106 protein-coding genes and 2 pseudogenes (2 of these 108 cut by a window edge) are annotated in these 114187 nt (G+C 63.8%); 58 read left to right on the plus strand and 50 right to left on the minus strand.

The features are described 5' to 3' along the window. From LB515_RS04540 to LB515_RS04550, 3 genes are all read right to left on the minus strand, one after another. Positions 1 to 678, minus strand: the 5' portion of a protein-coding gene (locus LB515_RS04540; RefSeq protein WP_224600589.1) for an FAD-dependent oxidoreductase. The gene continues 447 nt to the left of window position 1, outside the view; the window shows 678 of its 1125 coding nt (coding positions 1-678); it begins with the start codon at positions 676 to 678; its stop codon lies off the left edge, out of view. A 490-nt stretch (positions 679 to 1168) separates the two neighbouring features. Beyond that, a complete protein-coding gene (locus LB515_RS04545; RefSeq protein ID WP_224706884.1) occupies positions 1169 to 2050 on the minus strand; it encodes an NmrA family NAD(P)-binding protein in 882 nt (293 codons plus the stop codon). A gap of 32 nt (positions 2051 to 2082) precedes the next feature. Then, entirely contained in the window at positions 2083 to 3363 is a 1281-nt protein-coding gene (locus LB515_RS04550) for a serine hydrolase domain-containing protein (RefSeq protein WP_224706885.1), read from the minus strand. Positions 3364 to 3537: 174 nt separating this feature from the next. On the opposite strand from LB515_RS04550, the gene LB515_RS04555 reads away from it, so the two are divergent. Next, complete coding sequence (locus LB515_RS04555; RefSeq protein ID WP_224706886.1) at positions 3538 to 4440, plus strand: LysR family transcriptional regulator; 903 nt, start codon at positions 3538 to 3540, stop codon at positions 4438 to 4440. A gap of 173 nt (positions 4441 to 4613) precedes the next feature. Here LB515_RS04555 and LB515_RS04560 read toward each other — a convergent pair whose 3' ends face one another. The 8 genes from LB515_RS04560 to LB515_RS04595 all read right to left on the minus strand — a co-directional run bounded on the left by LB515_RS04560 (position 4614) and on the right by LB515_RS04595 (position 12526). Then, complete coding sequence (locus tag LB515_RS04560; RefSeq protein WP_224706887.1) at positions 4614 to 5360, minus strand: ABC transporter ATP-binding protein; 747 nt, start codon at positions 5358 to 5360, stop codon at positions 4614 to 4616. Next, a complete protein-coding gene (locus LB515_RS04565) occupies positions 5357 to 6085 on the minus strand; it encodes an ABC transporter ATP-binding protein (protein ID WP_224637517.1) in 729 nt (242 codons plus the stop codon). Before LB515_RS04565 ends, LB515_RS04560 begins: the two co-directional genes overlap by 4 nt. Then, a complete protein-coding gene (locus LB515_RS04570) occupies positions 6072 to 7013 on the minus strand; it encodes a branched-chain amino acid ABC transporter permease (protein WP_224707157.1) in 942 nt (313 codons plus the stop codon). Before LB515_RS04570 ends, LB515_RS04565 begins: the two co-directional genes overlap by 14 nt. A gap of 153 nt (positions 7014 to 7166) precedes the next feature. Continuing rightward, positions 7167 to 8036: a branched-chain amino acid ABC transporter permease gene (locus LB515_RS04575; protein WP_224706888.1), complete on the minus strand. Its 870-nt coding sequence runs from the start codon at positions 8034 to 8036 to the stop codon at positions 7167 to 7169. Between the two features lie 86 nt (positions 8037 to 8122). Continuing rightward, on the minus strand, positions 8123 to 9355 hold the full coding sequence (locus LB515_RS04580; protein WP_224523109.1) for an ABC transporter substrate-binding protein: 1233 nt from the start codon (positions 9353 to 9355) through the stop codon (positions 8123 to 8125). A 268-nt stretch (positions 9356 to 9623) separates the two neighbouring features. Beyond that, positions 9624 to 10523 carry an amidohydrolase family protein gene (locus LB515_RS04585; RefSeq protein ID WP_224600582.1) on the minus strand — a complete coding sequence of 300 codons (900 nt, stop codon included), beginning with the start codon at positions 10521 to 10523 and terminating at the stop codon, positions 9624 to 9626. Positions 10524 to 10528: 5 nt separating this feature from the next. Beyond that, a complete protein-coding gene (locus LB515_RS04590) occupies positions 10529 to 11515 on the minus strand; it encodes an aldo/keto reductase (protein WP_224600581.1) in 987 nt (328 codons plus the stop codon). Between the two features lie 261 nt (positions 11516 to 11776). Then, positions 11777 to 12526 (minus strand): FadR/GntR family transcriptional regulator, encoded by a 750-nt coding sequence (locus LB515_RS04595; protein ID WP_095768598.1) that lies wholly within the window; start codon positions 12524 to 12526, stop codon positions 11777 to 11779. Between the two features lie 77 nt (positions 12527 to 12603). Here LB515_RS04595 and LB515_RS04600 point away from each other — a divergent pair, with 77 nt between their 5' ends. Next, the gene (locus tag LB515_RS04600; protein ID WP_224600580.1) at positions 12604 to 13593 is read left to right on the plus strand and encodes an NAD(P)-dependent oxidoreductase; all 990 of its coding nucleotides are present in this window, start codon (positions 12604 to 12606) and stop codon (positions 13591 to 13593) included. A gap of 19 nt (positions 13594 to 13612) precedes the next feature. Here the strand turns inward: LB515_RS04600 and LB515_RS04605 are convergent, their stop codons facing one another. Continuing rightward, positions 13613 to 14389, minus strand: coding sequence for a FadR/GntR family transcriptional regulator (locus LB515_RS04605; protein WP_224542975.1), 777 nt, complete (start codon positions 14387 to 14389; stop codon positions 13613 to 13615). Positions 14390 to 14392: 3 nt separating this feature from the next. Further along, positions 14393 to 15835 (minus strand): FAD-binding oxidoreductase, encoded by a 1443-nt coding sequence (locus LB515_RS04610; protein ID WP_224706889.1) that lies wholly within the window; start codon positions 15833 to 15835, stop codon positions 14393 to 14395. 164 nt (positions 15836 to 15999) lie between these two features. Here LB515_RS04610 and gloA point away from each other — a divergent pair, with 164 nt between their 5' ends. Beyond that, positions 16000 to 16413 (plus strand): lactoylglutathione lyase, encoded by a 414-nt coding sequence (gene gloA / locus LB515_RS04615; RefSeq protein ID WP_041004220.1) that lies wholly within the window; start codon positions 16000 to 16002, stop codon positions 16411 to 16413. Between the two features lie 83 nt (positions 16414 to 16496). Here gloA and LB515_RS04620 read toward each other — a convergent pair whose 3' ends face one another. Genes LB515_RS04620 through LB515_RS04630 form a run of 3 tightly spaced genes read right to left on the minus strand, consistent with a single transcriptional unit; the run spans position 16497 to position 21209 of the window. After that, entirely contained in the window at positions 16497 to 17465 is a 969-nt protein-coding gene (locus LB515_RS04620) for an ABC transporter permease (RefSeq protein WP_224706890.1), read from the minus strand. Positions 17466 to 17469: 4 nt separating this feature from the next. Then, positions 17470 to 18972 carry a sugar ABC transporter ATP-binding protein gene (locus LB515_RS04625; protein WP_095768592.1) on the minus strand — a complete coding sequence of 501 codons (1503 nt, stop codon included), beginning with the start codon at positions 18970 to 18972 and terminating at the stop codon, positions 17470 to 17472. 5 nt (positions 18973 to 18977) lie between these two features. Further along, positions 18978 to 21209 (minus strand): substrate-binding domain-containing protein, encoded by a 2232-nt coding sequence (locus tag LB515_RS04630; RefSeq protein ID WP_224706891.1) that lies wholly within the window; start codon positions 21207 to 21209, stop codon positions 18978 to 18980. A gap of 207 nt (positions 21210 to 21416) precedes the next feature. Between LB515_RS04630 and LB515_RS04635 the strand changes: the two genes are divergently transcribed. Beyond that, positions 21417 to 23009, plus strand: coding sequence for a GMC family oxidoreductase (locus LB515_RS04635; RefSeq protein ID WP_224706892.1), 1593 nt, complete (start codon positions 21417 to 21419; stop codon positions 23007 to 23009). A 38-nt stretch (positions 23010 to 23047) separates the two neighbouring features. Here the strand turns inward: LB515_RS04635 and LB515_RS04640 are convergent, their stop codons facing one another. From LB515_RS04640 to LB515_RS04660, 5 genes are all read right to left on the minus strand, one after another. Beyond that, complete coding sequence (locus tag LB515_RS04640; protein ID WP_224542979.1) at positions 23048 to 24103, minus strand: ABC transporter ATP-binding protein; 1056 nt, start codon at positions 24101 to 24103, stop codon at positions 23048 to 23050. A 26-nt stretch (positions 24104 to 24129) separates the two neighbouring features. Next, the gene (locus LB515_RS04645) at positions 24130 to 24885 is read right to left on the minus strand and encodes a ribonuclease activity regulator RraA (protein WP_224706893.1); all 756 of its coding nucleotides are present in this window, start codon (positions 24883 to 24885) and stop codon (positions 24130 to 24132) included. A 104-nt stretch (positions 24886 to 24989) separates the two neighbouring features. Beyond that, positions 24990 to 25868, minus strand: coding sequence for a carbohydrate ABC transporter permease (locus LB515_RS04650; RefSeq protein ID WP_140839207.1), 879 nt, complete (start codon positions 25866 to 25868; stop codon positions 24990 to 24992). Continuing rightward, on the minus strand, positions 25865 to 26788 hold the full coding sequence (locus LB515_RS04655; protein ID WP_224523131.1) for a carbohydrate ABC transporter permease: 924 nt from the start codon (positions 26786 to 26788) through the stop codon (positions 25865 to 25867). Before LB515_RS04655 ends, LB515_RS04650 begins: the two co-directional genes overlap by 4 nt. Before the next feature lie 2 nt (positions 26789 to 26790). Beyond that, positions 26791 to 28071 (minus strand): ABC transporter substrate-binding protein, encoded by a 1281-nt coding sequence (locus LB515_RS04660; protein WP_224706894.1) that lies wholly within the window; start codon positions 28069 to 28071, stop codon positions 26791 to 26793. A 344-nt stretch (positions 28072 to 28415) separates the two neighbouring features. Between LB515_RS04660 and LB515_RS04665 the strand changes: the two genes are divergently transcribed. Continuing rightward, positions 28416 to 29111 carry a FadR/GntR family transcriptional regulator gene (locus LB515_RS04665; protein WP_224523134.1) on the plus strand — a complete coding sequence of 232 codons (696 nt, stop codon included), beginning with the start codon at positions 28416 to 28418 and terminating at the stop codon, positions 29109 to 29111. A gap of 77 nt (positions 29112 to 29188) precedes the next feature. On the opposite strand, the gene LB515_RS04670 is transcribed toward LB515_RS04665, so the two are convergent. Further along, a complete protein-coding gene (locus LB515_RS04670) occupies positions 29189 to 30175 on the minus strand; it encodes an aldo/keto reductase (protein WP_224706895.1) in 987 nt (328 codons plus the stop codon). Positions 30176 to 30468: 293 nt separating this feature from the next. Between LB515_RS04670 and LB515_RS04675 the strand changes: the two genes are divergently transcribed. Continuing rightward, positions 30469 to 31626 (plus strand): mandelate racemase/muconate lactonizing enzyme family protein, encoded by a 1158-nt coding sequence (locus LB515_RS04675; protein ID WP_224523138.1) that lies wholly within the window; start codon positions 30469 to 30471, stop codon positions 31624 to 31626. A 73-nt stretch (positions 31627 to 31699) separates the two neighbouring features. Next, positions 31700 to 32584 carry an NAD-dependent epimerase/dehydratase family protein gene (locus tag LB515_RS04680; RefSeq protein ID WP_224523139.1) on the plus strand — a complete coding sequence of 295 codons (885 nt, stop codon included), beginning with the start codon at positions 31700 to 31702 and terminating at the stop codon, positions 32582 to 32584. A 456-nt stretch (positions 32585 to 33040) separates the two neighbouring features. Here LB515_RS04680 and LB515_RS04685 read toward each other — a convergent pair whose 3' ends face one another. Then, a complete protein-coding gene (locus LB515_RS04685) occupies positions 33041 to 33823 on the minus strand; it encodes a helix-turn-helix domain-containing protein (protein WP_224523141.1) in 783 nt (260 codons plus the stop codon). 110 nt (positions 33824 to 33933) lie between these two features. Here LB515_RS04685 and LB515_RS04690 point away from each other — a divergent pair, with 110 nt between their 5' ends. From LB515_RS04690 to LB515_RS04735, 10 genes are all read left to right on the plus strand, one after another. Further along, positions 33934 to 36075: a hydantoinase/oxoprolinase family protein gene (locus tag LB515_RS04690; protein ID WP_224706896.1), complete on the plus strand. Its 2142-nt coding sequence runs from the start codon at positions 33934 to 33936 to the stop codon at positions 36073 to 36075. A 14-nt stretch (positions 36076 to 36089) separates the two neighbouring features. Continuing rightward, positions 36090 to 38285, plus strand: coding sequence for a hydantoinase B/oxoprolinase family protein (locus LB515_RS04695; RefSeq protein ID WP_224706897.1), 2196 nt, complete (start codon positions 36090 to 36092; stop codon positions 38283 to 38285). Between the two features lie 6 nt (positions 38286 to 38291). Next, on the plus strand, positions 38292 to 38798 hold the full coding sequence (locus LB515_RS04700) for an acetone carboxylase subunit gamma (RefSeq protein WP_095768577.1): 507 nt from the start codon (positions 38292 to 38294) through the stop codon (positions 38796 to 38798). An 8-nt stretch (positions 38799 to 38806) separates the two neighbouring features. Beyond that, positions 38807 to 39577 (plus strand): glucose 1-dehydrogenase, encoded by a 771-nt coding sequence (locus LB515_RS04705; protein ID WP_224706898.1) that lies wholly within the window; start codon positions 38807 to 38809, stop codon positions 39575 to 39577. Between the two features lie 18 nt (positions 39578 to 39595). After that, positions 39596 to 40423 carry an SDR family NAD(P)-dependent oxidoreductase gene (locus tag LB515_RS04710; protein ID WP_224706899.1) on the plus strand — a complete coding sequence of 276 codons (828 nt, stop codon included), beginning with the start codon at positions 39596 to 39598 and terminating at the stop codon, positions 40421 to 40423. A gap of 83 nt (positions 40424 to 40506) precedes the next feature. After that, entirely contained in the window at positions 40507 to 41445 is a 939-nt protein-coding gene (locus LB515_RS04715) for an ABC transporter substrate-binding protein (RefSeq protein WP_224523151.1), read from the plus strand. 93 nt (positions 41446 to 41538) lie between these two features. After that, positions 41539 to 42600, plus strand: coding sequence for a glycine betaine/L-proline ABC transporter ATP-binding protein (locus tag LB515_RS04720; RefSeq protein WP_224706900.1), 1062 nt, complete (start codon positions 41539 to 41541; stop codon positions 42598 to 42600). A gap of 41 nt (positions 42601 to 42641) precedes the next feature. Then, entirely contained in the window at positions 42642 to 44693 is a 2052-nt protein-coding gene (locus LB515_RS04725; RefSeq protein WP_224706901.1) for an ABC transporter permease, read from the plus strand. A gap of 255 nt (positions 44694 to 44948) precedes the next feature. Then, positions 44949 to 46025, plus strand: coding sequence for a pyridoxal phosphate-dependent aminotransferase (locus LB515_RS04730; protein WP_224706902.1), 1077 nt, complete (start codon positions 44949 to 44951; stop codon positions 46023 to 46025). A gap of 22 nt (positions 46026 to 46047) precedes the next feature. Beyond that, positions 46048 to 46965 (plus strand): allantoinase PuuE, encoded by a 918-nt coding sequence (locus LB515_RS04735; RefSeq protein WP_224523165.1) that lies wholly within the window; start codon positions 46048 to 46050, stop codon positions 46963 to 46965. 27 nt (positions 46966 to 46992) lie between these two features. Here LB515_RS04735 and LB515_RS04740 read toward each other — a convergent pair whose 3' ends face one another. From LB515_RS04740 to LB515_RS04755, 4 genes are all read right to left on the minus strand, one after another. Beyond that, complete coding sequence (locus LB515_RS04740; protein WP_224706903.1) at positions 46993 to 47895, minus strand: SMP-30/gluconolactonase/LRE family protein; 903 nt, start codon at positions 47893 to 47895, stop codon at positions 46993 to 46995. Positions 47896 to 47971: 76 nt separating this feature from the next. Beyond that, positions 47972 to 50389, minus strand: coding sequence for an FAD-dependent oxidoreductase (locus LB515_RS04745; RefSeq protein ID WP_224706904.1), 2418 nt, complete (start codon positions 50387 to 50389; stop codon positions 47972 to 47974). A gap of 146 nt (positions 50390 to 50535) precedes the next feature. After that, the gene (locus LB515_RS04750; RefSeq protein WP_224706905.1) at positions 50536 to 52191 is read right to left on the minus strand and encodes an ABC transporter substrate-binding protein; all 1656 of its coding nucleotides are present in this window, start codon (positions 52189 to 52191) and stop codon (positions 50536 to 50538) included. A 177-nt stretch (positions 52192 to 52368) separates the two neighbouring features. Then, positions 52369 to 53262 carry a LysR substrate-binding domain-containing protein gene (locus LB515_RS04755; RefSeq protein WP_095768685.1) on the minus strand — a complete coding sequence of 298 codons (894 nt, stop codon included), beginning with the start codon at positions 53260 to 53262 and terminating at the stop codon, positions 52369 to 52371. Between the two features lie 169 nt (positions 53263 to 53431). On the opposite strand from LB515_RS04755, the gene LB515_RS04760 reads away from it, so the two are divergent. The 9 genes from LB515_RS04760 (at position 53432) to LB515_RS04800 (ending at position 64780) form a co-directional block, all read left to right on the plus strand. Next, positions 53432 to 54829: an MmgE/PrpD family protein gene (locus LB515_RS04760; protein ID WP_224706906.1), complete on the plus strand. Its 1398-nt coding sequence runs from the start codon at positions 53432 to 53434 to the stop codon at positions 54827 to 54829. A 7-nt stretch (positions 54830 to 54836) separates the two neighbouring features. Beyond that, the gene (locus LB515_RS04765; protein WP_224706907.1) at positions 54837 to 56078 is read left to right on the plus strand and encodes an FAD-dependent oxidoreductase; all 1242 of its coding nucleotides are present in this window, start codon (positions 54837 to 54839) and stop codon (positions 56076 to 56078) included. 3 nt (positions 56079 to 56081) lie between these two features. Further along, entirely contained in the window at positions 56082 to 56348 is a 267-nt protein-coding gene (locus LB515_RS04770) for a sarcosine oxidase subunit delta (protein ID WP_224543001.1), read from the plus strand. Then, on the plus strand, positions 56345 to 59200 hold the full coding sequence (locus tag LB515_RS04775) for a 2Fe-2S iron-sulfur cluster-binding protein (protein WP_224706908.1): 2856 nt from the start codon (positions 56345 to 56347) through the stop codon (positions 59198 to 59200). Before LB515_RS04770 ends, LB515_RS04775 begins: the two co-directional genes overlap by 4 nt. Then, entirely contained in the window at positions 59201 to 59788 is a 588-nt protein-coding gene (locus LB515_RS04780) for a hypothetical protein (protein ID WP_224706909.1), read from the plus strand. Beyond that, positions 59785 to 60693 carry a dihydrodipicolinate synthase family protein gene (locus tag LB515_RS04785; protein WP_224706910.1) on the plus strand — a complete coding sequence of 303 codons (909 nt, stop codon included), beginning with the start codon at positions 59785 to 59787 and terminating at the stop codon, positions 60691 to 60693. Before LB515_RS04780 ends, LB515_RS04785 begins: the two co-directional genes overlap by 4 nt. 7 nt (positions 60694 to 60700) lie before the next feature. Next, positions 60701 to 61669: a D-2-hydroxyacid dehydrogenase gene (locus LB515_RS04790; RefSeq protein WP_224706911.1), complete on the plus strand. Its 969-nt coding sequence runs from the start codon at positions 60701 to 60703 to the stop codon at positions 61667 to 61669. A gap of 66 nt (positions 61670 to 61735) precedes the next feature. Then, positions 61736 to 63277: a trimethylamine methyltransferase family protein gene (locus LB515_RS04795; protein WP_224706912.1), complete on the plus strand. Its 1542-nt coding sequence runs from the start codon at positions 61736 to 61738 to the stop codon at positions 63275 to 63277. 12 nt (positions 63278 to 63289) lie between these two features. Continuing rightward, entirely contained in the window at positions 63290 to 64780 is a 1491-nt protein-coding gene (locus LB515_RS04800) for an N-acyl-D-amino-acid deacylase family protein (protein ID WP_224706913.1), read from the plus strand. On the opposite strand, the gene LB515_RS04805 is transcribed toward LB515_RS04800, so the two are convergent. The 7 genes from LB515_RS04805 to LB515_RS04835 are packed head-to-tail and all read right to left on the minus strand — an operon-like array spanning position 64765 to position 71887. After that, on the minus strand, positions 64765 to 65430 hold the full coding sequence (locus LB515_RS04805) for a cysteine hydrolase family protein (RefSeq protein WP_224706914.1): 666 nt from the start codon (positions 65428 to 65430) through the stop codon (positions 64765 to 64767). The genes LB515_RS04800 and LB515_RS04805 overlap by 16 nt on opposite strands. Next, complete coding sequence (locus LB515_RS04810) at positions 65427 to 66704, minus strand: Zn-dependent hydrolase (RefSeq protein ID WP_224706915.1); 1278 nt, start codon at positions 66702 to 66704, stop codon at positions 65427 to 65429. The genes LB515_RS04805 and LB515_RS04810 overlap by 4 nt, the downstream gene beginning before the upstream one ends. Next, on the minus strand, positions 66701 to 67861 hold the full coding sequence (locus tag LB515_RS04815; protein ID WP_224706916.1) for an NAD(P)/FAD-dependent oxidoreductase: 1161 nt from the start codon (positions 67859 to 67861) through the stop codon (positions 66701 to 66703). The genes LB515_RS04810 and LB515_RS04815 overlap by 4 nt, the downstream gene beginning before the upstream one ends. Beyond that, entirely contained in the window at positions 67858 to 69177 is a 1320-nt protein-coding gene (locus LB515_RS04820) for a Coenzyme F420 hydrogenase/dehydrogenase, beta subunit C-terminal domain (RefSeq protein WP_224706917.1), read from the minus strand. The genes LB515_RS04815 and LB515_RS04820 overlap by 4 nt, the downstream gene beginning before the upstream one ends. A 7-nt stretch (positions 69178 to 69184) precedes the next feature. Then, on the minus strand, positions 69185 to 70099 hold the full coding sequence (locus tag LB515_RS04825; protein ID WP_224706918.1) for a nitrilase-related carbon-nitrogen hydrolase: 915 nt from the start codon (positions 70097 to 70099) through the stop codon (positions 69185 to 69187). Continuing rightward, positions 70084 to 71514 carry a dihydropyrimidinase gene (gene hydA / locus LB515_RS04830; RefSeq protein ID WP_224706919.1) on the minus strand — a complete coding sequence of 477 codons (1431 nt, stop codon included), beginning with the start codon at positions 71512 to 71514 and terminating at the stop codon, positions 70084 to 70086. The genes LB515_RS04825 and hydA overlap by 16 nt, the downstream gene beginning before the upstream one ends. Positions 71515 to 71536: 22 nt before the next feature. Further along, the gene (locus tag LB515_RS04835; RefSeq protein WP_224706920.1) at positions 71537 to 71887 is read right to left on the minus strand and encodes a RidA family protein; all 351 of its coding nucleotides are present in this window, start codon (positions 71885 to 71887) and stop codon (positions 71537 to 71539) included. Between the two features lie 293 nt (positions 71888 to 72180). Here LB515_RS04835 and LB515_RS04840 point away from each other — a divergent pair, with 293 nt between their 5' ends. The 18 genes and pseudogenes from LB515_RS04840 to LB515_RS04925 all read left to right on the plus strand — a co-directional run bounded on the left by LB515_RS04840 (position 72181) and on the right by LB515_RS04925 (position 89295). Further along, positions 72181 to 73368: an MFS transporter gene (locus LB515_RS04840; RefSeq protein WP_224706921.1), complete on the plus strand. Its 1188-nt coding sequence runs from the start codon at positions 72181 to 72183 to the stop codon at positions 73366 to 73368. Beyond that, positions 73368 to 74129 carry an SDR family NAD(P)-dependent oxidoreductase gene (locus LB515_RS04845; protein ID WP_224706922.1) on the plus strand — a complete coding sequence of 254 codons (762 nt, stop codon included), beginning with the start codon at positions 73368 to 73370 and terminating at the stop codon, positions 74127 to 74129. The genes LB515_RS04840 and LB515_RS04845 overlap by 1 nt, the downstream gene beginning before the upstream one ends. A 24-nt stretch (positions 74130 to 74153) precedes the next feature. Then, entirely contained in the window at positions 74154 to 75176 is a 1023-nt protein-coding gene (locus tag LB515_RS04850; RefSeq protein ID WP_224706923.1) for an NAD-dependent epimerase/dehydratase family protein, read from the plus strand. 11 nt (positions 75177 to 75187) lie between these two features. Then, entirely contained in the window at positions 75188 to 76117 is a 930-nt protein-coding gene (locus tag LB515_RS04855) for a polysaccharide deacetylase family protein (protein WP_224706924.1), read from the plus strand. A gap of 3 nt (positions 76118 to 76120) precedes the next feature. Further along, a complete protein-coding gene (locus tag LB515_RS04860) occupies positions 76121 to 77455 on the plus strand; it encodes a dihydroorotase (RefSeq protein ID WP_224706925.1) in 1335 nt (444 codons plus the stop codon). 5 nt (positions 77456 to 77460) lie between these two features. Beyond that, positions 77461 to 78234 (plus strand): SDR family NAD(P)-dependent oxidoreductase, encoded by a 774-nt coding sequence (locus LB515_RS04865; RefSeq protein ID WP_224543018.1) that lies wholly within the window; start codon positions 77461 to 77463, stop codon positions 78232 to 78234. Positions 78235 to 78260: 26 nt separating this feature from the next. Beyond that, a pseudogene (locus LB515_RS04870) lies at positions 78261 to 78402 on the plus strand (MucR family transcriptional regulator); the annotation flags it as partial. A gap of 568 nt (positions 78403 to 78970) precedes the next feature. Then, a pseudogene (locus LB515_RS04875) lies at positions 78971 to 79117 on the plus strand (Arm DNA-binding domain-containing protein); the annotation flags it as partial. Positions 79118 to 80103: 986 nt separating this feature from the next. After that, entirely contained in the window at positions 80104 to 80841 is a 738-nt protein-coding gene (locus LB515_RS04880; RefSeq protein ID WP_224523221.1) for a heme-binding protein, read from the plus strand. Positions 80842 to 80882: 41 nt separating this feature from the next. After that, positions 80883 to 82715 (plus strand): methanol/ethanol family PQQ-dependent dehydrogenase, encoded by a 1833-nt coding sequence (locus tag LB515_RS04885; RefSeq protein ID WP_224543019.1) that lies wholly within the window; start codon positions 80883 to 80885, stop codon positions 82713 to 82715. Then, positions 82696 to 83565: a substrate-binding domain-containing protein gene (locus LB515_RS04890; protein ID WP_224706926.1), complete on the plus strand. Its 870-nt coding sequence runs from the start codon at positions 82696 to 82698 to the stop codon at positions 83563 to 83565. The genes LB515_RS04885 and LB515_RS04890 overlap by 20 nt, the downstream gene beginning before the upstream one ends. Beyond that, positions 83562 to 84095: a c-type cytochrome gene (locus tag LB515_RS04895; protein WP_224600536.1), complete on the plus strand. Its 534-nt coding sequence runs from the start codon at positions 83562 to 83564 to the stop codon at positions 84093 to 84095. The genes LB515_RS04890 and LB515_RS04895 overlap by 4 nt, the downstream gene beginning before the upstream one ends. Next, positions 84092 to 85105: a cytochrome c oxidase subunit II gene (gene coxB / locus LB515_RS04900; RefSeq protein ID WP_224523224.1), complete on the plus strand. Its 1014-nt coding sequence runs from the start codon at positions 84092 to 84094 to the stop codon at positions 85103 to 85105. Before LB515_RS04895 ends, coxB begins: the two co-directional genes overlap by 4 nt. Beyond that, the gene (gene ctaD, locus LB515_RS04905) at positions 85102 to 87078 is read left to right on the plus strand and encodes a cytochrome c oxidase subunit I (protein ID WP_224523225.1); all 1977 of its coding nucleotides are present in this window, start codon (positions 85102 to 85104) and stop codon (positions 87076 to 87078) included. Before coxB ends, ctaD begins: the two co-directional genes overlap by 4 nt. Continuing rightward, a complete protein-coding gene (locus LB515_RS04910) occupies positions 87075 to 87680 on the plus strand; it encodes a heme-copper oxidase subunit III (protein WP_095768541.1) in 606 nt (201 codons plus the stop codon). The genes ctaD and LB515_RS04910 overlap by 4 nt, the downstream gene beginning before the upstream one ends. Position 87681: 1 nt before the next feature. Beyond that, complete coding sequence (locus LB515_RS04915; protein ID WP_095768540.1) at positions 87682 to 88023, plus strand: hypothetical protein; 342 nt, start codon at positions 87682 to 87684, stop codon at positions 88021 to 88023. Then, a complete protein-coding gene (locus tag LB515_RS04920) occupies positions 88020 to 88898 on the plus strand; it encodes a cytochrome c oxidase assembly protein (protein WP_224706927.1) in 879 nt (292 codons plus the stop codon). Before LB515_RS04915 ends, LB515_RS04920 begins: the two co-directional genes overlap by 4 nt. Then, complete coding sequence (locus LB515_RS04925; RefSeq protein WP_224706928.1) at positions 88879 to 89295, plus strand: c-type cytochrome; 417 nt, start codon at positions 88879 to 88881, stop codon at positions 89293 to 89295. Before LB515_RS04920 ends, LB515_RS04925 begins: the two co-directional genes overlap by 20 nt. Here LB515_RS04925 and LB515_RS04930 read toward each other — a convergent pair whose 3' ends face one another. From LB515_RS04930 to LB515_RS04995, 13 genes are all read right to left on the minus strand, one after another. Further along, the gene (locus LB515_RS04930) at positions 89296 to 90102 is read right to left on the minus strand and encodes an ABC transporter permease (RefSeq protein ID WP_224706929.1); all 807 of its coding nucleotides are present in this window, start codon (positions 90100 to 90102) and stop codon (positions 89296 to 89298) included. It abuts the gene before it with no gap. After that, positions 90099 to 90824, minus strand: coding sequence for an ATP-binding cassette domain-containing protein (locus tag LB515_RS04935; RefSeq protein WP_224606497.1), 726 nt, complete (start codon positions 90822 to 90824; stop codon positions 90099 to 90101). Before LB515_RS04935 ends, LB515_RS04930 begins: the two co-directional genes overlap by 4 nt. Further along, the gene (locus LB515_RS04940; RefSeq protein WP_224706930.1) at positions 90821 to 91783 is read right to left on the minus strand and encodes a PQQ-dependent catabolism-associated beta-propeller protein; all 963 of its coding nucleotides are present in this window, start codon (positions 91781 to 91783) and stop codon (positions 90821 to 90823) included. Before LB515_RS04940 ends, LB515_RS04935 begins: the two co-directional genes overlap by 4 nt. Beyond that, the gene (locus tag LB515_RS04945) at positions 91771 to 92991 is read right to left on the minus strand and encodes an ABC transporter substrate-binding protein (protein ID WP_224706931.1); all 1221 of its coding nucleotides are present in this window, start codon (positions 92989 to 92991) and stop codon (positions 91771 to 91773) included. The genes LB515_RS04940 and LB515_RS04945 overlap by 13 nt, the downstream gene beginning before the upstream one ends. A gap of 181 nt (positions 92992 to 93172) precedes the next feature. Continuing rightward, on the minus strand, positions 93173 to 93682 hold the full coding sequence (locus tag LB515_RS04950; RefSeq protein WP_095768533.1) for a ferritin-like domain-containing protein: 510 nt from the start codon (positions 93680 to 93682) through the stop codon (positions 93173 to 93175). A 75-nt stretch (positions 93683 to 93757) separates the two neighbouring features. Beyond that, positions 93758 to 94621, minus strand: a complete 864-nt coding sequence (locus tag LB515_RS04955; RefSeq protein WP_224706932.1) for a DUF3618 domain-containing protein — start codon at positions 94619 to 94621, stop codon at positions 93758 to 93760. Then, positions 94618 to 95010, minus strand: a complete 393-nt coding sequence (locus LB515_RS04960; protein ID WP_095768531.1) for a phage holin family protein — start codon at positions 95008 to 95010, stop codon at positions 94618 to 94620. Before LB515_RS04960 ends, LB515_RS04955 begins: the two co-directional genes overlap by 4 nt. Further along, on the minus strand, positions 95007 to 95618 hold the full coding sequence (locus LB515_RS04965; protein WP_224706933.1) for a hypothetical protein: 612 nt from the start codon (positions 95616 to 95618) through the stop codon (positions 95007 to 95009). The genes LB515_RS04960 and LB515_RS04965 overlap by 4 nt, the downstream gene beginning before the upstream one ends. A 161-nt stretch (positions 95619 to 95779) precedes the next feature. Beyond that, a complete protein-coding gene (locus LB515_RS28300; RefSeq protein WP_224600525.1) occupies positions 95780 to 96235 on the minus strand; it encodes a hypothetical protein in 456 nt (151 codons plus the stop codon). After that, on the minus strand, positions 96232 to 96657 hold the full coding sequence (locus LB515_RS04975; protein ID WP_224706934.1) for a hypothetical protein: 426 nt from the start codon (positions 96655 to 96657) through the stop codon (positions 96232 to 96234). Before LB515_RS04975 ends, LB515_RS28300 begins: the two co-directional genes overlap by 4 nt. A gap of 242 nt (positions 96658 to 96899) precedes the next feature. Next, on the minus strand, positions 96900 to 97847 hold the full coding sequence (locus tag LB515_RS04985) for an alpha/beta fold hydrolase (RefSeq protein WP_224706935.1): 948 nt from the start codon (positions 97845 to 97847) through the stop codon (positions 96900 to 96902). A gap of 90 nt (positions 97848 to 97937) precedes the next feature. Beyond that, on the minus strand, positions 97938 to 98183 hold the full coding sequence (locus LB515_RS04990; RefSeq protein ID WP_095768528.1) for a hypothetical protein: 246 nt from the start codon (positions 98181 to 98183) through the stop codon (positions 97938 to 97940). Positions 98184 to 98614: 431 nt separating this feature from the next. Next, positions 98615 to 98941, minus strand: a complete 327-nt coding sequence (locus tag LB515_RS04995) for a DUF768 domain-containing protein (RefSeq protein WP_095768527.1) — start codon at positions 98939 to 98941, stop codon at positions 98615 to 98617. A gap of 236 nt (positions 98942 to 99177) precedes the next feature. On the opposite strand from LB515_RS04995, the gene LB515_RS05000 reads away from it, so the two are divergent. The 7 genes from LB515_RS05000 to pqqE all read left to right on the plus strand — a co-directional run bounded on the left by LB515_RS05000 (position 99178) and on the right by pqqE (position 103571). Further along, the gene (locus LB515_RS05000; RefSeq protein WP_224706936.1) at positions 99178 to 99507 is read left to right on the plus strand and encodes a low affinity iron permease family protein; all 330 of its coding nucleotides are present in this window, start codon (positions 99178 to 99180) and stop codon (positions 99505 to 99507) included. Between the two features lie 144 nt (positions 99508 to 99651). Further along, positions 99652 to 100170: a ferritin-like domain-containing protein gene (locus LB515_RS05005; RefSeq protein WP_224706937.1), complete on the plus strand. Its 519-nt coding sequence runs from the start codon at positions 99652 to 99654 to the stop codon at positions 100168 to 100170. A gap of 59 nt (positions 100171 to 100229) precedes the next feature. Further along, positions 100230 to 100325: a pyrroloquinoline quinone precursor peptide PqqA gene (locus LB515_RS05010; RefSeq protein WP_108702850.1), complete on the plus strand. Its 96-nt coding sequence runs from the start codon at positions 100230 to 100232 to the stop codon at positions 100323 to 100325. A 126-nt stretch (positions 100326 to 100451) separates the two neighbouring features. Then, on the plus strand, positions 100452 to 101390 hold the full coding sequence (gene pqqB, locus LB515_RS05015) for a pyrroloquinoline quinone biosynthesis protein PqqB (protein WP_224706938.1): 939 nt from the start codon (positions 100452 to 100454) through the stop codon (positions 101388 to 101390). Beyond that, positions 101387 to 102145, plus strand: a complete 759-nt coding sequence (gene pqqC / locus LB515_RS05020; protein ID WP_224706939.1) for a pyrroloquinoline-quinone synthase PqqC — start codon at positions 101387 to 101389, stop codon at positions 102143 to 102145. Before pqqB ends, pqqC begins: the two co-directional genes overlap by 4 nt. A gap of 23 nt (positions 102146 to 102168) precedes the next feature. After that, the gene (gene pqqD / locus LB515_RS05025) at positions 102169 to 102438 is read left to right on the plus strand and encodes a pyrroloquinoline quinone biosynthesis peptide chaperone PqqD (protein ID WP_224523261.1); all 270 of its coding nucleotides are present in this window, start codon (positions 102169 to 102171) and stop codon (positions 102436 to 102438) included. Next, positions 102435 to 103571, plus strand: coding sequence for a pyrroloquinoline quinone biosynthesis protein PqqE (gene pqqE, locus LB515_RS05030; protein ID WP_224706940.1), 1137 nt, complete (start codon positions 102435 to 102437; stop codon positions 103569 to 103571). The genes pqqD and pqqE overlap by 4 nt, the downstream gene beginning before the upstream one ends. Positions 103572 to 103631: 60 nt before the next feature. Here pqqE and LB515_RS28305 read toward each other — a convergent pair whose 3' ends face one another. Continuing rightward, on the minus strand, positions 103632 to 103886 hold the full coding sequence (locus LB515_RS28305) for a DUF6894 family protein (protein WP_411969121.1): 255 nt from the start codon (positions 103884 to 103886) through the stop codon (positions 103632 to 103634). A 360-nt stretch (positions 103887 to 104246) separates the two neighbouring features. Beyond that, on the minus strand, positions 104247 to 105347 hold the full coding sequence (locus LB515_RS05040) for a mandelate racemase/muconate lactonizing enzyme family protein (protein WP_224706941.1): 1101 nt from the start codon (positions 105345 to 105347) through the stop codon (positions 104247 to 104249). 235 nt (positions 105348 to 105582) lie between these two features. Here LB515_RS05040 and LB515_RS05045 point away from each other — a divergent pair, with 235 nt between their 5' ends. From LB515_RS05045 to LB515_RS05075, 7 genes are all read left to right on the plus strand, one after another. Then, the gene (locus LB515_RS05045) at positions 105583 to 106251 is read left to right on the plus strand and encodes an FCD domain-containing protein (protein ID WP_224706942.1); all 669 of its coding nucleotides are present in this window, start codon (positions 105583 to 105585) and stop codon (positions 106249 to 106251) included. Between the two features lie 24 nt (positions 106252 to 106275). Further along, on the plus strand, positions 106276 to 107937 hold the full coding sequence (locus tag LB515_RS05050) for a GMC family oxidoreductase (RefSeq protein ID WP_224706943.1): 1662 nt from the start codon (positions 106276 to 106278) through the stop codon (positions 107935 to 107937). 58 nt (positions 107938 to 107995) lie between these two features. Next, positions 107996 to 108976, plus strand: coding sequence for an ABC transporter substrate-binding protein (locus LB515_RS05055; RefSeq protein WP_095768517.1), 981 nt, complete (start codon positions 107996 to 107998; stop codon positions 108974 to 108976). A gap of 59 nt (positions 108977 to 109035) precedes the next feature. After that, a complete protein-coding gene (locus tag LB515_RS05060) occupies positions 109036 to 110589 on the plus strand; it encodes a sugar ABC transporter ATP-binding protein (protein ID WP_224706944.1) in 1554 nt (517 codons plus the stop codon). Then, positions 110586 to 111590, plus strand: a complete 1005-nt coding sequence (locus LB515_RS05065) for an ABC transporter permease (protein ID WP_224706945.1) — start codon at positions 110586 to 110588, stop codon at positions 111588 to 111590. Before LB515_RS05060 ends, LB515_RS05065 begins: the two co-directional genes overlap by 4 nt. A 4-nt stretch (positions 111591 to 111594) precedes the next feature. Continuing rightward, positions 111595 to 112563: an ABC transporter permease gene (locus tag LB515_RS05070; protein WP_224706946.1), complete on the plus strand. Its 969-nt coding sequence runs from the start codon at positions 111595 to 111597 to the stop codon at positions 112561 to 112563. A gap of 199 nt (positions 112564 to 112762) precedes the next feature. Beyond that, positions 112763 to 113725 (plus strand): manganese catalase family protein, encoded by a 963-nt coding sequence (locus LB515_RS05075; protein WP_095768513.1) that lies wholly within the window; start codon positions 112763 to 112765, stop codon positions 113723 to 113725. Positions 113726 to 113949: 224 nt separating this feature from the next. Here LB515_RS05075 and LB515_RS05080 read toward each other — a convergent pair whose 3' ends face one another. Next, positions 113950 to 114187, minus strand: the 3' portion of a protein-coding gene (locus tag LB515_RS05080) for a hypothetical protein (RefSeq protein WP_224523281.1). The gene runs 107 nt beyond the window's last position; 238 of the gene's 345 nt are visible here — the last part of the coding sequence; its start codon lies beyond the right edge, outside the window — the gene reads right to left on this strand; the stop codon is at positions 113950 to 113952.

The following is a 114187-nucleotide window of genomic DNA, read 5'->3' on the forward strand; positions in this document are numbered from 1 at the left end:
GATCGCGACATAGACGTGAACACTGCCGTCCGCGTTGCGATGGGCAAGAATGCCCTTGCCCGGCGCCACTGCCATCAGCGTGCCTGTGCCGATGATCTCAGCGTTTGCGACGCTGCGCGGATCGTCCGCCGACAGATGCGTCTCGATGAAGCAGGTCCCGGAATATTCAGGCTTCGTCTGGGACAAGAGCGGCCGCACCCTCGACCACGCGCCATCGGCGCCTACGAGCAGCGACGTCGTCGTGCCAGTGCCGTCGACGAATCGGAGCTCGTTTCGGCCGTCGCCTCTCGACGACACCGACGCGACCTTGTGTCCCCAATGGATCGTGCCCTGCGGCAGGGCATCGATCAGCATCTTCCGCAGCTCACCGCGGTCCACCTCCGGGCGCTTGCTGAAGGGATTACCGGGCTTGTCGAGCAGCACTGTGCCATCTCGATCGACGACGCGCTTCGCGTCCTCGCTGGGACGCACCAGCCGCTCGAACTGCTCGAACAGACCGGCCACCCTCAGAGCATGCTGGCCGGTAGCTTCATGCATGTCGAGCAGCCCGCCCTGCACGCGGGCGCTGGGCGATGCCTCTGCCTCGTAGATCACGGCGGCGATGCCATTGAGATTGAGAATGCGGGCCAGGGTGAGGCCACCCAAACCTGCGCCCACAATCGTGATGGGATACTGCATAGCGCGCTCCATGTCTTGCGATCCGTGCCGACGGAGCACGAAATCGGGAGCCCAATCTGTCGTCAGGCTCGTGCTGTTGGAGCCGCTGGCCGACCGCGAAACGGTCGGCGTATGCGCGAAGCCCAGTGATGCGGGCGTCGTTTTTCGCGACGTGCAGGTCTTACGGCTTTGCACCCGACAACGCAAGTCGGGTGTCTGCTTCGCCCAAGCTCGACGTTGGCGCCCTCGTCGGCTTCAACGATCGGGGGCCGACGTCCATGCAGGCCGCCGACATTGTGGTGCGACTTGATTGTCACCGACGGGCCGCCCGAGAAGGAGACGCTCTCGACGACCGGCTGGGCGTCTGCCCCCGGCACGCGGAAAGTACCGAAGCCGAGCCGAGGGATTGCGACGCCCCTTGTGATGATGGTGTCCATGAACTCGCTTTTCTGAGTTGATGCTTCGGGGGGACGCTGCCCCGCCGGTGTTTCGTGCCCGCAGGCTATCGACCTCAGCCAGCCGCCTCGGGGCAGTTCTGGCCGACGAGGTCCGTGATAACGTCTTCGAGTGTCACGGTACCTTTCATCGCCGACCTGCCGTCGTCGCGGAACGCGATCCAGCCCTCGTTGAAGCCGTCGATCATGCGAATTCGGGGCAGCGGATTGCGCGTGCCTTGCCCGCGGAAGAGCGCTTCCCAACTGTCGCGCGTCACGATCTCGACCCGCACCGGATGGTCCAGCGCCTTGGCGAAGGCATGGGCGAGGTCGTTTGGCGACACGCGCTGAGGCCCTTCCAGCTCGACGATCCGCGTTCCGGTCCAGTCCTCGCGCAAGAGCGCAGCTGCGGTGCGCCCGACATCCTGCGTCGCGACCATCGGGAAGGCTTTGTCGGCTGGCTGCAGGCAGCTGCGCAGCACGCTTTCATCACGCGCGGCGGCAACGTCCCACAGCGCATTCTCCATGAACCAGGCGGGCCGAAGGAAGGTTACCGGCAAGTCGAGCTCGCCGAGCGCTTCCTCAAGCAGGGTGCGCTGGGTCAGCAGGTTCTCGTGCGCAGCGTCGGCGCCGATGGTCGACAGGCACACCACCTTGCCGGGACGGGCCGCGATGAGGGCCGCCACCAGCGCCGCGATCACGCGCCGCGCCTCGGGAAAGCCTGGCTCGGGATCGAATTCCGACGGCGGCAGGATGAAAACGCCCTCGACACTGCGGAAGGCGGCTGCGAGGCCCTCCGCATCATTCATCTCGGCAAGGGCGACCTCACAGCCCTGTCTGATCCATGGCCCAGACTTAGCCTCGTCGCGCAAGACGGCGCGGACGGAAAGCCTGTCGGCAAGCAAAGTGCGCGCCAAGGCGCCGCCGACTTTGCCGGTAATTCCGGTGATTGCAAACATATCGGTTCTCCTTTGGTTGGGATCGCGCCGACTCAGGCGAGTCCGGCATAGAGCTCGCGCTCGAAGGCACCGTAGAGGGCGACGACCCGCTCGTCGTAAAAGGGCAGGATCTGTGTGAAGAGCGCGCCGGTGACATGCTTGACCGGATCGAGCCAGAAATAGCAGTTGAGCAGGCCCGCCCATGAGATGCTGCCCGCAGAGCGGCCGTTCGGCCCAGGCTGCGTGTTGATGTCGAAGGAGAGGCCCCATTTGTGCGGCTGGCCGGGGAATTGGTCGAAGCTGCGCGAATAGGACGGATGCGCCGAGCGCATCTCGTGGACGTTCAGTTCGCTGATCTGGTTCTGCATCATCAGCGAGACCGTCTCCGGACGGAGGATACGCGCGCCATTTAGCGTCCCGCCGTTCAACAGGGCCTGCAGGAACGTCATGTAGTCGCGCGGGGTCGAGAAGGCGCCGCCGCCGCCCATGAAGAATTCCGGCCGCTGCGGCATCTCAAACGGCGCCGGCTCCAACCCGCCATCTGCGCGCCGGTTCTGGAAGGTGGCGACATGCTTCTTCTGTTCGCTCCCGATCAGGAAACCGGAGTTCCGCATGCCGAGCGGCGCGAAGATGTTTTCGCGGAAATAGACTTCCAGCGACTGGTCCGAGACGGCTTCCACCAGCTTGCCGACCCAATCCATGCTGATGCCGTATTCCCAGCGTTCGCCGGGATCGAATTCGAGCGGCGCCGCGAAGGCGGCATTCTTGCAGGTGGCGATGTCGGGCATGCCGGTGACCTGCTCGTAGCGGCTCAGCGCCTCGCTCCAGATCGAATAGGTGAAGCCGGAGGTGTGGGTAAGCAGATGCCGCACCTTGATTGCGCGTTTGGCGGGGCGCAGGCGCGGCGCGCCGTCGGCGGCGAAGCCTTCAAGGACCTGGGGCGCGGTAAGTTCGGGCAGATACTTGGCCGCGTCGTCATCGAGGTCGATGCGGCCCTGTTCGATCAACTGCATGCAGGCGGTGGCCGTGAAGGCCTTGGTCATGGAGAGCAGCCAGAACACCGTGTCGGCCGTCATCGGCGCGCCGGTCGCAACGTTCGACCTGCCGAAGCTGCCTTCGTAAACGAGGCCATTGCGGGTGGCTGCCATGGCGACGACGCCGGAGACGTCGTCACGGGAGACGCCGGCGCGCAAGGCGGCGTCGATTGCGCTCGCGCTCAGAAGGGATGCGACGGGCTTCGTTGCAGCCAGAGCGGGGCTCACGGTGTCGAGCGCCAGAATGGCACCGAGCAGGCCTCCGCGCTGGAGAATGGTTCTGCGTGTCAACTGGTTCATGACTGGCTCCTTTGAAGGTTCTCAGGAGGGCGGCCGATGGCTGCTCACCCGACAATGGAGCCGTGTGTATGCCGAGATATAACGTGATTCACGCGCATTAAGATCAGTGCTACGGTGACTCAAAATCATTGCGTTTTCGAGGTGGCGTCCGTTAGTGGACGGTAAGGAGAAGGAATGGTTTTCGACACGCGGCTCCTCACCGGCGTCGGCGTCCTTGCGGCGGTGACGGAGGCCGGGAATTTCGCCCGGGCGGCCGAAATGCTCGGCGTAACGCCCTCGGGCGTGAGCCGGGCGGTGGCGCGCCTGGAAGCGAGGGTCGGCGTCCGCCTCTTCGACCGCAATCCGCGCGAGGTAAGCCTCACCGAAGAAGGGCGGCGCTTCCATGCGCAGGTAATGCCATTGCTTGCCGGCCTCGACGAGGCGGCAGCCGAGGTGGCAGGTTCCGCTGCGGTCGTGCGCGGCAGGCTGCGCGTATCAGTCGACCCCTGGTTCGCGCGCATGGTGCTCGCGCCGACGCTTAGGCAGTTCCTGGCACGCTATCCAATGCTGCAACTCGACCTATCCACAAGCAACTATCGCGAGGAGATGATGGCGGGGATAGACGTCGCGGTACGCTTCGGCCCCCCGGACGATTCAACGCTCATCGTACAAAAACTCCTCGAAACGCCGATCCTGACGGTCGCCGCGCCGGTATATCTCGATCGTCATGGCGAGCCGCGCTCGCCTCATGACCTCGTCCATCACGAGGCTCTGCTCTTCCGCGATCCTCAGACCGGACTGCCGTTTCCGTGGGAATTCTATCGCGGCGGCGAGATCGTTGCGGTCAAGGTCACAAGCCGCCTGGTGCTCGACGATCCTTCCGTCGCGGTCTCCGCCTGCGTGGCGGGTCAAGGGGTGTTCCAGAGCCTTGCCGTGGGTCTCGCGCCCTTCATGGCACGCGGCGAATTGGTGCGGATTTTGCCGGATTGGTCGGAGGAGCTTTATCCACTCTATGCCTACCATCCCTCGCGCCATCTACCCCCTGCAAAGGTCAGAGCGTTTCTGGACTTCATCCAAGAGGTCGCTGCCGGATTGTGATTTGCTTTTATTTCACGCGCTGATCACCGTGGTGATACGCGTTGAGATAAGGGACAATCGTCCAACGCGGGTTGGGCATTGTGAGGTCTTCCCACGATCTTCCGGCGCCGGCGGATCTCTGCAGGCATCGGACCGAACCCCCTTCGGGCTATCGCCGTTAGACACTGCGAATATTAAGCCTGCGAGGAACTTTGGTTCTGCCGTGCCCTCTTGCCGAGATAGAGCTCCTGCATGACCGACGACTGTTGCAACTCTTCGATGCCGCCTGAAGCTACGATGCGCCCGGAATTCATGAGATAGCCTTGCTCGGCCACCGAGAGTGCCAGTCCGGCGTTCTGCTCGACGAGCAGCACCGCGGCGCGGAACTTCTCGCGCACGTCGATGATGATGCCCTGCAGCTCCGAGACCAGCAATGGCGATAGCCCGAGCGACGGCTCGTCGAGCAACAGGATGCGTGGTCTGGCCATAAGGCCGCGCGCGATGGCCAGCATCTGCTGCTGGCCTCCGCTGAGCGTCCCGGCCTTGGCGCCGCGCTTCTTGGCAAGGATGGTGAAATAGCTTTCCATCAAGGCGATGTCGGCTTCGATAGCGTCCCGGTCGTTGCGGCAGTAGGCGCCGAGCAAAAGGTTCTCGCGCACACTCATGTCGGCGAACACGCGGCGGCCTTCCGGCACCATCACGATGCCGAGCGTTGCTTTTTCGTCGGCGTGAAGCTTGGTGACGTCGCGGCTCTCGAAGGTCACCGTGCCGCGCCGCGGCTTCACCAGGCCGGCGATGCAACGAAGCAGCGTCGTCTTGCCGGCGCCGTTGGGTCCCAGAATGGTGACGATCCCGTTTTGGCCGACCGCGAGCGAGACGTCGCGATTGACGGCGACGGGCCCGTAGCCGGTGTCGACATGCTCGACGGCAAGCAGGCTCATGACGCGGCCGCCTTCTTGTCGGGACCGAGATAGACCTCGCGGACCTTGGGGTCGGCGAGCACCTCGCCCGGCGGACCTTCGGCGATCTTCGTGCCGAAATCGAGCACGATGAGGCGGTCGCAGAGGTCGGCCATCATGTCCATGTCATGGTCGATCAGGCACACGCCGATGCCTTGCGGCGGCAGCTGCGCGATGACCGCCGCGAAGGCCTGGGCTTCGCTGTCGTTCAGCCCGGCGCCGGGCTCATCCAGGAGCAGGAGTTCGGGCGACACACCGAGCGCGACGGCCAGCCCAAGGCGTCTCAGGCTGCCGAAGGGCAGCGATCCCGCAATCGCCTTGCTAAGCGGCGCCAGGCCGACAAACTCGAGGATCATGCCCGGTGACGCCCAGCGGCCGTCTCCCCTCCTGCCCTGCTCCCAGGCGATCCGGACGTTCTCGTCGACGGTCAGGCCCGGAAACGACATCGCCTGCTGGAACGTCCGCACCAGCCGCTTTCGCGCGATGCGATGCGCGCCGATATTGGTGATGTCCTGCCCATGCCAGAACACCGTGCCGCCGGTCGCCGGATGGACGCCGGTGACGACGTTGAACAAAGTTGTCTTGCCGGAGCCGTTAGGGCCAACGATACCGACGACACGGTCGGTGTCGATGTCGAGATCGATGCCGTTGAGCGCGACGACGCCGCCGAACTGCTTGCGCAGGCCCCTCACCTCAAGCGCGGCCATTCGAACCTCTTTGCTTTTGCGTCTCGAAGCCGCCGGTAATCGCGCAGTAGATGTTCTTGATGCCGGCGCCGACGCCGCCCGGCAGCAGCAGGATCACCAGGAGCAGACAGACGCCGTAGGCGATGCGGGAATCGACCGGATCGAGGTTCAGCACCTCGGGCAGGAAATTGACGACGACCGCGCCGATCAGCGGCCCGTAGAGATAGCGGGCGCCGCCCAGCATGACCATCAGCGCGAGGTAGAGGCTGGGAAAGGCGCCGAACAGGGTCGGCGAGATGTGGCGCAGATAGTAGAGCTGCAGCACCCCGGCGAGGCCCGCGAACAGGCCCGAGACCATCAGCACGCCGAGCTTGTGCAGGTCGACATTGATGCCGACCGAACGCGCCAGTTGCTCGTTCTCGCGGATGGCCCGCAACGTCCGCCCGTAGCGCGAATTGCCGATGAGATAGGTTGCCACAACCGCCAGGAACAGCGCCGCCAGGACCAGGTAGTAATTGTTGGAGAGCTTGTCGAAATTGATGCCAGGCAAGGGTGTCACCGAGCCGACGTCGAGGCCGGTCGCCGATCCGGTGAAGGTGCCGCCATTGGTCAGCACGATGACGAACAGCGCGCAGAAGCAGAAGGTGATGATGATGTAATGCTGGCCGCCGACCCTCAGCGTCGGCAGGCCGATGACGCCGCCGACGATCGCCGACAGCGCCATGGCGAAGGGCAGCGATGCCCACAAACCCAGGCCGAGCTGCACCGACAGGATCGCCGAGGCATAGGCGCCGACGCCCATCAGCGCCGCATGGCCGACCGACATGATGCCGGCCTGGCCGAACTGCAGGCCGAGGCCGTAGAGCCCGATCGCCGTATAGAGCGTGGTGATGGCGATCGACAGGAAGCGGTAGCCGAGGCCGAGCCAGGGCAAGGCGATGAGCAGCACCGCCAAAAGGATGGCCGTGATCGCCTGGACGCCGGCCGGCAGGGAACGGCGGCGTTGTCCGCCGTCAGAAGCGCCAGGCGATCCCGTGCTCTGGCGCCTTCTTGCGCGGCGCCTGTCTTGCCGGCGCTGTTGTCGGTCACTGGCATCGACATCTTACGATGCCTTGGGGCCGAGTGTGCCGCCGAGCAGGCCCTGCGGCCGCAGCACCAGGATCAGGATCATCACGACCAGCGAATAGGCGTCGGTCCATTCCGGATAGCCGTAGCCGGCGCTGAGGCCGTCGACCAAGCCGAGCACCAGGCCGCCGACGACCGCGCCGCCGACATTGCCGAGGCCGCCGATCAGCGAGACGGCGAAACCACGGATGATGATGACGCTGCCGGTAAACGGTGTGATCGGAAACAGCGAGATCATCAAGGCGCCGCCTATTCCGGCAAGCAGGCTGCCATAAATGAAGACGCCGGTGACGTAGCGGCGCACCGGAATGCCCATCAGCTCGGCGGTGTCGCGGTCCGCAACGCTCGCCCGCAACGCCATCCCATAGCGGCTGCGCGAGATGCCGAAATAGGTGATCGCCACGATGATGGCCGTTATCGCGACGACGATCGCGCGCATGGCGATGATGTCGACGCCGCCGATCGTCCAGACCAGGCCGACCAGGTCGGTGATGCTTTTCTGGAATTCGTTGAACACGCGGATGACCGCATGCTGCAGGATGACGCTGAGGCCGATCGACATGATGAAGCCGTTCATCGGCCGGTTGAGCGTGAAGCGGAACAGGCATCTTTCGGCGGCAAAGCCGAGCGCGCCGACCAGCAGCCCGGCGAGCACAAGGGCCACGAAGAAGTTCATGCCGGCGCCGACCATAAACCAGGTCGCCATGCCGCCGACCATCAGGAACTCGCCATGTGCGAAATTGACGATGCCGGCGAGACCAAAGATCAGCGTGATGCCGATGCCGATGAGAATGGTGACGCTGGCAACCGAGAGGCTGTTCACCAGTTGCTGCACAAAAATGTCCATCGTCAAATCCGGGTGGCGAGCCTGCAAGGGGAGGATGGACGGAACCTCGCCGCCCATCCCGATGTCGGATTTTGTCGCGGGCCGGCTCAGCCGCCGTTGTCGCCGGGCGGCGGAGCGGCCGGCGGCTGCTCGACCGCGCATTTGAACTGGTCGGATGTGTTGGGCTCGACCATGCAAACCTCGGTCGCGAAGGTGACCTGGTGGTGCTTGTTGAACACAAGCGGCACCGGCGACACGACGCCCTTGTAGTCCGACTTCAGGAGCTCCGCGACCACCGCGTCCGGATCGTCGATCTTGCCGACCTTCTCCAGCGCCTTGGCGTACCAGAAGAAGTAATCGTAATAGAGCAGCGACACGGAGGACTGCGGGCCCTTGGCGGCGCCGAGGCCGAAATACTTGTCGAAATACTGCTTCACTTCGGGGTACGGCGATGAACCCCAGCAGACCGGCACGCAGCTCAGCGTCACCGGCACATCAGCCTTCAGGCTCCGCTCCTGATAGATGCCCGGATCGACGCCGAACAGGAAATAGGACGGCGCCACGCCGAGCTTGAGGGCCTGCGGGAAAGCGGTGAGCGTTGAATCGCCATTGTACCAGAAATGCACGATGTCGGGCTTCATGCCCTTGATGCGGGTAAGCAGCGGCGAGAAGTCGGTCGTGTCCGGCGGATACTGCACCAGGTCGACTTTCTGGCCTTCCGCCTCGAGCGCCTTGACATAGTGCGACGACAGATACTGCCCGGTCGCGTCATTGCCGACGAACACCACGGAATGCTTCGGCGGCGACTTCAGCTGCGGCGTCAGAAGCGAGAGCACGCCCTTGGCGGTGCTGCCGCTGCGCTGCCATTCCTGCGGCTCGCTCTGGAACGTGTAGTGGAGCCAGCCATCCTCGGCGACGGCCTTGTCGTCGAGCACGGCGCCGAGCGAGCTGTTGCCGGAAAACTGCAGGACCTTGGCCGGGCCGGTGATCTTGGCCATGGATACCGAGAAGTCATGCGTCTCGGTGCCCCAGATCGCCTTGACGCCGATGTCGTTGACCAGCTCGCGCGCGGCCGCGATGGTGACGTTCACATCCGTGCGGTTGTCGCGGATATAGAGCTTGATCTTGTAGGTCTTGTCGCCGACCTTGATGCCGCCGGCGTCGTTGATCTGCTGCGCCGCCAGGTTCGCGGCGCCGACGATGGTGTTGCCGGCCGAAACGAACGAGCCCGACTGCGCGGCGATGACGCCGATGGGCAGTTCCTCGTCGGCGCGGGCCGTCTGCAAAGCCATGGCGAGCCCCGCGGCCGCGATGGTCAATCCAAGTCCTAGCTGTCTCATGCATGTTCCTCCCGTTACATGGCCAACTTGTCATACAACCCTATTACCATGTAACAGTGGTGTCAACTCCGGCGCGGAGCTAGCGGCCAAGTTGCGTGCCGCGCCTTTGGTTCTTCCGTATCTGATCTCAGCTTGGGCGAGGAAGTTCATTGCAGTCGGTGCGAGGCGCTGGACAAAGATGCCCAACGCAGAGACATGCGCCGCGATCATGTGCTGATGAATGTGGCCCGGCAACCGCAAGGCGGGAGGGCTCAGAGCCTTGCCACCGTCACAGCGACAAGCGGTAGGCCTCGACGGCGGAAGCGCCAAAAATGTGCGAACGTTCCTCTTCGGTCAGCCCGGAGAGGCAATCGTCGAAGGCGCGTTTGACCGTCTGATAGTCGGCTGCGACCAGGCAGACCGGCCAATCCGAGCCGAACAGGCATCGCGACGGGCCGAAAATGGAAAGGACCTCGTCCACATAGGGCTGCAGATCCTGTTGCTTCCAGTGCCGCCAGTCGGCTTCCGTGACCATTCCGGACAGCTTGCACCAGACGTGGTCCCGATGGGCCTTGAAGCCTTGCATCAATCCGGCCCATGGCTCCATCGCGTGCTGCGCAATGCGCGGTTTTGCGATGTGGTCGACCACGAAACGCAAATTGCGATGCCGCGCCACCGTCTCCAGGGCAGCCGGAATCTGCGGCTCCTTCAACAGCAGGTCATAGGCGAGCCCCGCTTCGGCGACAGCCGCCAGCCCGCGCTGGACATCGGCGCGCAAGAGCCAGTTCGGATCCGCCTCGTTGTGCACGAGGTGACGGATGCCGACCAGGTAACGGCCATCTGGCCGCGCCTTCAGCTCGGACAGTGTGGCCGCCACCTCGGGATCGGCGAGGTCGACCCATCCCACGACGCCAGCGACGAAATTGGTCCGGCTGGCTGTCTCCAGGAATGCGCGCGTCTCGTCGAGCGAATGCCATGTCTGGACAAGGATGGTCTTGTCCACGCCGGCCGCCGCAAGCGCTGGCCGAAGATCGTCGGGCGAAAACACCCGGCGGATGGCGGCGTAATCCTCCGTCATCCAGCCACAGGACCCGTCCACCGGATCCCAGAAATGCTGATGTCCGTCGATCACCAGTTGCTTACCAGAAACCGGTTGCTTACCAGCAACCAGGCGTTCGCCGCTGCGCATGGCGCTCACCAGCGCTGGTGGACGGAGGCCTTGATGCGCCGCTCATAGATGTCGGCGATGCGCTCCATCAATTGCGGCGACAACGCCGGCAGGTCGGACGCGGCGGCGTTCTCTTGCGCCTGCCTGACCGATTTGGCGCCCGGAATGGTGACCGTCACCGCCGGGTTCATCAGGATCCAGCGCAGCGCCCATTGCGCCATGGTGGCGCCTGGCGGCAGCAGCGCCCGCAATTCCTCGACCGCTTGCAGGCCTTCCTCGTAATTCACGCCGGCGAATGTCTCGCCGACGTCGAAGGCCTCGCCCTTCCGGTTGTAGCTGCGGTGGTCCTTGGCGCTGAAGCTGGAATCGCTCTTGAACTTGCCGGACAGGAGCCCGCTGGCCAGCGGCACCCTGACGATGATGGCAACGTCCTTCTGGCGCGCCATGTCGAAGAACAGTTCCGCGGGCCGCTGCCGGAAAATGTTGTAGATGATCTGGACGCTGACGACGCCGGGGTATTGCAGCGCCTTGATGCCTTCCTCGACCTTCTCGACACTGACGCCGTAGTGACGGATCTTGCCTTCCTCGACCAGCTTCTCCAGCGCATCGAAGGTCTCGGGCTGATAGAAGACTTCTGTCATCGGACAATGGAGCTGCACCAGGTCCAGCACGTCGACCTCGAGATAGCGCAGGCTGCGCTCGACGAAGCTGGTCAGGTTCTGGCGGTTGTAGCCTGAGGCGACATGCGGGTTCAGCCGCTTGCCGGCCTTGGTGGCGACCATCGGCCTCGCGCCGCCCCGCCCCTTCAGCGTCTTGGCGATCAGCTTTTCCGCCCGGCCGTCGCCATAGACATCGGCCGTGTCGATCATCGTCACGCCTGAATCGAGCGCCGCATTAAGCGCCGCGATGGCGTCCTTCTCCTCGACGTCGCCCCAATCGGCCCCGATCGCCCAACTGCCGAAGCCGATTTCCGACACTTGCCAGCCGGTGCGGCCAAATCGCCTTTGATGCATAGAAACCACTCCTGAAAAACCGCGTCCTCTTGACGGGTCATCCCCGCAGGAATATCAGATCGAATGGTTGTATGACAACCCTGTAAGCATGCAAAAGGTGATGACCGAAATGCTGGTTTTGGATCTACCGGCGGGCTGGAGGACGACGGAATGTTCCTGGCATGGGCGCATAATGCCAATCACGGCCGGCCGCACTTTGAAAGCCGCGTCGTAGCTGCCTCTCGCGAAGCGCCATGCGCCGCTCGGGCGACCTCGCCCGATCTACTTCAGATGTGCGGTTCCGTCTCGGAGCTGCTCGAAGCGCTTGTAGGAACGGGAAAGATGCAGCCGCATCGCGCGCTGCGCCGCCTTGGCGTCGCGTGCTGCGATGGCATCATGGATCGCCCGGTGCTCGCGCCGCGTCCGCTCGAAATGCCGCTCGCGCTCGTCGGGCTCCATCTGGTCGAATTGCGTCCATTGGCGGGGGATCATCGCAGTGCCGAACGTGTCGAAGAGCCGGCTGAAGTAGGCGTTGTGCGAGGCGAGCGAAATCGCCCGATGGAAAGCCGCATCCTCGGTCGCGGCGAGACCCGTTTCGGCGATCGCCCGGTCGATTGCGTCGAGCTGCTTAGCCATAAGCCCAAGGTCTTTGGCGGTGCGGCGCGTGGCCGCCAGCGCCGCCGCTTCCGCCTCGACGCCCATACGCAGCTCCAGCACCGCCAGGATCTCGTCGATCGATTCGACATCCGTCGGCACGATCGAAAAGGTTTTCGGCGGGGGCTCCTGGGCCACAAAGGCGCCGAGGCCCTGCCGTGTCGTGATCAGCCCCCGTGCGCGCAACGATGCCAGCGCCTCGCGAACCACCGTCCGGCTGACGCCCGTCGCGTTGACGATCTCCTGCTCGGTGGGAAGCCGCTGGCCAGGCGCAAGATCGCCGGCCTCGATCTGCGCGGCAAATTTCTCCACCAGTTCGCCCCTGAGATTGGGGGACTGGCGAATGGCGCCGAACATTGCTCCCTGGCGATCCGTCATCGGAAAACCGGCCTCTTAAATCGATTCTCAGGCCAAGGATCGCACCGCTTGGTTGCAACGGCAATCTTTCGTTTCCAATGCATGCCCCCCGGAAGTGCACAGCGGTTCCCGGACAACGACATGCATCAAAACAGAAATTCCAACAGCACTGGAAGACCAACATGAAGCAGAAAATCGGCTTTATCGGCCTGGGCGCGATGGGCTCGGGCATGGCTGCCAACCTTCTGGCTAAGGGCTGGCCGCTGACGGTCTGGGCGCACCGAAACCAGGATGCGGCGCTGAAGCTGGTCAACGCCGGCGCCCGCCAGGCGGCGACACTACGCGCGCTCGCTGAAGGTTGCGACATTGTTTTGATCTGCGTTACCGGTTCGCCGCAGGTCGAGGCGGTCGTGAAAGGACCGGACGGGCTTGCAGCCTCCGGCAAGCCGCTATTGATAGTCGACTGCTCGACCTCTAACCCCTCCTCGACGATAGCGCTTGCCGCCGAACTCGCCGCCAATGGCGTGACGTTGATCGACGCGCCGTTGGCGCGCACGCCCAAGGAAGCCGCCGAAGGCAAGCTCGATGTCATGGTCGGCGGCGCGGCGGAAGCGGTCGCCCGCGCGCGACCAGTGCTCGAAGCCTTCGCCGCGCGAATTATCCACACCGGCCCGACCGGCAGCGGCCACACCATGAAGCTGCTCAACAATTTCGTCTCTATGGGTTATTCGGCGATCTATTCCGAAGCGCTGACGCTGGGAGCAAAGGCCGGGCTGACGCCGCAGGTCTTCAACAGCGTCATTTCCGGCAGCCGCATGGACTGCGGCTTTTACCAGGCCTTCTTCGACTTCGTGCTCAACCGCAACGAGAACGCCCAGCGCTTCGCCATCGCCAATGCGCTGAAGGACATGACCTATCTCGCCTCCTTCGCCCAGGCCGCCGGTATTGCCAACCCGGTCGGCGCCGTGGTCCGCAACGGTTTTGCCACGGCGGTCGCTACGGGGCACGGAGAAAAATTCGTGCCGGCGCTGTCGGATATTGTTGCTGAGCTCAACGGCGTTTCATTGATTGAGGCTGCGGCCGAGTGAGGGAGGTGGCTGCGCGGCCCTACCCTGCCCGCCCGCGCACGGCCTTTCGCAACCTCGAATGCCGTGTCGGCGACGCGGCCTCAGCGTCGCCGCCAGGCAGTCCGACGCGTGAGGCCGCCCCCGCGAGATGCCGCGTCATGGCGGCGCTCGCGCCCTTCGCGTCGCCGGCCTTGATCGCCGCCAGGATGCGCTCGTGCTCGCCCAGGGTCGTGCGCGCCATGTCGTCGGACTTCTGCTGGTTGCCGGCGGCAAGGATGCTCTCACGCACCCGTTCCGAGACGAAGACGAGGAACTGGCCCATATAGGGGTTCTGGGTCGCCTCGGCGACGGCGCGGTGGAAACCGAGATCGTTCTTCAGCCAGGCGACGCTGCCATAAGGCGCGGCGCGCATCCCATCGAGCGCCTGTTCCATCGCCTCGATGTCGGCGTCGGAGCGGCGGGTCGCGGCCAGCGCGGCGATCTGCACTTCCAACATGCCGCGCAGCTCGAAAAGATTGCGAAAGGAATCCGCCCGCTGCAAGGTCTCATAGTCGATCGTCAGCACCGTCGCGTTGGTAGCGTCGGCAACGAAGGCGCCCCTGCCCTGCTGCGACCAGATGCGGCCTTCGGAGCGCAGCCTTGCGATCGCCTCGCGCACCACGTTGCGGCTGACCCCGAACGTGGTCGCCAGTGCCTGTTCGGTCGGCAGCTGATCGCCGGGTTTGAGGCGTCCTTGCGCGATCTCGCGCGAGATGGAACTCGCAACGAGCGTGGAGAGGTGCGGACCGCGATTGACCTTGTCGAGCTTCAGCGTCATCGCTCACCTATAGTCGAGCGCGGATGCGGACGCCAGAATGCGGCCGTTGCTCAATATATGGTGCGGATCGAAAGCATCCTTGATGCCTGCGGCGAGATCGAGCGTCACCGGATCGATGCGGTCGAGGAAGGCCCGCTGCTTGACCCGGCCGATGCCGTGCTCGGCGCTGATCGAGCCGCCATAGCGGTCGACGACGGCGAAAATCTCCGCTTCCGCCTCCTCGAACAGATGCTCGATCTCCTCGGCCCCCATGCCCTCCGGCGGCACGACGTTGAGATGGATGTTGCCGTCGCCGACATGGCCGTAGGTGACGGGCAGCGCGTCGGGCCTCGCCCGTCCAAGTTCGGTGAGCGCGTCGGCGACAAAATCGGCAAGCTTGGAGATCGGCACCGAGACATCGGTGCGCAGATAGCGGCCGCCGCGGCCCTGCCGCTCGACCATGATCTCGCGGTAAAGCCACAGGCGCTCGGCCTGCGCCCGGGTCGATGCCACAATGCCGTCCTCGACAAGATCCTCGACGCCGGCGAGAAAACTCAAAAGCATATCCTTGAGGTCGATCAGCCCACCGGACGAAACCTCGATCAGCACATAGGCGGGATAAGGCTTGCCGAGCGGATCGGGGAAATCCTTGCCCTCGCGCATGGTGATCTCGATACCGCCGCGCAGGATCAACTCGAAGGCGGTTAGCAAGTCGCTACAACCGCGCCGCGCCCGCGCATAGAGCGCCATTGCATCCTCGACGGAGCGTAGGCCGACAAGCGCCGTTTCGATCTGCGTCGGCTTGGGGAAGAGTTTCAGCGCCGCCGCGGTGACGATGCCGAGCGTGCCTTCCGAGCCGATGAAGACCTGCTTCAAATCGTAGCCGCGATTGTCCTTGCGCAGCACCTTAAGCCCGTTCCAGATCCGGCCGTCGGCCAGCACGACTTCGAGGCCAAGCACCAGGTCGCGCGTCATGCCGTAGCGCAGCACGTTGAAGCCGCCGGCATTGGTGGCGACATTGCCGCCGATGCGGCAGCTGCCTTGCGCTCCAAAGGTGATCGGCAGGATGCAGTCGCTCTCCTCCGCCGCGCGCTTGGCGTCCTCGAGGATGCAGCCGGCCTCGACCACCATGGCGAAGTCGATCGGACTGATCGAGCGGATCCTGTTCATGCGCTCCAGCGAGACGACGACCTCATTGCCGTCAGCCGCCACCGCCGCGCCGACAAGGCCGGTCAGCCCGCCTTGCGGCACGACGGGGATGCGCTCGGCATGACAGTGCCGCATCAGCGCCGACATTTCTTCCACCGAGCTGGGCCGCGCCACCGCCAGCGGGCGGCCGACATGGTCGCCCGACCAGTCGCGGCTGTAGCGGACAAGGTCCTCTGCCTCTGTCAGTAGCCCGCCATCCGACAGCACGCCGGTGAGGGCGGCGATCAGCGATGCGGAATTGGGCGGCACGGCATTCATGAACTGAACCTGGACCCTTCCGGAAAACGACTGGACAACCACCAATCTTGTCGTGTTATCATACAACCCTGATTGAGAACATCAAGCGATAGCATGCTTCTTCCCGAAGCCGCTTGATGTGGATGGTCAGACCGGCAAATCACTGAATTCGGAGGACTTTCCCAATGAGCGACGCCCCCGGCTTTCGCTATATGCACACCATGATCAGGGTGCTCGACCTCGACAAGTCGATCGCCTTCTACACCGAGGTGCTCGGCATGACCTTGCTGCGCCGCGACGATTATCCCGGCGGCAAGTTCACCAATGCCTTTGTCGGCTATGGACCCGAGGACAAGGAAGCCGTCGTTGAGCTGACGCTGAACTGGGGCCGCGAGGAACCCTATGAGATCGGCACCGGCTTTGGCCATCTGGCGCTCGGCGTCAACGATATCTACGCCGTCTGCGCCGAGCTCGAGAAGCGCGGTGCCAAGATCCCGCGCAAGCCCGGACCGATGCAGCACGGCACCACTCACATCGCCTTCGTCGAGGATCCCGACGGCTACAAGATCGAGCTGATCGGCCTCGACACGATGCAGTAATTCTGCAGCGGACCGCACCGGCTCGCCGCCGATGCGGTCCCACTGCGTCCGCGTCTGCTTGGGAGGCGGTGCGGATCGGTTCGTCACTTGATGACCGCGATCTTGCTGCGGTCGATGGTTATGGCAACGGCGACGATCAGCACCGCGCCGAACACCATATTTTCCAGGAAGATGTTGACGCCGACGAAGGTCATGCCGATGCGCACGATCGAGATGATCAGCGCGCCGACCGCGGTGCGCGCCACGCCGCCCAGTCCGCCGGTGATGGCCGTGCCGCCGACGATGACGGCGGCGATGGCGGGGAGCAGCAGCTGGTTGGCGAGCACCGGCGAGCCGCTGGACAGCCTGGCCGCCAGCACGACGCCGGCGATGGCCGCCAGAATGCCCGATGCGGCAAAGGCGATGATCTTGGTGCGGTCGACATTAATGCCGGCCGCCCACGCCGCCGGTTCGCCGGCCCCGACCGCGATCGCCTGGCGGCCGAAGCGGGTGTAACGCAGCGCGAGGAAGCTGACGATGCCGATCAGGGCCGAAATCAGCACCACCATCGGCAGGCCGAAAATCGTAGCGTTGATCCACGCCGTCTTTTCACGCCCGGCTTCCTCGATGGTGATGGCGCGGCCGTTGGAGACCCAGAGCGCCAGGCCCGTGACCACGCCGCCGGTAGCCAATGTCGCCACGAAGGACGGCACGCGCAGCTTGACGTGGACGATGCCGCTCAGCAGCCCGAAGGCGAGGCCAGACAGGATCGCCACCGGGAACGCGGCGAAGCCGAGCGAGGGCAGCAATTGCGCCAGCATCACACTCGCCAGCGAGGCGACCGCCTGGATCGACAGGTCGATGCCGCCGAGCAGGATGGCGAAGGTGACGCCGGTCGCCAGCATAAACAGCACGGCGGTGTTGGCAAAGAGCAGCGCCAGCGTCTCGCCGGTCAGGAAGCCGGGCGCGGCGATCTCGATGATCAGCAAAAGGGCGACAAGCAGCACCAGCGGGATGGCGCCTTGCGTCCACTTGCCCTCGAAGACCTGCTTGATGGAAAAACCTTCATTCATCGGCTTACACCATCGCTCGTAGCAACTCGACCTGATCCGGCTTGTTGCCGGGGCTAGCATCGAAGCGCGCGGTGATCTCGCCGTCGCGCATCACCAGAACCTGGTGCGACAGGCCGATCGTCTCCTCCAGCGTGTCGGAGATCAGAAGGATCGCCACGCCTTGGTCCGAGAGGTCGCGCACCAGCTCGTAAACCTCTTCCTTGGCGCCGACATCAAGCCCGCGCGTCGGGTGGTCGAGCACCAGGATGCGCGAGCCCGCCGTCATCCAGCGCGCCAGCACCACCTTCTGCTGGTTGCCGCCGCTGAGCTTGCGGCAGGCGGCGTCGGGTCCTGGCGCCTTGATGCTGAGCCGCTTGATCCAGTCAGCGGCAAGCCGCCGCTCCTTGCCGTAATCGATGGCCCCGTTGCGCATGACGCTCGAGAGATCCGCCAGCGAAATGTTCTCGGCGATCGACAGAAACATCACCAGGCCTTCCAGCCTGCGCTCGCGCGGCACATAGCCGATGCCCTTGCGCACTGCCGGCTCTGGCGAGCTGAAGCGAACCGTCTCGCCGGCGATCTTCATCTCGCCCGCATCATGTGGCAGGAAGCCGCCGACCGTACGGGTAACCTCCTCGCGTCCGGAGCCGACGACGCCGGCGATGCCGACGATCTCTCCGGCGCGGATCGAAAGGTCGACACCATGATAGAAGCCGCTGGCGCCCAGGCCCCTGGCCTCGACCATGATCTTATCGCCCGGCGGCTGCTGACGGGCCTCGCGATAATATTCGGCCTGCAGCCCGCGCCCGACCATGATCTCGTGCAGCTCCGGCGCGGTGACTTCCGCGGCGCGGTGTTCGGCAACGACCGCGCCGTCCTTCATCGTGTAGACGCGGTCGGAAATCGCCAGCACTTCGTCGAGGCGATGCGACACGAAGACGAAGCTGGCGCGGGATTTGAGCGAGCGCACCCGCGCGAACAGAACCTCGATATCGGCGGCGTTGAGCACCGACGTCGGCTCGTCGAGCAAGATGAGCAGCGGACGCTCGACCATCTCCTCCAGCGTCAGCGCCTTGGCGAGCTCGACCATCTGGCGCGCGGCGAAGGTCAGTTCGGAGGTGCGCGCGGTGACGTCGATGTCGACGCCGATCTTGGCCAGTTGCCGGCGCGCCGCAGCATTCATGGCGCGCCAGTTGACAAGACCGAAGCGGGTGAAGCGATCTTCTTCGCCGAGATAGATGTTTTCGGCGACGGTCAGGTTGAGCACCAGCGATTGTTCCTGGAACACCATGCCGATGCCGTTCCTGGCCGCGTCGCGGGCGTTGCGCAGCTTGAGCTGTTCGCCGTCGAGGGTGATCGTACCGCCATCCGGCCGATAGCCGCCGGCCAGCAGGCGCATCAGCGTCGACTTGCCGGCGCCGTTCTCGCCGATCAGTCCGACCACCTCGTTCGGCCGCACCTCTATGGAGACGTCGCGCAACGCCTGGACGCCGGGGAAATTCTTGATGATGCCGGTTGCCTGCAGCATGGCGCTCACTTCACGATCTTCAGCCGAACGCGGTCGAGCGACAGCGCCACCGCCGCGATGATCATCAGGCCCTGCACCGTCTGCTGGATGTAAGGCGAGATGCCGAGCAGGATCATGCCATTGGCCAAAACGGTGACGATCAGCACACCGATCAGCGTATTGACGACGCCACCCTCGCCCCCGGTCAGCGCCGTGCCGCCGACGACGACGGCCGTGACCGCCGCGAACAGCCTGCCGTCGCCGATGACGGCGTGCGACTGGCCGAGCTGAGCCGCGGCAAGCACACCGGCAATGCCGAAGAAGAAGCCGGCCAGCGCGAACGCCGCTATGCGCACGCGCGTGACGTTGACGCCGGAGAGCCTGGTCACGTCCTCGTCGCCGCCGATCGCCAATATGTGGCGGCCGAGCCTGGTGTGATACTGGATGACCGCTGCAAGCGCGAACGCGCCGAGCGCGACCCAGACCGCCAGCGGCAGGCCGAGGAAACGGTGCAAGGCGAGATTGCGGATCGAGGCGTCGTTCAGTCGTATGGCCGAGCCGCCCAGCATATAGACCGACAGGCCAAGTCCGATGAACCACATGCCGAGCGTCGCCATGAAGGACGGGATGCGCAGCATCGTCTGGACGAGACCGCTGATGAGGCCCATGACCGTGCCGGCGGTGATCGCCGCCAGAACTGCCCACCAACCATAATCGTTGCCGTTGCTGTCATTGGCGGCGAGCAGCACCACCACCATCGCCGCCACCGACAGGGTACCCTCGACCGAAAGGTCGATGCTGCCCATCACGATAATGAAGGTCAGCCCCATCGCCAGCGTCAGCGGAACTGCGGCGGAGTTGGCGAGCCGCACCAAGTTGCGCAGCTCGATGAAATTGGGATTCGCAATGGTGATCAGCACGCACAGCACGACCAGCACCGCCAACGGCGCGAGCCTGCGCCAGCGCCTGCCGCCGAGCATAGTGGCGATGCGGCCGGGGAGGAATGTCATAAGCGTTGTCCGCTCGATGTCCAAAACGGACTTCAGGGGTTCTGTATCGATTGTCAACAAACCGCTTCCCGTCTGCTGGTGACAGGCGTCGTGGCCGCGGGCGCAAGACGCCGGCAAAAAGGGGCGGGCCGCTGCCAGGGAGAAGCCGGCCCGCCCCAAACGGGTCAGGCCCGGATCGCTCCGGTCACCCGGCCCCCAGAGATCGTTCCAGTCAATCTCGGGCTTCGACTCGACATTGGTCTTGTAATATTCCTCAACATTGTCGTGCGAGATCAGCACCGCCTTGCCGTAGAATTCGCGGTGTTCCGGCGGCTCCCTGGCCGGGTCGAACTTGCCTATCTTGGCGTTGTAGCCGATAGCCAGCCCCATGCCGCCCTGCCAGAACGGATCCGAGGTGATCGTGCAGGCGAACTCGCCGGTGCGCACCGCGTCGACCGCCGTCTTGATGCCGTCGACACCGACGATCGGCACCTTGCCGGCGAGGTTTTCGGCGCGCAGCGCTTCGAGCGCACCGGAGCCCATGTCGTCATTGGCGGCCCAGATGCCCTTGATGTCGTCACCGAAACGGGTCAGCAGATTGCCCATCAGGTCGAAGGCCTCGGTGGATTTCCAGTTTGCGACCTGGAAGTCGAGCAGCTTGATGTCGGGGTTCGCGGCGAGCGCAGCATCGAGGCCCTTCTTGCGTTCAATCGCTGCTGTAGTCGAGATCAGGCCGCCGAGCGCGACGATGCCGCCCTTGCCGCCGATGGCCTTGAACAGAATCTCGGCGATGGTCTTGCCGCTGGCGATGCCGTCGAACTCGATATGCGAGACATAGTTCGGGTTGAAGTCCTTGGGGTGCAGGTCGGCAGGCTTGTTCCACTGCGTCACGACATAGGCGCCGGCCTTGGCGCATGCTTCGACGATCGGGCGCGCGTCGGGCGTGTCGTTGGGATCGGAGTTGAGCACCATGTTGCCGTTGGTCTTGGCCAGCATCGCTTTGATATCGGCGATGCCCTTCTCGCTGTTGCCTTCCGAGACCAGCGTGACGTGCTCCAGCCCGGCCCATTTGGCATAAGCCTCGGCGCCGGTCTTCCACACCGCGTGATAGGGATTGGACAACGAGCGGATCGACGTCACCAGCGTCGGCTTGTCGGCCGCGCGCAACACATTCGGCATGGCCAGCGTCGCCGCCCCGGCGGCAGCGCCCAGCATCAGCGTCCGGCGGCTCACCCTGCCGGAAAAAACAAGACCATTGCTGTCCTTCATTTCGAACCTCCCGATTGAATTGTTTCCGCCCGGCTCGTGCGCAGGGAGCGCGGCCGGGTCCTCCGGAGACGGGCCGTCAGGTCCCTCTACTTGTACGACAACCCTTCAACACGGCAACCATACCCTTTCTCTTGACGTGGCACAAGCGACTTGAGATCGTCGCGCGTAAAAGCGCGAGGCCGGATTTGCCTCGGCAAGGGAGCGAGAATGGCGGACTATATCATCGTTGGCGGCGGCTCGGCCGGCTGCGTGCTTGCCGCGAGGCTGAGCGAGGATCCAGGCCTGTCCGTCGTCCTGCTCGAGGCCGGGCCGCCCGACACCGACCGATACATCCACATGCCGGTAGGCTTCTTCAAGATGACGTCCGGGCCGCTGATCTGGGGTTATGACGCCGCACCCGGCAAGGAGATCGACGGCCGCGTCATGGTCTACCCGCAGGCGCGCGTGCTCGGCGGCGGCTCCTCGATCAACGCCCAGGTGTTCACGCGCGGCTGCCCGCAGGACTATGACGATTGGGCGGCAGACTTCGGCTGCACAGGATGGAGCTACGCCGATGTGCTGCCCTATTTCGTTCGTTCCGAGGGCAACGACACTTTTGCCGGTTCCCAGCACGGCATCGACGGACCGCTCGGCGTTTCCAGCGGCACGCCGCACCCGCTGACCAGGATCTTCGTCAAGGCGGCGCAGCAGGCTGGCCTGCCCTTCCGCGCCGACTTCAATGCCGGCGAGCAGGAAGGCGCCGGCTTCTATCAGACGACGACGCGCAATGGCAGGCGCTCGAGCACCGCGGTCGCCTATCTGAAACCGGCGCTCGGCCGCGGGAACCTGACGCTGCGCACCGGCGCCACGGTCAGCCGCGTCGTCGTCGAGAAGGGTCGGGCCGTCGGCGTCGCGATCATCGCCAATGGTCGCGCCGAGTTGCTGCACGCCGAGCGCGAGGTGATCGTCACCGCCGGTGCCATCGGCTCGCCGAAACTCCTGATGCTGTCCGGCATCGGCCCTGCCGCGCATCTCGAAAAGCATGGCATCAAAGCTGTGCATGATCTCGCTGGGGTCGGCCAGAATCTACACGATCACATGGACGTGGACGTCGTCGCGGAACTCAACGGGCCGCACGGCATCGACCGCTACAAGAAGAAGCGTTGGCAGGCCGTCGCCGGCCTCGAATATGCGCTCTTCGGCAAAGGACCGGTTGCCTCCAACATCGTCGAAGCCGGCGGTTTCTGGTGGGGCGACCGCTCGGAAAAGACGCCAGATATCCAATTTCATTTCCTGCCCGGGGCCGGTGTCGAGGAAGGTATCGGCTCGGTCCCCGGCGGCAATGGCTGCACGTTGAATTCCTACCATGTGCGGCCGCGTTCGCGCGGCAGCGTCACTTTGCGCTCGGCAGATCTGCGCGATGCGCCGGTCATCGACCCCAGTCCCTTCGCCGAACGCTACGACGTCGAACGCGCCATCGACGGCATCGAGATCAGTCGCGAGATCCTCTCTCAGCCGGCCTTCGCCAAATACATCAGCCGCGAGCATTTGCCTGGAGCGGCGACGAAGGGCCGCGTGGCGCTCGAAGCCTTTGCCCGCCAGCATAGCCGCAGCGCCTACCATCCGGTCGGCACCTGCCGCATGGGCGGCGATGCCGACAGCGTCGTTGATCCGGAACTGCGCCTGCGCGGGCTGCAAGGCTTACGCGTCTGCGACAGCTCGGCGATGCCACGCATCGTATCATCGAACACCAACGCAGCGGTGATCATGATGGCCGAGAAGGCGGCGGATATGATCACCGGGAAGACACCAGCGGCATAGCTCACTCGAAGGGGGACAGTCCGGAAGGACAGGCTCCTTTAGTTTATCCTCCTGCCGCTCTCGGCGTCGAACAGATGTACCTTATGCATCATGATCTCCAGGTTCACCTCCTGATCCGGCTTGAAGGGCGGCCGGTCCCGGATCTCCGCCATCAGGTCGACGCCATCGGCGGTCAAGGTGATTTCCTGCGCTTCACCGGTCGGCTCGACAACCTGGACTCTCGCCTGTGCGTGGTTGCCTCCGACAGCGATGTGCTGAGGACGAATCCCGTAAACCACACCTTGCTTGTCCCCCACCCCTGCCACGTGAGGCAAGGGCAGGCGTAGGCCCTGCTCCGCGATGAATGCGCCACTCTGGATGCGGCCGTTGATGAGATTCATTTCCGGCGAGCCGATAAAGCCTGCGACGAACAGATTGGCCGGGTTGTCGTAGAGTTCGGAAGGGGTGCCGATCTGTTCGATGCGGCCTTTGTTCAGCACCACGATGCGGTCGGCGAGCGTCATTGCTTCTGTCTGGTCATGGGTGACGTAGATGCTGGTTCGTCCCAGCCGTTGGTGCAGCTTCTTGATCTCGGCACGCATCTTCACGCGCAGCTTGGCATCGAGATTGCTGAGCGGCTCGTCGAACAAGAAGGCCGCAGGGTCGCGGACGATGGCGCGGCCCATGGCGACACGCTGGCGCTGGCCGCCGGACAGTTGACGCGGCATGCGCCCGAGCAGGTCCTGCAGACCGAGGATCTCGGCCGCTGCCTTCACTCTGGAAACGATCTCTTCCCGGGGAACCTTGGCCAGCCGCAGCGCGAAGCTCATATTGTCGGCCACGCTCATATGCGGATAGAGGGCATAGCTTTGGAACACCATGGCTATGTCGCGCGACTTGGCCGGCATCTCGTCGACGACGCGTCCGCCGATGCGGATCTCGCCAGTCGTATGCTCTTCGAGCCCCGCAATGATGCGCAGCAACGTTGACTTGCCGCAGCCCGACGGACCGACCAGGACCACGAACTCGCCGCTGGCGATCTCGATGTTGACGTCGCGCAGAACTTCCACCGCCCCGAAGCTCTTGCCGAGCTGTTCTATCTCGATTGCAGACACCTATTCTTCTCCCGTACCGGCACGGCTCATTTTCGTTGAGCCTGCCGCCATGCGCGGTATTCAGCCTCGCCCTCGGGGCTCAACGGGTAGTATTTCCGCAGGTCTCCTCCTTGCGCGAGCCGCAAGCGCGAAAACTCTTCCCACTCGATATGCGCGCCGGCGAGTTCGACCAGTTTGGGGGCAAGGCCGACCGGCACGACGACCACGCCATCGTCGTCGGCGACGATGATATCGCCCGGGATGACCAGCACGTTCGAGCAGGCGATCGGAACGTTGACGGCGAAGGGAACGATGTTGGTCTGGGCATGGAAATTCGGTGTGACGCCCCTCACCCAGATGCCGATGTCGAGCGCCGCCGCCTGGGCGGAATCGCGAATACAGCCGTCGATAACGACGCCGGCGCCGCCACGCCCGGCGAAATAGGTCAGCATCATCTCGCCGAAGATGCCGCTGCCCATGTCGCCACGGGCATCGACCACCACCATGTCGCCGGGCTGAGTGGGATAAAGCACGTGCCGGTGCAGTTGCCGCTCCGGCTCCTCGTATTCCGTCTCGTTGTACAGATCCTCGCGCTTCGGCATGCACTGGAGGGTCAGGGCCGGCCCCGCCGCTGTGCTGCCGAGCCTCAGCGGACGCGGCCCACGGATCTGCGGGTCGCGAATGCCCATCTTGTGGTAAAGCTCGCTGGCCAGTGTCGCCGAACCGATCGCCGCCAGCGCGTCGACCAGTTCTCGTGACGGCCGGGGAATGTCCGATATCACCGGTATCTGGTCAGCTTCCATTTCGTTTCCTCCAATGTGCGGTGAGTTCTAACCTCATCGATCGCACTCAGTTGCGTTCAACGCCCAGCGAAGCCGTCGAGAGCGTTGTGGCCCATGTCCGCTACTCAGCCGCGAACGGCGCCTGTCGTGAGCCCCTTGACCAGCAGCCCCTGGGCAAACCAGACGAACACCAAAGTCGGGATGACCATGAGCACGCCGGCAGCCGACATGGCGCCCCAGTCGATGCCGAACTGCGAGACGAAATTGGTGAGGCCGACCGGCAGCGTCTGCGCGGCCTTGCTCGAGGTCAGCGTTAGCGCGAGCAGCAGGTCGTTCCAGGTGAAGAGGAAGGTGATGACAGCGCTGGCGCCGATGCCCGGCGCAATCAGCGGCGCGACGATCTGGACCAGCGTGCGCACGGTGCCGGCGCCATCCGACTGGGCAGCCTCCTCGATCTCTTTCGGCACATCCTGGATGAAGCCCAGAAGCAGCCAAATGGCAACCGGCAGCTTGGCGGCCGTATGGCTGAGGATCAGCGCCCAGACAGTGTCGAGCAGGCCCATGGCGGCGAACACGGCGAAGAGCGGGATAGCAAGCGCGATGACCGGGATCATGCGCATGATCAAAAGCAGCCCGAAGATCAGCATGGCGCCCGGCATCCTGAAGCGCGACAGCGCATAGGCGCAGGGGATGGCCAGCAGATGGACAAGGATGACCGTCGCCACCGAGACGATGACGGTGTTCCAGACATAGCCCATCGTGTCGTACTGGGCGAAGACCGCGACATACTGCGTCAGCGTCGCTGTCTCGGGGATGATGTGCACCGGAACCGAGAAGATATCGGCCGAGCTTCGGATCGAGGTCAGGAACAGCCACACCAGCGGAAAGACGGTGAGCGCGACTGTGACGACTAGCGCCAAATACTGACCGGCGATTCCCGCCGTGAACCGGCGGCGCCGGCGCTTTGGCATGGAACGTGCGCTGACGATGACAGCTTCGCTCATATCGCCCTCCGTTTCGCAATCAGCCACGGCACTCCGTAGAGCAGGGCGAGCACGAACAGCGACATGCCCAGCGCGATGTAGGAGACCGCCGCCGCGTGTCCGAAATCCACCGCCTGAAACGCCAGCAGGTAGGAATAGACCGTGAGCAGATTGGTGGCGCCGCCCGGGCCGCCCTGCGTCATCAGCCAGACGACGTCGAAGGTGCGGAAGGTGTCGATGATGCGCAGCATCAGCGCGATCATGATGACCGGGCGCATCAGCGGCAGAACGATGTGCCAGAAGCGCTGCCACGGCGTCGCGCCATCCACCGTGGCTGCCTCGAGCGGCTCCTGCGGCAGGGATTGCAGGCCGGCAAGGAACAGAAGCACCATCAGTGGCGTGTTCTGCCAGACGTCGGCGACGATCACCGAGACGAGTGCCCAGGTCGGGTGGTTGAGCCACGGAATGTCAGGCAGGTTGAACATGCGCAGCAGCGCGTCGACCAAGCCGTATTGGGTGTTGAACAGCCATCGGAAGTTCAGGCCGACGACGGCGGGCGCAATCATCGGGGGAACCAAAAGCAACGTGCGCGCAAGCCGCATGCCGCGCAATTTGCCGTTGACCAGCACGGCGATCGCCATGCCAGCCACCACTTCGATCGTGATGGAAACGACGCTGAAAATGGTCTGGTTTCGCAGCGCCTGGTTGAACTGGCGGCCAAAGAGCTCGTCGGTGTAGTTTCCCGTTCCGATGAATGGCGCCGAGCCGCTCAGATCCCAGCGGAAGAAGCTCATGACGAAGGAGTATCCGAGCGGATAGATCAGGATGGCCAGCATCACGAGAAGCGCCGGGCTGGCCAGGAGGTAACCTCTCTGCCAGGTGTAGGGCAGCGGCGAACGTCGCCGGCGCCCTGGCGCCCGGTGCTGTGCGACGGCCGCCATTATCAGTCGTAAGCTCCGGCCCGGCGCATGATCTCTTCCGCCTCCGTCGCCGCCTGATTGAGCGAGTCGGCGGGCGAAACCTGATCGGACAGGGCTTGCTCGATGGCCGAGAACATCAAGGTGCAGACCTTCGAGAACCCGGCGAGCTTGGGCCATTCCTTGCCGTTCGCGATCGTCGTCTCGAGCTGCTGCAGCCAAGTGGCCTGCGGACCCTTGGCCGCGGCGATCACTTCCTTGGCCAGGCTCCGGCTGCTCGGGAAGTTGGTGAACTGGTCGAACTGGAGCCGCTGGGCGTCGGTACTGACCGTGTATTTGATGAACTCGACGGCGGGTTCCTTGCGTTCGGATTGGCCGTTCAGCGCCATGGCATGCGAGATGGCGCATGAGATCGCCGCCTTGTCCCGCACATAGGGCGCTGTCGACCATTTACCGACGACGCGCGAGGTTTCCGGATTGGAAAGGGTGGCGAAGGCGCCCGGCCAATCGAAAGTGGCATAGACCGTGCCGGACGAGAATTCGGTCGAGTTCTCGTTCCATTGATAGCCAACCGCGTCGGGCGGCACGATTTTGTGCTTCTGGATCAGATCGCGATAGAAGGTGAGCGCCTTGATGCCGGCTTCGGAATTGAACGCCGGCTTGTTGGCCTGGTCGACCCAGTCGCCGCCTGCCTGCCAAAGCAGGTCGCTGAAGGTGCGCTGGGCGGGGTCCCCCTGCCCCGGCACGACAAGGCCATAGTGCCCGTTGCCAGTGAGTTTTAGCCCGACATCGACGAGTTCTTCCCAGGTTCCGGCCGGCTTCAGGCCCTTCTCTTGGTAGATGTCGCTGCGGTAATACTGAACGCGCGCATCCATGTTGCGCGGAATCGCCGCCAGATTTCCGGTCTTGGGATCGCGCAGGTATTTAACCGCGACGGGATAGAAGTCTGCCAGCTCGGAGTCGCTGAAATAGCTGTTCAGCGGCGCGAAATGATTGAAGTAGGAATCGATCTGCGCGGTGTGGGTGCTGTAGACATCGTACTGGCTCGACCGTGCCGCGCTCAACGTGACCACCTTTGCCGTCAGGGGCGTGAATTCCAGGAGGTCGTAGCGAACCTTGATGCCGGTCTTGGCGGTGAAGTCCTGGACGATCTTCTCCCAATATTTGGGATAGAGCGGGCCGCCCGTGATCAGCAATGCGGTGATCTCTTTAGCGTCTGCCCTGGCAACCCACGGCGCCGCAAGCGAGCCGGCCGTCACCGCCGCGCTCGCGGCAAGGAATTTGCGTCTCGATAAGGTTCCGGACATCACAATCTCCTCCTGGTTTGATGGATCGGTCCGTCCAGGGACGGCCGACGACTTTCGCCCTCGACAGTCCGCCGGCGTGCTCCTCCCGCGGCGAGACTGCCTGTATGGGTTCCCGGACGACGCCTGCGAGCCTCCGGGCGATCGGGCACTTGCGCTCCAACACGCCTCAGTTGCTAAGGCGTATCGATCTTGATCTCGGACAGCGGCAACAGGGCACGGCGACTGGACACCGCTCGATCCCTTTCCGCAGGCCGTGTTATAGGCTAGTGAGCGTTTTTATGAGATAAGTTGACTGCATATCTAGCTATCAGCCTATAAGCTTATCAGACAAGTGGATGTTAATGATGGACACCGTCGAGGTCAAGCTTCAAACTTTGCCCAAGCAGGTAGCTGGTGTGCTGGCGCGACGCATCGCCGCCAGCGGTGTCGCCGGCGCCCAGGGGCCCTCGGAACAGCAGATCCTTCAGGAGTTCGGGGTCTCGCGCGCGGTCGCGCGAGAGGCGCTGAAGATCCTGGCGTCGCTCGATATGATCGAGATCGCGCAGGGCCGGCGCGTGGTGCTGCGTCCAGCCGAGGAGTGGGACTATCTCAGCCCATTGCTCATCGACTGGCTGCCGCACGAGCAGATGCGCGAAATCCTGGCCGAAGCGCACGCCACGCGGATCATCATCGAACCGGCCATCGCCGCCATCGCGGCCAAGCATATGACCAAGGAAAACCTCGAGCGTCTTGGCACCTTGCTGGCGGCGATGTCGGCCAGCGAGGACAATCCGGATGCCTATCTGAAGCTCGATCTGGATTTCCACATGGAGATTTGCCGCGCGGCGCAGAACAGGATTCTCGACCGTTTCATGTATTCGTCCCGATGGTGGCAGATGGCAAGCAGGCGCATCAGCAATCAGATGCCCCATGCGCTTCCCTCCGCGACCGAAATGCACAGGGCAATCTACGAGGCGCTCGTGGCGCGCGATGAAAAGCGAGCCGAAGAAGCGATGCGCCGGCACCTCAAGAAAACCACCGCGGTCGGCTTGCCTCGGTGAAGAAGCAGCGCAGCCAGCATTTGCGCTGGCCGCGCCGCAGCGTGCCGGGAGGACACGGCGTGAATTGAGAGGGGCCCCTAGGCCCTCTTCGCTTGTTGTTCCTGGCGCTGGCGTGCGCGGAAACCGAACATGTCGCCCTTGTCCTTGATTTCCGCCCAGATCGGGGCCGTGATCCTGTCGATGGCGGCAATGTCCGCGTCGGAAATCGTCCAGCCGGCGCTCTCGACGTTTTCCTCCAGCTCCTTGACGGTGCGGGCGCCGACCAGCGGCGAGCTGACGCCCGGCCTGCTGGTGAGCCACTGGATCGCAAGCTGCGGAACCGTCTTGCCGTAGCGCGCCGCGATCGGCTTGAGGAGGTCGACGGCATTCACCGCCCGCTCATAGGTGCCCGGCTGGAACAGCACCGTTGTGCGCCGCTCATCGCCCTCGACGAATTTCGTGTCCGGTGACAGCGTGCCGGTGAGCAGTCCCTGAGCCAGGCCGCTGTATGGCATGACGCCGATATTGTGCTTGCGGCAATAAGGCAGCGTTTCGGCCTCAACCTCGCGCCAGAGCATGTTGTAGGGCGGCTGCAGCACGTCGATGACGCCATGCTGGCGGGCGCTGTCCATGTCGGCGGTGCTGAAATTCGAGACGCCGACCGCCTTGATCCGTCCTGACGCGCGCAGCCGCTCCATCATCTCCATGGTCGGGCCGATCGGAAACTCCGAGTTCGGCCAGTGGACGAAATAGACGTCGACATAATCTGTCTGCATGCGCTTCAGCGAACCGTCGAGCGCCGCCTCTATCGCGGCGGGTTCCAGATGATTGGGCGCGACCTTGGTCGCGATGACGGCCTTGTCGCGGCGGCCGGCCAGTGCCTCGCCGACGACTTCCTCGGCATGGCCGTGTCCATAGGCCTCGGCCGTATCGATTAGCGTGATGCCAAGCTCGAGCGCGCGTCGGATCACCCGGATCGATTCCTTATCGTCGGCCGCGCCCCAAAACGCGCCCGACATGCCCCAAGTCCCAAGTCCGATTTCCGATACCTTGACCGGCGACGATCCCAGCTGTCGCTGTTGCATCCTGTTCCTCCCGATTGGCGGCATATATGGGCCATGGCCCTGCCGTTACCAAATTTATACGCTTATATACTCGTCTAACAAGTGCATTCTCCGGGAATCGCAATTCGTCGCCAAAAACCGCAAATTCCCAAATAATTCAAGGTAAGGCGGGAGGTTCTGAAGCCGGCTGACGCAAAATCTCTCAAAGGGGGTTTACGCCTCATTCGGCAATCTTGTATGCTTATTAGACAAGTTGGCATTTAGCCAGAATTGTGTGCTGTAAAGTGCGACGCCATTACGGGGAGAAGGATCCGATGAAGATCGTGGATATCAAGACAGCGGTCGTCGCCTATCACGGCAAGGCGACGCTGATCCGGATCGATACGGACGCCGGTATCTCCGGTTATGGCGAAGCCAACCCCGATGCAGGTGCCGCCGCAATCGTGGGGCTGATTTCGGAACTGAAGTCGGAATTGATCGGCCAGGATCCGCGCAATGTCGAATATTGCTGGGACAAGATCCGCCGCGATCACGTGTTTTCCGGCGCGCAGGCCGGCGTCTTTCTCATCGCCCTCACCGGGCTCGAAATGGCCCTGTGGGACGTGGCGGCGAAAGCCGCCGGCCAGCCGCTCTACCGCATGTTCGGCGGCAAGTTCCGCGACCGGATAAGGCTCTACGCGGATTGCGGCGACGGCGATGACGAATCGGGATCGCCGCAGGGCTGTGCGGCGCGCGCGCGCCGCATGGTTGAGGAGGGCTTCACCGCGCTCAAGTTCGACATCGACAATCTGCACCATCCAACGAAATTCGACCGGATGAACCACACCATCAACGGCGCGGAACTCCGCTTCATGGTGGAGCGTGTGGCGGCGGTGCGCGAAGCGGTCGGCCCCGACATCGATCTCTGCATCGATTTGCATGCGCGCTACGACGTGCTGAGCGCCAGCCGCATCGCCGCCGAGATGGAGCGCTTCAATCTTCTGTGGCTCGAAGAGCCGATCCCGGCGGAAAATGTCGAGGCTCTGAAGCAGATCAGAATGCGTACGAAAACGCCGATCTGCGTCGGTGAAAACCTCTATCTGCGCTGGGGCTTTCGCGAGCTGTTCCAGAATTACGGCGCCGACGTCGTCATGCCCGATGTGCCGAAATGCGGCGGCCTCGCCGAAAGCCGCAAGATCGCCAACCTCGCCGAGATGTACTACGTGCCCTTCGCGCCGCATCTTGTGTCGACGCCGCTGGGCACGATGGCGACATGCCATGTCTGCGCCAGCGTGCCGAACTTCCTGGTGCTGGAATGGCACGCGCTCGAGGAACGGGACGCGTGGGACAGCTATGTCCGCCTGCCGGACGGCGCAAGGTCCATCGTCGAGGACGGCCATATCGCGGTGTCCGACGTTCCCGGCATCGGCGTCGAGCTCGACATGGATGGTGTGTGCAAGCACGCGGTTCCTGGCTTCGGCATTTTTGAGTAGCGGATGATCGGATGAAGACTCTTCTGGCCGGGCGCTGCGCTGCTCGGCAAAAAGAGACCGTCAGGAGGAGGCCATGGGCAAGCGGATCGTTTTCACCGGCGGCAGCGGCAAGATCGGCCGCCACGTCATACCTTACCTTCTAAAGCGCGGGCATCATGTTCTCAACCTCGACCTGACGCCGTTGGACATGCCCGGGGTCGATACTGTTATTACCAACCTTGCGGATGCCGGCGAAGCCTACAATGCACTGACGCTGCATTTCGGGTTCAACGAATATTTCGGCGGCAAGGGCCGCCGGCCGGTCGATGCGGTGGTCCATTTCGCGGCGCTGCCGCGGATATTCCTGCGGCCGGACAACGCCATGTTCGCCGCCAATGTGCAGTCGACCTACAACGTGATCGAAGCCGCCACCAAGCTCGGTATCCGCAAGATCGTCACGGCTTCCAGCGAAACGGTCTATGGCGTCTGCTTTGCCGAAGGCGAACGCGACTTCTCATCGTTTCCGGTGGATGAGGACTACGACGTCGATCCGACCGACAGCTACGGCCTCTCCAAACTGCTCGGCGAAAAAATCGCACGATCTTTCGCCTCCCGCACGGGAGCCGACATTTATGCCCTGCGGATCGGTGGCGTCGTCGAGCCGAAGGACTATGCCCGCTTTCCGGAATTCCTGGCCGATCCCTCGAAGCGGCGGCGCGACGCCTGGACCTATATGGACGTGCGCGATCTCGGTCAGATCGTCGACCTGTGCGTCGAGAGGGACGGGTTGGGATTCCAGATATTCAACGCCGTCAACGACACCATCGTGTCTGAATTGCCGACGGCGGAGTTTCTCAGGAAGCATGTGCCCAACATACCGGTCACCCGCGCCATGGACGCATTTGAGGGACCGATCTCCAACCGGAAGCTGCGCGACGTCCTTGGGTTCCGGCAAGAGTATGACTGGCGGACACAGTGACCCGATCGTGCCCCACGGGCAGCGGCGACCGGCTTGATAGAGCCACTATATCCGGCCGATCTCTGACCAGCTCGTTCCAAGCGTCAGGCCGGTGACAAGCCACCCAGGCCGAATGCCGCGCCGTATCACAATCGGCAGAGCGTCAACATGATTTCTCTTCCGAGCTTACTAGCGATGAAGGTACCTCTCACCTCGGGCAAGGTCCGTCCGCGCGGTCAGTTCTTGTCGAGGTCGAGAGATTTACAGCGACTAAACCTGTAGGGACGTTTCAACCCCGGAAGTCAAAGGATAAGCTGCGGTTGGCGTTTGGGCCGCAAGCGGGCCGGCAGCTTAGGGCAGCGAACCTTCAAGAACGGACATTATTCTCGCATTGTGATCTGGCTCAGAACCGATATCCGGCCGCAAGAGCATTGAATCGATCCGGTTCAGCGATTCGCTGCTCCTGACCGATGTCAGCTACGCTGCTGGGCCCAGATGTTGGAAGAACTGCAGGAACAATTCACGCTCGGTGGTGATGTCGAGCTTTTCATAGATGCGGCGGCGGTGGTTCTTCACCGTGCCGACGGTGATGCCGAGCCGCTCGGCAATGTTGGCGGTGGGATGGCCGGCGAGGATGAGCTGCACCAACTCGCGCTCGCGCGATGAAAGCTCGGGCCAGAGGCTTTCCGGAACTCTGGGCTTCTGCTGCGGCGAGGCGCCGGGACCACTGGGCGCCGAGGTGCGGGAGAAGTCTGAGCCGCGTGCTTTGATGTCCAGCGCATGCAGCGCCTCGAACACCGGCAATCGCTCGGTGAGCAGCGCGATCTCGCTGTCCTTGAACGACACCGTCGAGCGGTCGAGGAAGATGCCGAGGCACCAGTCGCCGCCATCGGCCAGCATGATGCCGACCTCGTCGCAGATTTCCGACTGCGCCAGGAAACCGGCTATGTACTGCCCGCGTTTGGCCTCCTCATTGGCCAGGCCTTTCAGCGGCATGATGCCTAGCCGGCGCTGGCTGCGCCACGAGGCATAGAACGGATCGAAGACGTAGTAATTGTCGAGATAGCGCCGCACCATCTCGTCGGAGAAGCGCCGGTGCTTGACGAATTCCGGCGTCTTGGTCGCCGAGTAGCGCGTCACCGTCACCAGGTCATGCGCGATGTCGGCGCCGATCAGGTCGATCAGGCAGTCGACATGCCGGTCGGTGCCGGTGGCGGCGATCGCCTTGGCCAGCGGCGCCCAGATGTTGCCCATGCGCATGCCCTTTTCTCGGCGAACCCGGCCCAAGCGTCATTGTGTCTTTAGGCATATGGCGCGATCCGGCTTTGGGAATCTAGCCTGCGGTCACTCTCGGCAAGGGAAAGCGACCCGTGGACCAGATTACCACCAACCCAATCGTCATCGGCATCGACGCCGGTGGCACCATGACCGACACGATCCTTGTCGATCAGGACGGCCACTTCAAGATCGGCAAGTCGGCGACCACGCCGAAGAACGAGGCCGAGGGCTTCCTCGCCTCCGCCGAGGATGCGGCCGATGCCTGGGGCATCTCGCTGCAGGACCTGTTCTCAGGCGTCAATGTCGTGCTCTATTCCGGCACCGGTATGCTCAACACGCTGTTGTCGCGCACCGGCCGCAAGCTCGGGCTGATCACCACCAAGGGCCTCGAGGACATGATCCTCATGGGCCGCGGCCTGCAGGCCTGGGCCGACTATTCCTATGCCGACCGCCTGCATGCGGTCACCCATCACCATCCCGATCCGCTGGTGCCGCGCCGCCGCACCCATGGCGTCACCGAGCGCATCGACCAGTTCGGCGACGTCGTCCTGCCGCTCTACGAGCACGAGGTGCATGCGGCCGCCAAGAAGCTGATTGCCGACAAGGTCGAGGCGATCTGCATCATGACCATCTTCTCTCACGTCAATCCGGCGCATGAGAAACGCATTGCCGAGATCTGCCGCGAGGAGATCGCCACCGCCGGCGCCGACATCCTCGTCTACACCAGCCATGAGGTGCGTCCGGTCATCCGCGAGCAGTCGCGGCTGAACTCGGTGCTGATCGAGGCCTACGCCACTTCGCGCGGCCGCAAGCAGCTCAAGGGCATTGAGGACGTCTCCAAGAAATACGGCTTCAAATATGGCGTGCAGACGCTGCTCTCCTTCGGTGGCCTGACCTCGATCGACCATCCGCGCCTGCACGAGACGATGATCTCCGGGCCGATCGGCGGCATTCTCGGCGCGGCCTATGTCGGCAAGCTGATTGGCAACGACTCGCTGATCTGCTCGGATATGGGCGGCACGTCCTTCGACATGGGCGTCATCACGCGCGGCCAGACGCGGATCGAGAACGAACCGCTGATGGACCGCTTCAAGCTCAACGTGCCGACGCTGCATCTCGACACGATCGGCGCTGGCGCCGGCATGATCCTGAAGGTCGACCCGCTGACCCGAAAAGTCTCGCTCGGACCGGAAAGCGCCGGTTCCGATCCCGGCCCGATCTGCTTCGCCAAGGGCGGCACCGAACCAACCATCGCCGATTGCGATGCTATCCTCGGCCGCTTGAACCCGCATTACTTCCTCGGCGGCAAGGTCGTGCTGCAGGTCGAGAAGGCGCGCAAAGCCTTCGAGGAGAAATGCGCCCGCGTTCTCGGCGTCGGTGTCGAGGAAGCTGCCGAAGGCATGATCGACATGCTGGAGGCCGACGCTAACAATGCGCTCCGCCGCGTCATCTCCGGCCAGGGCATTCACCCCTCGGAATTCACGCTTCTGTCCTATGGCGGCTCGGGGCCATTGCATCTCGCCGGCTGCTCCAGGGGCATCGGCTTCAAGGACATCATCACCTTCCAGTTCGCCGCAGCCTTCTCGGCCTTCGGCTGCACCACGGCCGATTTCATGCGCCGCCATTCGGTGTCGACGCAGATCGACATCGGCGCCCGCGCCAGCGATGACGAATTGCAGACCTTTGGCAAGAAGGTGACCAATGTCTGGGACGATCTCACCAAGGCTGCGGTCGACGAAATGATCGCCGACGGCCACAGCCACGACAAGATCAAGACCGTGCCGTTCCTGATGATGCGCTACACCGGCCAGCTCGAGGACGTCGAGGTCATGGCGCCGCTGTCGGCGGTTCGTTCGGCCGACGACATGCGCAAGGTCATCGCCGAGTTCGAGGCGGTCTATGCCAAGGTCAACCACCGCGTCTCGCGCTATGGCGAGGCCGGCTTCTCGATCACCGAGCTCGGGCTGATCGCCACCGCCGACAAGGTCAAGCCGATGCTGGTCAAGCGGCCGCTCGGCAAATCCGATCCGGCGTCCGCCCACAAGGGCGTGCGCGAGGCCTATATCGGGGGCCGCTGGCACAAGGCGAATCTCTACGAGATGGACTTGCTGCAACCCGGCCACGAGGTTGTCGGCCCCGCCATCATCGAACATCCGGCGACGACGCTCGTCGTCCATCCGCAGGATCGCGTCCATGTCGATGAATGGACGCTGCTGCACTACACCCACGCTTGAGAAGGGCGAACGCCATGCTGGACAAACCCGCCTCTGCGCTGCGCATCCGCGAAAGGTTGCTCGAATCCGAACGGCTGATGGACGAGACCGGCTGCTATGACGGCATCACCGAACTCAAGCTGCGCAACCAGGATCCGCTGAAATTCGAGACGCTGCACACCAAATTGCGCGCCTACTGCGTATCGGCCCGCGAGATGGCGCGGCGTATCTCCGCCTCGCCCGGCGTGCGCGAGGTCGGCGAGATGGTCGTCGCGATCTACACGCCGGAAGGCGACGCGATCGCGCTCTCCAACGGCATCATGGTGCATGTGCACACGATGAGCCGGTTCATCAAATGGATGATCCGCAACGGCTACGAGGAAAACCCGCAGATCCGTGATGGCGACATCTTCGCCAACAATGATGCCTTCATCGGCACCGTCCAGGTGCCGGACGTGATGGACGTCGTGCCGATCTTCCACTCCGGCAAGCTGGTCGGCTGGGCGGGCGCGGTCTGCCACGAGCTCGAAGCCGGCGGCATCACGCCGGGCGGCGACGTTGCGCTGGCGCAGGAACGTTTCACCGAGGGCCTCTTCGTCTGCGCCGAGAAGGTCGGCGAGAATGACGAGCTTCGGCGCGACTACGTCATCCGCTGCGAGCGCAATCTCCGCATGCCGATCTACTGGGTGCTGGACGAGAAGGCCAAGGTGGCGTCGTGCATCGACATGCGCGAAAGCGTCAAGGCGCTGATCGACGAGATCGGCCTCGACTACTGGATGCAGGTGTCGAAGGAATTCATCGAGGAGGGCCGCCGCGCCCAGCTCGCCCGCACCCGTCAGCTCACCGTGCCCGGCATCTATCGCGGCCACACTTTTTACGGGCACGTCACCAAGGGCAAGCCCGGCTACCAGCCGCTCGGCGATCCCGACTGGCTCTATAACATGCCGATTGAGATGGAGATCACCACCGACGGCAAGATCGTCATGGACTTCGAGGGCACGCAGCCCTGGGGCTACCATTCGATGAACTGTACGCCGGCCGGCATGGATGGCGGCATGTTCGTGACGCTGACGCAGCACATGAATTTCGAAGGTCTCGTTAATGACGGCGCCTGGATGGCGACCGAACTGAAGCTGCCCAAGGGCACCTGGACCAACCCCGACAACGAGATGGTGGCGACGGCGACTTCCTGGGCGTTGCTTTTGCCCGCCTATGGCGTCTTCCAGCGGCTCCTGTCGCGCTCCTTCATCGCCCGCGGCTTCGTCGAGGAGGCCTTTGTCGGCCAGGTCAACAGCCCGATGATCGAGATGGGGGGCACCAGCCAATACGGCACGCCCTTCGGCATGGCGCATTTCGAATGCGCCGCCGCCGGGTCCGGCGCGCTCGCGATCAAGGACGGCTTGGACACCGCCTATGTCGGCTGGAACCCGGAATCCGACATGGGCAACATCGAGATATGGGAACAGAACATGCCGATGCTCTATATCGGCCGCTCCATCGTCCCCAACTCCGGCGGCGCCGGCAAATATCGCGGCGGCTGCTCCTTCCTGTCGACCTGGCTGGTGAGCAAGACCGATCATCTCAGGCTGGTCACGTCCGAACATTCCTCGCGCGTCTTCGACAATGGCGGGCTTTGCGGCGGCTATCCGGCGCCGACCTGCCAGAAGCACCGCGCAGTGCGCGAGAGCAACATCTTCGAGCTGGCCGAAAATGGCGCGCCGCTGGCCCACCACACCGGCACCAACCCGTACCGCTCGGAGCTGGAAATGCGGCTGGAAGGCGAGCATGTGACGCTCGAAGGGCCATACATCACAGCACCCCACAAAACCGGCGACGTCTTCACCCATTCCTACAATGGCGGCGGCGGTTACGGCGATGTGCTCGAGCGCGATCCGGTCAAGACCGCCTGGGATGTCGAGAACGGCTTCCTCACCAAGGAGGCTGCCGAAGGCATCTTCGGCATCGTGCTCGATGAGGACGAGGAAGGCTTCCCGGTCGCCAATCTGGAGGCCACCAACCGCCATCGTGCCGAGATGCGGGCGCGACGTTTGGCTCGTGCAAAGCCGGTTTCGGAGTGGATCGCCAAGGAGCGCGAGCGGGTGAAGGCGGCCGATTTCGCGCCCGAGGTGAGGAAGATGTATGTCAGCGCGATCAAGCTTTCGCCGCGCTTCACCAAGGATTTTTCGACCTTCTGGGATGTCGACGCCAAATCGACCTTCGGCGTGGAGTAAGGGACCATGACCTCATACAGCAAGGAAGTCATCGCCGACCTGGTTGCCGGCACGCTGCCCTGGCCGCAGACGCGCCGCATCATGAGCGCCTACAAGGACGACGACCGCTTCTTCAAATATGTCTCGGTGCTGCAGGACCGCGTCGGCTGGAGCGATCCGATCCTGCTTCCGGTCGGCGACCATCTCTTCATCTGCCAGAGCGGCGACGAGCGGGTGACGAAATGCGAATGCGGCCATTCCTTCGGCGATTATCGCAAGAACTGGAAGCTGAAGGCGGCGATCATCGTGCGCGACAGCGAGGAGACGCTGCGCGAGATCTACCCCAACAGCGATCTGCCGGATCCGGACTGGATGGAGATCCGCGAATTCATCTGCCCTGAATGTGGCACGCTGCATGAGGTCGAGGCGGCCGCGCCCGGCTATCCGATCGTGCATGATTTCGAGCCCGATCTCGAAGGGTTCTATCGCGATTGGCTGGGCAAGCCGCTGGAGCCGTCGAACAAAGGAGGCTGATGCCGCAAATGGGCCGCGTCGCAGGTAAGGTGGCGCTCGTTACCGGGGCCGGTCTCGGCCTCGGACGGGCGTCGTCGCTTTTGCTGGCGTCGGAAGGCGCCAGGCTCGTCGTCAGCGACATCGACGAGGGCCTCGCGACCCACACGGCGGCCGAGATCGTCAGGGGCGGCGGCGAAGCGCTGGCTCTGCGCCATGACGTCTCGAAGCCCGAGGATTGGTCTGCCGCCATGGCGGCGATCGAGCAGCGCTTCGGCCGGCTCGACGTGCTGGTCAACAATGCCGGCATCGCCATCGCAAAAAACATCGAGGACACCTCACTGGCCGAATGGCGGCGCACCATGGCGATCAACCTCGACGGCGTCTTCCTCGGCTGCCAGGAAGGCATCAAGCTGATGAAGAAATCCGGCGGCGGATCGATCATCAATCTCTCTTCCATCGACGGCGTCATCGGCGAGGCGGATCTTGCCGCCTACTGCGCCTCCAAGGGCGGCGTGCGCACCTTGACCAAAGCGGTGGCCGTACACTGTGCCGAGCAGCGCTACGGCATCCGCTGCAATTCGATCCACCCCGGCTATATCTGGACGCCGCAGACCGAGAATTATCTGCGCGATCTGGGCACGCTCGAGCAGGAGAAGGCGAAGGCGCTGTCGCGCCATCCGATCGGCTTCCTCGGCGAACCCAACGACATCGCCTACATGGTCCTCTACCTCGCCTCGGACGAATCGAAATTCGTCACCGGCTCCGAGATGGTTGTCGACGGAGGCTATCTTGCAGTGTGAACACGGAGCGCGTTCGCGATGACCAACCTCACCGGCCGCAGCGCCATCGTTACCGGCGGCTTTTCCGGCATGGGTTTTGCGATCGCCACGGCGCTCGCCAAGGCCGGCGCCAATGTCGCCGTCGGCTCCTATGTGGCGCCGCCGCAGGCGGACAGGGCGGATGCCGCCTACTATCCCGGCGCCGACGAGATCGAGCGCGTCAAGTCAGCGCTGGCCGCCCACGGCACCAAGGCGCACGCCGCCCATCTCGACGTGCGCGACAGCGCGCTCACCAATCTCTTCTTTGCCGAAGCCCAGGCGGCAGTCGGTCCGGCAGACATCCTGGTCAACGCCGCCGGCACCACGGCCGAGCAACCGGTCTGCGGCCATTCCGACGAGCTCTGGGATAAGATCGTCGACACCAATCTCACCGGGGCGTTCCGTACGACCCGCGCGGTCCTGCCCGGCATGATCGAACGCGGCTGGGGCCGCATCGTCAACATCGGCTCGACCGCGGCTTCCGTCGGCTGGAAGGACAATCCTGCTTACTGCGCATCCAAGGCCGGCCTGCTCGGGCTGACGCGTTGCGTGGCGCTCGAAGGCGCGGCACACGGCGTCACCTGCGTCATGATCAGTCCGACCTGGGTCGAGACCGAGCTGATGCGCCGCAACGTGGCGCAGGTCGTCGAGCGCGAAGGCAAGGGCCGCAGCGCAGAGGAACTGATGGACGAGTTCAGGAAAGGCAATCCCCAGGGGCGCATGATGCAGCCGGAGGAAATCGCGGCGCTCGCCGTCTTCCTTTGCTCGGACCTCGCCAGGGGGATCACCATGGAAAACATCCAGATCACCGGCGGCGCCTTGTGGTAGCGTCGGTGGGGGGCGATGGATTCCGGTCTCGTGGGAGGAGACCGGCATAGACGGAAGGACCATCAACAGACAGGGGAACTGACATGAAAATAAGAAATGCCTTGCAAGGGGCCGGTCTTGGCCTCGCGCTGATGCTTGCCGCAACGACGGCCGGGCAAAGCGCCGATCTTGGCGCGAAGGACGAGCCGATCAAGCTCGCCATGCTGGAATGGACGGGCGCGCACGTCTCCACGCACATCGCAGGCCAGCTTCTGGAGAAGCTCGGCTATAAGGTCGAATACGTCACCGCCGGCAATTTCCCGCAATTTTCGGGCCTCGCCGACGGCTCGCTCAGCGCATCGGTCGAGATCTGGTTGAACAATGTCGGCGACATCTATCCGAAAGTGCTGGCCGCCAAGCAGATCGAGGATATCGGCAAGCTCGATCTGAAGACGCAGGAAGGCTGGATCTATCCGAAATTCATGGAAAAGGTCTGCCCCGGCCTGCCGGACTGGACTGCGCTGAACAAGCCCGAATGCGTGCAGGCATTGGCGACGCCCGAAACCGCGCCCAATGGCCGCTTCCTCGATTACCCGGCCGATTGGGGCTCGCGCGCGGCCACCATCCTTGCCGACAACAACATGCCCTACACCGCTGTGCCGTCGGGCTCCGAAGGCGCGCTGGTGGCCGAGTTGGAAGCCGCCGAAGCCGCCAAGACGCCGCTCATCATGATGTTCTGGGGTCCGCACTACGCGCTGGCCGAGAACGACGTCGGCTGGGTGACGATGCCGCCCTGCAAGGAACAGACCAACGAGCACTGCATCACCCCACCTGATGTCGACAAGATCGTCTGGTCGGGCTTTGGCGCCAAATGGCCGGCGGCCTACGCCTTCCTCAAGGCCTTCAAGATGGATGCGGCCGAGCAGCAGAAGATGATGCTGGCCGTCGACAAGCAAGGCAAGGATCTCGACGCCGTCGTCAAGGAATGGATCGACAAGAACGAGACGGTGTGGAAACCTTGGCTCGACGCCGCCAAAGGATAATTCGCCGATGTGCCTGGCAAAGTCTGAGGGCACCATAGGCCCGGTTTCCGCACTGCGCGGAGCCGGGCGGGCGATCGGCACGGGTGGTTAAGGATGAACACGGCCGCGCGTCCGATAAAGCTTGCCTGCCGAAATGTCTGGAAGGTCTATGGCCGGCGCCCGGCCTATTACTTCGACTCGCGCGGCTATATCATCGATCCCGATGCGCTGGCCGAGCGCCTGCGCGCCGAGGCGCATCTGCCGGCCGTGGTCGATGCCAGCTTCGAGGTGGCGACCGGCGAGATATTCGTCATCATGGGTCTGTCCGGCTCCGGCAAGTCGACCCTGGTGCGCTGCCTGTCGCGCCTGGTCGAGCCGAGCGCCGGCGAGATACTGCTCGACGGTAGGAACCTGCTTGCCGCCAGCGGCAAGGAACTGATCGAGCTGCGCCGCCACGCCATGGGCATGGTGTTCCAGAATTTCGGCCTGCTGCCGCATCTGAACGTGTTGGGCAATGTCGCCTTCCCGCTGAAAATTCAGGGCAAGCCGGCGAAGGAACGCGAGGCCCGCGCCCGCGAGATGATCGCGCTGGTCGGACTCGAAGGCCGCGAGGCATCCTTCCCGCACCAGCTCTCCGGCGGCCAGCAGCAGCGCGTCGGCATCGCCCGTTCGCTTGCGGTGGGGCCGGAGCTCTGGTTTCTCGACGAGCCGTTCTCGGCGCTCGATCCGCTGATCCGCAAGCAGATGCAGGATGAGTTCCTGCGCCTGCAGCGCATGCTGAAGAAGACCATCATCTTCATCACCCACGATATCGCCGAGGCCTTCCGGCTTGCTGACAGGCTGGCGATCATGCGGGCCGGCAAGATCGTGCAAATCGGCCGTCCCGCCGACATCGTGCTCAACCCGGCCGACGACTATGTCGCGCAGTTCACCGAGGACATGCCGCTGTTGCGCGTCATCACGGCCGGCGACATCGCCACGCCCGCCAATGGCGCGCCGTTGCCGGAACGAAGCGTCGTCGCCGACACCAGCCTCGAGGCGCTCATCCCGCAACTCGCCGCGGGCGCCACGGCCTTTACCGTTTCCGGGGTGGGTGACAGCCCGCCGGCGGTGCTCGACGCCAGCGCCGTGCTCGCGGTGCTCGAACGCGAGCAGGCAAGGCGCAAGAACTCATGACGGCGCCGGCGGCGGCATTTCGACCCTCATCGCGGTTCGTGGTGGAACCGGCGCTTCTGCCTTGGTGCGGCCTGGCCGTGCTGACGGCGCTTTGCCTGCTTCTCAAAACCGAGCTTCCCTGGCTGGTCAATTTCCCCAAGCAATGGACGCTGCCGCTGGCTACCTACATCAACGCCGTGACCGACATTGTCGTCGCCGTCATCCAACCGGCCTTCCGGGCGCTGTCCGCTTTGCTCGATGCGCCGATGCGCGGCGCGCGGCTGGCGCTCGCCTGGCTGCCCTGGCCGGCGGTGATGCTGGCGATCGCCGCCCTTGCGCTGAAGTCGAGCGGTGAGCGGTTGGCGATCTTCGCGCTCGCCACGCTCGCCTATATCCTGCTCGCCGGCTACTGGCCGCAGAGCATGAACACGCTGGCGCTGGTGCTGCTGGCGGTGCCGATCTCCACCGTGCTCGGCTTCCTGCTTGGCTTTCTGGGTTACGCCCGCCCGCGCTGGCGTCCGGTCCTGCTCGGCGCGCTCGACCTGATGCAGACGGTGCCGGCCTTCGCCTATCTCATTCCGCTCCTGCTCCTGTTCGGCTTCGGTCCGGTGGTTGGGCTGATCGCCTCGGCGATCTATGCGACGCCGCCGATGGTCCGCAACACCATGCTCGGATTGGACCGTGTGCCGGCGGCCATCAGCGAGGCCGGCTTGATGAGCGGCTGCACACGCCGTCAGCAATTCTGGCAGGTCGAGGTGCCGACTGCGCTGCCGCAGCTTCTCGTCGGCTTCAACCAGACGACCATGGCGGCGCTGTCGATGGTCATCGTCGCCGCCATTATCGGTGGCTTCGAGGATATTGGCTGGGAGGTGCTCTCCTCGATGCGCAAGGCCGAGTTCGGCCAGAGCATCCTCTCCGGCCTCGTCATCGCGCTGCTCGCCATCCTCATCGACCGCCTCACCATCGGCTTCGCGAAGGCGCCGGAGACCGGGCCGACGCCCGCCATGCGCTGGATGACGCCGCGCCGGTTGGCCTTGTCACTGGCGGGTGCGCTGGCTCTCGCCGTGGTCATCCGATTGGCCGCGCCAGATGCGGCGCTTCTGCCGGAAACCGGTCTGCGCATGCAGATGGGCGCCGTCAACCAATGGCTGCTGGTGCTCGTGCGCGACTACGCCTGGTTCTTCAACGGCGTGCGCAATGCGGTGCTCTACTGCCTGCTTCTGCCGATGCGCGTCGGCATTGCCGGCTCGGCGACGCCGGCAATGTGGGGCTTCACATTGCCATTTTCGGTGCTCGCCGCCTATCTCGTCCTGGTGCTGGCCTTGGCCGTGTTGGCGCTGCGCGGCTTCGGTTGGCGCGGGGCGCTGGCCGTGCTGGCCGCCGGCCTTGTTCTCTATACCGGCTTTCTCGATCTCCCCTGGCCTGCCTTCATCCTTGCCGTCGCGTTGCTTGCCGGCCAGGTGGCCGGGCCGCGGCTCGGTTTTTTCGCGCTTGTCGGCTTCGGGCTGATCCTGGTCAACGGGCTGTGGCCGCAACTTGTGCAGTCGCTCTATCTCTGCACGCTGGCGGTCCTGCTCTGCCTTCTGATCGGCGGCGCGCTCGGCACATGGGCGGCGCACAGCGATCGAGTCTCGCATATCCTGAAGCCGATCTGCGACGCGCTGCAGACGATGCCGCAATTCGTCTTCCTCATCCCGGCGCTGATGTTCTTCAAGGTGGGCGAGTTCACGGCGCTGATCGCCATCATGCTCTACGCCATCGTGCCGCCGATCCGCTATGTCGAGCACGGGCTGCGGCATGTCCGTCCCGATGTCGTCGAGGCGGTCGAGCAGATGGGCGCGACGCCGATGCAGACCTTGCTGCAGGCCAAGCTGCCGCTGGCTTTGCCGGTCGTCATGCTTGGCCTCAACCAGACCATCATGGCGGCGCTGTCGATGCTGGCAATCGCCGCGCTCGTCGGCACGCGCGATCTTGGCCAGGCAGTCTATGTCGCGCTCGGCAAGGCCGACGCCGGCATGGGCCTGATCGCCGGCCTGTCGATCGCCTTCCTGGCGATCCTCGCCGACCGGCTGATCCAGGCGGGCGTCAGCGGCAGGACCGACGAAGTCAGCTGAATCTGACGCCACAAAGCCGCGAAACCGCTAAGTTCTTGAAAAACAACATGATTGGCCCGGAGGCGCCGATAGCGGAGACTTCAGGCCGGCCTATGTGATCCAAGAAAAGAGCCTGGACATGGCCCCTCCCATGGGCCAGATTCCCGCAGTCATTGCACCGGCTAATTTTGCTTTGCGGCTTGGTCGCGGTGCCATAGCTTCCGTTCCGGAAGACCTTGCCGACAAATTTGGTCGCCAGACCTGCATGGATATGCCGTGCCTCTGAAAGCAACTACCCATGTCCAGGCCATGTCCGCTTTTGCCTTGGCGAATTTCGGTGGCTTCGACCGGCCCACGCTAGCCCAGAACGAGAGCGCCTTCCCGCCTAGCCCGAAGGCAATCGAAGCCGGCCGGGTCGCTGTGGCCCGCAGCCATCTCTACCCGGACCCGGACTGGACCTTGCTGCGCGACGCGATCGCAAAAACCTATGGGATCGAGCGCGATCTCATCCTTTGCGGCGCGGGTTCTATGGAGCTAATCGCCTGCACCATCGCGGCCTTCGCCGGACCGGGCGCTGACGTGCTGGGTACGGACTATGCCTATAATTTCGCCGCCTCGGCGGCCGCGCGCGTCGGGGCGACCTATGCCAAAGCGCAGGAGCGCGGCTTTGAGGTCTCGATCGACGCCGTCCTGGCGGCGGTGACGTCGGGGACGCGTATCGTGTTCGTCTGCAATCCGGGCAACCCGACCGGCACGCGCATCAAGAACGCGGAGCTGCTGCGCCTGCGCGCGGCCCTTCCCCGCGACGTTCTCCTGATGGTCGACCAAGCCTATGGCGAATTCGACGATCAGGATCCGCAAGCCGCCTTCGCGCTGGCCGGGCGCGGCGACACCGTCATCCTGCGTAGTCTGTCCAAGGCATATGGGCTGGCCGGCGCGCGCATCGGCTGGGGCTTGTTCGCGCCGCGGATCGCCGCCGAGGTGCGCAAGATGCAGAACTCCAACCAGGTCTCGACGGTGAGCCTCGCCATGGCCGTTGCGGCGCTAGAGGACCAAGCCTATACGCGCGCAATCGTAACCCGCACCGCCGACATTCGCGACCGCTTCGCGCAAGGCTTGCGAGCGGCCGGATACGAAGTACCCGAAAGCCGGACCAATTTCGTCCTGATCCGCTTTGCCGACGCGGCGGCAGCGGCCGCTGCCGACAGTGCCCTGCGCGGCGTCGACATTATCGTGCGCGGCCTCTCCGGTTACGGCCTGACCGACTGCCTGCGTATCACGATCGGGCCGCAGGAAGTCATGGACCGCGCGCTGCGTATCCTGGGCGCCCTGCGCGGCCGGCAATGCTGGTAAGGGCTTCATCCGAGGGGATTTCATGACGTCAGACGCACCGTACCTGCCCGCTCGCGATTTCATCGGCTATGGCGAGCGGCCTCCGCCGGCCGAGTGGCCCGGCGGCGCAAAATTGGCGCTCAACATCGTCGTCAATTACGAGGAAGGTGCGGAATACTCGATCGGTGAAGGCGACGGCGTCTCCGAAACGATCCTGTCCGACCTTGCCGTCGCGCCCGCCGTGCCGGGGCTGCGCAACCGCAACATGGAATCGCTTTATGAATACGGTTCGCGTGTCGGCGTCTGGCGGCTCATCTCGCTGTTCCGGGACAAGGGCGTCATCCCGACCTTCTACATTGTCGGGCGCGCGCTTGAGATCAACCCGGCGGCTGGCAAGGCGATCGCAGCACTTGGCAGCGACATCGTCTGCCACGGCTGGCGCTGGATCGACTACGCCCCGCTCAGCGAGGAGGAAGAGCGCCAGCACATCGCCATGACGGTGGACACGGTGCGAAACATCACCGGCATCGATCCCCTCGGGTGGTACACCGGCCGGCCAAGCCTCAACACGAGAAGGCTGGTAGTCGAGCATGGCGGCTTCCTGTTCGACTGCGACGACTACAATGACGACCTGCCCTATTTCGTCGATGTCGGCGCCAAGCGGCACCTCGTCGTGCCGCACAGCTTCGACAACAATGACAGCCGCTTTTCGCGCGGTTCAGGCTTGGAGACCGGTAGCCAGTTCTTCGACTATGTCAGCGACGGCGTCGACTGGCTGCTGAAGGAAGGCCAGAAGACCCCGCGCATGATGACGGTGTCGCTGCATTGCCGGCTGGCGGCGCGGCCGGGGCGAATGGTCGGGCTGGATCGCTTCCTCGACAAGATCACCGCCAATCCCGACATCTGGGTCTGCCGCCGCTCCGACCTCGCCCGCCACTGGCTGGACCGGTTCGGCGGCTAAGCCACCGAGCCGTTACCAGCGAAGTCTCTATTTATTCGGCACCTCATAGACCTTGCCGTGCCAGGGTGCTGCATCGATCTGGTCGAGCGCCATCACATAAAGCACCTTCTCGTCCGGTCCGAAGGCGAAGTTCGGCATCGACGGCGACGGCACCGAAAGCGTGCGCAAGAGCTTTGCGTCTTTGTCCACGACGATGATCTTGCCTGGCGAGTCGAGCGAGCGCGGGCTCTGGCCGATATACATCTCGCCTTCTTTGTCCATCTTGATGCCGTCGGGCCAGATATGCGGCTGGTTCGGGAACAGATCGTCGAGCCGCAGGAACACGCGGCGGTTGCTCAAGGTGTGGTCGGACGAAACGTCGAACTGGATGATCCGGTTGTCCTCGGTCTCGACCAGATAGAGGATCTTGCCGTCATTCGACATGACAAGGCCGTTGGCATTGTGCAGGTCGCCGGCGACCTTCTTCACGCTGCCGTCCTTGCCGATGTAATAGGCCGAAGCGTCGATCAGCGGACCGCCCTTGCCGGAGCCCGTGAAATAGACGCCACCATCCTTGTCCGGTGCGAAATCGTTCGGTCCGCTGAACGGCTTGCCGTCCGTGTCCTTGTCATAGGCAGGCAGCGTCTTGCCGTCGGCCGAGATGCGGCCGATCGTGTTGTTGTCGTAGCAGGTGACGAGGAACTCGCCGGTGGTGGTCGGCAGCACGGCCGAGGGGCCGCAGCCATCCATCTTCCAGAAAATGTCGTTCTTCTTGCCGTCCCAGACAGTGACCGTGCCGCGGCCATATTCGACGTAAAACAGCTTGTCCTGATACCAGATCGGACCTTCGGCGAACCACGCTTCGTCGTTGACCACCTTGATGTCGGCCGCCTGTGCGGCGGACGTCAGGACCAGGGCAAGCATCGTGCCCAGCAAATGCCGTTTGATCATGCGATTCCCCTCTGTTTTGGTTGTTGGAAGTCCTCTTCGACTCTCGTGTGCTCCCAGTGGCCGGGCGTTCGCGGGCTTACGACCGCAGCCGCTTGCCCTCCGGGTCGAAGGGCGGGTGTGCAAGCAGCACCGCGTCATGCGGCCTGCCCAGTATGGCGACAGTCACCTTGTCGCCGGCCTTGGCGGTTCCGGCCTTGACGTAGCCCATCGCCAGCGACTGAGCGACGAAATAGCCATAGGCGCCCGATGACACCTGGCCGATCGGCGTGCCGTCCGGCAGGAAGATCGGCTCGCCGCCGGTGGCGTCCGCGTCCTTGGCCGACACGGAAAGCATGATGAGTTCATCCCGCGCCGGCTTATCGGCGACGGCGAGATAGGCGTCGCGGTTGAGGAATTGCTTGTCCGTCTTGATCAGGCGATCGAGCTTGACCTCCTGCGGCCAGTATTCCGGCGAGTATTCGCGGCTCCAGCTGCCATAGCCCTTTTCGACGCGCAGCGACATCAGCGCCCGTGAGCCGACCGGCCCGGCGCCGACTTCCGCGCCCGCCTTGAGCAGCGCGCGGTAGAGCTCGACCTGGTCGGCCGACTTGCAGTGCAGCTCCCAGCCAAGATCGCCGGTGAAGGAAACCCTCAACGCCACGACATCGACGCCGGCGACGGTGATCTGCCGCGAGCGCATGAACGGGAAGGCCTCGTTCGACAGATCATCATTGGTGAGCCGCTGCAGGAGCTCGCGCGATTTCGGGCCGGCGACGTTGAAGCCGCCGAGATCCTCGGTACGCGAGCGGAAGGTCGTGCCTTCCGGCAGCGGCACCGATTTGAAGAAGCGCTGGTGGAAGCGTTCGGCCATGCCCGAGCCGATCACCATGAACTCGTCTTCCGCCAGCCTGGTCACGGTGAAGTCGCCGGCAATGCCGCCGCGCTTGCCGATCAGCGGCGTCAGGCAAGAGTTGCCGACCTTGGCCGGCATGCGATTGGCGAAGAGCGCGTTCAGCCAGGCTTCCGCGTCCGGCCCCTTTATCTCGTATTTGGCAAAATTGGAGATGTCGATGATGCCGGCATACTCGCGCAGCATACGCGCCTCGCGGCCGACCGGCCCCCACCAGTTCTGGCGCGTGAAGCCGATCGTTTCCTCGCGCGGCTCGCCCTCGGCCGCGAACCACAGCGGGTGCTCCCAGCCGAAATTGAGGCCGAACACGGCGCCCATCTCCTTCTGCATCACGTAAACCGGCCGTGTCCGCACCGGACGGCCGGCGGCGCGCTCCTCGTTCGGGAAATGGATCTTGAAACGGTGGCTGTACTGGTCCTGCACGCGCGCCTTGGTGAAGGCCTTGCCGGCCCAATGGCCGAAGCGCGCCATGTCCCAGCCGAACATGTCGAGCGAAGGCTCGCCCTCGATCATCCACTCGGCGGCGAGCTTGCCCATGCCGCCCGATTGCGAGAAGCCGGGGATGATGCCGTTGCAGCAGAAATAATTGCTGAGCTCTGGCGCCGGCCCGAACAGCACCGCGCTGTCGGGCGACCAGATCATCGGACCGTTTATCACCTTCTTGACACCGGCGGCGGCCGCCGCCGGAACGCGCTGGATGGCGCGCATCATGTTTTCCTCGATGCGGTCGAGATCGTCGGGAAACAGCTCATGGCCGAAATCCATCGGCGTGCCGTCCTCGGCCCAGAATTTCATGTTGCGCTCGTAGGCGCCGATCAGCAGCCCGAGGCCTTCCTGGCGCAGATAATATTCGCCATCGCGGTCGGCGACCGACGGCAGGCGTCGGCCCATCGAGGCGATTTCCGGAATGGTTTCGGTGACGAAATACTGGTGCTCGGTCGGGATCAGCGGGAGTTGCAGCCCGGCCATGGCGGCGACCTCCCTGCCCCACAGGCCGGCGGCGTTGACTACCCATTGGGTGCGGATATCGCCCTTTGGCGTGCGCACGATCCAGCTGCCGTCCGCTTGCGCCTCGGTCGCCGTGACCGGGGTGAAGCGATGGATTTCCGCGCCGCGCTGCCGCGCCCCCGCGGCGTAAGCCGCCGTCACGCCCGACGGATCGACATTGCCGCCCTCCGGCTCATACATGACGCAGCGAATGCCGTCGAAATCGACCAGCGGATGCAGTCGCTCCGCTTCGTCGCGACCGACCTCGTAGAAGTTCATCTTGTAGCGCCGCGCCTTGGCTTCCTGCAGCCGCAGTTGATGCTCGCGGGCCTCGGTCTGGGCCAGATAGAGCGAACCCGGCTGGAAGATACCGCAGCCCTGGCCGGTCTCCGCTTCCAGCTCCTTGTAGAGCGCCATCGTGTAGTGCTGCAGCCGGCTGATATTGGTGGAATCATGCAGGCCGTGGATGTTGGCGGCCGCGTGCCAGGTCGAACCGGAGGTCAGCTCGCTGCGTTCCAGAAGCACGACATCCGTCCAGCCGAACTTGGCGAGATGATAGAGGATCGAGCAGCCGATCAGACCACCGCCAATGACAACGGCTTGTGCATGAGTACGCATATCGAGATTTCATCCCTTTGTTCGGCGACTTTGCTTCGCGCTCTTTGGCAGCGCTTTGGCATTTCAATTAGCTGACTGATCGGTCGCAGTCGCCAGCGAATTCAGGGGCGCAAACCGCGCCCCTGAATGGTGTTTGAGCTGCCGGTCTAGGCCCTATCCAACCAGACCTTGTCGAGCTGCAGTTCGAACGTCTGGTGCATGCCGAGGTTCTTCACATAGGTGGCGTGGTGGCGGTAGAGCGAGCGCCAGAACGCTTGGACGAGGATGCCGGAGTCCTGCAGGATGAACTCCACGTCTTTCATCAGCTCCTTGCGCTTGGCCGGGTCGGCGATGGCCATGGCTTCGTTGAGCTTCTTGTCGAACTCCGGATTGGCGTAGCCGGACTCGTTCCACGCTTCACCGCTGCGATAGGCGATCGCCAGCACCTGCACCCCCAGCGGCCGCATGCCCCAGTCGGTGGTCGACCACGGATATTTCGTCCAGTCGTTCCAGAACGAGGAGCCCGGGATGATGGTGCGCTTGACCTTGAATCCGGCGTCGCGCATCTGCGCAGCGACGACATCGGCCGGGTCCTTCACATAGTCGGCGTCGTAGGAGATCAGCTCGAATTCGTGATCCGTCTGGCCGGCCTCGGCCATCAGCGCCTTTGCCTTGGCCAGGTCGCGCGGGACTTTGGGCAGTTCGTAATATTCCGGATGGATCGGGCAGACATGATGGTTTTCGGCGATCTGCCCCAGGCCGCTATAGCCGAGTTTCAGCACCGTCTCGTTGTCGACCGCAAGCTGGATGGCGTTGCGCACGCGCTTGTCGTCATAGGGCTTGTTGGTCACGTTGGTGCGCAGCACGATCGTGCCGGCGGTGACAACCTGCTCCTTGACCAGGCCCATGCTGTCATAGAGATCGACCGTGCCGCCGACCGTCTGGTAGTTGCAGTCGATCTCGCCGGCCTCGAAGGCGCTGCCGATGGCGGGGTTGGATGCGTCCGATCCGTAGTCGATCCAGTCGACGCCGTCGAGATAGGGCTCGCCGCCGAACCAGGTGAAATCCTTGCGCCGCCGCACCGAGGCGGACTCGCCGACCTTGTAGGAGATCAGCTCATACGGGCCGGTGCCAGGCGTCTTCAGCATATTGGCGCCGTTCTTGTCGAAGTCGCGATGGACGATAACCGCCGGATAGTCGGAGAAGCCCGGGATGATGGTGACATCGGACTGATTGCATTTCAGCTTCACCGTATGGTCGTCGACCTTGGTGATGGCGCCTTTGGTAGCTTTTTTCGTAGCGGCGTCGATCAGCGAGCCCATGCGCCCGGCCATCGAGTTGCCCTCGGCCGCCTTATCGCACCAGCGCTCGATGTTGTAGACGATGTCGTCGGCGTTGAAGTCGTCGCCATTCGACCATTTCACGCCCTTGCGCAGATGCAGCGTGTATTCGGTGGCGTCGTCGCTCACCTCCCAGCTCTCGACCAAATGGCCCTCGAAGGTGAAGTCGGTGGTGTAGCGGATCATGTAATCGTTGCACTGGCGCATGACATTGGCGATTTCCGACCAGTCCCAGGCGCGCGGATCCTTCATGTCCTTGATGATCATCTGCATCTTCAGGATGCCGCCCTTCTTGCCGGGCCCGGCTGCCGAGGCCTTGGCCGGCTCCATCCCTGCCATCGCATAGGCAAGCGCCGTTGAAGCACCCATCACGCTTGCCATGGCTAGGAATTCGCGGCGGTCCATCCGCCCGCCTTTGACTTCAGCTGCGTAGCTTTCGATGACCGCCGGCACGCGGTCACCGTTGCTCTTGAACATTGTCATCGTTGTTCTCCGGTTCAGGGCTTTCCGCCCGTTGCATTCCCCTTGCGGCTCAGCATGTTAGGGGTGATGCAAAAATCGCGGAAGGGCTCGACCCTTCACAAACCGCAGAAAACCGGCCCTTGAGGCCTAAAAAAACAAGGGCATTGGCTAGCTAAATTTTTGAAGGAGCGGATAGCCCTATGGTCGGGCGGCGTCTTCCTTGGCCCTGGACAAGATCCATTCCCTCACTGTTCGGGCGATATTTCCCTTCGAAAGCTGGCTCTCGGTGAGATAGTAATTCCAGGGACTTGGCGGCCGCACCGGAAACGGCTCGACGAGAAGCCCGCGGCGCATATAGGCATGCGCCAGCGAGCGCTGCGTGGCAACGAGCCCCGCCCCCATCGCGGCGAGCTCGAGCGCGATGTTGGAGGCGTTGGTCGACAGGCCCTTGTCATGGTCCTCCATGTCAACGCCGAGCGCCTCGGTCACCGCCTGCCAGTATTCCTGGCGGCCATGCACGAAGATCCAGTCCACCTTTAGCATGTCCTGCGGCGTCTTCAGCGCATGCTCGCCCTCGAGCAAGGCAGGGGCGCAGAGCAGCACCAGTTCGTCGTTCCAGAGCGGGATCGCCGCCGGCGGCCTGTCATCGAAACGCCGCGTGGAGATTGTGATGTCGGCGATCTGCTCGTTCAGATCCTCCCAGATCGTGCCGTGCAGGACGATCTCGATCTCAGGATGCCTCTTGCGGAAGGCGGCCATGCAGCCCGCCAGCCAGTTTTCCGCAAGGCTCATCGGGCACGAAACCACGACTGTCCGGTTGCGAGAGGACGCGACGATCGCCTCAGTCGCCTGGTCGATCTGATCGAGCGCCTGGCGCAAGGTCGGCAGGAACGCCTCCCCCATCTCGGTCAACTTCAGGCTGCGCGGATAGCGGATGAACAGCTGCCGGCCGATATAATGTTCGAGCGCGCGCACATGCGTGCTGACCGCGGCTTGCGTGTAGCCCAGTTCCTTGGCAGCGGTGGTAAAGCTCAGATGCCTGGCCGAGCTCTCGAACGAGCGGATATAGTTCAAGGGGGGTGGCGGCTTCATCCCGGTCTCCTGTTCCACAGTTGCCTAGCTATCGCATGGGCAACCGGGCGTTCAATCGCAGACAAGCGACATGGCATCAATATTTTTGGCCAAAGCCGCCAAACTAATCGCGTGCCTGCGCGATGAACCCAATTTAATGATGTTGTGAGAAGACAGGGGAGATAAGCGCGTGGCTGTGCCGTCATACCGGCGTGAGGGGCCTGTCGTCAGTTCCGATACGTTCACACGCCTGGCCGATTTCGTGCTGCGGCGTCCAGCTTCCGTCTTCCCTCAGCCGGTGCTCGAACAGGCCCGTTACCTCCTGCTCGACACGCTGGGCATCGCCGTTGCGGCAGGACCGATGGAGGCCGGCCGCATCGCCCGCGACGCCGCCGTCCTGCTCTATGGCTCGGGCGACCCGCAATATTCCGCCCGCATGCTGTTCGACGGACGGCGCGCCAGCATTGCCGGCGCGGCCTATGCCGTCGCCACGCAGATCGACAATCTCGACGCCCACGACGGCTACAGCCCCACCAAAGGCCATATCGGCGTGGCGGTCGTGCCGGCGCTTGCAGCACTCGCGGAGGGGAGGCCCGACCTCACCGGGCCGGAGGCGCTGGCGTCCCTGGTCGTCGGCTACGAAATCGCCGGCCGGGCCGGCATCGCCTTGCATGCGACGGTGAGCGACTATCATACCTCCGGCGCCTGGAACGCCCTGGGCGTTGCGGCGATCGCGGCACGGCAGCGGCGGCTCGACGAAACGCAACTGCGCGAGGCGCTGGGCATTGCCGAGTATCATGGCCCGCGCAGCCAGATGATGCGCGAGATCGCCACGCCAACAATGCTGCATGACGGCTCCGGCCTCGGCGCTCTCGTCGGCCTCTCCGCGGCTGTGCTGGCCGAACGCGGCTTCACCGGCGCGCCGGCGATCACGGTAGAGGCGCCGGAGGTCGCGGCGCATTGGCAGGACCTCGGCGTCTTCTGGCAGTCGCTCCATCAATACCTTAAACCCTACCCGATCTGCCGTTGGGCACATGCGGCCATTGATGCCGTGCGTGGACTTTGCCTGGCGCACAACCTTGCCCCGTCCGACATCGGCCATGTCCAGGTCAACAGCTTCCACTATGCCGCAACGCTCTTCGACGGCATGCCGGACACGACCTCGAAGGCGCAATACAGCCTGCGCTTCGCCGTGGCGACCTTCATCCTCCATCGGCGCATCGGGCTCGAGCATATTTCCGGCTCCGGGCTCGTGGACGCCGCGGTCGCGGACATGCTGACGCGCATCACCGTGACCGAAACCGAACGCCACAGCGCCCGCTTCCCGGCCGGCCGCTGGGCCGACGTCGTCATCACGACGACGGACGGACGTGTGCTGGCGTCCGGCGACGTGCATGCGCGCGGCGGCCCGGAAGCGCCGATGACCAGGCAGGACGTCGAGGCCAAATACATGGAGTTCGCCGCGCCCGTGCTCGGATCTAGCCGCGCCGCTGCGATCCGCGACGCGGTGCTTTCGCTCGACGACCGCAACAGCCGCTTCTCCGATCTGTCGGCGCTGCTCTACGATCCTCCCAAGATTTCGAGCTGAGCGCGCAATGCCCCTCAGGCTCCTGAAATACGGTCTCAGCAGGGACTATCCGGTGAGCGGCGACATCCCCGCCACGCCCGAGCTGAAGCCGGCCTATGATGTCGTCATCATCGGCGGCGGCGGGCATGGACTGTCCTGCGCGCATCACCTTGCCAAATATCACGATATAAGCAGCGTGGCGGTGCTTGAGAAAGCCTATCTTGCCGGTGGGAACACGGCGCGCAACACGACCACCATCCGCTCCAACTACATCACGCCGGAAGGCATCGCCTTCTACAAGGAAGGCGTCGATCTGTTCGAGCGGCTCTCGCAAGAGCTCGACTTCAACGTCATGTTCTCGCAGCGCGGCCAGCTCACGCTGGCGCATAGCGAGGCCACGATGCGCAGCTTCCACATGCGCGCCGAAATGGGCAAGCACATGGGCACGCGCACCGAGGTCGTCGACCAGAAGGGCGTCGAGGAGCTCTGTCCGCTGCTGAACATGGACTATGGCGGTCCGCTCGAAATCCTCGGCGGGCTCTGGCATGCCGACGGCGGAACGGCGCGCCACGATGCCGTCGCCTGGGGCTATGCCGCGCAGGCGTCTCGGCGCGGCGTCGAGATCCACCAGCGCACCGAGGTGCGGGGCTTCGAGGTCGTCGGCGACCGCGTCCAGGCCGTCAAGACGAACAGGGGTCGCATCGCCTGCGGCCAGGTGCTGATCGCCACCGGCGGCATGAACTACGACGTCGCGCTGATGGCCGGCGTCGAGCTTCCGATCCGCTGCTACCCGCTGCAGGCAATGGTGACCCAGCCCTTGAAACCCTGGCTGCACACGCTGGTCTCCTCCGTTTCGCTGCACACCTATCTCGTGCAATCCTCGCGCGGCGAGGTCGTCATCGGCGGCGGCTCCGATCCCTACCAGCTCTATTCGACGCGCTCGACGCTCGACATGAAGGAGCACCTCGCCGAGGGCGCCATCCACCTCTTCCCCTTCCTGCAGGGCGTGCGGCTGCTGAGGCAATGGGCCGGCATCACCGACATGACGCCGGACTACAGCCCGATCATGGGTGCCAGCCCCCTCGCCAATCTCTGGCTCGATTGCGGCTGGGGCACCTGGGGCTTCAAGGCGACGCCCGTCGCGGGCAAGCGCATGGCGCAGACCATCGCCGAGGGCCGCGTGCCCGACATCCTGAAACCCTTTGCGTTGGAGCGCTTCGAGACCTTCCGGCTGCTCAACGAAATGGGCGCAACGGCGGCGAGCCACTGATCCATGAAACTGCTTACCTGCCCCATGAACGGCCTGCGCAACATCGACGAGTTCCAGTCCTTCGGCCCGGTGCGTGCGCGGCCCGATCCGGACGCAACCGCCGATACCGAATGGTCGCGCCATCTGTTCCGCGCCGAGAACCGCAAGGGCATCGTGGTCGAGTGGTGGCGACACGTGCCGAGCAACTATTTTTTCCTGGCCGAACGCGATCTCGTGAGCAACGAGATCATCTGCACCTTCGATGCGTCCGAGCTGCGGGACCGCGCATGAACCGGCTGCTCGCCCCTTTCGGAAGCCGCATCGATCGAAGCCGGCCTATCCGCTTCACTTTCGAAGGCAAGCCTTTTAAAGGCTATGAAGGCGACAGCATCGCCAGCGCCCTCGCCGCTTCCGGCCAATGGGTGTTGTCGCGCTCGTTCAAATATCATCGACCGCGTGGCATCCTGTCGATGACCGGGACCGACGCCAACGCGCTGGTGCAATTGCCATTCGAACCGAACGCTGCAGCCGAGCGCACGCCGATCAGAGAAGGGCTGCGGGTCAGCGCACAGAACGTCAACGGCTCGCTTGAGCGCGACCGCGATGCCATCATGGACAGGTTCGGCCGCTTCCTGCCAGTCGGGTTCTACTACCGCACCTTCATGGGTCCGCGCCGCGACAGCTGGCTGAAATTCTGGGAGCCGGTGATCCGCCGCAAGGCGGGCCTGGGCGTGGTTGACACCAAGGCGCCGCACCGGCATTTCGACAAGACGCATCTGCATTGCGACGTGCTGGTGGTCGGCGCCGGCCCGGCGGGATTGAGCGCCGCGATCGCCGCCGCGGAGGCCGGCGTCGATGTGGCGCTGTGCGACGAGAATCCGGAGATCGGCGGCGCGCTGAGCTATGGCCGCTACGATCCGGCCATCTTCTCCGGTCTGTTGGCAAGGCTCGAGTCGCTGCCCAATCTCAAGGTGCTGACCGGCACCGTCTGCAATGGCTGGTACGAAGACAACTGGCTGCCGTTGATCGAGGGCAATCGGCTTCACCGCACACGCGCTCGCGAGGTGATCCTGGCGACCGGCGCCATCGAGCAGCCCGCCGTCTTCCGCAACAACGACCTGCCTGGGATCATGCTCGGCGGAGCCGCGCAGCGCCTGATCCGCCACTATGGCGTGCGGCCTGGCCAGGGCGCGATGGTGCTGGCGGCCAATGACGACGGCTACCGGACGGCGCTCGACCTGCTGGATGCCGGCGTATCGGTCGTCGAACTCATCGATCCGAGACCCGCCGGCGAGGCAGGTCCGCTGGAAGCCGAACTCCGCGGCAAAGGCGTCGCCATCCGCAAAGGCGCGACCATCGAAGCGGCGGAAGGCACGGCCGCAAATCGTCACCTTGCCCGCGTCCGCGTCGGTGGAAGCTGGATCGCCTGCGACCTGCTGACGGTTTCGATCGGCCAGGCGCCGGCATGGCAACTGCCGTGCCAGGCCGGCGGCAAGGTCGGCTATGATGCCGCGATGGGAGCCATGACGATTACGCTTCCGCAAGGTCCCGTCCATCTCGCCGGCGCCGTTGCCGGATCGGACGATCTTGAGGACGCGATCGCCAGCGGCCGTTGCGCGGCGGCAGCCGCGCTTTCCCGGGTCGGCCATGCGGTCGCGGAAGAACCTCCGGTCAGTCCAAAGACCGCCCGACCACGCTATGTGCAGCCCATCGTGGCCGACCCCAAGGGACGTGACTTCGTCGACTTCGACGAGGATCTGCAAGTCAAGGATCTGCAGAACGCGACCAAGGACGGCTATCGCGAGATCGAGCTGGTAAAGCGCTTCACCACGGTCGGCATGGGCCCGAGTCAGGGTCGCCATTCGGCCTTGGCGACCGCCCGCATCGTCGCCGAGGCGACCGGTCGCACGGTCGGCGAGATCGGCATCACCACGGCGCGTCCTCCTGTCGGGCCGGAAACGCTCGGCGTGCTTGCCGGTCACCACGAGGCGCTGGAGCGCCGCACGGCGCTGCATGCGCGGCACATCGCGCTGAACGCCGCGATGAAGCCGGTCGGCGCATGGTGGCGGCCTTATTACTATGGTGACGCAAGCAGCGCTGACGAGTCTGTCCGCCAGGAAATCCTGGCCGTGCGCGAAGGCGTCGGCCTGCTCGATGTCTCGACGCTCGGCAAGCTGGAGATCCGCGGGCCGGATGCCGGCGAATTTCTCGACCGCCTCTACACAATGGCGCATGCCAATCAGCCGGTGGGTCGTGTCCGCTATTGCCTGATGCTGAACGAGATGGGCTCGGTGGTCGACGACGGCGTCGCCTACCGGATGGCCGAGGATCAGTTCTATGTGACGGCAACCACCGGCGCCGTCGCGCGCGTCTATGCCGACATGCTGTTCTGGAATGCCGAGTGGCGTCTGAAGGTCGATGTGCTCAACCTTACCGGCGCGTTCTCGGGCCTCAACGTCACCGGACCCAAGGCGCGTTTGGTGCTGGAGGCGCTGGAGAGCGACATCGACTTCAGCCGCGACGCTTTCCCTTATCTCAGCGGCCGCGAAGGCATGGTCGCAGACGTCCCGGTGCGGGTGATGCGCATCGGCTTCACAGGCGAGCTCAGCTATGAATTGCACTGCCCTTCGAGCCTGGCGCCGAGCCTCTGGGATGCGGTGATGGCGGCGGGCCGGCCGCATGGCCTGCTTCCCTACGGACTGGAAGCGTCGCGTATCTTGCGCCTGGAGAAAGGCCATATCCTGATCGGCCAGGACACGGATGCGATCACCACCCCGGACGAACTGGGCTTCGGCTGGGCGGTCTCGAAGAAGAAGCCGTTCTTCATCGGCAAGCGCTCCATCGAGATGCGCGCGAGGCTCGGTCTGACCCGCAAGCTGGTCGGGCTGCAATTCCCTGCCGGCGCCCGCAACATCCCCGGCGAAAGCTGTCTGGTGCTGCGCGGCGGCGCGCCTGTCGGTCAGATCACCTCGGTCGGATATTCGCCGTCGCTTGGGCGGCACATCGCGCTCGCCTATGTCCATGTCGACGACCAGGCGGAAGGCAGCCGCGTGACGGTGAAGTGCCGCAATGGTGAACTGGTCGAAGTGCCGGTCGTCGCCCATGCCTTCTTCGACCCGACCAACGCGCGGCAGGAGATCTAGATGGCCGCCAGCACCGCGACGCGCGTCTACCCCTTCATGCCTGGCGGCGCGGCCGACGGCCCGGAGCTGATTTCCGGCGCGGTCGTGCTGAGCGACCTCACGGACCGCCCGCGCTTTGGCCTGAAAGGCGGCTGCAGCGCCGCCTGGCTTGCCGCGCAAGGCATTACGCTGCCGGCCGTCAACCGCATTGGCGACCATCGCGGCATGCGGGTTCTGCGCCTCGGCAACGAGGACATCCTGCTTCTCGCGGAGGACGCCGGCGAGACTCTCGCCGAAGTCAAAGCGGCCTGGCAGGCCGCGACGGCGCCGAAAGGCTACTCCTCATGGCGCGAGGAAGGCTGGGCATGGATGCGCCTTTCTGGTCCCCGCCTTGCCGAAGCGATGAGCGCGCTTTGCGCGCTGGACCTGAGACCGCAAAAATTCGGCGCCGACGATATCGCGCAGACACGCGTCGGCCATATCGAGGCCGTGACGTTCCGTTCGCCGGCGGGTTTCGACATACTCTTCGACATCACCGCTTCGGCCTACTTCGCCCGCGCCGTCGCGGCGGTGGCCGGCCACACAGACCAGCATAGAGGATATTCATGACCCGCCCGCAAGGAACCATCGCCCCGATCCTGACGCCGTTCGAAGACGATGGCCGGATCGCGCGCTATCTCTGGATCTCCCACGCCAAATGGGTGCTGGACCAGGGCGCGCATTTCCTCTCGCCCTTCGGCACGACGGGCGAAGCGCTGTCGGTGTCCTTGCGCGAGCGCATGCAGGCGCTGGAATGGCTGGTCGAGGCCGGCATTGCGCCGGACCGGCTTATGCCCGGCACCGGCGTCACCGCGCTGCCTGAGACGGTCGAACTGTCGGCGCATGCCGTCGGGCTCGGCTGCGCCGCCGTCATGGTGCTGCCCTCCTTCTTCTACACCGGCGCCGGCGACAACGGCCAGGCGCGCTACTACAGCGAGCTGATCGAGAAGGTGGCAAAACCTTCGATGCGCGTGATCCTCTATCACATCCCGCAGAACTCGGGCGTGCCTGTAAGTCCAGCGCTGACGGCGAGGCTGAGCAAGGCGTTCCCAAACACCGTTGTCGCCTACAAGGACAGCGCCGGCGACTGGAACAACACCGCCGCCGTCATCGCCGCCGCGCCCGATATCTCCGTGTTCCCAAGCTCCGAGGCGCAACTCACCAAGGGCCTCGCCAGCGGCGCGGCCGGCTGCATTTCGGCCACCGTCAATTTGAACGCCGCCGCCATTCGCCGCCTCTATGACGCGGCCCGGCAGGGCGAGGACGTCGCCGAAGCCGATGGCGCTATCAAGACGTTCCGGAAGGTCGTTCAGGATGCCGGGTTGATCCCTGCGATGAAGGCGGTGCTTGCGGTCAAGTCCGGCGACCGGCGCTGGCTGAACCTGCGCGCGCCGCATGAGAATGCGACGCTCGAGAACGGCCGGGCGCTGCTTGCCGTCCTCGGCAGCGCCGCCGATCATATCGGCCGCGATTGAGTTCGCAATGTCGGCGCGCCCAACAATCATCCTGCACACCGACAAGCCTGCCGGCGCGCTCGCGGTGCTTGCCGAGACACATCCGGATCTGGATGTTCATGCCTGCGACACCTATGCCGGCCTCCCCGCTTTGATCGAGCGGACCGCCGCGGAAGTGGTCTATTCTATCCGCTTCGACGGCACGCCGCGCTATCCGCGTCAGGCTCTCGTCGAGAGCCCGACGGTGAAATGGATATCGATCGGCGGCTCGGGCACCGACCATCTCGGACGTTGGGATCCCGCGCATGTGACGGTAACGAATTCAGCAGGCGTCGCGGCCGGCATGCTGGCCGAATATGCGCTTGGCGCCATGCTCTCTTTCTCGCTCGACCTGCGTGGCTTCGAGCGCCGGCAACAGGCCCGCCAATGGGGCGGCGGCCGCGTCGAGCCGATCGAGGGCAAGACCGTCCTCATTGTCGGCCTCGGCAAGACCGGCGAAGCCGTCGCGCGCCGCGCGCAGGCGATGGGCATGCACACCCTCGGCATCCGGTCGCGACCGAAACCGATGCCGTCGCTCGACGAAGTGCGCGGCCCCGACGCGCTGTTGGCACTGATTGGCCGCGCCGATTTCATCGTCTGCTGCGTGCCATTGCTGCCCACCACGCGCGGCCTGCTTGGCGAGGCCGCCTTCGCCGCCATGAAGCCGTCCGCCGTCTTCATCGACGTTTCGCGCGGCGGCGTCGTCGAGGAAGCCGCACTGTTGAGCGCGCTCGACAACGGGCGGATCAAGGGCGCGGCGCTCGATGTCTTCGCCACCGAACCGTTGCCGGCCGAACATCCGCTCTGGGGCTACGACAACGTCGCCGTCACGCCGCATTGCGCGGCGGTCTATGACGGCTGGGACATCAAGTCGGTGCGCATGTTCGCCGACAATCTGGCGCGCTACCGCAAAGGCGAGCCGCTGGAGAACGTGGTCAATCCGGAACGCGGGTACTGAAAGCAAAAGTGCGCAGCGGTTTTCCGTCCGGAATTGCGAGAACAAGAATCGAAGGGGAGTAGACAGATGTCACAGGACAGGCGCGGCGGCGGCCGCAGATCGAAGCTCGGCCGCAGTGGCGGCGGCATCGCGCAACTGCCCTGGCAGAGTGTAAAAAACCCCTACCCGCCCATGCAGCTCCTCGACGAGGAGCGCATGGAGCAGTTGCACAAGACATCGATGCGCATCCTGTCGGAACTCGGCATCCGCGTCATGAGCGAAAGGGTGATGGACCTGTTTGCCAAGGCCGGCGCCATCGTCGATCGCGAGGAGCGGATCATCCGTATCGACGAGAGTCTCGTCACGGCGGCCCTGCGCAACGTTCCTTCCTCCTTCACGCTGACCAGCCGCAATCCGCAAAAGCAGGTTCATCTCGGCGGCAATTCGCTGGTCTTCGGCCTGGTCGCCGGTCCGCCCAATGTACACGACCGCATCAACGGCCGCCGCCAGGGCAATCTCCCCGACTACCAGAACTTCATTCGGCTGGCGCATCACTTCAACGCCATTCACATCATCGGCAACCAGGTGGTGGCGCCGATGGAACTGCCGGCCAATGCGCGTCACCTCGACACCTATCACGCCAATCTGACGCTCAGCGATCTCTCCTTCCATTGCACGGCGATCGGCCGCGCCAGGGCCATGGATGGCATCAACATGATGGCGATCGCGCGCGGCATCTCCGTCGAGGAGATGCGCGCCTCGCCCGGCGTGACGACGATCATCTCGATCAACTCGCCGCGCCTGTTCGACGACGCGATGGCCGAAGGCCTGATCGCCATGGCCGAGCACGGCCAGCCGGTGACGGTGACGCCCTTCACGCTGATGGGCGCGATGACGCCGGTGACGCTTGCCGCCGCGCTCTGCCAGCAGAATGCCGAGGCGCTGTTCGGCGTAACGCTGACGCAGCTCGTCAATCCCGGCACCCCGGTGATGTACGGCGCCTTCACTTCCAATGTCGACATGAAGTCGGGCGCGCCGGCCTTCGGCACGCCGGAAAACGCCAAGGCCAACATCATCGCCGGGCAATTGGCGCGGCGCTACAACCTGCCCTACCGCACCTCAAATGCGAATGCTTCCAATGTCGTCGACCTGCAGGCGGCCTACGAGACCGAGATGGCGACATGGGGCGCGGTGCTCGGCGGCGCCAATTTGATCTATCACGCCGCCGGCTGGCTGGAGGGTGGCCTGACGGCGTCCTACGAAAAGCTCGTGCTCGACGTCGAGATCCTGCAGAACATGATGGAATTCCTGCGGCCGCTGCCGTTCCAGGAGGACGACCTCGGCTTCGAGGCGATCAAGTCGGTGCCGGCCGGCGGCCATTTCTTCGGCGCCGAGCACACCATGTCGCGCTACACCACCGCCTTCTACCAGCCGATGCTCTCCAACTGGCAGAATTACGGCGCCTGGCAGGAGGCCGGCGGCAAGGACGCGCTGGAGCGGGCGACCGAGCTCTGGCAGCAGGCGCTGCACGATTATGAGGAGCCGGTGATGGATCCTGCGATCCGCGAGGAGCTCGACGCGTATGTCGCGCGCCGCCGCGAGGAGATCGCAGCCAATCCGGAAGCTTAGGAAAGCAGCCCGGTGCGTTATGATCTCGTCATCCGCGACGCGACGCTGATCGCCGGCGACGGCTGCAAACCATTCGAGGCAGACATCGCCGTCACCGGCGACAGGATCATGGCGATCGGCCGGTTGGATGATGCGCAGGCCATCGAAGAGATCGATGCCAAGGGCAAGATCGTCGCGCCTGGCTTTATCGATGTGCACACGCATGACGACGGCGCCCTGCTCGCCCCGCGCGGCATGGACCCGAAGATCAGCCAGGGCGTGACGACGGTGATCGCCGGCAATTGCGGCGTCAGCCTGGCGCCGTTGCTGCTCGACAGGACCCCGCCGCCGCCCTTCACGCTGGTCGGCGGCCGCGAGAATTTCCGCTTCGACCGCTTTGCCGATTATGTTGCGGAGCTGAAGCGCCGCGGCATCACCACCAACGCCGCCCTGCTCGTCGGCCACACCACCTTGCGCCAGCGCTGCATGCCGGTGACCGACCGGCCGGCCAATGAAGCCGAAACGGCGGCAATGCAGGAGGCGGTGGCCAAGGCGATGGCCGAGGGCGCGTTCGGCCTCAGCACTGGGCTCGACTATCCGCCGGCCGTCAACTCGTCGACCGAGGAGGTCAAGGCGCTGGCCGCCACCGCGGCGGGCCTTGGCGGCCCCTATGTCACCCACACGCGCAATTATTTCGAGACGATGGACGAGGCGATCGAGGAAGCGATCGACATTGCCGGTCATGCTGGCGGCAAGCTGTTCATCTCGCATCACCAGTGCACCGGCCGCGCCAATTTCGGCAAGAGCCTGCCCTCTCTCGCGCGCATCGACCGGGCGCGCGAGACGATGGACATCGGCATGGATGTCTATCCCTATGCCGCGAGTTCGACGGTGCTGCGGCTGGAGCGCTGCGATACCGGCCTGAAGATCCTCATCACCTGGTCCGATCCGCATCCGGAGATGGCAAGGCGCGAGATCGCCGACATTGCCCGCGAATGGAACTGCACCGAGCGCCAGGCGGGCGAGCGCCTGCTGCCGGCGGGCGCGGTCTACTTCCAGCTCGATGAGGACGACGTGCGCAACATCATCGCCCATCCGCGCACCATGATCGGCTCGGACGGCCTGCCGCACGACATCCACCCGCATCCACGCCTCTGGGGCACTTTTCCGCGCGTGCTCGGACATTATGCGCGGGACATAGGGTTGCTCATTCTGGAGGAAGCCGTGTTCCGCATGACCGGCCTGCCTGCGCGTGAATTCGGCATCCAGAAGCGCGGCATTCTCGCGGAAGGCAATTTCGCCGATCTCGTCATCTTCGACCCCGAGACGATCATCGACACTGCCACCTTCGAGGAGCCGCGCCGGCCCGCCGCCGGCATCGACCATGTCTTCGTCAACGGCATCTCGGTCTGGCGTGGCGGCAGAGCCACCGGAGCGCTGCCCGGCGCGGTTCTCAAGCCTTCGGCTTCAAAGACGGTATTCAAAGGCGCATGCGGCTGTGGCGCCGATCACAGCGCCTCGTAGATCCGGTCTACGCTCTCCAGCGTATAGGCGAATTCCACCGGCCGCGTGCAGCGCCAGCCTTCGAAGGGCTGTTCGGCAAGCGCCTTCAACGCCTGCCGCAGACGCAATATGCCGCCGCCATAGAGCCGGTTCGCCATGTCGAGCATGCCGGTGCGGTGCATGGCTTCCGTTATGCTGCCGCAGGCCTCTTTCACCAGCCAGACGCGAAAACCCTGATAGACCGCATCGAACACGCTCTCCGTCACACAGCTGTCGGTGAGCACGCCGGTGACAACAAGGTTTTCAACCCCGAGCGCGGCGAGGCGCTGCGAAAGATCGGTGCGGCGAAAGGCGCTCGGCCAGTGTTTGTGGATGACGATGTCGCCGGGCACGGCCGCCACCTCGGCGCAGATGTCCGCGCCTTGGCTGCCCGCGACGGCGGAGCGGAATTCTTCGGTCAGGATCTCCTCCTGACGCGCGTAGCCTTCACGCTCTTCCGGCTTGACCCAAGCCTGAGCGTGGATGACCGGCACGCCAGCCTTGCGGGCGGCCTCGATCAGCGCTGCGGCATTGGCCAGCACCGCGTCGTAGCCGACGACCGGCCATGCCGCGCCGGGTCGGTACTCATTCTGCAGGTCGATGACGAGCAAGGCGGTCTTGGCGAGGTTCATGGCTGGCCCGATGGGTTGTCGAAGTCGGTCACGAAACGCAGGAGCAGCCGGATCGCCTGATCGAGGTCGGCGATCTCCATCGCTTCATGCGGATTGTGGCTGCCGTTCTCGTTGCGCACGAAGAGCATCGCGGTTGGGATGCCGGCGCCGGCAAACGTCGCCGCGTCGTGCCCGGCCCCGCTTGGCACATGCGGCGCCAGCATTTGCAGTTCGATGGCGGCACTGTTGAGCCTGCCGATCAGATTCAGCGACATCGTGGCCGGATCCCAGGTGAAGCGCGGCCCGGGCTCGAAGGTGACGCCGCGTTTGCCGGCAATCTCAGTGAAAATGTTCTGAAGCTTGGCCTCGATACGATCCAGGACGGTAGCTTCGGCGCTTCGCACATCGAGTGTGAAACCGAGCTCACCCAGAACACGGCTGCCGCCATGCTGCGTCGGATCGGACTGCACGCGGCCGAAGGTGATGGTGGCCTCACGCCCTTCGCGTTCGAGCGCATCCCATTCGGTTTCGAGCGCGGCGACCAGATCGGCAAAGCCAAGCACGCTGTCATGCCGGGCGAAGCGCGGCTCGGCGCCGGAATGGGCGTAGGCGCCAAGGCATTTCGCATCGACATAGCGGAAGCCGCCGGCGATCCCGGTGACGATGCCGACCGGCGCTTCGGCGGCGGTCAAGCGTGGCCCCTGCTCGATATGCACCTCGACAAAAGCCGCGATCCGGCCTGCATCGATGCCGGGCACGCCGCGCCGCACGGCGTCGGGATCGAAACCTTCCTCGCGCATGTGCTCGGCCAGTGTGCGGCCGCTGTCGGAGCGCCTGGCTTCGAGCGCCCGCGGATCCAGCAGGCCAAGCGCCGCCTGGCTGCCGGGGTATGACAGCGGAAACCAGACGGCCTCCTCCGCCCGCGTTGCCAACACGATGAGGTCGCGTGGCAAGCGGATGCCCTGCCCGACCAGTTCGGCCATCACCGCCAGGCCCGCTACCACGCCGGCGGCGCCATCGAAATTGCCGCCATGCGCCACGCTGTCCAGATGCGAGCCGATCACGATCGCCTGCAGCTCCGGGTTACGGCCGCTGAGCGTCAGATAGAGATTGCCGGCCGCATCGACGCGCGCGACGGCGCCGAGTTCTTCCCCTTCGTTGCGCACGAGATCGTGGGCGAAGCGCTCGCCCGGCCCGTAAGCAACGCGCGTGATTCCCGGCGCGTCCGTTGTGGCTTCGGCGAGTGCGTCCAGGATACGTCCCGCCAGTTTCCCACCGGCCGCCAGTGAGCTCATGGCACGGCCCGTCGAGCTTCGCCCTCGGCGCCGCGCAGCCGGTGCGGCGTCAGATCGTCCAAGGAAACGCCTTGCCTCGCGACATTGTCCGGCAGGCCGCCGCCGGCGATCAGGCTGGCGCAGACGCGCGACAACGCCGGCGAGGTCTTGATGCCGTAGCCGCCCTGCCCGACCAGCCAGACGAAATCCGGAAATTCGTCATCCGGCCCGACCACTGGCGACCCGTCGGCGACAAATGTCCGCAAGCCCGCCCAGGAGCGCGACACGCGCTGCACCTCGATTGTCGTTGCCCGTTCGAGACGCTCGGCGCCGATCGCGACATCGATGTCTTCGGCAAATGCGTCCATCGGCGTCGACGGCGTGGCGTCGGCCGGCGACACGAACAATTGCCCGGCATCCGGCTTGAAATAGAATTCCGCGCCGACATCGTTGACCAGCGGCCAGTCGCTAATGTCGACACCCGCAGGTGCGGGAATGTTGAAGGCGGTGCGGCGCTTTGGCTGCAGGCCGACCGGGCGCACGCCAGCCATCGCAGCGACCTCGTCGCCCCAGGCGCCAGCCGCATTGACGATCAGCGGCGCAAGGAATGTTCCCGCCTCCGTCTCGACCCGCCACTGGCCACCCTGTCGGCCGATGGTTCTCACCCCGGCCTTGGTAACGATGCGGGCGCCATGCGCTCGCGCGCCGCGCAAAAAACCCTGGTGCAGGCCGTTGACGTCGATGTCCATCGAATGCGGTTCGATATAGGCGCCGGCGAGGTAGTCCCGGCGCAGCACCGGCACGCGCGCGATCGCCTCCGACGGCGTCATCGCGACGATCGTGGGAACGAGCGCCTGCGCGGCCGCCAGATCTTCACGCAAAAGGTCGAGTTGGTCGGTGCGCGCCACGGTGATCATGCCGCGCTTGCTGAGCAGCGGATAATCACAAAAACCCGTAGGCGGTTCGGTGAGAAACGCCCGGCTGGCGAGCACGATGCGGCGGATGACGCCGTTGCCGTAATTCTCGGTGAAGCTCGCCGCCGAGCGTCCCGTGGTGTGATAGCCGCAATGGCTCTCGCGCTCGAGCAGCACGACCTTCTTGTCGCGCGAAATCTCGAAGGCAGCGCCGGCGCCGGCCATGCCCCCGCCGATGATGATGACTTCGGTCTGCCCGCTCATCGGCGCTCATCCTCCACGACTATTTTGCGCGGCACGGCTGGCGGCTCGCCCAGGCGGCCGCGGCGCGCGCGATCGCGGGCGCCCCGCCCTTCGGCCAGATTGTCGGCCGGCGAGTTCTGCACGGCGCAATCCCGCAAAGCGAGGTCGCTGACAAAAGGCACCGGCTTGCCTGCGATTGCCATGCCTGTCAGCCGCGCCCACACGGCACGCCGCTTGCGCACTTGATGCGACTGCAATTCGCTGATCTCGGCGATGCCGCTCTCCCGCTTGATCTGCAGTACGCCAGTCTCAACGGCCGCGTCGAACAGCTCCAGCCCGCGCTTCGTGCGCACGATGATGCCGTTGAGTGGCTCGTCCTCGACGGCCGGTCCGCCGTTCAGCCAGGAATCCGATACCGCGATATCCGCCACCTGCCCGATCGCGTCGGGGCAGATCTTGCAGCGCGGCTGGATCATCCATTTGTCCTCGTCTTCCCACAGCTGCCGATAGCTGATCTCGAAGGCGCGGCCGTCTTTGGTTTCGATGCGATTGAGGCCTGGATTGCCGTGGCCCCGGTAGCGGAAGAGAGACAACTCGTCCTCGCGAAGGCCAAGACGCTCCAGCACCTGTTCGGACTTGGTCAGGTCCGAGGCCCCGCCGCAGACGAAGGCGAGCGCATAGCGCATGTGCTCGTCGACACGGCGGTCGAGCCGTCCCAGATTGCGTACGGCAGTGATGTCGCAGGGCTTGGCGATCAGGGCGAACGGCTCGCCGCGGTCGAGGATGTCGTTGAAATCCACCAGCGTCGCCGCCGGCCCATAGCGCGAGCCGGCGCCTTCGAGCACCGAAGCGCTGTCGAAGCTTAGCCTTCGTTCCGTGCGCATCGGCATGGAACGCGAGGCCGCGACGTGCAGCACGAACTTGACCCGTCCCGAGTCGAGCAGGAACTGCCCGAGCGCCGTCAGCGTCCCGCCGCCGGAGCCGATAAACCGCACTGTGGGATTTCCAGCGGAGCCGAGCACAAGCCGTTCAACAGGCCCCCAGACGGTATCCGCTAGCCTGGCCTCGCGCCGTTGCGCCGGAGGCGGACCGGCGATCCTCGTTCCTGGGCAGACGGCGTTGATCTTCGCCAAGGTCGCCTTATCCAACGCCTGCCTCGCCACTGGCCGCTCTCGGCCTTCCGGCGTCATCACCATCTCGATTTCTCCAGCACCGGCAATCGAGACGCAAAGGCCGCAACCGATGCAAAGTCCGTTCTCCACGATGTCGCCAAGCGACAGCGGGTCGGCTGCGAGCGCCGCGGTGCCCTGGCTGTATCCGGTTTCGATCAGGCCCATCGCGGTCTCACACAGGCTCCGAGATGCGCTTGTACTGGTCGGGGCGGCGATAGAGCTCGAAGTTGAAATTCACCTTCCGGCAGGTCTCGATCAGATCGAGATCGGCGCGGTGGACAATGACCTCGTCGTCGAGCGACATCGCCTGCGCGGCGATCTCGCCGGTCGGCGCGATGATGCAGGATCCGCCGATCAGCGCTTGCCCGTCTTCCAGGCCCGCCTTGGCGGCGGCGCCTATCCAAAGCGTGTTCTGGTAGGCGCCGGCCTGCATCGGCAGATGATTGTGGAACATTCTCAGATGCGCCAGCGCCGGCGCCTCGTCGAGCAGCAGCGGCGTGTTGTAGCCGAGCAACGCCACCTCGGCGCCGTTGAGGCAGAGCATGCGATAGGTCTCCGGCCAGCGGCGGTCGTTGCAGATGGCAAGCCCGACGCGCACGCCGCGATAGTCGAACACCGGAAAGCCGAGATTGCCCGGTTCGAAGTAGCGTCGTTCGAGATGCGTGGTCGTGCCCGCCTCCGGCTCGCTCGAGCCCGGCACATGCATCTTGCGGTAACGGCCGATGAAAGCGCCATCCGGTCCGACCAGATCCATCGTGTTGAAATGGCGTGTGCGGTCCTCTTCATGCGCAAGCTCGCAATAGCCGAGCGCGAAGCCGACCTTCAGCCGCGCGGCGGCATCGTAGAGCCGCTGCGTCTCGGGTCCTGGCATCGAGACTTCGAAGAAGGCATCGATCTCGGCCTGGTCGTCGATGCGCGAGCGCGGAAAGAACGTGGTCAGCGCCATTTCCGGAAACACCGCGATCTCGGCGCCGGAAGCCGCTGCCTTTTCGAGCAGATGCACCAGCCGCCCGACTGTCTCGGCGCGCGTGGCGCTGCGCTGGATCGGTCCGGTCTGGCAAACGGCGATGGTCAGGCATCGAGCCATGGTGTCCAATCCTCGACTGGTTTTCCCAAAAGCGCCGGATCGGCGGCGGCGCGCGCCACGAAGCGCCCGAACCCCGGTTCGGCCTGCAGCTTGCCGTCGGCGACCACCGGCACGCCGCGCACCAGGACGGTGGTCGGCCGGCCGGTGACGACCTTGCCCTCATAGGGCGTGAAATCGACGTGCGAATGCAGCGCCTTGTGCCCGAGCGTCCAGCGCGCAGCCGGATCCCACAGCGCGAGGTCCGCGTCGAGCCCGACGGCGATCCTGCCCTTGCGATCGGCGAAACCGTAGATCGAGGCGGCGTTGCGCGAGGTGAGGTCGAGATAGCGCTCGAGCGTCAGGCGGCCGGTGAGCAGCCCTTCCGAAAACAGCAGCGGCAGGCGTGTCTCGATGCCGGGAATGCCGCTCAGCGTCGTCGTGAAACCGGGTGTTTCGGAGCGGCCGATCTTGTCGGCGAAATAATATGGCGAATGGTCCGACGACCAGAGGTCGATGCCGCCGTTAATCAGCTCCTGCCACAGATGCTCATGGCTGCGCGGCGAGCGCGGCGGCGGCGAAAAGACGAAGCGGGCCGCGTCGACTGCGTCGCGGTCGAGGTCAGCCGCTCCAAGAAAGAGATATTGCGGACAGGTCTCGGCAATGGCGTCGACGCCGCGCGTCTTTGCCCGCGCCACTTCCTCCGCCGATTGCCAGGAGGAGACATGCACGATGGTCATGCGCGCGCCGGTCATCTCGGCAAAGGCTAAAGCACGATGCGTCGCTTCGCGTTCCATCGTCTCGCTATGGGCGACGACATGGTAGCGGATATCCGTGCGGCCGAGATCGATCAGCCGCTGCCGCGTGCGGCGGATCGCAGCGTCGTTCTCAGCATGGACCATGACGATCCAGCCCAATCGCCTTGCCGTATCGAGGACCTTGAAGAAGAGGTCGTCGTCGACGGCAAAACCCTGATAGGTCATGAACAGCTTGACCGAAGCGATGCCGCGCCGGGCAAGCTGGTCGAGTTGGGCTTCAACATCGGCGCCAGTGCCCATGGTGACCACGGCATGCAGCCCATAGTCGATCACGGAACGCCCCGCCGCGCGCTCCAGCGCGCGGTCAATGGCGCCGATGGTGGTCATGTCCTGCCCGGGCATGCCGAACGGGACGATGCAGGTGGTGCCGCCAAAGGCCGCGGAGATCGTGCCGGAATAGAAATCGTCGGCATTACCCGCGCCGCCCCAGACCGGCTGGTCGAGATGGCAATGCGCGTCGATGCCACCGGGCATCACCCAGCTGCCGCCGGCGTCGATCGATTTCCCCCCGGTCAGGCCTTTGCCGATCGCGGCGATGCGGCCGTCGTCGATGCCGATGTCGCACTCGGCCCAGCCGTCGTCGAGCGCCACGCGCCCGCCTTTGATCACCAGCTCATGCATTGGCGTCCCCTCGCCGGCCGGCTCATCCGACGGCCGCCGTCACCATGATCTCGACACGGTACTGGTCGCCGGCAAGCCGCGCTTCCACCGTGGCGCGCACCGGCATGGCGCTCCTGTCGATCCAGGCGTCCCAGGCCGTGTTCATCATCTCGAAATCGGCGATGTCGCGGAGCCAGATCTGGACGCTGAGCAGCTTCGACTTGTCGCTGCCGGCCTTGGCCAGAAGCGTATCGATCTTGGCCAGGATCTGCTTGGTCTGGCTGGTGGTGTCGGCGGAAAGATCATCCGCGGTCAGGCCGGCCACATAGACGGTGCCGTTGTAGCGGAGCACCCGGCAGAAGCGCTGGCCGTTTTCGAGGCGTTCGATCGTCATGATGTTCCCTTCCGCTGGGTTCCAGATCCGGTTTTTGCCTATGGTAAGGAGGGTGCAAAACCGCTGTAAAGCCCGCAACGCGCCGAGACGCCGCTTTCCTTTGCCGGCATGGCCAAAAAAATTTAAGCCATAGCCGCGTCAATCTTCGTTTGTGGCAGCCACTATAAAGTGTAGCTTCAGCTCGGGCTGCCGTCGGTCAACGGTGCCGCCAGGGAGCCGCCGCAGCCGCATTCATGAGGTCGATCGCTCAATCCGCGATGAGGCTTTGGCAAAATGCTGAGCGCTCCCGCGCCATGCTGCCGATCATGGTCGGCGTCTGCCTCGCTTGCATCGGCAGCGCCATGCTGACCACCGCCGTGTCGCTGCATCTCGGCAAGCCCGGCATTTCGCCCCAGGTCGTGCAGATCGTGCTGACCGCCTATCCCGTGGGCTTCCTCGTCGGGTGCCTGGTCACGCGCCCGGCTGTCGCCCAATACGGCCACGAGCGCACCTTCGTCGCGATCCTTGTGCTGGCGCTGCTGGCCGCTTCAGGCTTTGTCTTCACCGACTTCCTGCCGAGCTGGATCTGCTTCCGCCTGCTCGGCGGCATGGCGATGGCGTCGTTGTTCGTGGTCTGCGAAAGCTGGATCAACCTCTACGCCGAGCACCACAATCGCGGCGCGTTGTTTTCGCTCTACATGCTGACGACGGCGATCGCCGTGCTGCTCGGACAACTCCTTGTCGGCCTGGTCGGTCCGCAATCGCCGCATCTGTTCCCGGTCGCGGCGGCGACGGTGCTTCTGGCGTTGATCTCCAAATTCATCGGCGGTCGCTGGCCGGCGCTGCCGGCCAGCGATCCGGAGCACGCAAGTTCGGCGAGACCGGTCAAGCGCCTCGGCCCGCTGGCGCTCTTTCGGCTGGCGCCGGTGACGGTCGTGGCGATCTTCCAAGGCGGCATCACCAACATGAACATCTTCGTGCTGACGCCGATCTACGGCACGCAGATCGGGCTGTCGGCGGCAACGACGGTCGGGCTGGTTACGACCATCAGCATCGCCGGCATGCTGGCGCAGACGCCAGTCGGCTGGCTGTCGGACAGGTTTGAGCGGCGAATCATATTGCTTGTCCAGGGCGTCCTGTCCGTCACGCTCTGCGCTGCGATCGCCTGGCTCGGCAATTTTTCGGTGCCGCTGCTCTTCGTGCTGTTCTTCCTCTATGGCTGCACGGCGCTCACCGTCTATCCCGTGGCGATGGCCTTCGGCGCCTCGCAATTGCACAGCCGGCACATGGTCGGCGCTTCCGGCACGCTGCTCCTGCTCTATTCGATCGGCAATGTCGCGACGCCCGGCATTTCCGCCGGCCTGATGGACCGCATGGGCGCGCCGGCCATGTTCCTCTTGCTCGGCGGCGGCGCCGTGCTGGTGACGATAGCTGCCTGCTACAATCTTTTACGCCGGCCGGTCATCGCGCCGGCGATGCAGGCAGTCGAGGAGCAGGTCTGATGACGGATGCAATGAACCGCATGAAGGGCAGCGTCATTCTCATCGCCGGCGCTGCCAGCGGCATCGGTGCGGCGATTGCACGACGCTGCGCTGCCGAAGGCGCAAGCGTCGTCTGCGCGGATTACGATTTTGAGGCTGCGACGAAGCTTGCCGAAGCGCTTGGCCCTGCCGCCGCCGCTTGCCAGTGCGATGTGACGAACATCGAGTCCGCCGAAGCGGCCGTCGCGTTCGCCCGGCAAAAATTCGGCCGGCTCGACGGGCTGGTGCACAATGCCGCGGCCCCCTCCACCAACGCCACCGTCGTCGATCTCGATGAGGGTGCGTGGCGGCACGAGATCGATATCGGCCTGACCGGCGCCTTTCTGATGAGCAAGTTCGCCGTGCCGCTGATCGCCGCAAGCGGCGGCGGCTCGATCGTCTTCATCGGCTCGCAATTCGGGCGCGTCGCCACGACCAAGGCCGTCGCCTATTGCGCTGCCAAGGCCGGGCTGATCCACCTTGCCAAGGCGATGGCCGTGGACCACGCGCCCGACAAGGTTCGCGTCAACAGCCTGTCGCCCGGCGCGGTGGCCACGACCCGCCTGCTGCGCCGGTTCGCCGATTTCGAGGCCGCCAATGCCGGCCTTGGTCCCGCCCATCTGCTCGGCCGCATCGCCGATCCTGACGAGATCGCCGCGGCGGCGGCTTTCCTGCTTTCCTCGGATGCATCCTTCGTCACCGGATCCGACATGCTCGTGGACGGCGGCTATGCGACGCGCTGAGCCCGTATTTTCAAAGGAGTTCCCATGACCCTGCTCGTCACTGGCGGCACCGGCTTCGTCATGAGCGTGGTTGCGCGCGCTTGGCTGGATCGCGACCCTCTGGCCCGCGCCGTGATCCTCGACCGCTCCGGCCTCGACGCAGCCGCTGAGAAGCATTTCGCGCCGGTGCGCGACCGGCTGACGATAATCGCCGCCGATATCCTCGACCCGCAAGCCTGGTCCGCGACGCTCGACCAGCAAGGCATCACGGCAATCGTCCACGGCGCGACGATCACGCCGATCTCACGCGGCAGCGCTTCGGAGGCCAAGCGCCAGCCGGAGGCCGAGGATCCGGCACGCATCGTTGACGTCAATCTGATGGGCACCGTGCGCATGCTGGAGTGGGCGCGCGCGAGGCCCGGCCTCAAGCGCTTCGTCTATGTCAGTTCCGGTTCGGTCTACCGCCACAACGGGCCCGACTGGAGTAGCGAGCCGCTGCCGGAAGACGGCTATGTCGCGCCGCTGACGCTCTACGGCATCTCGAAATTCGCTTCCGAGATGGTCACCAACCGCTATGCCGACCTGTTTAACCTGTCGGCGGTCTCGGTGCGGCTTGCTTCCGTCTACGGGCCGATGGACCGCGCCACCGAGAGCCGCAACTTTCGCCACGTCCCCAACCGCGTCGCGCATATGGCTCTGGCCGGCGAGACGATCAGGCCGAACAGCCTGGAGCCTGTCGGCGACTATGTCGCCTCGACCGACGTTTCCGCAGCGATCCTCGCGCTGATCGACGCGCCGCACCTCAATTACCGTCACTACAATATCGGCTCCGGCTCGAGCCAGACCATCGGCGAGATCATCGGTTGGGCAAAGGAACGCGTGCCGGGGCTGAAGGCCGAGGTGGCATCAGGAGAAGACGCCAACATCGTCCAGGACGTGGCGCTGAAAGGCGGTATGTGGGGCGCCTATGACATCGCCCGCATCCTGCGCGACACCACATGGCGGCCGCGTCCCGGCAAGGAAGCCTTCCACGCCTATATGGACTGGATTGCCGCCAACGAAAGCTGAGGAGAGTACCGATGCCGATCGATCTCCAGCATGCCCAGCCGCGCGACTTTGTCGGCTATGGCCCGCATCCGCCCTTCGTCACCTGGCCGGGCGGCGTGAAGCTCGCTGTCAACCTCGTGCTCAACTACGAGGAAGGTTCGGAATACAACTGGCTGGATGATGGCCGCAACGACAATTGGGGCGAATACAATCTGACCAGCAGCCCGCCGGTGCGCGATCTCGGCACCGAGACGCATTTCGAATATGGCAGCCGCGCCGGCGTCTGGCGCCTGGTGCGCCTCTTCGATCGCTATGACATTCCGGTCACCTTTTCCGCCTGCGCCGTGGCGCTGGAGCGCAACCCGCCTTTGGTCGAGTGGATGAAGAGCCGCCGCCACGACCTGATGGGCCATGGCCTGCGCTGGATCGACTACACGATGATGGAGCGCGGCGAGGAAGAGCGTCACCTGCACGAAGCCATCGCGCTTTACGAGAAGCTGCTCGGCAAGCGGCCGCTCGGCTGGAACTGCCGCTCGCTGCCCAGCGTCAACACGCGCGACCTTCTGGTGAAGGAAGGCGGCTTCCTTTACCACTCCGATCCCTGCAATGACGACCTGCCTTATTTCCTCGACCACCGGGGCACGGATATACTGGTCGTCCCCTACTCCAAGACGCTCAACGACAGCCGCTATCTGGTGGCTCCGGGCTATAGCAATCCCCGCGACTTCGCCGAGGACTGCCGCTCGGCCATCGACTATATGCTCTCCGAAGCCGACGAGACCGGCGGCCGCATGCTGACCATCGGCATCCACGCCCGCTGGACGGGCCAGCCCAACCGCGCATCGGGTCTACGCGAGGTGATCGAGCATATCCAACAAAGCGACGGCGCCGCCTTCATGCGCCGCGAGGACATCGCCCGCTTCTGGCATGCGAACCATAGCCGCATCGAACAGCGCGGCTGAGCGATGTTCGAAACGCTGATCCGCGGTGGAATGGTGGTGAATGCCGAAGGCATCAGCCGCAGCGATATCGGAATCGCCGCGGGCAAGGTCGCCGCAATCATAGCGCCCGGCGAAGCCGCCGAAGCCAGGATGGTCGTCGATGCCTCAGACTGTTTCTTGCTGCCAGGTCTGGTCGATGCGCATGCACATCTGCGCGACCCTGGCCTGACTCAAAAGGAAGATTTCTCCTCCGGCACGCATGCGGCCGCACTCGGCGGCGTGACGACAGTGCTCGACATGCCGACCGATGAACCGTGGACGGCCACGCCAACGCAACTCGCCGACAAGATGGCGATCGCCGAAGGCCGCATCCATGTCGACGTCGGCCTGCAGGCCGTGATCAGCCGCGACCTGTCGCTCATTCCTGGCCTGCTTAGCCTTGCGCCGGTGTCGTTCGAGCTGTTCACCGCCGACGTGCCGGACGCCTTCCTCTTTGCCTCGCTCGACGCGGTCGCCGAAGCGCTCAAAGCTTTTGCCGGTGCCGATACGCTGATCGGCATTTCACCCGGCGATCAATCGATCCTGAACGGCAGCGCTATGCGCGACCGCTCGGGCGCCATCGCCGCCTTTCTGGACAGCCGGCCGCCGCTGGCTGAAGCCAACGGCATCGCCCGCGCCCTTGTCGCCGCGGCCTCGGCGGAGGCAAAAATCCACGTCCGGCAGATCAATTCCGAACTGGGTGTCGAGACCTGGAGCCGGCTGCGCGGCATGGCCGACGCCAGCGTCGAGACGACGCCGCAGAACCTGTTCTTCACAGCGCAAGATTACGAAGCTCTGGGCGCCAATCTGAAGGCTTCGCCGCCCTTGCGGTCGCCGCATGACGTCGATGCGCTGCACGCTGCGCTCGGCGCGGGACTGATCGACATCGTCGCCACCGACCATGCTCCGCACGCACCGGCCGAGAAGGCGGCGCCTTATGCGGCTTTCGCTGACATTCCGGGCGGCATGCCGGGATTGCAGACGCTGCTTCCCACCATGCTGAAGCTGGTCGATGACGGGCTCATCGCCCTCCCCGATCTGGTGCGCATGTGCTCTCGCAATCCGGCCGAGCGCTTCGGCCTCGGCCGACGCAAAGGCCGCATCGCCGCCGGCTACGACGCCGATCTGCTGATCCTCGATCCACACCAACCCAGCACGATCGCCAATGCCGACCAGGTGTCTCGGGCCGGCTATACGCCCTTCGACGGTTGGGCCGTGAAAGCGCGCCTGACCAACGTCTTCCTGCGCGGCCGCGAGATCGTGCGCGCAGGCAGGCTGGTCGGCCCGGCGCAGGGAAAGATCGTCACCCGGGAGAGCTGAACACCATGGCCTTGCTCGCAAGTAAAACCGTCATCGTCACCGGAGCGAGCTCCGGCATCGGCCGTGCCATCGCGCTGAAATTCGCGGCGGAGGGCGCGAGCGTCGTCGTTGCCGACATGGTGGAGCAGCCGATCGAGGACGGCGAGAGCACCACTGACATGATCCGCTCGGCCGGCGGCGCTGCAATCTACGTCAAGACCGACATATCCGACTGGAGTGCCGTCGATGCGCTGGTGGGCGCAACGGTTGCGCGGTTCGGTCGCCTCGACGTGATGGTCAACAATGCCGCGATCTACACCAGCACCAACCTGATCGAGACCACGCCGGAACAGTGGAACCGCGTCATCGGTGTCAACCTGACCGGGTTCTTCTACTGCAACAAGCGCGCCGTCACGCAGATGCTGACCCAGGCGCCGGTCAATGAGGTGCGCGGCCGGATCATCAACATCTCCTCGCAGCACGGCATGGTTGCCTGCCCCGGCGATTTTCCCTATTCGGTGAGCAAGGGCGGTATCGTGCAGATGACGCGCCAGATCGCCGTCGACCATGCCGACGACCTGATCGTCTGCAACGCCATCGCGCCGGGCAAGATCATCACCGGCAAGCCGGGCGTCGCCAACGATCCTGGTGCGCTCGAGTATTCGCGCCGGCGCACGCCGTGGCCGCGGCTCGGGCATCCTAACGACGTGGCGGGCGCGGCGCTGTTCCTGGCCAGCGATATGGCCAGCTACGTCACCGGGATAAACCTGATGGTTGACGGCGGCTGGATGGCCGGCTGACGAGTGATTGCCGGGCCGCTCTGGCAACCAGGCACGGGATGACGCCTGACGAATACCGGGCGAAGTGGGGACTGGCGAAGGACTACCCTAATGATTGCCCCAAACTATTCGGCCGCCCGATCGGAATCTCGAACTAACGAAGGAAAGCGTCCGGCCTCGAGTTTCTAGGGCGTGGGCAAAGCGCGGGAAAGCCGTGGGCGAAGCCATTTTTTTGCAATGAAATCAAAGGTCATGGTGGGCCCGGAGGGTGTGAGGTCGTCAAGCAAAATCAATGGCTTACAGGATGGTTAGCCAACCCATATCCTTCGTATCGTCTCGTATGGTCTGGCGAACCGGATAAGAACCCGAAATGAGCCACCGTCTTATTCGCTAATCGTAGGTCGAAGGTTCGATTCCTGCCGGGTTCACCACTTGGGCTCGCTATAGTCTCACCTGACGTTGTTAAGGTCGGTATTCCGGGCAACACCGCCCTATCGCTCACTGAAAATCCTCGTGTCAGTGGTTCGAATCCGCCTCTGGCACCATCCCCTCTTCTCCCGACAGTCCCTATCGCCGAAGCTTCTACGCCGCAGCCTCTGCAAACGCCTGAAATTGTTGGCTTTTTCGGGTCAGTTCGCGAATTTGAGCGCGGTTGGGCCGTTTCGAGTGCATTTGGTCCAACGGAGGGTGGGGATGGTATTTTCGTTGGTATTGGACATCCTGTTGGTATCGAAACAGCCAAAGGGAGGTCTCACGAATGGCCCTTTCTGATGTGAAATGCCGAAACGCTCGCCCCGCTACTAAGCTTGTGAAACTCTCTGACAGTTGCGGACTCCAACTGTGGGTGCAGCCTACGGGATCTCGCCTCTGGCGCCTCGCATATCGCTTTGACGGCAAGCACCGGCGCGCGCCTCCGTGAAGTCGATGCTTGATGCCCAGCTTTCCGCTTGTTGATCGCAACATAGACGTGGGTGCGTCGAAGTTCTTGATTTATCGCGGGCAAAGATCAGAAGCTCTCCAGGATGGCTCCGTATCGCTCGGCCCTACCTTTGAACGGCGATTTAGCCATTAAAGCTACCAATGCGTCCCCTGGACCGCACGACACGCGCAATTACATACAGTGGCAAATCCTAATAAGGAAAAATACGCCCACTCCATAAGGGATGATGAGAAGTCCGAGAGCGATCCAATAGCCCGGCTGCGCTATTGCGGCGAAATCTGAGCGAAGTTGTTCCATCTGCCCCAAACGATGCGCCAACATCGTTGTTCCAAGGGGCAACAATGCGAGCGGCATATGACCTTCCTGATTTGCCGGCAAATGTAAAAAGTTCTGAGCTTCCAGCTCGAGGCAGGAACAAGCTGTGGGGACGTTGGGTGGCTGCTCTAACGCCAGAACAGGTCACGGCAGCCTGTTGCGCGAGCCCGAGTACTTGGATCAAAATTTGATTTGAGCGAAGCAAGTCCGCGTTCGAGCGTGGTGGCCGTCTTCCCTCGCCGGAACAGCTGCTTGCGCCAGGCATTTCTGGCGAGGCTGGGATAATCGGCAAAAGCGCATGTAACCACTTAACTCGATCTCGATCGGCGTACTGAGCGGTTCAGGGAATTCGCGTTTCAGACAGGTCAGGTAGCTTTGCTATCTGCCGCGGTCGCAACAAATGGCCAAGCCTGTCCAACGCCATAATTCGGCCTGTCGTCGACGCATTGGTGCGGCCAGTGATCCAAACTGGTTCCGCTGCCCGGCGTCCTTACAGGCCAGCGGTCTTGGTCGGCTACAAACCTCTTCATGAAGGAGGAACAAAGCAGCCGGCTGTCAGTTCGGTAATATTCAACAAATTGTTCCGGATCATGGCTCATCGTCGGTTTTTGTTGCTAGCTTTGGGCCTTCTGGTCTTGGCGTTTGGCTCGACGCAGCAAAACGCCGCTCACGCGCAAGCGCCCTGCCCGGCCGATCACGACAAGCTGCTTTCGGCCTTGAAGGCCAACGTCAAGGCGAGCGGCGGCCCCGCGAATGGCGGCTTCGAGACCAATGAATGGGCGGCAATCGTTGCCCGCGACGGCACCGTCTGCGCCGTTGCCTTCAGTGGACCCACCGCCGATGCGCAATGGCCGGGCAGCCGGCTGATCGCGGCCGAGAAGGCCAACACGGCCAATGGCCTCAGCCTAGTGAACATGGCGCTGTCGACAGCCAATCTCTATGCCGGGGTGCAACCAGGCGGACCGCTGTTCGGTCTGCAGACCACCAATCCCGTCAACCAGGCAGCGGCTTACACAGGCGACCCCAAGACGTTCGGCAGCGCCAACGATCCGCTGATCGGCGAGCCGATCGGCGGCGTCGTCGTGTTCGGCGGGGGCCTGGCTCTCTACGACGGCAAGGCGATCGTCGGTGGCCTCGGGATCAGCGGCGATTCCTCCTGCGCTGACCACAACGTCGCCTGGCGCGTTCGCGCCGCCCTGGGGCTCGATAAGGTTCCGGCGGGCGTCAATCCCAACCGCAAGGATGCCATCATCTACGATCTTGATCCCGGCGGGAAAAGCGCCTCGGGCTGGGGCCACCCGCTTTGTGCCGGGCACGAGGCCGATATAGCGGCGGAAATCGGTTCCGGCGTCGGAGGTTCGACGCCGAAATGAAGCAAGCAGCGCAACCGGTACGATCCTGCGGGGAAGCCCCGATGACCAAGCGCTCGTCGGCGCCCCGAAAACATTCTCCGGGCGCCCTTGCAGCGATGCTGTTGGTCTGCGCCCCCTTGCTGACAGCCGCTTCGGAATCGCCGCCGGCACCCGCGATCTCACCGCCTGCCGCGGCCGCGCCGCCCGATGACGGGCAATGGACGATGCCCGCCAAGAACTACGCCTCGACCCGCTATAGCGAGCTCGCCGAGATCAATGAAGGCAACGTCAAGAATCTGCAGGTCGCCTTCACCTTCTCGACCGGGGTGAACAAGGGCCAGGAAGCGGCGCCCTTGGTGGTCGGCAGCACGATGTACATCGTGAGCCCGTTTCCCAACATCATCTACGCACTCGATCTCTCCAAGCCCGGCGCGCCGATGAAATGGAAATACGAACCCAATCCTGAGCCCGCCGCGCAAGGGGTTGCCTGCTGCGACGTCGTCAACCGCGGCGCGGCTTTCGCGGATGGGCGCATCTTCTTCAACACGCTCGACGGCCACACCATCGCGCTCGATGCGAACACCGGCCAGCCGGTCTGGAATGCCCATGTCGGCAACATCAATATCGGCGAAACCATCACCATGGCGCCGCTTGTGGTGAAAGGCAAAGTGCTGGTCGGCAATTCCGGCGGCGAGATGGGCGTTCGCGGCTGGGTCAAGGCGCTCGACGCTGGCGACGGTCATGTCGTCTGGACGGCTTACAACACCGGCCCCGACAAGGAGGTGCTGATCGGCCCGGACTTCAAGCCGCATTACGACATGGACAAAGGCAAAGACCTCGGCGTCACGACATGGCCGCCGGAAGCCTGGAAGATCGGCGGCGGCAATATGTGGGGCTGGATTTCCTACGATCCGGATCTCAATCTCATCTTCCACGGCACCGGCAATCCCGGCCCCTGGAATCCCGATCTGCGGCCCGGCGACAACAAATGGACATCGGGCATTTTCGCCCGCGACCCCGATACCGGAGCGGCGAAATGGTTCTACCAGTGGACCCCGCACGACCTGCACGACTATGACGGCATCAACGAGCAGATCCTGCTCGACATGAACTGGCAGGGCAAGCCGCGCAAGGTGCTGGTCCGGCCGGAACGCAACGGCTATCTCTACGTCCTTGATCGCACCACCGGCGAGGTCCTGTCCGCAAAACCTTACGGCCCCGTCAATTCCAGCAAGGGCGTCGATCTCAAGACCGGCCGCCTGATCGAAAACCCGGACAAGCTGACGGGCACCGGCAAGGTCGTCCGCGACATCTGCCCGACCGCGTCGGGCCTCAAGGACTGGCAGCCTTCCGCCTTCTCGCCGAAGACCGGTCTGCTCTACATCCCGCACAACAATCTGTGCATGGACGAAGAAGGCGTCGAGGTGAACTACATCGCCGGCACGCCCTACGTCGGGATGAACGTCCGCATGATCCCGGGGCCGGGCGGCAATCGCGGCGCCTTCACGGCGTGGGATATCGCGGCCGAAAAACCCGCCTGGAGCCTCAAGGAGAATTTCCCGGTGTGGAGCGGCGCGGTTGTCACCGCCGGCGATGTGGTCTTTTATGGAACGATGGAAGGCTGGTTCAAGGCGGTGAGCGCCAAGACCGGCGACCTGCTCTGGCAGTTCAAGACCTCGTCCGGCATTATCGGCCAGCCCATCACCTATCGCGGCCCGGACGGCCACCAATACGTCGCCATCTTGTCCGGCGTCGGCGGTTGGGCAGGCGCCATCGTTTCGGGCGACCTCGACCCGCGTGATGCCACCGCCGCGCTCGGTTTCGTCAATGCGATGAAGGACCTGAAGAACGCGACCACGGCGGGAGGCACGCTCTATGTGTTCCGGCTGCCCTGATGTGTTCGGTGTGATCCACAGCGTGGCGCGGAAGGCTTTCCCGCCGATAGCGCTCGGCATCACCGCGCTCGCCTTGCTGCTCTTTCCGGCGACGGCCGGCGCTCGTGAACTCAGGGTCTGCGCCGACCCTAACAACCTGCCCTTTTCCAATGCAGCCGGACAGGGATTCGAGAACAGGATCGCCGAAATCATCGCCGCCGATCTCGGCGCGAAGCTGACCTACATCTGGTGGGCGCAGCGCCGCGGCTTCGTGCGCAACACGCTGAAGGCGGGTCTCTGCGATCTCGTGCCCGGCACGCCGGCCAATTTCGAAATGCTGCGCACCACGACCCCCTACTACCGGTCGTCTTATGTCTTCGTGACCCGGAAAGCCGGTCCGGACGTAACGTCCTTTAACGACCCGCGGCTGCGCGACATGCGCATCGGCGTTCAACTCATCGGCGACGACGGCGCCAACTCGCCTCCGGTCCAGGCGCTCGGCCGCCGCGGCATCATCGGTCACTTGGTGGGCTATCCGGTCTATGGCGACTACTCCGCCCCCAATCCGCCGGCCCGCATCGTCGAGGCGGTGGCGAGCGGCGAGATCGACCTAGCCGTGGTATGGGGCCCGCTTGCCGGCTATTTTGCCCAGAAGCAGAAGGTCCCGCTGCGCATCACGCCGGTTGCGCCTCGCATCGACGGACCGCAATTACCCATGATCTACGATATTTCGATGGGCGTGCGGCGCGAGGACGACGCCTTGCGCAGCGACGTGAACACTGCCTTGGCCAAGCACAAGGCGGAGATCGAGGCATTGCTGGCGCAGTATGGCGTGCCGCGCCTCGATGCTTCGGGGAGTCCGGTGCGATGAGGTGCGCTGCCGCTATGCTTGTTCCTGTGGTGCTGATGCTCGTCGGTTGCCAGCGCGAGGAGCGGGATACGCGCCCGCAATCGGCCCTCGGCTCGGGCGAGCAGCCGATGCCGGTGACAACTCTGGAACCCGGCGGGCAGCGGCCCTCCCCCACAGACAACAAAGCGGCGAGCTTCGAGGCCAATGCCTTTCATCTGAGCGAAGGCAAGCGCCTGTTCGGCTGGTTCAACTGCTCAGGATGCCATGCCAATGGCGGCGGCGGCATGGGCCCGGCGCTGATGGACGAAAAGTGGATCTATGGCAGCTCGATGGAAAGCATCCATGCCACGATCCGCGACGGGCGGCCGAACGGAATGCCCAGCTTCCGCGACAAGGTCCCGGACGACCAGATCTGGGAGCTTGCGGCCTTCGTTCGCTCGTTGAGCGGCAACGCGCCTTCCTCCGCCGCGCCGTCGCGCAATGACGACATGATGGCGCATCCATCGGAAAACCGTATGCCGAATGCCGCCACGCTGGGGAAATCGCCGTGAAACGCTTCGCCTCGATTGCGTTCGCCACGGCAATCGCCCTGTTTCTTCAGGGATGCGCAGGCTGGCAATCGGCGCTCGACCCGAAAGGTCCCGCGGCAAGTGAGCTCGCATGGCTGATTTGGTTCTTCACCGGCCTGTGCGCGGTGGTGTGGGTGCTGGTGATGATCGCTCTTGCCTTGCCATTAATGATCCGGCCACGAGAGCGCGCCGAGCCGCTTGTAATCGACGCCGATGCCGACAACCGCAAGCTGCGCGTGGTGTTGACCGCCGTAGCGCTGACCGCGGTGATCCTGGTCGGCCTCACGCTGCTCAGCTTCTTTGCCAACAGGACGCTTGCGGCGATCGGCTCGGACGCCGCGCTGACCATTCGGATCACCGGCCACCAATGGTGGTGGGAGGTGCGCTATGAGGACGCTACGCCGAGCCGCATCTTGACCACGGCGAACGAGATCCACATTCCAGCCGGCGAGCCGGTGCGGCTTCTTATCACCTCGACCGACGTGATTCACTCCTTCTGGGTGCCGAGCCTTTCCGGCAAGCTCGACCTCATTCCGGGCCACATGAACGTGCTCGACATCAAGGCCGATAAACCGGGCGTCTATCGTGGCCAATGCGCCGAGTTCTGCGGCGCGCAGCACGCCAACATGGGCACCTTCATCATCGCCGAGCCGCGCGAAAAGTTCGACGCCTGGTGGAACGATCAGCTGCAACCAGCCGCCGCTCCAATGAGCGACGAGGCCAAGGCAGGCGAGGACCTGTTCCTGAAACGCCCTTGCGTCATGTGTCACAAGGTCGGCGGCACCCCCGCCGGAGGAACGGTCGCTCCCGACCTGACGCATATAGCCAGCCGGCAAACGCTTGCGGCCGGAACATTGACGATGAGCCGCGGCAATCTCGCCGCCTGGATAGCCGATCCGCAAGGCATCAAGCCGGGTTCTCACATGCCGGTAGCCGATCTGAGCGGCGACGAGCTCAACGCCATCGTCGCCTATCTCGAGGGGCTGAAATGAGCAGCGCGGATCTCACCAGCGAACGCGATCTGCCGCCCGAACGCGAGGCGTCCGCCAAAGGCGATCTTGCACCCGAGCGCGACGGGCCGCGCGACACCGGCTTGGACGATACCAGCCTGCATCGGTGGCTGGCGCGGACGTGGCGTACGCCTCCCGGTATCATCGGCGCGCTGTCGAGCGTCGATCACAAGGTCATCGCACGGCGTTATCTGATCACCGCGTTCCTGTTTCTGTGTTTGGGCGGCCTCAACGCCGTTGTCATGCGCATCCAACTCTCCGGCCCGCGGCGCGGCCTGATCGGGCCGGATCTCTACAACCAGCTGTTCACGATGCACGGCGTCACCATGATGTTCCTGTTCGCTGTGCCCATCGTCCAGGCGACAGGAATCTATCTGGTGCCGTTAATGGTCGGCACCCGCAACATCGCCTTCCCGCGCCTCAATGCCTTCAGCTATTGGGTCTATGTCTCAGGAGGCCTCTTCGCCTGGGTGTCTTTCGCCCTCTCGATGGCGCCGGATGTCGGCTGGTTCGCCTATGTGCCGCTGTCCGGGCCGGAATACGCTCCAGGCAAGCGCGCCGACGTCTGGGCGCAGATGATCACCTATACAGAGGTGTCATCCCTGGCGGTCGCCGTCGCGACAATCGTCACCGTGTTCAAGCACCGGGCACCCGGTATGTCGCTCGACAAGATCCCGCTCTACGTCTGGGCATTGCTGGTCACGTCCTTCGTCGTCGTCTTCGCCATGCCGGCGGTAATGGTCACTTCGACCTTCCTGATCCTCGACCGGCTCGTCGGCACGCATATCTTCAACCCGGCGGAAGGCGGCGACGCGCTGCTGTTCCAGCATCTTTTCTGGTTCTTCGGACATCCCGAAGTCTACATCATCTTCCTGCCGGCGACCGGCATGGTCTCCGCCATCATCCCGGCCTTCGCCCGGCGCCCGACGTTCGGCCATCTCGGCTTGGTCCTGTCGTTGATCGCCGTCGGTTTCCTATCGTTCGGCCTCTGGGTCCACCACATGTTCGCGACCGGGCTGCCGAAACTGGGGGCCAGCTTCTTCACCGCGTCTAGCATGATGATTGCAATCCCCAACGGCGTTCAGATCTTCTGCTGGCTGGCGACTTTGTGGGACGGCAGACCGGTGATCCGCACGCCGCTGCTGTTCGTCTTCGGCTTCTTCTTCACCTTCGTCATCGGCGGCCTGACTGGCGTCATGCTTGCCTCAGTGCCGCTCGACCTGCAGGTGCACGACACCTATTTCGTCGTCGCTCATTTCCATTACGTGCTGATCGGCGGCTCGGTCTTTCCGCTGCTCGGAGCTGCCTATTTCTGGTTTCCCAAAATCACCGGCCGCATGATGAGCGAGCGCCTCGGGCGTTGGCACTTTTGGCTGGCGATGGTCGGCTTCAACGCGGCCTTCTTCCCCATGCATATCGTCGGCCTGTGGGGCATGCCGCGCAGGGTCTACACCTATCCGGCAGAGCTCGGCTGGGGGAACATCAATTTCTTCATCAGCGCCGGCGCGGTGCTCTTCTTCCTGAGCTTCGTGCTGTTTGCCTTCAACCTCGTCCACAGCGCATTGAGGGGTGCGCCTGCCGGCGACAATCCCTGGGACGCCGGCACGCTCGAATGGGCAACGTCCTCGCCGCCGCCCAGCTACAATTTCGCGCGCATTCCGATCGTGACGAATATCGAGCCGCTCTGGGCCCAGCGCGAGGCGCTCCCCGTCGCGACCGGGCTTCGCGTCGACGTGCGCGAGTTGGTCGTCTCGACGGTGGCGGAAGCCCATCCCGACATCCGCGAGAAATCGGCGACGCCGTCGATCTGGCCGCTGCTGGCGGCCATCGCCGTGGGCGGCACCTTCCTCTACTCGATCTTCACGCCCTGGGCGATCGTCTGGGGCGCCGCGCCGATCGCCATCACCTTGATCGGATGGTTCTGGCCCAAGGGCGATCCGGAGGACGAGGAATGAACCAGCGTCCCGCCATGGATCTTTCCGCCCTCCCGACCTTTGGACATGGCCCGCGTAGCCCGACCTGGTGGGGTACGCTTGGCTTCATGGCGTTGGAGGGCACGGGCTTTGCGCTGGCCGCCGGCGCCTATCTCTATCTCGCGACCTTGTGGCCCAACTGGCGCCTAAGCGCTCCACAGCCCAACCATTGGCCCGGAACGATCGTGACGCTGCTTCTCATCGCCAGCCTGATTCCCAACCACATACTGAACGGCTACGCCAAGCAATGCGCTATCGGACCGGTGCGGATCGGGATGGTGGTGATGTCGCTGCTCGGCATAGCGCCGCTCGTCGTACGCTGGTTCGAATTTCCCGCGCTGAACATCTACTGGGACACGAACGCCTACGGCTCGATGCTGTGGGTGCTGCTCGGTCTCCACACCACGCATCTGATCACCGATGTCGGCGACACGATCGTTCTGACGGTGCTGATGTTCACGCACCATGGCTACAGCGGCCGGCGCTTCGGCGATGTCGGCGACAATGTCTTCTACTGGGACTTCGTGGTCCTCACCTGGATCCCGATCTACCTGCTCATCTACTGGCTACCGAGGTTGGGCTGAGATGCGCGCGCTGCGGCTGGGCACGTCCTGGGGAGGTTTGTTGTCGGGGCCTTTGGCCTGGGCAATCTCGACGCAGCTGAACTATTCGCTCGTGCACTGGCAGTGCAATCGCCAGGTTCAGGTCGTGCTCCCGGTGGCGCTGTTGCTCGCGCTGTTTTCGCTGCTCGGTGGCGCGCTATCATGGCGGGCGAAGCGGCAAGGCGGCGCCGCCTTCAAGCCTGAGCGCACGCGCAGCACCGAGCGTTTCGTCGCCGATCTCGGCATGCTCGCGGCGCTGCTGTTCGCCCTCGTCATCCTCATGCAGGGCAGCGCCGCGCTTATCCTCGACGAGTGCCTGCGATGAGCCTCGAGGCCTTCTTCTCGACCTCGATCTGCTATGGCGCCGGCGCGCCCGAGGCCGGATGGACGTTGGCGTTTCCCATCACGCTTCCCTTGGCAGTGCTCGCGCTTATTTATGCGCTCGGCGCAAGCCGGCTATGGCGCCGCAGCGGCCGGGGCCGACCGGAGCGGCTACGACAGGCTCTGTTGTTCGCGGCCGGTTGGGGCGTGTTGACGGGAGCGCTGGTCAGCCCGATACACGCGCTCGGCGAGCGCGTGTTCTCAGCCCATATGATCGAGCACGAGTTGCTGATGGCCGTGGCGGCGCCGCTTCTGGTCGCCGCCTGCCCGGGCGCGGCCTTGATGTGGGCATTGCCAGCCAAACTTCGCCGAGGGACAGGAAAGCTCACCCACGGCAAGGTGCTGCAGGCGCTCTGGGCCCTCGCCGCGCGCCCGCTCAGCGCGACGGTCCTTCATGGGATAGCAATCTGGACCTGGCACATTCCGGCGCTGTTCGACGCAGCGCTGCAGCAGGGGGTGCTGCATTATGCACAGCATGCGAGTTTCCTCGGCACTGCCTTGCTGTTCTGGTGGGCGCTTCTGCCACGTTACGGCCGGCGGCAAACCTATGGCAGCTCCGTCATGCATCTTTTCTTCACCTCGCTGCATACCGGCCTGCTCGGCGTCCTGTTGCTGTTATCGCCAAAACTCTGGTATCCGGCGAATGCCTCCGGCGCGGCGCTCTGGGGCCTGAGCCCGATCGAGGACCAGCAGCTCGCAGGGCTAATAATGTGGGTTCCGGCCGGCTTGATCTATGGCGGAGCGGCCTTGCTGCTCGCCGGCCTCTGGATAAGCAACAGTGGAACCAGGGAGGCAACGCATGCGCTCCGACCTGGCTAGGCTGATCGGCGGCGCCCTTGCCGCGATCCTCCTGCTGGCCGCGGCAGTCGGCGCGGCGGCCTTATGGACCGACCGGCGCGAGCGCGTCCGGCACGAGTCGGATGTGGCGACCGGCGGCGTGGGCGCACGCGCCATTCCGATCATGACCGCGAATGGCTGTTCCGGCTGCCATACGATTCCCGGCGTGCCGGGAGCGCAAGGCCAGGTCGGGCCGCGCCTCGACGGCAGCCTAGCCGGCCGTGTCTATATCGGCGGCGTTCTGGCAAACAATCCGGAGAACCTGATCCGCTGGATCCGGTCGGCAAGGGAAATCAACTCGCATACCGCCATGCCGTCGACGAGGATCACCGAGCAGCAGGCGCGCGATATCGCGGCCTATCTCTATGCCCTCAGATAATCAGCCTTCGCCGCCGCGCCGGGACCACAGGCCGCGGCCTGGATCGTAGCCGACCACCGCCGCCAGGAAGAATGCCCCAAGGCAGGCGACAACGACGAGCATGGAAACCACGTCGAACCGCAGGTAGAGCGCGAAGCGGATCAGCTCGACCGCCGAGCTGAATGGGTTCCAGGCGGCGATCGTCGCCAGCGCCGGGCCGGCTTCGGCGAGCCGCCAGATCGGATAGAGCGCCGTCGAGGCAAAGAACATCGGGAAAATGACGAAGTTCATCACGCCGGCGAAGTTCTCCATCTGGGTCGAGAGCGAGGACACCAATAGGCCGAACGCACCGAGCATCAGACCCGACAGCACGAGCGCCGGAAACACGGCAACATAGCCCAGGATCGGCGGCCGCACGTCCCAGAAGCGCGCCACGAAGAGGAACAGGTAGACCAGCGGCAGGCCGACGATCACGCTGGCCAGCAGGCGCGCGGCAAGCAGGTACCAGCGCGGCAAAGGTGCCGTCAGCAGCAGGCGCATGCTGCCCATCTCGCGGTCGTAGACCATGGCCAGCGAGCTTGCCATGGCATGAAACAGCAGCATCATGGCCATCAGCCCGGGCACAACATAGACCTCGTAGAGGACATAAGTCTGGTAAGGCGGCGTGATCGACAGGCCGAGTACCGAGCGGAAGCCGGCGGCGAAGATCGCCAGCCAGACAAGCGGACGGACCATCGCGGAGAACAGGCGCGCGCGCTGCCGCAGCGTGCGCAGCATTTCCCGCTGCAAGATGCCGTGGAGCGCCCGCAATGCGTGATGCGTCTTCATGGCGACCCCGTCAGCGAGGCGAATGCCTCCGCGATGCTTTCGACCCCAAGCTCGGGAGAGATGCGATCAGCGCGACCGGCCCAGCGCACCCTGCCCTGATCCAGCACGACGATGTCGTCATCGGCTCCCACTTCTTCGAGGAAATGCGTCGCCCACACAACGGCAATGCCGCGCTCGCGGCAAAGCTCTCTCACATGCCGCTCGAGCGCGCGCCGTCCCGGCACGTCGAGCCCGGCGGTCGGCTCGTCGAGCAGCAGCAGGCGCGGACCATGCATCAGCGCCCTTGCGATCTCCACGCGTCGGCGCTGACCGCCGGACAGCGCGCGGGTGGGATGATCGATCCTGTCCAGCACTCCCAGGCGGCTGAGTTCCTCCCTGGAGCGCTGCTTGCTCAAGTCTGCGGGAATCCCGTGCAGGGCCGCGTGGTAGCGCAGGTTCTCCCCCGCCGTCAGGTCGAGATCGAGCGTCGGCAGTTGGAAAACGATGCCCATTTGCGCGAGGGCGGCGGATGGGTTCGCCTCCATCGCCTGGCCAAAGACATGCACAGATCCTGCCCGCGCGTGATAGAGACCAGTGATCAGCGAGAACAAAGTCGTCTTGCCGGCCCCGTTGCGTCCAAGCAGGACGCACATCCTCCCTTCAGCCACAGCGAACGAGACCCCCTGGAGAACCCGCCGGTTTCCGAAACTGTGGCCCAGCTCCTCGACCGACAGCGCGTTCATGGGCCGATCACGACACCCCATGGGCCGCGCCCCACCGGCAGCGATTTCACCACCTCCTGATTCTCCAGGTCAATGAAGGAGACATCGCCCGAGTTGCCGTTGGCGCTGATCAGGCGCTTCTGGTCGTCCGAGAGCGCGACATGCCAGGGCCGCTGGCCGACGAGGTAGAGGCGCCGGACCGTGAGGGTCTTGGTGTCGACCTCGGCAATCCTGTTGGCTGGACCGAGCGCTACATAGGCGCTCGCGCCGTCGCGCGACATCACGATACCGACCGCCTGCACGCCCTCGCGCCGAATACCCGGCACCTCGAACTCGATCTTGCCCGTTTGAGCGCGCGTCGCGGCGTCGAACACCGTGGCGGTGCCGCGGATTTCGGACGACACCCACAATTGCTTGCCGTCCGGCGAGAACGCCGCCGCGCGCGGCCGCGTGTCGATGAGCAGGTTGTCGATGAGCTCGAGCGTGGCGGCATCGATAAGATGGACCATGCTCGTGGTCTCGGAGGTGCAGGCGACCGTTCGGCCGTCGGCACTAACCGCCATACCTTCCGGCTCCACCCCGACATCGACGGTGCCGATAACCTTGGCCGCCGCGATATCCACGACCGAAACCAGATTGTCCTTCTCATTGGCCACAAAGAGCCGTTTGCCATCCGGGTGGACGACGAAAAATTCCGGATCGGCGCCGGAAGGCAATCGACCGACCACCTGCCGCTTGGCGAGATCGACCATGTCGATGCGGTTATCGTCGCCTTCGGCAACGAACAGCGTCTTCTTGTCGATCGAAAGCGCCATTCCGCGCGGACGCCGGCCGACTTCGATCGTGTCCTGAAGGGTCATGGTCGCCCCGTCGACGACCGCGATGGTGTTGTCCTGCTCGTTGGAAACGTAAATCGTCTCTGCCCAGGCGGAAGGAGCGAGGATCAACATCGAAAGGACGAGCGCGATCAGAACTTGCACGTGCTCTCCTCCAGATCGATGCCCAGAGTGTCCAGCGTCGTACGCTGGTGAAGGAAGCCCGGCTGTGGCGAACTCGAGACGAGCAGGCGAGGGCCAGCGATAAGGATGGGCTGGCGCATCTGCCCGTCCCACTGACGGAAACTCAGCCCCTGTCCCTTGAAGCCGGCGAGAAGGAAATCGTCGCTGCGCAGATAGTTTCCGATCGCGGTCGGATCGAGACTGTGCAGCCGCGTTGCCGCCTCGCCAACGCTTCTGACGGCAAGCCAGGCGGCGTAGTCGCTGGGCAGCATCCAGCGCCCGGCCAGCTTGTGGAAGCGATCCTGGAGCTGCGTGGCGCCCCACTCCTCGTTGACCGCACTCCAGCCGGTTGCGACCAGCCCTTGCGTCCCGGCCACCGGCCTCGGAAGAGCGGTGCGCCCCTCGAGATAGGCGCCGAATTCATCCGCTTCATCGGCAGCAACCAGAACATCATAGTCGCTGACTTGCGTGGCGGCGGGGATCTCGGTCTGCAGCGTGACGTGCCCCGTGTCCGCGCGGCCATTGGCGGGCCGGAACGTCCAGGGCTGGTCGACGGTGATTTCCGCTCCGAAGCGCGTCGCGGCGCGCCGGAAGGCAGCCGCCATCGCCTGATCCTGCGGATGCGGGCCGACCAGCAGGAACCAGTGCTGCCAGCGTTTCCAGATCAGATATTGCGCCAGGGCGTCGGCGAGCATGGCGTGGCTCGGAATTGTGTGCAGCACGTTCTTGCGGCAATCCTCCTGACGCAGGCGATCATCGGGTGCGCGGCTGTTGAACAGCGTCATCCGCTCGGCGCCAGGAGCTGCGCTCGCCTGCAGCAATTGGGGGGCATCCAGATCGGCAACCACAAAGCTGATGCCGGCGGCGGCGAATTCCTTGATCGCTTCGGCTGGCGTCTCGCCGACCTTGAGGATGACTTGCTGCAACCGGAATTGCTGGCCGAGAAAGCGGCCGGTGCTGACATCGTCGGCGATGCCGAGCCGGGCACCTTGCAGGCCGTCGTCAGTGACGACCTCGTCCAGCGGCCCGAGGGGCAGAGGTGGTTTGCGCTGTTCGCCGAGATAGCCGATCACCAACGTCTGCGGCTCGGCCAGACCGGGCAGGGCGATGGCGAGCAGCATGAGAAACGTCAGCGCCAGCCGCATCCGGCTCAGGTCGGGCAAGCCAAGTCGGATGTTCAATATCGGCATGGGCACTCCAGGATGGGAGCGACCCTAATGTTTTGAAAGAAGGAATGTTCCTGGATTCATGCCAACCGGCCCGCCCCATTCAACCATCGGGGCGGGCCCAGCCTTCGACCGGTAGAGGGAGGACCGACCGCGACCCTAACAGCTGGAAATGCGGATTGTTCCTGGCGGTGGTCTTTCCAAGTCAGCGTTTCGCGCTGTCGCTGTCGGCGTCCGCCCGCGTCAGGAACTTTTGCGTGACTTGCGGCAGGTTGCTCTTCAACCACTCGGCCATGGCTTCTTCTTCGCGCAGGTTCTGCTCGCAAACACGGGCAATCTCAGCCTCGCCCGCGGCGTTGGCCGCGGCGATGAGGATCGTATAGGACGCGATTTCCATGTGCTCGAACGTGTAGCTCGCCAGAGAGCCTTTCATGACTTCGTCGCCGGCGAAGACGCCGCTGATCGACTGCGCTGTAGCGGTCAGCTTGCCGCCTGCGTCTTTCAACATGGAGGAACCTTCATCGAGGCCATCCAGGCAGGTTTTCAGCCGCCTCGCCTGCTCTTTCGTCTCTTCCAGATGGCTGCGAATTCGCTCGCTGAGTTCAGGGTAGCTCTCAATCCGGCTCAATTGCCCCGACAGCATCGTCTCTGCCTGTTCCTCCATGGCGTGAGCGTCCCTCAGCCATTGGACAAGCCATTCGCGCGATTCAGCCATTGCGGTGTCTCCATCTATCTGACGCCGCCCGAACCGAGGGAGGCGCGCATTGTTCCTTGAGTGTTGAAAAAGCGGCTACGATTTCCCGGACGAGGACGCGTCGGAATCGGAAAGTTTCTCGCGCACCGATTCGTCGGCCTTGTCGGCCGCGGCTTTGACGACCCCGCCGACCTTGTCGGCCAGCGTGCCCTCGCTCGACGCCTGCCGTCCGGCTTCGTCGCTTGCCGACTGGTAGGCTTCCGCCGCGACTTGCGTTGCGGTGTCGAGGCCTTCTTTCAAAGTGTCTTCGGCACTATCCCGAAGCCTCTCGCGATAGGTGCCCAATCGCTCGTCCTCGACCTCTGTGTGGGGCAGCATGGCGCCGATGGCAGCTCCGATGGCGAGGCCGACGGCAGCCACTGCGAGAGGCTGGTCCTCAAGCAAACTATGTGCCGAGCGGCTGGCACTCGTTGCCATATCGGCCGCAGCCGCCGCCGAGCTCACCAGTGTGTCGGCTGCGCTGCTTGCCACGTTCGACACTGTGCCGGCAGCTTCGTTAGCCATTCCCGAGACAGTTCCGGCCGCCCCGCTGGCCGCTTCGGCGACGGAGCCTGCCGCATCCGAGACGGTCGAACCTATTCCAGCGCCGAACGCTCCATGATCGAGGCCAGGACCGCGCCGCGTCACATCGGTACCAGCCGGGGTGGCGGAGGCGCCACTGCCCAACATCAGCCAGGCCAGGCCCGCGCCGATCACCGTCAGCGGCAATGGATTGTCCCGAACCTGGGCCTTCAGGTTGTGAAGCATTTCGGAGCCCGCGCCGCCTCTGAAATGCCCGGTGAATTCGTCAAAGAGCTGCCCGGGGGTCATCTTGTCGCGAATGGAGTCTGCGGTCGCCACCACTCTTGCGCGCGTGGCTTCCGCTTCGCGTTCGAGCTCTGCTGCGGATCTCTCGGTCATCTCGCTTGTTCCTTGATCACGTTCACGTCACGCTTGAGCTGTTCCTGTGTACGGTCCGGCGCGAGCTCGGAAGGCGCCATGCTCGCCATGCCGGTCCGCAACAGGATCACGCCAAGCACGGCCACGACCACGCCCACGAGCAAAGCGGACCACCCGGCGCCCAGACCAAGGCGGGCCAGAGCGATAACGAGCGCCTGCAACAAAACCAGCAGCGCAGCGAGCAGACATATCGCGCCGCCCAGCACCTCGACGGCGCCTGCGCCAGCCTTGGTCGCGTTCTCCGAGATCTCCGCTCTTAGGAGCCTCGCCTCCGTTTGCACGAGCGTGCTCACCTGTTGCGCCAGATCGGCGACCAATGTGCCGAGACTTGGATTATCGTGAGTGCTCATCTCTTCAGCTCCGCTGCCTTGCCGGGTATGCCGCCGTCGGAACCCCAATTTGAGGGAGCGCTATCCCGTCGTGCACTCCTTCCCAGGCCGGTTTGTCCGGAACGTTCAGGCTTGGCCGCGGCCTGCGTCGGGCGGCGCGTGCCGGGCGGCGAAGCCTTCATGAAGCGGCCAAGTGCCAATCCCGCCAGAACCGAACCGGCAAGAAGCGCTCCAGGATTCTCGCGGCCAAAGGACTGAACGTCTTCGAGCACTTGTCCGAACGGCTTCTCCTTCAACGAGGAGGACAGCCGCTCCAGCCCGCTTGCGGCCTCCTGCATGAACTTCGAGGCCGCACTCTGGTCGCTGTTAGCCAAGTGATCGCTCGCGGCGCGCAGGGCGCCGCCGAAAACCGACAGGCTCGATCCGATATCGCGCTGCGTCTGCTCGGCCTTTTCGGAGACGGCCTGCTGGGCTTCGGCGGCATACGCTCCAGCCCTGCGGGCGACCTCGTCGCGGGCATCGTGGAGAGCTTCGCCGGCGCTTTGGGTTTCTTGCTGGATCCGGTCGGAAACTTCGTCCTTCGCCTTGGCGAAGTCGGACTCGGGGCCTCGATCATCCTCGCGCTGCATGGTGCCTCCTAGTGAAAGCCGAGGAAGGAAAGCACTGCGAGCACAACAACGATCAGTCCGATGAGATAGATGACACTGTTCATGGTGCAGCCTCCTCGATGCAATCCGAACTTCCGGCCGGCTACGATGTTCCCCTGGACGAGCAGCTTTTTAGCGAGTTCTCATTTGCCCATGGGCTTTGCCTTCAAAGCGGCAAGCTTCTCGTCTGGGCAAAGCAGCCTGGGGCGTGTCGGATCGGAAATATCGATCTTGTCCCAGGGAATGCGATAAAGGCCCTCGCGGCGGCTCAGCGCGAAGAAGTCGAGCAATGCGGTGCCGACAGTCGACGCGGACAGTCGCTCGAACGCCGCGAAGATGCCGATATGGAATTCGGTGACGACGAGATCGTCACCATCCTGCTCTGCGATGATCTCCTCGATATAGCCGATGCTCTTGCCGCGCTCGGAGAATACAGGCCTGCCGGCAAGATGCTCGAGATTTACAGTCGCCATCCTCGCCCAGATGAGCTGGTAGCCGAACAATGCACCGGCCTGCGCCGCCGTCGCCATCGAGCCGACCTCCACGAAGCCGCCGACGCTGGTCACGACACCGAGTGAAATTTCGAGCAGCTTCTTCATTGCTGCTGCGCAAAATACTGGCGATAGGCCGCAGCGAGATCGCCTTGCGCGGCCCGAAGCTCCTGTTGCGCCTGACCGACCTGGGCATCCTGTTCGGCCTCGACCGCGTCCTTGGCCCGCCTTGCCGCATTCGACAGCCGGGTAACAGCCGCTGCCAACGAATCTCGCTTTCCCCGGTCGGAGGGAGACGCCGATTCCACTTGCCGGCCGGCGGCGAGTGTCTCGGCGAAGGTTTGCAATGCAGTGGACGCATAATGGGACGGCGCGGCGCCGGAGAGCCAGGCGTCGCTCAACAGCACTGCCGCCTGCGCCGTCGAGGCCGCACGCTTCGATTGCTGGTCAATCGTTTTAGACGAGGAGCAAGAGGCAAGCGCCAGCAGGGGCAGGAAAGCCCGGCTCGGCCGGGCAACGGTGCGCAACATCTTCCCCTCGCTGCAATCGCATCAAATCCCGAAGATCAAGCCGCAGCCACGCGAAAGTTCCTCCGTGTTCGGGTTTTGCGCCGCCGATTGCCTGTTGCAGGGCGCGCGCGAAGATCGGGTTCGGCTTTTCCACCCTGACCGGGAATTGCAATTTCTTTGTCGGTAAAATACGTGGCTGGTTCTCCGTTGGAAGCCAGCCGAATCTCGGCCGTATTACGTTGTTCCGCGGACCGCGCACCTAATCAGGTCGTGCGAGCCGATTGCTTCGCCATGTCACCAATGTTGGCAAGAGCCGCAACCTTGTCGATCATCGCTAGGATCACCTGCGGATTGCTTTGATGCACCATATGTCCCGCATCCAAAACGATTTCTACGAGCGAGTGGCTTATCTCTGATTGCAGCCGCAGCGCCTCGGCCTTGGCATCGAACAGCTGGTCGCCCGCGCCGGCAATTATCCCGACAGGGACGGCGATGTCGGCATATCGGCGATTTGGGAAGAGTGCCGATACCAGCATCAGAAAGGATTCAGCGGATATGGAGCGCAGCTGCGAGGGCCGGCTCGCCAATCCTCTTGTCATCGCCGCAAAAGGCATCGCGACCGTTGCCGGATGAAAAATCTGCTTCATCGCCCAATGCCAGTTCAGTCTGACCAGCGAAGGCAGCAAAGCGTGGCGCAGCACCGTCCCGAGCAGTGGAACCGCCGGCAGCGCGGAGATGGCAAGGGCCAGTCTCGGCGACGGGTAATGATAGCCGGCGACGACAACGACGCCAGCTACCGACCGGCGATGCCGGCGCGCCATCTCGAGCGCCACCGCTGCACCCCAGGAATGGCCGACAACCATGTAGCGCCCGATGCCGAGTTTCGCGACCGCGGCATCGATGAGGTCGGCCTGGGCAGCTGCGGTCCAAGGTCTGCCGGCCGGGCGTGGACTCATGCCGAAGCCGGGCCTGTCGAAGGCAAGTACGCGATATCTGGCGGCGGCTCTGCCGAAGATGCCGCTTGTCGCGAAGTCTTCCGCCGAGGCGCCATTGCCGTGCAACAGCAGAAGCGGTTGCCCATTGCCCGCCTCCAGGAAATGCAGCTTCGTTCCCCGGAGATGGATGAAGCGCCCGAGCGGACGTGCGGCCAACGCCCGTCGCGCAAGCTGGCCATTGTACAGGGACAAGCCAACCGCTGCCGCCGCAAGCAACAGAAGCAGGTTCTTCCTGAACTTTGCCGTCATCGTTGGAAATCAGGCGGTGTGGCGGAGCAGGCGACTTTACAGCCGCCCTGCTCGCTATCAGGCCGACCCTTTCTGAGGCAGCTCGGTCTCTTCCTCGACTTGGTCGCGCAGGCTCTGCTCGGCCTCCTTCTTATCAGCCCCGGCCGACGGCTTTTGCCGGGCGAGCTCGCGATCCACAATCTTGCGCGAGCCTTCAACCGGATCTTCCTGCGGCGAATCCCTGTCCGCTCCTGTTTGCTGGCCGGTCCGATCGCTGCTTGGGGTTGATCGCGCGGGATCGTCGTTTTGGCGGGGCTTCGTCATTGAGCACTTCCTCCGCTTTCATCGGATGTCTGCTGACTTCCGGGCAGGTTGAAGCCGGCCAAACCTCTGTGGCCGGCCTTTGTTCCGTGGGCAGCGGGATCGGCCTCGTTACTGCTCCGCAGCCGGGAGAAGCACCAGCCTCTTGCAGCAAATGTGGTTGAGGCTGAACCGCTGCAATTCTACAACTGCGGCAAGCGTCCGGTTGCGTCCTGCGTCCGCCTCGCGAGGAAGGAACCATGACGCGCCACTCTCAACTCAGTCTTTTGGAATTCGAAGCGCTAACGCAGGCAGCTTCGAAACTGTCGAAGGATCACGGCGGAACGCTGGAAAGCTTGGTGACCTCCCTGTTCGAAGCGCTGCGCGAAGGAGAGACTTGCCCAAAGACGTTCTGGACACGGTAATTTCGACGCTGACCAAGGAGAACCGCTAGACTAGACAGCCGGCTTGCCGGAGCCCTCGGCATCATCCTGTTCAGGCTCGACATCTTCCAGGGCATCGATGACGGGCGCCAGCGAATTCTCGTGATCAGCACTGGATTCCGACCCTCTGTTTTCCTCGCCGGCTTTGTCTAGTGCACGTTGGATGGCGTCCTCAATGTTGCCCACCTCCTGCTCGCGCACCTCGCGACCGTAGCCGGCGGCATCGGCGTCTTGCTCGAATTGCTGCGCCAGCATCGCAACGCTGATCTCGGTGTCGGTCGGCAAGTTGCCGACATTCTCTTCCAGCCAGCTTCGCAGGAATTCCTTTGTCGCGTTCATGGAGCACCTCCTCCTCGACGCGAGATAACTGGACGATGACGCCGATGTTCCGTAAATCCGAAACGGCGGGGAATGGACGGATCGCTGCACGGAGGGGAGCTTGAACACTCTGGGGACACACTCGATGGCTTTCCACGGCGAGAGCGCTTGACACGAGGGGGACGTTCCCGCCTCGAGCTAGGTTCCAGCCCAACGTATCCAGCGGGAACCCGGCTTGCGCTCAGCCGTTCGCAGGCATGGCAACATTGCAGCTTCGAGAAGCGCTGACCAAAGTCGGCACACTGACGTCCCGACCGGCGGCCTTTTTGATTTTGGGCGGCTACACTCTTGCTTGGTACGTCTTCGAGCGGGAGACACTTGACTGGCACGGCGCCGCGACGCTGATCACCTGGGCAATGACGCTGTTTATTCAAAGGGCCGAGCATCGCGACACCCAAGCATTGCAGGCGAAACTCGATGAGCTGATCAAGGCGAACGACCAGGCTCGCAACGAGATCGCCGGAATGGACGACAAAGAGCCGGAGGAAATCGAGCGGATGCGCGATGTCGGACGAGGCGGAAGTTGACGTCTCCTCAACCGGACTGCCTTCGGAGCTAAGTCGTTGTGAGCACGGCGCCAGCGATGATGACACTCTTGTCGGAACTTCGGGTCTCCGGGCGGATTAGGAAGAGTGCCGCAGGCGCATCCCTACACCCAAGGAGGACCTAAGATGCCGAAAAAAGCTTCGTCCGCGACCTCGAACGGCTTGGAAAGCCTGTTCCTGGACGGACTAAAAGACATTTATTACGCTGAAAAAAAGATCCTGAAGGCTTTGCCAAAGCTGGCGAAAGCAGCACAGTCCGAAAAGATAAGCGCAGCTTTCGAAAAGCACCTCAAGGAAACTGAAGACCAGGTGGGCCGCCTGGAACAAGTCTTCGACATGCTCGGCAAGCCGGCCAGGGGCAAAACCTGCCCTGCTATCGACGGAATCATCGAGGAGGGCTCGGAAATCCTCGAAGAGTACAAGGACGAGCCGGCGCTTGACGCAGGGCTGGTTGGCGCCGCGCAAGCGGTCGAGCATTATGAAATCGCACGCTACGGCACGCTGATCGCATGGGCCGAACAGCTCGGTCTCAAGGATGCTCTTCCGCTGCTCCGACAAACGTTGAAGGAAGAATCGGCAACCGACGAGGCGCTCAACGCTCTTGGCGAGAGCGACGCCAATCAACGTGCTTTGCAGGCGGCCTAGCAAAGTGGACCACTTGGCCCTAACGGCCGTCGATCTTATGGTTGCAGAAGGAGAACTCGATGAAGAAGACCTGGAAGAAACCAACCATGTGTCAGGTGGCGGCGGGCTTCGAGATATCGCGATATCTGCCTGCTGAAATCCGGCCGAAAAAGTAGCCCGTGAATTTGCATGCCCTGCTCAACGGGGCATGCAATTCTTTGCGATATCAGAAGACGCGGACGCAAATCGACCGCAGCCGTAAAAGTGGCGCCGGTCAGTTAGCCCGCTGGGCATGCATTGCCATGCGCGTGAAGATCATCGGATCGGCGGCGGGAGGCGGCTTTCCGCAGTGGAACTGCAATTACCGCCTGAGCCGCGCGGCTCGGACGGGCATGCCTGGCTTGCGTTCGCGAAGCCAATCATCCATCGCCGTATCGGCGGACGGGACAGGTTGGGTCCTCTTCAACGCGTCGCCCGACATCCGCCAGCAGATTGCGCAAGCGCCCGAGCTGCAGCCCGCGGCCGACGCGCCGCTGCGCTCGACTCCTATCCGCGCGGTGGTGCTGACCAATGCCGACGTGGACCATGTCGCCGGCCTGCTGAGCCTGCGTGAGCGACAGCCTTTCGCGATCTATGCGACGGCACAGGTGCTGGCGACGCTGGAGGCGAATTCTATCTTCAATGTTCTCGATCCGGCGATCGTGCCTCGGCGCCTGCTGGCACCAACGAAGGAAATGGCAATCTGCGGCGCGGACGGCCACCCGACCGGCGTGATCGTCCGCAGCTTTCCGGTGCCGGGCAAGGTAGCGCTCTACCTCGAGCAAAGAGGCGATCCCGCCGCCGATTTCAGCTCGGACACCGGCGACACGATCGGCGTCCGCGTCAGCGAGACCGGCGGTCGTGCCGCGGTTTTCTACGTTCCGGGCTGCGCGCGCATCGATGCCGCGCTGCGCGCGCGTCTGGCCGGTGCTGCTTGCCTTCTGTTCGACGGCACCGTCTACACGGACGACGAGATGATCACCGCCGGCGTCGGTGAGAAAACCGGCGCGCGGATGGGGCACGTTCCAATGTCCGGAGAAGCGGGTTCGATCGCCGGTCTGGCCGATGTGAAGATCGGTCGCCGCGTCTTTATCCATATCAACAACACGAATCCTGTGCTGGATGAGAATTCCGCCGAACACGCGGCGGTCAAGGCGGCTGGCTGGGAAGTCGCCAGCGATGGCATGGAGCTTGAATTGTGAGCGATTTCCACGACGCGGCCCGAGGCGGATTGTCCAAGAGCGAGCTCGAGGCCGTGCTGCGGCGGGTCGGCGACGAGCGCTACCACAACCGCCATCCTTTCCATCACAGGATGACCGGCGGCGCGCTGTCGAAGGCCGAAATGCAGGCCTGGGCGCTGAACCGCTATTGCTACCAGGCCGTCATTCCGCGCAAGGACGCCATGATCCTGGCGCGTGCCGAGGATCCGGCGTTTCGCGCCGCGTGGCGCAAGCGCATCGAAGACCATGACGGCGATGATGGCTGGAGCGGCGGCATCGCGCGCTGGCTGCACCTGGCGAGCTCTCTTGGGCTCGATGCCGAAGCCGTCAAGGGCGAAAAGCTGGCCCTGCCGGCGACCCGTTTCGCCGTCGGCGCCTATCTTTCCTTCTGCACGAACCATACGCTGCTCGAGGCGGTCGCGTCATCGCTGACCGAGATGTTCTCGCCGACGATCATTGGCGAGCGGGTGCCGGCGATGCTGGCCAGATACGACTACATCACCGAGGATACGCTGGCCTATTTCAGCCGGCGGCCCGAACAGGCATCGCGCGACGCCGACTTCGCCCTCGCCTATGTGCTGGCCCATGCCGACACGGCCGAACGCCAGCAGCAGGCGATCGATGCGCTGGTTTTCAAATGCGACATACTCTGGGCCATGCTCGATGCGCTCCAGCATGCTTACGGCGCGCCGGGAAACATACCGCCCGGCGCCTTCCGCCCGGCGGCGGCCTCATGACGGCACTACGGGAAAGAGCCATCGTGTCGTTGCGGTCGGCGCCATCGCTGCCCAGGCATGTGCGCATCCAGTACGATCCCGTGCGGCAGGCGTTCGCCGTGCTTTCGCCGGAGAAGGTATTCTGGCCGAACGAGATCAGTCTCGACATACTGCGCCGCTGCGACGGCCGGTCCACGGTCGAGCGCATCATCGCCGATCTTGCGGCCGACTATGACGCGGATCCGGAGGACGTGGCGGCCGACGTCATCGCCTTCCTGCAGGAATGGTCGGACAAGCTTTTGGTGAAGCTATGAACGCGCCCCTCCTGCCCCCGATCGGCATGCTGGCGGAACTGACGCATCGCTGCCCGCTGCAGTGCCCTTATTGCTCCAATCCGCTCGAGCTGCTGAAGGCCAACCACGAGCTCGACACGCAGACCTGGCTCGATCTGTTCTCGCAGGCCGCCGATCTCGGTGTCCTGCAGGTGCATCTTTCCGGCGGCGAGCCGACGCTGCGTCGCGACCTCGAGCAATTGATCGCCGGGCTTTCGGCGCGCAGCGTCTACACCAACCTCATCACCGCCGGCGTCGGCATTGCCGAGGGCCGCATCGAGGCCTTTGCCGAAGCCGGTCTCGACCACCTGCAACTAAGCTTCCAGGGCGCCCGTCAGGCGACCACCGACCGTATCGGCAACCACCGGGGCAGCCACGAGAAGAAGCTGGAGACGGCACGCCGCGCCCGCGCGGCCGGGCTGCCCCTCACCATCAATGCGCCGGTCCATCGCCACAACATCGAGGAAGTGCCGGAATTCATCGATCTCGCCCTCTCCTTGGATGCGGAGCGGCTGGAGATCGCGAACGTCCAATATGCCGGTTGGGCGCTCGCCAACCGCGACAGGCTGATGCCCGACCTGGCGGCGGTCAACCGGCAGGCGGACATCGTCACGGCGGCACGCGAAAGGCTCGCCGGAATCATGAACATCGATTTTGTCACGCCGGATTATTTTGCCGTGTATCCCAAGCCATGCATGGGGGGCTGGGCGCGCGACGCCTTCATGGTCGCGCCCGACGGCACCGTGTTGCCGTGCCATGCCGCCCAGACCATTCCCTCGCTGCGCTTCGAGCGCTTCGGAGACCGCAGGCTCGCCGAAATCTGGGCCGACTCACCAGCATTCAGCGCCTTCCGCGGCACCGACTGGATGCAGGAGCCGTGCCGAAGCTGCGAGCGGCGTGAGATCGATTGGGGCGGCTGCAGGTGTCAGGCGATGGCGATCGCCGGCGATGCGGCGGCAACGGATCCGGCCTGCATCAAGTCGCCGATCCACAAGCGAATGGCGATGCTGACCGACGCCGCGCAGGCAGCGCCGGAGGGAAATGAAAGCTTCATTTTCCGGCGGATCGGCGCCACAACCCCACGTGACGCGCGCACTTATTATGGCCCCCGATGACGGCCCACCCAAGAATGTTCGGCGGCGGACCCACTTCGACGCAACCTCCTGCGACGCCTCTCACCGGCCAACTAGGTGCAAGAGCGGCAACGATTGTGAGACCGTGAGAGTTGCTGAATATATCGCCCTGCCGGTTTCATCATGGACCGAGATCGCCAGGGTCTCATCGATGTCGCTCTCAGCCATTTCGTCGACGGCGATGTCGTGCAGCGTCTTAAGCGCTTCTCGTCGCATGTCGCGCAGGCTGTCCAGTTCAACCCACGCATCGGCAAATCGCTGCCCGTTTCTCGTAACTTCGAAAACGTACCGTGGCATTCAGCCATTGTGAGCACTTCGGATGCCAGCGCATTTAAATTTGAGTGATCGCAATGAGCAGAGGGACGAGGTCTCGCAAAAAAGTTGATACCTTGCGCGTAGTAGCAGTCGGACATTTGCTTCATTGGCCAGGTGCTCCGCTTCGCCTGCGACAGCCCAATAGCGATATGTCATTCGCCTCTGCCGGGAGATCACTTGACCGGCCGCCGTGGACCCCCCACTCGCCGTTCGGCGGGTGCTGCTTATTCGCGGCGCGCTCCTTTTCCAGCGCGATAGCCTCTCGACGCTTCGAAGCGACCGTGGCTGGTCCGCTCGGCAAGCTGGCTCTTTCCGGCCAGGTCGGTCCGTTACCGATCTGGCTTAGACCCTCTCCTCAAAGCCATCCAGCTTACGACAGTCAAAGCTGACACCAATGCCTGGCTCGTCTGGGGCGACTGCCAGCCCATCCTGCAGCCTGAGCGGACGAGTGGTGTACAGGTCGATGTCGAAACTGTGCGCCTCCACCCAACCAGCGTTTGATTGGCCTGCGACCAAACTGACATGTAGTTCCTGCATGCCGTGGCTGCACACCGGAATTCCAGCCTTGCGCGCAAGCTCGGCGACCCGCAACCAGCCTGTGATGCCGCCACAGTTCGACGCGTCTGGTTGGATGTAGGATAGCTTCGACCACGCGACGGCATGCTCGAACTCCTCGATCACATGCAGGTTCTCGCCCATGGCCAGCGGCATGCCCGTCGCCTCGGCAATGGCAGCGTAGCCCTGGTAATCGTCCGGTATGATGGGCTCCTCGAACCAGAGCAGCTCGTAAGGCGCGAATGCTTTCGCCGCTTCGATCGCCCGATGAATGTCGAGCGCGTAATTGGCGTCCACCATGAACGGGGTGTGCGGCCCGATGCGCTCGCGGATCGCCTTAACTCGGGCGACATCCTCCGCGAGGTCGTCTTTGCCGACCTTGATCTTCACAGCATTGAACCCGGCGGCGAGATAGGAGTCGATGCTCGCCAGCAACTGATCGAGGGAGAAGTTCAGGTCGATGCCGCCGCGATATGCCTTGGCTGTCTTGCCGGCCCTGCCTGCCATTTCCCAGAGTGGCCGGCCGATGCGCCGGCCCTGCAGATCCCAGAGCGCTATGTCGAGCGCAGAAATCGCAAAGGACGCGATGCCGCCGCGTCCAACATAATGGATGTGCCATAGCATCCCATCATGGAGCGCCTCGATGTCGGTCGCGTCCCGTCCTTTCAGGAACGGCGCCAGATCGTGCACGATCATGGCTCCGATCGCATGCCCACCTTTACCTCCGGTGTAGGTGTAACCAGTCCCTTCGCTGCCGTCCGCCAGCCTCAGGGTCGCTGTCACCAGCTCAAAATGCGTGTGAGCACCATGCTTGGCGTCGGTCATTACTTCACGCAGCGGCACCCGGAAAAGCCGAACCTCTACGTCCGTGATTATTGTATCGCCCATTGCGAGGCTCTCGTCGTCTGGCCTATTTTCGTCATACCATAATTGCACTCTATCGGGCTGATCGCAACCAGATCGGTGATCCACCGCGCTTTTGGTCCGATGATAACTCGCTGGACCTTGTGCTTTGGTCCGATCTGCGCATTAATGACTGCGTGAAGTGGAGGACGGCTTGTTAAGTACACCACAGCATCTTGGAACGCGGGCCACGAGCGGAGCTGCTCGCGCGGCAGACGCCATGGTGATTGGAATCGAAGCGGATATCGTCTCCGGCAAGCTCGGTGATGGCAGCTTCCTGCCGGCCGAGCGCGAGTTGATGGCCGAGTACGGGGTTGGCCGCGGCGTGGTGCGTGAAGCGGTCGCTCGCCTGGCAAGCCGCGGTCTTATCGAAGCGCGTCCACGCTTTCGCCCAGTGGTCCGCCGGCCGGGGCTGGACGCGGCGCTCGGCGCTTTGGAAGGTGTTGTCGGCCACCTGCTAAGCGCTCAGGCGGGAGTGAAAAACCTCTACGATACCCGGGTCTTTCTTGAAGCCGCTCTTGCGCGCAACGCCGCCATCCATGCGCGCAAGGACGACGTGGCCACGCTCAGATCAGCGCTCGAGATGAACGAGGCGGCGATACCGGATTCGGAAAAATTCTATGCCACCGACGTAGGATTTCACGCCGTGCTCTACCAGATCACGCGCAACCCGGTGATGCCCGCCGTGCACAAGGCCTTTACCGCGTGGCTGTCGCCGCATTGGATGCGCATGCCCCGATCGCCCGAGCGCAACCGCATCAATTTCCTGAGCCACCGCGAAATCTGCATGGCGATCATCGAGCGAGATCCAGATGGCGCCGAGCGGGCGCTGCTCAATCATCTTTCCGCGGCTTGGGAGTATGTCCGTGGCACATTTGAAATGCCGTGAGGGCCGGAGGGAGGACCGGCGAGAATGACGCAGACTTACGATCATATCGTGGTGGGCGGCGGAGCAGCGGGTTGCGTGGTCGCGGCGCGGCTGGTGAGGGCAGGACGGCGGGTCCTGCTTCTCGAAGCTGGGCATTCGCATCACCACCCGCTGCTCGATATGCCGCCGGGGATCTTCAAGATGATCAATGGCTCGAAGTTCATGCGCTATTACCGCACCGAGCCGCAGCAGCATCTGGATGGACGTCAACACGAAATCTCACAAGGCAACGTGCTGGGCGGCGGCACCTCGGTCAACGCCCAGGTCTATATGCGCGGCCGTGCCTCGGATTATGACGAATGGGATGAGTTGCTGCGCGGCAACAATGCCGGCATCCGCTGGAACTGGCAGGCGGTGCTGCCCCACTTCACGGGCATGGAAGGCAACAACCGCCTCGGCGGCGAGTTGCATGGCAGCGAAGGACCGTTGCTCGTCTCCGACCCCGGTCACATTGACGACGTTTCGCGTTGGTTTGTACAGGCGGTCCAACGGCTCGGACTGCCCTACAATCATGACTTCAACGGGCCGTCGCAACGCGGAGTGGGCTTCTATCAGTTCATGAACCGGCGCGGGAAGCGCAGCAGCGCTGCCTATGCGTTTATCGAGCCATTGGCTAAGGATCCCAGGCTGACGCTGAGGCTGAATTCTGCCGCGAGGCAGTTGCTGATCCAGAACGAGCGCGCAAAGGGTGTAATCTACACTGACCAATCGGGAACCGAGCACGAGGCCTATGCGGACGGCGACGTGATCGTCTCGTCGGGCGCGCTGGTATCGCCGCAACTCCTTATGCTGTCAGGTATTGGCCCAGCCGAGGAACTTTCTAGACATGACATTGCCTGCGTCGTCGACCTTCCAGGCGTCGGCCAGAACCTGATCGACCATCCGGAAGTGCCGATCATTGCCACAGCAAACGGCCCGTATGGCTACTTTAAGCAGGGCCAGGGTTGGCGGATGATCAAGAATGGCCTGCACTTCAAGCTTTTCGGCGCCGGCACCATCCTTTCGGCTGGGGTCGAGGCCGGGGCTTTTGTCAATCCGACCGACCCGGACGGCGAACCGACGATCCAGGCTTTTTGCGTGCCCCATGTGTACCTGGACCGCGATGTCCTGACCCTGGTCGAGAATACCTACGGCCTCACTGTGACGACCGTGGTCGTCAAGCCGAAGTCCCGTGGCTTCGTGAAGCTGCGTTCGGCAGATCCGAACGACATGCCGGTCGTCTCTCCGCACCTGCTCAAACATCAAGACGACATGAAGCAGATGATTGCCGGCCAGCGCTATTTCCTGAAGGCATTCCACGCGAAGCCGCTGGCGGATCGCATCAAGGCTGTAGCCGTCCCCCGGGAAGACGACCTCAGCGACGCGGCGCTCGAAAAGCACTGCAAGCGCTTCGTCAAAACGAATTACCACCCGGCCGGCACCTGCCGCATGGGTGCGGACAGCGATCGAATGGCCGTTCTGGACGCGGCCATGCGGGTGCGCGGGATAGAGAACCTGCGCGTTGCCGACATGTCGGTGTGCCCTAACATCAACGCCGGCAACACGGCTGCACCCGCCATGATGCTGGGCGACCGCTGCGCCGATTTCATTTTGGAAGCGGGCGCAGTGACTCAATCGAGGGCGGAGTCTGCAAGCGAGCTGACCTAGCCCGCCATAGGCGAGGAATATTCAACGGCGTCAAAACGCGACAACCAAGGAGGAAAGCATGATCATTACCCGTCGGAAATTGTTGGTAGGCTCCGCCGTCGGCGTGGCCGCTCTTACCCTCGCTCCACGCGCCTTCGCCGCGCTTCCGCCGCTTGCCAAGAAAGACAAGTACAAGGTCGGCTTTGCCCAAACCGAGAGCAATAATCCATGGCGGCTGGCGGAAACCAAAAGCATGCAGGATGAGGCTGCAAAGCTGGGCCATCAGCTCGTCTATACTGATGCCGCCGGATCCTCGGCCAAGCAGGCCTCCGACGTAAACTCCATGATCGCGCAGGGCGTCGACGCGATTTTCCTGCCTCCCCGCGAGGACAAGCCGTTGGTGCCGGTCATCCTGGCCGCGCGTGATGCCGGCATCCCGGTCTTTCTCATTGACCGCGACGTGGATCACACCATGGCCAAGCCTGGACAGGATTACGTCACCTTCATTGGTTCCGACTTCATCAATGAGGGTAATCGCATCGCCGAATGGGTGGTGAAGAACGCCAATGGAAAATCGAAGATCATCGAGCTGGAAGGCACCACCGGTTCCTCGCCAGCCAACGACCGCAAGAAGGGATTTGACGACATCATCGCCAAGCATTCGGAATTCAAGATCGTCGCTTCACAGTCGGGCGACTTCGCTCGCGACAAGGGCCGCCAGGTGGCCGAGACGTTGCTGCAGGCGCATCCCGAAGCCGATATCATCTATGCCCATAATGACGAGATGGCGCTCGGCGCGATCGCAGCTCTGGAGGCCGCCGGCAAGACGCCCGGAAAAGATGTGCTGATCGTCTCGATCGACGGCGAAAAGGACGGCGTGCAAGCAATCGTCGACGGCAAGATCGGCGCCATCTGCGGCTGCAGCCCGCTTTTCGGACCGAAGGCTTTCGCCACGATGGCCGACTATGCCGCGGGGAAGCAAATCCCGCCTTTCATCAAGAACGACGACGACTTCTACGATGGCACGAACGCAAAGGACAAGATCAGTACGGCGTTCTGAGTTGTCTGGATAAAGGCGCCTCCCCGCCTCGGCGGGGAGGCTTTTTCGGAGCTTTGCCGATGACGCGGCCGCCGGACGGACCTTCCACGCTGCTTCTCGACATGCGCGACATCCAAAAGCGTTTCGCAGGCATACCGGCGCTGGCGGATGCGTCGCTTTGCGTGCGCTCAGGCGAGGTCCATGCCCTGATAGGCCAGAACGGCGCGGGCAAATCAACGCTGATCAAGGTCTTGACCGGATACTACCGCAAGGATGCCGGGCAAGTGCTGTTCGAAGGCGAGCCCTTTGAGGTCCACTCGCCCCACCAGGCACAAGTCAACGGCATCAGCACGATCTATCAGGAGATCAATCTGGTCCCGCTACGGTCAGTGACGGAGAACATTTGCCTGGGTCGGGAACAGCGCCGTTACGGCCTGCTCGACTGGAATGCCATGCACGCGGAAGCCGAGCGCCTGCTGAGCCGCTTCGCAATTGGCATCGATGTTCGCCGTCCGCTTGGCGAGTTCAACACTGCAACACAGCAGATGGTCGCGATCGCGCGGGCTATAGGGTTCTCCGCTCGCCTTGTCATTATGGACGAACCGACCTCGTCGCTCGACGAACGCGAAGTGGGAGTGCTGTTCAGCGTCATTCATCAGTTGAAGGCTGAAGGGGTGTCCGTCATTTTTGTAAGCCACAAGCTCGACGAGTTGTATGAGGTCTGCGACCAGGTCACGATCATGCGCGACGGCCGCACGGTGCGCAGCGCCGCAATGGAAGAAATCGGCAAGCTGGAACTTGTCGCAGCTATGCTTGGCCGCGATGTCGCGGCTGTCGAGGGTCACGCCACAGCCTTCGGCGAGCGCGACCGCTCTAGAATCGGGGATGTGATGTTTTCGGCCCGAGGGCTTGGGGCCGGGCAGGCTGTCCGCAATGTGAACTTCGATCTCCGGCGCGGCGAGATCGCGGGGTTTGCGGGCCTCCTCGGCGCGGGTCGCACCGAAACTGCAAGGCTCGTGTTCGGTGCCGATCGGCCAAGCGCCGGCCAGATGACGATGGAGGGTGCCGCGTACCACCCCGACCGTCCCGCCGACGCGATCGCCGCCGGCATGGGTTTCTGCACCGAGGACCGCAAGGGAGAAGGTATCGTGCCGGAGATGACGGTGGCAGAAAACCTCACTCTTGCCTTGCTTCCGAAAATCAGCCGCAACGGCGTGCTGGACGACTCGCGTCAGCGCGAAATCGTCGAGCGGTTCATCCGCGAGCTCGGCATTAAATGCTCCGGACCCAATCAGAAGGTGCGGGAGCTTTCGGGTGGGAACCAGCAGAAAGTGCTGCTTGCCCGCTGGCTGGCGATGAATCCGAAGCTGCTCATACTCGACGAGCCGACAAGGGGAATCGATGTGGGTGCCAAGGGCGAGATCCAGCGTCTGATCCGGAGACTTGCAGATCAGGGCCTCGGCGTGCTCATGATCTCGTCAGAGCTGGAGGAAGTGATCGAAGGTGCGGATCGCATATTCGTTCTGCGCGATGGCGTCAGCGTGACTGAGTTGGAAGCTGAAGCCGCTAACGAAGAAAAAGTGCTGACCGCGATGGCGCACGGGACAAGCGCTTCCTCGGGGGCCACGACATGACCGAGCTGCCGAGGTCATATGCGGAGCGGGATGCCGTCGCGCGGAGCTTCGACCTCTTCGGCTTTCTGTCACGCTACGGTACCTTGATCGCACTTGTCTTGCTGGTTGCGTTCAACCTCGCCTTCACACGCAATTTCGCGACAATGCAGACGCTGAACGTCAACCTCACCCAGGTCTGCACGATCGTCATCGTAGCCGTCGGGATGACGCTGGTCATAGCCACGGGCGGCATCGATCTCTCCGTCGGATCGCTGATGGCGATTTCGGGTGCGCTGGCACCGATGATCTTCATGGGCAAGATCCTTCCGATCGGCAGCATCCACCTGGCCGTAGCTGCCGCGATGATCGTCTCGGTATTGGTGGCCGGGCTGTTGGGGCTCTTCAATGGCTGGTTGGTCGCACGCTTCCGCATCCAGCCGATTGTCGCGACACTGGTCCTGTTCATCGCCGGCCGCGGCATCGCTCAGGTGATGACCAACGGGAACCTGCAAACCTTCCGCGTACCTGAATTTCAATGGATCGGCCTTGCTCGACCATTGGACATCCCGGCGCAAGTCATCATCATGGCTGTCATTGTCGCTGCAGCTGCATGGGCGTTGAAAAAAACGCTGTTCGGGCGACGCATATTGGCGGTCGGCGGTAATGAAAAGGCTTCCGAACTAGCTGGGATTGCCGTCTCCAAGGTAAAGATTGCGGTCTATGGCATTAGCGGTCTTTGCGCCGGGCTGGCCGGGCTTATCGTGATTGCAATCAACTCCTCCAGCGACGCCAACCTGGTTGGCCTTGGTATGGAGCTCGATGCCATCGCGGCTGTTGCCGTGGGCGGGACCCTGCTCAGCGGCGGCAAGGCCACCATCGTCGGTAGCCTGCTGGGGGCGCTTACCATTCAACTGGTGCGCTACACCCTTCTGGCGAACGGGGTGCCTGACGCCGCTGCCCTGGTGGTCAAGGCAGGGATCATCGCGCTCGCCGTGTGGCTGCAGCAGCAGCATCGCGGGTAGTCTTATGAATCGTGCCCGCCTCGTCCGCATTATTGGCACCTACGGCGTATTGATCGCCCTCGCTGCGCTCATTCTATTCGGTTTCCTGCGCTATGATCGGTTCCTCAGCTTCTACAACGTCATGACTCTCCTGCGTTACAATTCCATGTTCGCGCTGGTGGCGCTTGGTATGTGCTTCGTCATCATGACAGGGGGAATCGATCTTTCCGTGGGCTCCGTCGCTGCCTTGGGTAGCGTGGCTTCGGCATTGGCAAGCCCCTATGGCATCGTTCCTGGTCTCGCGGCGGGTATAGGCGCTGGGCTGGCCGCCGGGTTCATCAATGCGACCCTTGTCACACGCGCCAATCTGATGCCGTTCATAGCCACTCTCGCCACGATGCAGGCCGCCAGTGGCTCGGCCCTCCTGCTTGCGGGCAACCAGACCGTTTCGGTCTCCTATGAATCGGGCTTCACTGCCATCGGCCAAGGCAATTTCTGGACGTTTCCGATCCCGGCGGCGATCGCCATCGTGGCATATCTCATTGGTTCCCTTGTCTTGAATTACACCGGCACCGGACGGGCGGTGCTGGCAATCGGCGGCGGCGAGGATGCTTCGCGTCTCATGGGCCTGCGGACCGATCGTGTGAAGTTTTTGGTCTATGTCGCGAGCGGGGGACTCGCAGGGCTCGCCGGCGTTATCCTGGCATCGCAGTTTGGGGCGGGACAGCCCATTGAAGGAGTGGGGTGGGAATTGTTCGCCATCGCAGCCGTTGTGGTCGGCGGGACGCTGCTCACCGGCGGCTCGGGTTCGGTTGTGACCACGCTCGCCGGCGTGCTCCTGCTCGGCATCCTTTTCAATGTTCTGAATTTCGAGAACGGGATGGGATGGATCTCGCTTTCGGCCTACTGGCAATCAGTGATCCGAGGACTGTTCCTCCTGGTGGTAGTTCTCCTTCAGGCCCGACTGACACGTCGGCGCCTCAACGCGCTCTGATCGTCTCGGTCCTCCCACTCAAGTATTGCAAAAGGTTAGCTTGCAGGAATTCTCGTGCAAAGTCGGATCCGGGTGAGCACGCGACGTCAACGCGGCTCCGCGGATTCAGAAAACGCACGTTTTAAGTCATTCTGTCTTAAACGCAGGAACATTCCAGGTGTTGGGAGGTTACGGAACGCCAACCCTTGGAGGAAGCCTCATGTTCATGCACAATAAACGACTGCAATACACCGTTCGTGTTTCCGAGCCGAATCCGAGGCTGGCGTGCATGATCATGGAGCAGTTCGGCGGCGCCGATGGGGAGCTTGCCGCCGCAATGCGCTATTTCACCCAAGGGCTAGGCGAAGACGATGTCGGCCGAAAGGACATGTTGCTCGACATAGCGACCGAGGAGCTCAGCCATCTCGAGGTCGTCGGCTCGATCGTCACCATGCTCAACAAAGGCCTGAAGGCGCAGCTGGCCGAAGGGCAGATGAAAGAAGCCGAACTGTACTTGATGGTCGGCGCAAGCGGCACGACAGCCAAAGAGTCCATCTTATTTGGCGGCGCACCTGCGTTGTGCGACTCGGCCGGAGTCCCGTGGACTGCCGCCTATGTCGATTCCCGCGGCGAGCCTACCGTCGATCTGCGATCTAACATTGCCGCCGAGGCGCGTGCCAAGATCGTCTATGAGCGACTGATCAACATCACCGAAGATCCCGGCGTCAAAGACGCCCTCGGATTCCTCATGACGCGCGAAATCGCGCATCAAAAATCTTTCGAGAAAGCACTCTACGCGATCGAGAACAACTTTCCGACGGGCAAGCTCCCCGGCATTGAGAAATATGCGAGTATGTACGTCAACACGTCGCAGGGTGAAGGGGACACGAATGGGCCATGGAATTCGGGAGACGAATGGGACCGCGTGGACGATCTTGAGGAAGTCATGCCAGCGGACGATGGCGATGGGACAGCAACAGTCAAGCTGGCGGCCAAAGACATGAAAGTGGTTACAAAAATGGGAGAGCGGACGCTTTCGGATCCCTCCTCCGATCCGACCACAGGCGCGGATATAGGCGCCGGGCCGGGGGCCGGACGAACCAAGAATGGCGACATGGGCGGCGCGGCCAATATCAACGAGGCGCCTGTGCGCGCCGAAGCCGCCGCTCGCAAGAAAAAATAAGATTCGGGCTGATTGAACCTGCCGACCTGACGAGGCTCGGTTTCGTCTACCCGTCACCGTCCTGACGGGTAGACGAGCCTGCAAGAGCGGAGAGGCGGAATCGTCTCCCGCACCTGTCTGCACTTTTCGCTTGATGTTTCGAGCACCTTGGGTGCGAGACGTTAGTCAGCGTTGGTCGCCAGACGTTGTCGTTGCGTTTCGGTTGCGCAGGGTTCGCGAACCCTTCAGAACAGCTCGATTGCGGACCGTGTGATCATCAGCCAACAGATTGCGGCCACGCGTGCAAAGGCCCCGATCATGCGCCCGGCGAATTCGGCGCGCGATGGCTCGATCTCCCCAGCAGCGGCTCGTACATCAACCTGTTGTTGGTGTCGAGAATCATCCGGAGCGGAGGCAATCCCGCAGCGTTCGCCGGCCCTTCCATATCCTGCTCCCACCAGATCGAGCGCATGGGCGCTGTCA

Source organism: Mesorhizobium sp. CA15 (assembly GCF_020165215.1).
In the GTDB taxonomy this organism is placed as follows: Bacteria; Pseudomonadota; Alphaproteobacteria; order Rhizobiales; family Rhizobiaceae; genus Mesorhizobium.

Coding starts and splice junctions, on each gene's coding strand:
- LB515_RS04545 (WP_224706884.1), bottom strand. CDS start 2,050: ATGTTTGCAATCACCGGAATTACCGGCAAAGTCGGCGGCGCCTTGGCG.
- LB515_RS04550 (WP_224706885.1), bottom strand. CDS start 3,363: ATGAACCAGTTGACACGCAGAACCATTCTCCAGCGCGGAGGCCTGCTC.
- LB515_RS04555 (WP_224706886.1), top strand. CDS start 3,538: ATGGTTTTCGACACGCGGCTCCTCACCGGCGTCGGCGTCCTTGCGGCG.
- LB515_RS04560 (WP_224706887.1), bottom strand. CDS start 5,360: ATGAGCCTGCTTGCCGTCGAGCATGTCGACACCGGCTACGGGCCCGTC.
- LB515_RS04565 (WP_224637517.1), bottom strand. CDS start 6,085: ATGGCCGCGCTTGAGGTGAGGGGCCTGCGCAAGCAGTTCGGCGGCGTC.
- LB515_RS04575 (WP_224706888.1), bottom strand. CDS start 8,036: ATGGACATTTTTGTGCAGCAACTGGTGAACAGCCTCTCGGTTGCCAGC.
- LB515_RS04580 (WP_224523109.1), bottom strand. CDS start 9,355: ATGAGACAGCTAGGACTTGGATTGACCATCGCGGCCGCGGGGCTCGCC.
- LB515_RS04585 (WP_224600582.1), bottom strand. CDS start 10,523: ATGCGCAGCGGCGAACGCCTGGTTGCTGGTAAGCAACCGGTTTCTGGT.
- LB515_RS04590 (WP_224600581.1), bottom strand. CDS start 11,515: ATGCATCAAAGGCGATTTGGCCGCACCGGCTGGCAAGTGTCGGAAATC.
- LB515_RS04595 (WP_095768598.1), bottom strand. CDS start 12,526: ATGACGGATCGCCAGGGAGCAATGTTCGGCGCCATTCGCCAGTCCCCC.
- LB515_RS04600 (WP_224600580.1), top strand. CDS start 12,604: ATGCATGCCCCCCGGAAGTGCACAGCGGTTCCCGGACAACGACATGCA.
- LB515_RS04605 (WP_224542975.1), bottom strand. CDS start 14,389: ATGACGCTGAAGCTCGACAAGGTCAATCGCGGTCCGCACCTCTCCACG.
- LB515_RS04610 (WP_224706889.1), bottom strand. CDS start 15,835: ATGAATGCCGTGCCGCCCAATTCCGCATCGCTGATCGCCGCCCTCACC.
- gloA (WP_041004220.1), top strand. CDS start 16,000: ATGAGCGACGCCCCCGGCTTTCGCTATATGCACACCATGATCAGGGTG.
- LB515_RS04620 (WP_224706890.1), bottom strand. CDS start 17,465: ATGAATGAAGGTTTTTCCATCAAGCAGGTCTTCGAGGGCAAGTGGACG.
- LB515_RS04625 (WP_095768592.1), bottom strand. CDS start 18,972: ATGCTGCAGGCAACCGGCATCATCAAGAATTTCCCCGGCGTCCAGGCG.
- LB515_RS04630 (WP_224706891.1), bottom strand. CDS start 21,209: ATGAAGGACAGCAATGGTCTTGTTTTTTCCGGCAGGGTGAGCCGCCGG.
- LB515_RS04635 (WP_224706892.1), top strand. CDS start 21,417: ATGGCGGACTATATCATCGTTGGCGGCGGCTCGGCCGGCTGCGTGCTT.
- LB515_RS04645 (WP_224706893.1), bottom strand. CDS start 24,885: ATGGAAGCTGACCAGATACCGGTGATATCGGACATTCCCCGGCCGTCA.
- LB515_RS04650 (WP_140839207.1), bottom strand. CDS start 25,868: ATGAGCGAAGCTGTCATCGTCAGCGCACGTTCCATGCCAAAGCGCCGG.
- LB515_RS04655 (WP_224523131.1), bottom strand. CDS start 26,788: ATGGCGGCCGTCGCACAGCACCGGGCGCCAGGGCGCCGGCGACGTTCG.
- LB515_RS04660 (WP_224706894.1), bottom strand. CDS start 28,071: ATGTCCGGAACCTTATCGAGACGCAAATTCCTTGCCGCGAGCGCGGCG.
- LB515_RS04665 (WP_224523134.1), top strand. CDS start 28,416: ATGGACACCGTCGAGGTCAAGCTTCAAACTTTGCCCAAGCAGGTAGCT.
- LB515_RS04670 (WP_224706895.1), bottom strand. CDS start 30,175: ATGCAACAGCGACAGCTGGGATCGTCGCCGGTCAAGGTATCGGAAATC.
- LB515_RS04675 (WP_224523138.1), top strand. CDS start 30,469: ATGAAGATCGTGGATATCAAGACAGCGGTCGTCGCCTATCACGGCAAG.
- LB515_RS04680 (WP_224523139.1), top strand. CDS start 31,700: ATGGGCAAGCGGATCGTTTTCACCGGCGGCAGCGGCAAGATCGGCCGC.
- LB515_RS04685 (WP_224523141.1), bottom strand. CDS start 33,823: ATGCGCATGGGCAACATCTGGGCGCCGCTGGCCAAGGCGATCGCCGCC.
- LB515_RS04695 (WP_224706897.1), top strand. CDS start 36,090: ATGCTGGACAAACCCGCCTCTGCGCTGCGCATCCGCGAAAGGTTGCTC.
- LB515_RS04700 (WP_095768577.1), top strand. CDS start 38,292: ATGACCTCATACAGCAAGGAAGTCATCGCCGACCTGGTTGCCGGCACG.
- LB515_RS04705 (WP_224706898.1), top strand. CDS start 38,807: ATGGGCCGCGTCGCAGGTAAGGTGGCGCTCGTTACCGGGGCCGGTCTC.
- LB515_RS04710 (WP_224706899.1), top strand. CDS start 39,596: ATGACCAACCTCACCGGCCGCAGCGCCATCGTTACCGGCGGCTTTTCC.
- LB515_RS04715 (WP_224523151.1), top strand. CDS start 40,507: ATGAAAATAAGAAATGCCTTGCAAGGGGCCGGTCTTGGCCTCGCGCTG.
- LB515_RS04720 (WP_224706900.1), top strand. CDS start 41,539: ATGAACACGGCCGCGCGTCCGATAAAGCTTGCCTGCCGAAATGTCTGG.
- LB515_RS04735 (WP_224523165.1), top strand. CDS start 46,048: ATGACGTCAGACGCACCGTACCTGCCCGCTCGCGATTTCATCGGCTAT.
- LB515_RS04740 (WP_224706903.1), bottom strand. CDS start 47,895: ATGATCAAACGGCATTTGCTGGGCACGATGCTTGCCCTGGTCCTGACG.
- LB515_RS04745 (WP_224706904.1), bottom strand. CDS start 50,389: ATGCGTACTCATGCACAAGCCGTTGTCATTGGCGGTGGTCTGATCGGC.
- LB515_RS04750 (WP_224706905.1), bottom strand. CDS start 52,191: ATGACAATGTTCAAGAGCAACGGTGACCGCGTGCCGGCGGTCATCGAA.
- LB515_RS04755 (WP_095768685.1), bottom strand. CDS start 53,262: ATGAAGCCGCCACCCCCCTTGAACTATATCCGCTCGTTCGAGAGCTCG.
- LB515_RS04765 (WP_224706907.1), top strand. CDS start 54,837: ATGCCCCTCAGGCTCCTGAAATACGGTCTCAGCAGGGACTATCCGGTG.
- LB515_RS04770 (WP_224543001.1), top strand. CDS start 56,082: ATGAAACTGCTTACCTGCCCCATGAACGGCCTGCGCAACATCGACGAG.
- LB515_RS04775 (WP_224706908.1), top strand. CDS start 56,345: ATGAACCGGCTGCTCGCCCCTTTCGGAAGCCGCATCGATCGAAGCCGG.
- LB515_RS04780 (WP_224706909.1), top strand. CDS start 59,201: ATGGCCGCCAGCACCGCGACGCGCGTCTACCCCTTCATGCCTGGCGGC.
- LB515_RS04785 (WP_224706910.1), top strand. CDS start 59,785: ATGACCCGCCCGCAAGGAACCATCGCCCCGATCCTGACGCCGTTCGAA.
- LB515_RS04790 (WP_224706911.1), top strand. CDS start 60,701: ATGTCGGCGCGCCCAACAATCATCCTGCACACCGACAAGCCTGCCGGC.
- LB515_RS04795 (WP_224706912.1), top strand. CDS start 61,736: ATGTCACAGGACAGGCGCGGCGGCGGCCGCAGATCGAAGCTCGGCCGC.
- LB515_RS04805 (WP_224706914.1), bottom strand. CDS start 65,430: ATGAACCTCGCCAAGACCGCCTTGCTCGTCATCGACCTGCAGAATGAG.
- LB515_RS04810 (WP_224706915.1), bottom strand. CDS start 66,704: ATGAGCTCACTGGCGGCCGGTGGGAAACTGGCGGGACGTATCCTGGAC.
- LB515_RS04815 (WP_224706916.1), bottom strand. CDS start 67,861: ATGAGCGGGCAGACCGAAGTCATCATCATCGGCGGGGGCATGGCCGGC.
- LB515_RS04820 (WP_224706917.1), bottom strand. CDS start 69,177: ATGGGCCTGATCGAAACCGGATACAGCCAGGGCACCGCGGCGCTCGCA.
- LB515_RS04825 (WP_224706918.1), bottom strand. CDS start 70,099: ATGGCTCGATGCCTGACCATCGCCGTTTGCCAGACCGGACCGATCCAG.
- hydA (WP_224706919.1), bottom strand. CDS start 71,514: ATGCATGAGCTGGTGATCAAAGGCGGGCGCGTGGCGCTCGACGACGGC.
- LB515_RS04835 (WP_224706920.1), bottom strand. CDS start 71,887: ATGACGATCGAACGCCTCGAAAACGGCCAGCGCTTCTGCCGGGTGCTC.
- LB515_RS04840 (WP_224706921.1), top strand. CDS start 72,181: ATGCTGCCGATCATGGTCGGCGTCTGCCTCGCTTGCATCGGCAGCGCC.
- LB515_RS04845 (WP_224706922.1), top strand. CDS start 73,368: ATGACGGATGCAATGAACCGCATGAAGGGCAGCGTCATTCTCATCGCC.
- LB515_RS04850 (WP_224706923.1), top strand. CDS start 74,154: ATGACCCTGCTCGTCACTGGCGGCACCGGCTTCGTCATGAGCGTGGTT.
- LB515_RS04855 (WP_224706924.1), top strand. CDS start 75,188: ATGCCGATCGATCTCCAGCATGCCCAGCCGCGCGACTTTGTCGGCTAT.
- LB515_RS04860 (WP_224706925.1), top strand. CDS start 76,121: ATGTTCGAAACGCTGATCCGCGGTGGAATGGTGGTGAATGCCGAAGGC.
- LB515_RS04865 (WP_224543018.1), top strand. CDS start 77,461: ATGGCCTTGCTCGCAAGTAAAACCGTCATCGTCACCGGAGCGAGCTCC.
- LB515_RS04885 (WP_224543019.1), top strand. CDS start 80,883: ATGACCAAGCGCTCGTCGGCGCCCCGAAAACATTCTCCGGGCGCCCTT.
- LB515_RS04890 (WP_224706926.1), top strand. CDS start 82,696: ATGTGTTCCGGCTGCCCTGATGTGTTCGGTGTGATCCACAGCGTGGCG.
- LB515_RS04895 (WP_224600536.1), top strand. CDS start 83,562: ATGAGGTGCGCTGCCGCTATGCTTGTTCCTGTGGTGCTGATGCTCGTC.
- ctaD (WP_224523225.1), top strand. CDS start 85,102: ATGAGCAGCGCGGATCTCACCAGCGAACGCGATCTGCCGCCCGAACGC.
- LB515_RS04910 (WP_095768541.1), top strand. CDS start 87,075: ATGAACCAGCGTCCCGCCATGGATCTTTCCGCCCTCCCGACCTTTGGA.
- LB515_RS04915 (WP_095768540.1), top strand. CDS start 87,682: ATGCGCGCGCTGCGGCTGGGCACGTCCTGGGGAGGTTTGTTGTCGGGG.
- LB515_RS04920 (WP_224706927.1), top strand. CDS start 88,020: ATGAGCCTCGAGGCCTTCTTCTCGACCTCGATCTGCTATGGCGCCGGC.
- LB515_RS04925 (WP_224706928.1), top strand. CDS start 88,879: ATGCGCTCCGACCTGGCTAGGCTGATCGGCGGCGCCCTTGCCGCGATC.
- LB515_RS04930 (WP_224706929.1), bottom strand. CDS start 90,102: ATGAAGACGCATCACGCATTGCGGGCGCTCCACGGCATCTTGCAGCGG.
- LB515_RS04935 (WP_224606497.1), bottom strand. CDS start 90,824: ATGAACGCGCTGTCGGTCGAGGAGCTGGGCCACAGTTTCGGAAACCGG.
- LB515_RS04945 (WP_224706931.1), bottom strand. CDS start 92,991: ATGCCGATATTGAACATCCGACTTGGCTTGCCCGACCTGAGCCGGATG.
- LB515_RS04950 (WP_095768533.1), bottom strand. CDS start 93,682: ATGGCTGAATCGCGCGAATGGCTTGTCCAATGGCTGAGGGACGCTCAC.
- LB515_RS04955 (WP_224706932.1), bottom strand. CDS start 94,621: ATGACCGAGAGATCCGCAGCAGAGCTCGAACGCGAAGCGGAAGCCACG.
- LB515_RS04960 (WP_095768531.1), bottom strand. CDS start 95,010: ATGAGCACTCACGATAATCCAAGTCTCGGCACATTGGTCGCCGATCTG.
- LB515_RS04965 (WP_224706933.1), bottom strand. CDS start 95,618: ATGCAGCGCGAGGATGATCGAGGCCCCGAGTCCGACTTCGCCAAGGCG.
- LB515_RS28300 (WP_224600525.1), bottom strand. CDS start 96,235: ATGAAGAAGCTGCTCGAAATTTCACTCGGTGTCGTGACCAGCGTCGGC.
- LB515_RS04975 (WP_224706934.1), bottom strand. CDS start 96,657: ATGTTGCGCACCGTTGCCCGGCCGAGCCGGGCTTTCCTGCCCCTGCTG.
- LB515_RS04990 (WP_095768528.1), bottom strand. CDS start 98,183: ATGACGAAGCCCCGCCAAAACGACGATCCCGCGCGATCAACCCCAAGC.
- LB515_RS04995 (WP_095768527.1), bottom strand. CDS start 98,941: ATGAACGCGACAAAGGAATTCCTGCGAAGCTGGCTGGAAGAGAATGTC.
- LB515_RS05000 (WP_224706936.1), top strand. CDS start 99,178: ATGGCAACATTGCAGCTTCGAGAAGCGCTGACCAAAGTCGGCACACTG.
- LB515_RS05005 (WP_224706937.1), top strand. CDS start 99,652: ATGCCGAAAAAAGCTTCGTCCGCGACCTCGAACGGCTTGGAAAGCCTG.
- LB515_RS05010 (WP_108702850.1), top strand. CDS start 100,230: ATGAAGAAGACCTGGAAGAAACCAACCATGTGTCAGGTGGCGGCGGGC.
- pqqB (WP_224706938.1), top strand. CDS start 100,452: ATGCGCGTGAAGATCATCGGATCGGCGGCGGGAGGCGGCTTTCCGCAG.
- pqqE (WP_224706940.1), top strand. CDS start 102,435: ATGAACGCGCCCCTCCTGCCCCCGATCGGCATGCTGGCGGAACTGACG.
- LB515_RS28305 (WP_411969121.1), bottom strand. CDS start 103,886: ATGCCACGGTACGTTTTCGAAGTTACGAGAAACGGGCAGCGATTTGCC.
- LB515_RS05040 (WP_224706941.1), bottom strand. CDS start 105,347: ATGGGCGATACAATAATCACGGACGTAGAGGTTCGGCTTTTCCGGGTG.
- LB515_RS05045 (WP_224706942.1), top strand. CDS start 105,583: ATGGTGATTGGAATCGAAGCGGATATCGTCTCCGGCAAGCTCGGTGAT.
- LB515_RS05050 (WP_224706943.1), top strand. CDS start 106,276: ATGACGCAGACTTACGATCATATCGTGGTGGGCGGCGGAGCAGCGGGT.
- LB515_RS05055 (WP_095768517.1), top strand. CDS start 107,996: ATGATCATTACCCGTCGGAAATTGTTGGTAGGCTCCGCCGTCGGCGTG.
- LB515_RS05060 (WP_224706944.1), top strand. CDS start 109,036: ATGACGCGGCCGCCGGACGGACCTTCCACGCTGCTTCTCGACATGCGC.
- LB515_RS05065 (WP_224706945.1), top strand. CDS start 110,586: ATGACCGAGCTGCCGAGGTCATATGCGGAGCGGGATGCCGTCGCGCGG.
- LB515_RS05070 (WP_224706946.1), top strand. CDS start 111,595: ATGAATCGTGCCCGCCTCGTCCGCATTATTGGCACCTACGGCGTATTG.
- LB515_RS05075 (WP_095768513.1), top strand. CDS start 112,763: ATGTTCATGCACAATAAACGACTGCAATACACCGTTCGTGTTTCCGAG.